Below are 115,343 nucleotides of genomic sequence, written 5' to 3'. Positions count from 1 at the left end.
AATCAGTGCATTCATTGGTTTATGCAGAGCATTAAATGAAGAGTTAGATAAAATAATCACCCCTTGCAGGCCATAACTCAATGGCAAGATATAAATGAATAACTTAATCACATCCATTACCGCTTGCTCTTTACCAAATACATCAGCGATAAAGCCAGAGGTTAACAGCAGTAAAATATAAATAGCGAACTGCCAAATCATCACGAATTTCAAGGTTTTTGTGTAGGCTTCTTTAACACGCTCAAACTTACCTGCCCCAAAGTTTTGACTCACAAATGGCGGCAAGGTCATCGACAAAGCAAGCACCACAAGGCTTGCAATAGATTCAATGCGACTGCCTACACCAAACGCCGCAACCGCTTCAGGACCATGTTTAGCCACTAATGCTGTCATGACCGCCATGGCAATAGGTGTCAGCATATTTGCGCCAGCCGCAGGTAAACCAATTTTAAGAATTTTACGAATCGAGCTAAGCGGCGTTTGTACACCAGCATGCAAACTCAATAGACCATTTTTTACCGCAAGGATGTATAAAATGATAACGACAGCAACTGACCATGCAATAACACTAGCAATAGCTGCGCCTTGAATACCTAATGCCGGAACGGGTCCAAAGCCAAAAATAAGTATAGGGTCTAAGATGGCATTAATCAGCCCTGCTCCACCCATAACAATACTCGGTGTTTTGGTATCGCCACTGGCTCTAAGCACAGAGTTGCCAACCATAGGGGTAATTAGAAATACGCTGCCTAAGAACCACACACTCATATACTCATGAATAAGCGGTAAGACTAATTCGCCAGTACCCAATAACTTAAAGATCGGATCTATTAATAAATAACCTACTACAGATAAGCTAAACACCATCACCACCGATACCAACAACGACATGCTGGCATCAAAACGTGCTTCATCTAACTTATCACTACCAAGTGCTTTAGCGATAACCACAGAGGTACCTATCCCTAAACCAATTGCAAGGCTAATAACAGTAAAAGTAACAGGAAAGGTAAAACTAACAGCGGCGAGAGGCTCTGTACCTAACAAACTAATGAAGAAGGTATCAACCAAATTAAACATCATTAGGGTGATCATGCCAAAGATCATTGGGATGGTCATTTTTTTCAAGGTTGGCAGAATGGGTGAGTTTAAAAGATCAGGTTTAGTTTTGCTCTGCGGTTTCACGCTCATGGGAATACTTTGCCTCTTTTTCTGAACCTGTAAGTTTAAAGCATCCTTCTCTTGCAAGCTATGCTTTATTAACAGAATCAAAATTCATACACAAAACTATTACTTTTGACGCTTTGACATAAAAATAACCACTAACCCTCATAAAAAACAATATAAAAACAAGTTTAATAGCTTTGTTACAATTAAAAGGCAGTATTCGCTGTTTTTTTACACAATAAATAGCGCCATTTCATCGTCACGAATAAATTTACTCATCAATTCAGCAAGGCTTCAGATAAAAACACTAACACATTGATTTAAAATGAATTAAAAAAAGTGAATTAAATACTTGAAATTGCTGTAGCCCTCGAAAATCCTAGCACTATAGCTGTTCTTAAAGTTTAATAAACAGAGTTATCCACAGAAACCGTGGATAACTCGCTAGAAGCCGCAAATATAAAGGCTTTTAAGGCTAGCCTGAAACGCATAATACTATAAATAGCAAAGCATCTTGTTTTAACGGTTTTATAAGTTTAGTGAAAAGAAGGCGCAAAAAATGTTCTACAGCTACGTGAACTTAAGTATGACAATTAAAATACAAGGAAAGATTACAAGCTAAATATCTGATAAAAAGAACTAAAATTACTTTGTGTATAATTGAAGCCAATTAATTTTAGAATTTTCTAGCAAAAATCGGGGAAGCCTACCTTTACCTCATTAAGGAAATACACGAAAAAATATCAGGAGTGGGAACTGCCACGAAAAGAATTAGATCTATTTTTTGCCATCCGAAAAAAACATTACATAAATGGTGATTTCCTTGATTTGGTAAAGAATGACTTAGCAAAGAAACCTTTTTTATATTTTTAAAAAATGACTCAGCTCAAAAAGCATGCAAAAAAGTGATGCATTCGACATAGATCCTCCGCTGCTAAGCAAAAAATGTTGAGCTTTTCAGCTACATTTTGCTCAGATCGAACATAAAAACATCGAATAAGCTTCTTTTTTGAATTTATGAAGTTTTTATGTTGACACTTTGCAATGCTGTCATTAATATTTCGCCCCGTTGAAAGGCATGACGCTTCCCCCTTAGCTCAGTTGGTTAGAGCGACGGACTGTTAATCCGCAGGTCCCCCGTTCGAGTCGGGGAGGGGGAGCCAAGTTTTTCAATCATAAACGATTCCCCCTTAGCTCAGTTGGTTAGAGCGACGGACTGTTAATCCGCAGGTCCCCCGTTCGAGTCGGGGAGGGGGAGCCAAGTTTATGAATATGATTGTTCCCCCTTAGCTCAGTTGGTTAGAGCGACGGACTGTTAATCCGCAGGTCCCCCGTTCGAGTCGGGGAGGGGGAGCCAAATCATAGCACCACACTACTCTATTTAGTTCCCCCTTAGCTCAGTTGGTTAGAGCGACGGACTGTTAATCCGCAGGTCCCCCGTTCGAGTCGGGGAGGGGGAGCCAACTCCGCGAATCTATTAAAATTTTATCTACTATTATTCGTCGATTGTATTAGACTTTAAAGCACTTATAATCTAACCTAATTTAAGTTTATTCTATATTATGCTTTAGAATACAACGACTATACTTAAAGCAATCAATCAAGGAATTGATTCCTTCCTTTAGGCTTTTAAAAGATAAGAACATGGCTGGCTTTAAAAAACTTATTTTTATACAACTTATATCTTGGTTGCTGTTTGCATTATTAGGTGGTTACTTTATTGCGCTTAGCTTTGATAGCGCAGTCAGTGATGCACAGCAAAAAGCACAGCGTGTAGTAAACGCATATATAAATACACAAACCATTGAGCAACTTGCACCAGAGAAAATACAAAAAGCATTTGCCGATGGCAGTACTTTTTCTAAACTTGTGATCCGTGATCAATCAGGTCAAGTGGTTAGCATGGTAGAATCTAGCCAATCCCTACCCTTGTTTGCTGAAATAGTTAATAACAGTTTTAATTCCATTCGCCCTCAGTTCGCCGTTAATCAAACATCTGACATTAAAGTAGAGTTTACGATTAATGCACACAACCTGGCTAGCCTATTACAACAGTCTTTATTTATTGTAGTTTTGATTTCAGGCCTTATTGCCCTACTTCCTATTATTTATATGAAGAGCATGTTCCGCCGCCTAAATCGCAAAATTAGTACGACCATTTCAGATATCGTTGATATTTATATCAACCAAAATCAGGTTAACGGTGACCTTGAGCAAGCAATGGATACCACCCGCTTAAAGAAGCTAAGCAAAGATTTAATTCCATCGTTCAATCGCCTATCGCATTTCTTACAGACCAAGCATGATGACATTCAAAATAATGCGCTAAATATAAAAAAAGAAGCGTATAAAGATGTAGTTACAAACCTTGGCAATCGAAATATGTTTGTTGAGTACTACGAAAAGAATATTGAGAACGTAGAAAAGAGCACGTTTGGTTCGCTTGCTATGGTTCGTTGTAGCGAATTGCAAACCATCAACCAAACCCGTGGTTACCAAAAAGGTGATGAATACGTAAAAGGTGTGGCTGATATTATTAAACATATTAGCGGCACCTATACAGGCAGTCAGGTTTTTCGTTTAAACAGCTCTGACTTTGCAGTGGTATTACCTAATACCCCTCTTAAAGAAGCTGAACGCTTTGGCGATAACTTACAATCGCGTTTTACTCAGTATCAGCAAAACCAAGAATTAAGCTCAGTTGCTAACACAGGTATTGTTGGCTACGAAAAAGGTAAGCCGCTTGGTGAGTTATTATCGATTGTTGATAATGCAATGAGCATGGCGCAATCAAAACAAGCGAATGCATGGCATGTGCAGCGCGAAACAGACTTAGTTAATAACGCCAGCGCAGGTTTTGGTAACCAAAACTGGCGTAAAGTTATTAGCGAAGTGATTGAGTCGAAACGTGTTCACTTGGTTATGCAGAACATTATGCCAATAGGTAAAAGTGTTAAAGCCTATGCAGAGATTCAAGTTCGTTTTAAAACCGCAGAAAATCAAATGCTGCCAACAGCCTCTTTCCTTGCTATGGCAGAAAAGCTAGAAATGGCAATGGAAATTGACCGCTTAATTATCGATACCACTTTAGAAAAAGTTAAAACCCGTAATTTCTCTGAAAAATTCTTTGGTATTAATGTTACTGCATCAAGCGCTCACAATGATCAGTTTGTAATCTGGTTAGAACGCCGCTTACTGAAAGACAGTAACATTGCATCAAAACTTATTTTTGAAGTCAGTGAGTTTGGATTACAACAAAACATTAAAGCAAGTAAACGCTTTATCGATATGGTACATCGTGTGGGCGCACGTATTACTGTAGAACGCTTTGGTGTGGGGTTAACCTCATTTAAATTCTTTAGAGACTTAAAACCTGACTTTATCAAAATGGATGCAAGCTATACTCGCGGCCTCGAAGAAGATAAAAACAATCAATACTTTATGCGCTTAATGGTAGATCTTGCTCACCGTATTGGTGTGAGTGTATTTGCTGAAGGCGTAGAAAGCCAAGAAGAAAAACATATCATCGAAACGCTGTGCTTAGATGGTGTGCAAGGCTATTACATCGAAAAGCCAAAAGATATCTAACCCCTCTTTAAGGCCCAAAAAACCTTACTATTTTTGGGCCTATTCCATCTATTAACTTTGCTTTAACACTTTAATCGTAAACAGCTTTGTTAATTTTAGCTATTCGTCCCTCATGTGTTGTGTCGGCCCCCATAAAAAAGGATAATAGAGCCGTTTTTATTCTCGTGAGGCACGCATGACAGAATATGTCTTGTTATTGATTGGCACTGTGCTAGTCAACAACTTCGTTTTAGTTCAATTCTTAGGTTTATGCCCGTTTATGGGTGTATCGGGTAAGTTAGATACCGCGATTGGTATGTCTTTAGCCACAACCTTTGTACTTACACTTGCCTCCGTGACCAGTTATCTGGTGAATCATTATATTTTGATCCCGCTGGATATCGAATTTTTGCGTACCATGAGTTTTATTTTGGTTATCGCTGTTGTCGTGCAATTTACCGAAATGGTGGTGAGAAAAACCAGCCCGACACTCTATCGCTTATTAGGGATTTTCTTACCACTTATCACCACTAACTGTGCTGTATTAGGTGTTGCCCTACTTAATATCAAAGAAGACCATTCATTCTTACAATCGGCTGTGTATGGCTTTGGTGCCGCAGTGGGCTTCTCTATGGTGTTAATACTGTTTGCCGCATTACGTGAGCGTTTAGCTGCGGCTGATGTACCTGCTCCTTTTAAAGGTGCTTCAATTGCGATGATCACCGCAGGCCTTATGTCGATGGCCTTTATGGGTTTTACAGGATTAGTGAAGTTTTAATATGACCTTGTTTTATGCTTTGATAGCGTTAGGTTCATTAGCGCTAATATTTGGTTTAATTTTAGGTTTTGCCGCCGTTCGTTTTCGCGTTGAGAGCAACCCTATTGTTGACCAAATTGATACCATTTTACCGCAAACACAGTGTGGCCAATGTGGCTACCCTGGCTGTCGTCCCTATGCAGAAGCAATTGCCAATGGTGACGAAATCAATAAGTGCCCACCAGGCGGCGAAGCCACGGTAAAAAAACTCGCTGATTTAATGGGTGTTGAAGCAAAACCGCTGGCTGGCGGTGAGCAAGCAGATCCAGTTAAAACCGTTGCCTATATTCGTGAAGATGAATGTATTGGCTGTACCAAATGTATTCAAGCCTGCCCTGTTGACGCCATCGTTGGCGCAACTCGCCAAATGCACACTGTATTAATCGATGAATGTACCGGTTGTGACTTATGTGTTGAACCATGCCCTGTAGACTGTATTGATATGCTGCCTGTCAAAGAAACCAAACAAACCTGGAAATGGCAATTAAACGCAATCCCTGTGACTCAGGTAGATTAGGAGCACAGATGGAAAAGTTAATAGATCAAATTAAACAAGGCAAAGTGTGGTCTATACCTGGAGGCGTTCACCCACCAGGTCAAAAGCTGCAATCAACAACACAAGCCATTGCAAGACTGCCACTACCAGACAAGCTCGTTGTATCACTAAAGCAACATATTGGTGCTAACGGCAAACTTATTGTTGAAAAAGGCCAGCAGGTTCTAAAAGGTCAAGCATTAACTAAGCCAAGCGGCAATTGGTCAGTGCCTGTGCACGCGCCAACATCAGGGTTGATCAGCGATATTTGCCCAATGCCTTCTGCTCATCCTTCAGCACTGCCTGAGCTTAGCGTAATTATTGAACCTGATGGTGAAGATAACTGGTGCGAGCTTAACCCTGTGCCTGATGCTAAAGCACTTTCCCATGATGAGCTTGTCGATATTATTCATCAAAGTGGTATTGCAGGTATGGGCGGTGCTGGCTTCCCAACTTATGTAAAAGCAGATACCCGTAAAGCCATTGAGTTTTTAATTGTTAATGCTGTTGAGTGTGAGCCTTATATCACTGCTGATGACATGCTAATGCGCGAACATGCCGATGGTATAATTGCCGGTATTGAATTAATGCAGCAGCTATTAAGTCCACAGCTGACAATTATTGGTATTGAAGATAATAAACCTGATGCCATTGCTGCCATGAAACTCGCAGCACAACATAACGACAGCATCATAGTGCAAACAGTACCAACGGTTTACCCTTCTGGCGGTGAAAAACAGCTAATTAAATTGCTAACGGGCAAAGAAGTCCCTAGTGGCAGTATTCCTGCCGATATTGGTATGTTGGTGCAAAATGTCGGTACTTTGTTTGCGGTAAATCAAGCCGTACATGAAGGTAAACCTCTTATAGAGCGTGTAGTAACGGTAACCGGTAACACCATTCATAAACAAGGTAATGTGTGGGCTTTACTAGGCACTGAAATTAAACATTTATTAGACTGCCAAGGCTTTTCTCCGGTTCCACAGCAACGAGTGGTTATGGGCGGTCCAATGATGGGCTTTACCTTACCAACCGTGCGTATTGGTGTGGTTAAAACGACGAACTGTATTTTAGCGCCAGATCACCAAGAGCTTGCTGAGCCGGGTGATGAAAAAGCCTGTATTCGTTGTAGTGCCTGTGCTGATGCCTGCCCTGCTTCATTGTTACCTCAGCAATTACAATGGTTTGCTAAGTCTAAAGAATACGACAAACTCAACGAGCACAATTTATTCGATTGTATTGAATGTGGCGCCTGTGCTTATGTTTGCCCAAGCGAAATACCCTTGGTGCAGTACTATCGTGTTGCTAAAGCTGAAATCAAAGAGCAGCAAGCAGAGCAAATCAAAGCAGAGCGAGCAAAAGAGCGTTTTGAAGCACGTAAAGAGCGCTTAGAGCGCGAACAAGAAGAGCGTCAAAACCGCCATAAACGTAAGCCGGCTGCTAAGTCAGATGGCGAAAAACAAAAAGTGGCCGATGCACTCGCGCGTGTTAAATCTAAATCTGATGATAAAGACAGTAAGTCAGCTGTCGCTGCAGCTATTGCCCGAGCGAAAGCGAAAAAGCAAGGTGCTGAGCTTGAGCCTGATAACTCTGAAGTAGCTAAAGAGCGTGCAGCGCGTAAAGAACAAGCACGTAAATACAAAGAGCAAAAAGCACTAGAGCAAGGTGAAGAAAGCGTCGATAAAGACGATAAAAAGTCTGCTGTTGCTGCCGCTATTGCCCGCGCTAAAGCGAAAAAAGCCGCACAAGCTACAGAAGAAAACGCTTCTGCTGAAACTGACGCTGCGCCAAAAGATGACAAAAAAGCTGCTGTTGCAGCTGCTATCGCTCGTGCTAAAGCGAAAAAAGCAGCGCAAGCTGCTGAAAATCAAACTGAAGCTGAAGAAGATAGCGCACCAGTAGATGACAAAAAAGCTGCTGTTGCTGCTGCAATCGCTCGTGCTAAAGCGAAAAAAGCAGCGCAAGCTGCTGAGAATCAAACTGAAGCTGAAGAAGATAGAGCGCCTGTTGATGACAAAAAAGCTGCTGTTGCCGCTGCTATCGCCCGTGCTAAAGCGAAAAAAGCAGCACAAGCTGCTGAGAATCAAACTGAAGCTGAAGAAGATAGCGCGCCAGTTGATGACAAAAAAGCTGCTGTTGCAGCTGCTATCGCCCGTGCTAAAGCCAAAAAAGCAGCTAAAGAGCAAGCGCAGAGTGACGACTCTTCACAGCAAACTAATGATTCAAGTGCTGAGGCAGATGCCCAGCCACAAGCTGACGCTCCTGAATCTAACGAAGATAAGAAAAAAGCCGCCGTTGCTGCCGCTATCGCTCGCGCCAAAGCGAAAAAAGCCGCTAAAGAGCAAGCACAGAGTGACGATTCTTCAGAGCAAATAAATGATTCAAATGATGAGGCTGATGCCAAGCCACAGGCTGACGCACCTGAATCTAACGAAGATAAGAAAAAAGCCGCTGTTGCTGCCGCTATCGCTCGCGCCAAAGCGAAAAAGGCCGCTAAAGAGCAAGCGCAGAGTGACGAATCATCAGAACAACTTGATGATTCTAGCGATACGGATGATTCAAAACCGCAGGTTGATGAACCTGAGTCTAGCGAAGATAAGAAAAAAGCAGCGGTCGCTCGTGCCATTGCAAGAGCTAAAGCGAAAAAGTTACAACAAGAAGGAAACGATAAGTCATGAAACTAACCATGGCGAGTTCGCCGCATAATCATAGCCATAAATCATTAAGCCGATTAATGATGACAGTGATTGCTGCGTGTATTCCAGGCTTAATCGCGCAAGTTTTCTTTTTTGGTAGCGCTGTTTTAATTCAGCTTGTTCTCGCGCTAATTACAGTTAGCGCCTGTGAAGCCGCTGTATTGATGCTTCGTAAACGCAAAGTTTGGCCAACACTCAGTGATGGTAGTGCGTGGTTAACAGGCGTATTACTGGCGTTGAGTATTCCGCCTTTAGCGCCTTGGTGGATTATCGTAATTGGCTGTTTGTTTGCAATTGTTATTGTAAAGCAGCTTTATGGCGGCCTTGGCTTTAATTTATTTAACCCTGCTATGGCAGCTTATGTATTACTACTTGTATCGTTTCCGGTGCAAATGACAAGCTGGTTACCTGTTAGTGATTTACTTGCATCTTCGATAAGCTTCTCACAGCAACTGTCTGTTATTTTCAATGGCTTTACCAGCGCTGGTTTTAGTGTTGATCAATTACGTGTAGCGATTGATGGCACAACCATGGCAACGCCGCTTGATACCGTTAAAACAGATGTCGCCCATCACCTAACGGTGGCTGAGAGCATGAGTAAGCCTCTTTTTAATGACTGGTTTGGCCTTGGTTGGGGCTGGGTTAACCTCGGCTTTTTAATCGGGGGGCTTTATTTATTAAAAGCTAAAATCATTAATTGGCATATCCCTGTTAGCTTTTTAGCCTCATTGGCCGTGTGCAGTGGTATTGGTTATATTGCAGCTCCTGGCACAGAGCCAGGCGTGGTATTTCATTTATTCAGTGGTGCAACCATGTTAGGGGCATTCTTTATTGCTACCGATCCAGTTTCTGCATCAACAACGAATAGAGGCCGTTTAATTTACGGTGCGTTAATTGGTCTACTTGTTTACTTAATTCGTACTTTCGGTGGTTATCCTGATGCTGTGGCATTTAGTGTATTGCTGTTAAATATGGCGGTACCTTTAATTGATTACTACACGAAACCACGTACTTACGGCCATGGGGTGTAATAATGATCCTTTCCTCAATGACTAAAAACGGCGCTATTCTTACAGCATTTGCGCTCATTACCACAGGCACTGTGGCCCTGACTCATAGCCTGACTGCTGAGCGTATTGAAGAGCAAGAAAAGCAACAACTTGCAGAGCAACTTCAACAAGTACTTGATGCCCATCATTATGACAATCAACTATACAAAGATTGTGTCGTGATCACCGATGAGCGCTTAGGTCCACGCCCAGAGCAAGTTATTTATCGTGCTTACAAAGACAATAAGCCTTACGCTTTAGTGATGCGCCATGTAACACCAAGTGGTTATAGTGGCGATATCAACTTATTAACTGCGGTTTTTGCCAATGGTGAAATAGCGGGTGTTCGTGTCACTAAGCACGAAGAAACACCGGGCCTTGGCGATAAAGTTGAGGTCAAAAAATCAGACTGGATCACCCTTTTCAAAGGCCAAAATGTACTGGGTGAAGATGATAGCCGCTGGGCTGTTAAAAAAGATGGTGGCCAATTTGATCAGTTTACTGGCGCAACCATTACACCGCGTGCCGTTGTCGGCTCAGTAAAACAAGCTGTGCTGTTTGCCCAAGCTGAATTTGATAACTTGTTTGCTGCGCCAAACATCTGTCAAGGAGCCAAGTAATGAGCCAAGTTAAAACTTTATTTAAAGATGGCATGTGGGCCAATAACCCTGCCCTTGTGCAGTTATTAGGCTTGTGCCCGCTACTTGCCGTTACCTCTACGATTACCAATGCATTAGGCCTAGGTTTAGCAACTTTATTGGTTCTGGTTGGTTCTAACGTCACCGTATCGATTGTGCGTAACTGGGTACCTAAAGATATTCGTATTCCTGTTTTTGTGATGATCATCGCAGGCTTTGTAACCATCGTGCAGCTAATGATGAATGCCTATACATTTGGGCTTTATCAATCACTGGGGATTTTTATTCCACTGATTGTTACCAACTGTGCCATTATCGGTCGCGCAGAAGCATTCGCATCTAAAAATACCGTGCCACTTTCAGCCTTTGACGGCCTGATGATGGGACTTGGCTTTATGTTAGTTTTAGTGGTGCTAGGGGCAATGCGAGAGCTTATTGGTCAAGGTACGCTATTTGATGGCGCCGATTTATTATTAGGCCCATGGGCTGCTGCACTTCGAATTGAAGTATTTAGTTTTGATAACCAATTTTTATTGGCAATTTTACCACCGGGTGCCTTTTTAGGGCTTGGTTTATTGATTGCTGCAAAAAATGTCATTGATACACAAATAAAATCTAAGCAAGTTGTTACTCCAGAAGCAGAAAAAGGCCCTAGAGCCCGAGTGACAAGTTTAACTTAAAGGAGAGCACGCACCGTCACTGCGTGCTTTACGCCATCATGAATAAAGAAAAACGCTATGAGATCTTATCTCGTCTACGTGAGCAGAACCCGCACCCAGAAACAGAGCTTGAATACTCAAGCCCGTTTGAATTATTAGTTGCGGTTACCTTATCAGCACAAGCAACAGATGTCGGTGTTAATAAAGCCACCCGTAAGCTATTCCCTGTTGCTAACACGCCTCAAGCGATTCTTGATTTAGGCCTTGAAGGCCTTCGCGATTACATCAAGACCATTGGTTTGTTTAATTCTAAAGCCAATAATGTCTATAAAATGTGTGAGATTCTGGTCAATCAACATAACTCAGAAGTACCAGAGAATCGTGAAGCGCTCGAAGCATTACCGGGGGTTGGCAGAAAGACCGCGAATGTAGTTTTAAACTGTGCCTTTGGCTGGCCGACAATTGCAGTTGATACGCATATTTTCCGCGTATCTAACCGCACTAAGTTTGCTATGGGTAAAGATGTAGTCAAAGTGGAAGAAAAGCTCGAGAAAGTTGTACCTAAAGAATTTAAAGTCGATGTACACCACTGGTTAATCCTGCATGGCCGCTATGTGTGCACGGCTCGTAAACCTAAATGCGGCAGCTGTATTATCGAAGATTTGTGTGAGTTTAAGGAAAAGACTGAGTAGTTAAAGTCTATTCTAAAGCTAACAATTTTAAGGTGAAGTTGCTCACCTTTTTCTATCACCTCAGTAAGTTCATTTTGCTTATTGTGCCAAACACTAGGTTTGGCACAATGTTCCTAGCCATTATCGTGGGTTTTGGCTTACCTGCTTTTTAATAAATTCTCGCGTATCTCTTAACAGCGCCACTCTTGCTGGTTCGTGAACATACATCATGTGACCGCCGTGATAATAGTGATAGTCAATTTTATCAGCGTATATACCGTGTCTATTTAAGGTGTATTCAGCATCAAAAAATGGCGTGACAATATCGTAATAACCAGAGGCGACCATCACTTTCATTTGCGGATTGCTGCGAAGCACATAAGATAAATCTGGCGCTGTATTGACGTATCTTGGCTCCCAGCCTTGTCCATCAGGAGCAGTGCGCCAGCGCCAGTTATCTGATAACTCAGGATCGCCAGGGTTTAAGTATTTTCTTTTCCACTGTACGTTTAAATCTGCGCGCATATATTTCATCAGTGCCGCTTTATATGCTGGCCCTATCACTTTTGACGCATCTTGCTTAGGAGCTGCTGTTAAATCGTCTCGTTCATCAAGCTTATAACGTCCATCAAGAAAGCCTACTGCGACGCCCTCATCACGCAATAACTCTTTTGCAAATCTAAAGGCATTAATGCGTAAATCAACCTGCTCAATATATTGTTTGCTTAGCCCTGTATAACGGTGAAGGCCGTCAACAATTCGCTTTCTGTCAGCTTTACTAAGGGCATTACCCTTAAATAAGGCTGGTAGTAATTCATCAACTGCAAATTGTCGGCTTGCATCTATAAATGCTTCAAAATCTCCAGATGTATCTACTTTTTTATGATACCAAGCGGTTGCAGCAAGTGTGGGTATGTAAGTGATATAAGAAATAATGTTGTCATCAACATAAGGGCTTGAACCTTGATAGTCTAAAGCTTGTGACACAAAAATAATGCCATTTACATTAATCAGGTGTTTATCCATCAGTACTTTAGAAACCGCTGCTGCTCGAGTTGTCCCATAGCTCTCTCCCAATAAAAATACTGGTGCATTCCAGCGATTTTCTTTTGTTAGCCACTGGGCAATAAAATCAGCGATAGAGGCTGCATCTTGATTTAAGCCCCAAAAGGCTTTGCTGTCAGTGTTGCCTAAGGCACGCGAGTAACCTGTACCAACAGGGTCCACAAACACCATATCAGTTACATCAAGTATCGTCTCAGGCGCATCTTTTAATTCGTAAGGAGCCATTCCTGGATGTGAAGCATCGCTTGGTACAACAACTCGTTTAGGACCATAGGCGCCCATATGTAACCAATTAGACGATGAGCCTGGGCCACCATTCCAGATAAATGTGACTGGTCTGTTTTTATTATCGCTTGCAGCTATGTAATCAAACGAAAAAATAGCAGCAGTTGGCTCTTCGTTTTTGTTTAATAAATAGGTTTCACCGGCTACAGCTTTGTATTTCATCCTTTTGTCATTAAAAGTACCTTTATGCTGGGTCACAAATTTAGTGGCTTCGGGTATCGGCTTCTTACTGTTGTTTGATTCTGAAGTTTCATCTGCATTAACCGCATTTGTACAAAACGCAAACAATGTAGAGATGACTACAGTTTTGAAATTGGCAACATACGCCATGTTTTATTCTCCCTCGGAGGCTTAGCTTTATCGGGCTTGATAATAGAGCGTTGCTATTTATGTCTTGAATGCTTTGTCAGCCTATTTTTCAAGTTTTATGTTATTCACCTATTACCTTTACAGTAAGAAGATGTAATTTCAACTGTCTGCGACAAAGGTGTTGTAGTACTCTATCCTATTGCAAAATAGCAAGGGCCTGATTATATCTCCAAATCATAAGCTTAATTATTAATTTAACAGCATAGTCTTTACGCTTTATCTCAATCTTGCTGTGCAAGTAATCGAAATAACTTATAATCCATGTTTAATAATTTTAATGCGCAGCCTTCCTGCGCTATTAGAATTGTGCGAATTTAAAGACAAAAAAGAGGATGCTTAAATGCGCTTATTACACACAATGCTTCGCGTTGCTGATTTAGATAAATCAATTGAATTTTATACGCAGGTATTAGGTATGAAAGAGCTGCGCCGTGCAGACAACGAAGAGTACCGCTACACCCTTGCTTTTGTCGGTTATGGTGACGAAAAAGATTCGACCGTGCTTGAGCTTACTTATAACTGGGATACAGATAGCTATGATTTGGGTAATGCGTACGGTCATATTGCTATCGAGTTTGATGATATTTATAAAGCCTGCGAAGACATTAAAGCTGCTGGCGGTAATGTGAGCCGCGAGCCGGGTCCTGTCAAAGGCGGCACAACTGAAATTGCATTTGTTAAAGACCCAGATGGTTATGCGATTGAGTTAATTCAGAAAAAAGATAACACCACTTTTTGATTCATACTGGCTATTTCGGCGATTGCTGAGATAGCCACTTTGCGAGCGCTTTTTCAAGTTCAACAAAATTAATTGGCTTTGCAATATGGTCATTGATACCAATTTTTGCGCTTGTTTCGATGTCGTCTTTCATTGCATTAGCACTGACTGCAATAATCGGCGTATCAAAATCTGGCCTTGCAAGTAAGTTTTCACTGGCAGTCAATCCATCCATCACTGGCATTTGAATATCCATTAAAATCAGTGCGTAATCTTGTGTTAGGGTTTTCTCACAGGCAATTTGTCCATTTTCTGCCAGTTCATAATTTAGACCTAATTGAGTTAAATACTTAGTGATCACAATTTGGTTAATCGGGTTATCTTCGGCAATTAATATTGGCTTATCGACGGCTTTAAAATCGAACTGAGTGTCTTCATCTGATTGGTGTACTTTTGCGCTAGCGTCCTGTGGGTTTAGTGATTTAAAATTAACATTAATGGTAAACTCGGTACCTTTTCCAAACTCACTGTCGATAGCAATAGTGCCTCCCATCAAATCAATCATCCCCTTACTGATGGCAAGCCCAAGACCGGTCCCTCCATATTCACGAGTGGTACTACTTTGCGCTTGAACAAAGGGATTAAACAGGGCCGTTATTTTATCTTCAGCGATACCAATGCCTGTATCTTTTACCGATATCACGACGGCTGTCTCGTGTTCATCTCGGCTTTGCAGAGTAAGCGAAAGAACGATCTCTCCTTGATTGGTAAACTTAACGGCGTTAGAGAGTAAGTTAATTAGCACTTGTTTAACACGTATTTCATCACATTCTACATTCAGCGATTGTAATGAGGAGACATCAAGCCGGCAGCCAACCCCTTTGGCATCACAGCTCGGTTTAAATAGTAAAATAAGGTCATGGCAAAGCGCGACTAAATCACATTGTCGTGACTCGAGCTCTATTTTATTTGCCTCTATTTTTGAAAAGTCGAGAATATCGTTAATCACGGTTAATAACACATCACTACAGTTATTAATTTGCCTTACAAACTCTGCTTGCTCTTGTGTTAGCGTGCTTTTATTGAGTAGCTGCAAAAAGCCGACAATACCATTCATTGGTGTGCGTATTTCATGGCTCATATTAGCTAAGAATTGGCTTTTAACTTGCTCAGAGCGCTCAGCGCGAAGTTTTTCTAATTGCAATGAAGTAATTTGTATATCAATGGTATCAGCCATGCTGCTGAGGGAATCTGCAATATCTTTAAACTCTTGATAATGAAAATCGTCGGTATCTTGTTTGTAATTACCTAATGCATATTCTCGGCTAAGAGCAGTAATACGATTTAGTGGGTTATGGAGACGGGCCGTCAACCAACGCACTGAGATAAATGAAATAATAGAGAGTCCTACAATTAACAACCCTGCCAATATAGCCGTTTGCTTTACAGCGCTGGTGTAGGTGGTTTTTGCTTCATTAATTTGGAATTGTAAACTGGTTGGCTTACCTGCAAAAAAAACATTACTGATTGAGGCCTGCCCCATTAATTTGCCGTTATCCCCAGCATCGCCCACGCTATATAGAATGTTATCTTGTGCTGTAATTTGTACCTGCTTACCCGCTTGATATACCGGTTGCTCATTGTGTATTGCAAGCCACTTTAACGCCTCTGATAAAGGCACAAAAGACACTAACACGCCCGTTTTAATTATTGGCTCACTGAGAGAATCTTGCTCATGTAGCAATGTAGATGTAATTGCCAGTAAAGCATTTTGCTTTGCCTGTAAAGGTGCGAGTAGCTCAGTAACTTGTGGATTATCAATAATTTGAATTGTGTTTTGCTCTGTTGATGTTTGAGCGCTGTCGAGAATGCTTTTAGTGAGTTTAAAATTCAAATTTAAAGAAGTGATGGGATACCCTTCAACTATAAACCCTTGATTATCAATTACTATCGATGCTTTTATCTGTGGATTTTGGGCAACAAACTCTTGTAGCTGCACAAGCGCGAACTGTGAGTACACCACTTTATTTGGCAGCTCAGTTATCGCCTTAGTGCTACTAAGTAATTGGCTATTTTTCTCAAGCTTAAATAAGAGTTGTTCAAGACTGGCTGCATTATTTCTAGCTTGCCATTGCAAACTCGTATTTGCTTGGTCAATTGAGCTTAAATAGAAACGCCCAATCATCAAACCTGCAAGGATCAGTAGGGGAATAATGACCAGTAGTAATACACTGATAAATAAGGCGCGGCTAAAGCGTGGACTACTCATTCATCCCCTTCATTGGCAATCGAACGCTCTGCCAACCCTTGCATAAAAAGCCCCGCTTGCTCAGCAGTTAAGGCACCACTGCCATAGCGAATAAATCCTTTATTTAATACTTCCCATACGATGATCATAGATGCGGTAGAGGGCATAGGTTTTGTGAATTGTATAGCATCAATTAAGGTTGATAACTCAGTGCCTTGTTGTGCTTTTAGGTTATTTAAAACCTCAGTGTTAACTGGGATATCTTGAAGTTTTTGCCAAACCAGTGTTTGGAATTTTTCCGCTTGAACCAATTTAGCAAATTTGATCAAGCTCTCTTTATTTGCACCATTTAAAGCATGGTTTGGAAATGCCAGCACAAAGGTTGAGTAGTAAGGCTGCATATACTCACCATTGAGTTTCGGTAATTGTTGTATTCCTAAATTATTACCCAATGCCTCTTCATACGTTTTTAATGCCCATGCACCATCAATGGTGAAAGCGGCTTGCTGCGCTTTAAATGCATTATTTGAGCAAGTGTAATCGCACTGCCTATCAACCAGGTTTTGTTTATTTAAATCCCAAACAAATTTGAGAGCCGATTGCATTGCTGGTGTATTAAGCTGAACATGGTTATCTACAATTAGGTCGCCATTAAAAGCCGATAAGAACGGGATAAACCAATACATTTCCATAAAACTCCATGTAACGAGTTTCACTTTTTCAGGCAATGATGATTGAATTCGGTATATATCCTGCCAATTTTCTATTGGCTCTTTAACAAACTGCTTATTATAAAAAAGTAATAGGTGATTGCCTTGAATGATGGGTATACCTAAGAGCTTGTTGTTTAGCTTTGCAGTTTCTAAGGTTCGCTTGTCTGTGGTATCAGCTATGAGTGAGTCTGGAATAGTGCTGTAGTTGGCATATTTATCAAGGCCTAAGTGATCAGCGGGTACAATAACAACGTCTGTTGAGGTGCTGGTACTAGTATTTTGCACCAGCCTGACTTTTAGCACCTTTTGGTCAACCAATACAGAGTTAACCGTTAAACCGCTTTGCTCTGCAAACTCACTAAGCAATTGGTTAAAATGTTCATGCTTCATGGTATGGGCTAGGTTTATCGTTGCTGCATAGCCATCAAACGTAACTAATAGCACCGCCAGCCAAAATACTCGCCACACGCTAATGTCTACTCAAAATGAATTAAAATTACTTTTTAGTTAAGCACATATGCCCTAAATTGCCCAGCCTAATCAAGGGTTTTCTTAAACCTAAATGCAGCCACAGCCAAGCCCAAAATTGTAAAGGCTAACAGCCAAAGTAAATCACTGCTCATACTTATTAGATTGACATCTTTTAGCACGATTCCGCGTATTAACCTTAGGTAATGCGTTGCGGGTAAGCACTCAGCAAGCCATTGCGCTGCCTTTGGCATGCCTTCATAAGGAAATACAAAACCTGATAATAATATCGAGGGTAACAGAATGAAAATTGTCATTTGCATTGCTTGAAGCTGATTTTTAGCGATGGTTGAAAGCACTAAGCCAAGCACTAAACTGGCACATATAAACGCAAAGGTTGCGACAGCCAATGCGACTAAACCACCTCCAAAAGGAATATGAAACAAGAGCTTACCCATACCTAATATAATAAATAACTGAATAAAACCAATGAAGATATAAGGCACCACTTTACCGATCATTAATTCAAGTGAGCTTAACGGTAAGGTGATTAAAAGCTCCATATTACCTCGCTCTTGCTCTTTAACAATGGCAGCAGAGGTAAACATAATCATCGTCATGGTTAAAATAACAGCAGCTAAACCTGGCACAATATTCACTGCAGAGCGTTGCTCTGGGTTATAAAATAAGGTCGTCTCAAAGGTTGGGTATGTTCTATTCGCAGGCTTATCGAGAAGCTCTGCAAGCGGCATATTGCGCAGCGATTTTATGCTCGACGCTACCATTGTATCGGAGCCATCAACTAACCAATGCGCAATTGGCCTGACTAACGACTCATTACTGCCATCAGGCAAACCAAAACCAACGGTTGGGTGCTGGGCAAGTCGGTTTGCCACATCGTGGGGTATAAACAGCACAGCCCGCACTTTCGCGCTCGCGATTGCTGTTTGTGCCTGTTCAATACTGTCGTAATAATCCGTCACTTTAACCACATTTGTCGCCGATACTGTTTGTACTAAAATGCGACTGAGCGCAGTTTGACTATGATCGACCACTGCAACAGGGATATCTTTAACGTTGGTGTTAATAGCGTAACCAAATAGAATCAGTTGGATAAGGGGAATCATCACCACCATCGCAAAGGTCATTCTATCGCGGCGTAATTGTAATAATTCTTTGTTTACAATTGCTTTTATGCGGCTTAATGAAGTCACAATACTCATTGTCGGCCCTGCCCTGTGCAGGTGACAAACACGTCTTCAAGGCTTGGGCGCACACTATTTACTTGCCACGTATCCTGACAGAATGATTGCTGTTTTATGAACTCAACGGGGTCTTGAACATCTTTTTTTACTAATACTCGCAGCTGTGCACCTAGCTGAGTTGCCGAGATAACATGGTCGATTGTTGCGAGTTGTTTTTTTAATTCTCTGGTTTGCGCCCCTGCGATTTCTACAACATGAGCGTGCATGTCTGTCATTAATTGCTTTGGAGAGCCATCCGCGCGTTTAATACCAGATTCTAAAATGGCTAAACGATGACAACGCTCGGCTTCATCCATGTAATGGGTGGTGACTAATATCGTGGTACCGGCATTACTTAAATCAAACAGTGTTTCCCAAAAATCACGGCGATTTTGTGGATCGACTGCCGATGTTGGTTCATCAAGAAATAAAATTTTCGGTTTATTAATCACTGCAGCAGCCAATGCTAAGCGCTGCCGTTGGCCCCCACTCATACTTCCGGCCATTTGATCTACTCTTTGATCAAGACCATAGGTATGGAGCAATTCGTCAATTCTTTGTTGTTTTTGTTGCTTTTTAAACGGGTAAAGCGCCGCCATGAACTTTAGGTTTTCAAGCACGGTCAGGTCACTATAAAGTGAAAACTTTTGTGTCATATAACCAAGTTGCGTTCTGAGCTTTTCAGCATCTTTTGGCAGACTCAAGCCAAGCACATTGATATCACCAGAGGTTGGCTTCAATAAACCCGTAAGCATACGGATTGCAGTCGTTTTACCACAGCCGTTAGGGCCCAAAAAGCCATAAATTTGCCCTTGCTCAACGTCTAGATCAAGGTTATCAATCGCTTTTAAATCGCCAAATTGTTTTACCAAACCTTTGGCATGGATCACAGATTCAGTCATGGCATAATCACTTGAGCAGGTACGCCTGTCGGTAAATTATTTTCACTTACCGGTAGTGTTACCTCAGCAAGGTACATTAATCTCGCACGCTCTTCCTGATTAAGGGCATAAAAAGGCGTGAACGCAGGCTCTGAGGCAATCCAGGTCAGTTCACCCTGAATATCTTTATCTATGCCATCGACACGAACTGTAAGTGTCATGCCCTGATTGAGCTTGGCACGATATGGTTCAGGGATATATACGCGCGCATAAGGTGCGCTGTTTGCTTGAATAATAACGACAGGGCTGCCTTTAGTAACTCGCTCACCTACGTGCCAAGGTAAGTTATCGACCCTGCCAGCACGCATCGCTTTAATTGTCAGATCTGAGAGGTATTTTTGCTGTACTTTTAGTTCTGCTTCTGCGGCCTGAACTTGCGCTTTCGCACTATTAATATCTTCAACGCGAGAACCATTTGTTAATTCATTTAAGTTCTGCTTTGCTGATTCTAAATTAGCGAATGTCTCATCGCGTGCAGCGGTTGCACTGTCTAAGGTTTCTTGGCTTGCGAGTTTATCTTTAACTAAGGTTTTTGCACGGTGAAAATTAGCTTCGCTTTGCGTATATGCAGCATTAGCTGCTGCTACTTTGGCTGATGCACCAGCAACTTCTTCGGGGCGAGCACCATTCAAGGTTTTTTCAAGAAATGCAGTGGCTTGAGCTAGTTGAGCTTGTGCTTTAGCAACAATCGCTTGTTGTAGTTCGGCATCGAACTTTGCAATCACCTGCCCTTTTTCGACCAACTGGCCTGCTGAAACGGGTAAATCGATCAGTATTTCGTTAGTCGTTGCAGGATGGATCACACGCTCACGCTCAAGCGTTCCTAGCGCTACTCCCTCATTTGAGTCTGAGCAAGCAGTAATGACTAAAGAAATTAGAATGAGTACAACACGTTTAGCTAACATTTTAATTTCCTTATGGTTAGCTGATGAGTTGCTAGATACTATAAAGTATTAAAATGATCTGTAAAAGTGATCTATAGGAATTAAAGTTTTAGAAATATATGGAGTCTATATCGTAAAGATATATGGAGAATAAGGAATCTTAAGTTGAAAAATCTTAGTTATATTTGAAATGATATTTAAAAGATAGTCTTTCCAACACATTACTTACTTAAAGTAAGTGGCGTCCCCAAGGGGATTCGAACCCCTGTTACCGCCGTGAAAGGGCGGTGTCCTAGGCCTCTAGACGATGGGGACGCAGAAATTGGTTTGCAAATCACTGATTTGCTATTTCTGCGTAAGATGAGACCGAGCCTGCGAGGCGAATGGCCTTAGCTTAAACAGAAAGTTTCTGTGTCACTAGGACAACTGAATAGTTAGACTCGATTCAGACGAGTTCTTAATAACACAACACTTAAAGTAAGTGGCGTCCCCAAGGGGATTCGAACCCCTGTTACCGCCGTGAAAGGGCGGTGTCCTAGGCCTCTAGACGATGGGGACACATAATGTGTCACTAGGACAACTGAATAGTTAGACTCGATTCAGGCGAGCTCTTAATAACACAACACTTAAAGTAAGTGGCGTCCCCAAGGGGATTCGAACCCCTGTTACCGCCGTGAAAGGGCGGTGTCCTAGGCCTCTAGACGATGGGGACACATAATGTGTCACTAGGACAACTGAATAGTTAGACTCGATTCAGACGAGTTCTTAATAACACAACACTTAAAGTAAGTGGCGTCCCCAAGAGATTCGTACTCTTGATAACGTCGTGCATAGATTGCGCGGTGTTCACCGCCCTACTACACATAACCTACTTGAATAAGTGGCGTCCCCAAGGGGATTCGAACCCCTGTTACCGCCGTGAAAGGGCGGTGTCCTAGGCCTCTAGACGATGGGGACACATAATGTGTCACTAGGACAACTGAATAGTTAGACTCGATTCAGACGAGTTCTTAATAACACAACACTTAAAGTAAGTGGCGTCCCCAAGAGATTCGTACTCTTGATAACGTCGTGCATAGATTGCGCGGTGTTCACCGCCCTACTACACATAACCTACTTGAATAAGTGGCGTCCCCAAGGGGATTCGAACCCCTGTTACCGCCGTGAAAGGGCGGTGTCCTAGGCCTCTAGACGATGGGGACACATAATGTGTCACTAGGACAACTGAATAGTTAGACTCGATTCAGACGAGCTTTTAATAACACAACACTTTTACTAAGTGGCGTCCCCAAGGGGATTCGAACCCCTGTTACCGCCGTGAAAGGGCGGTGTCCTAGGCCTCTAGACGATGGGGACACATAATGTGTCACTAGGACAACTGAATAGTTAAACTCGATTCAGACGAGCTTTTAATAACACAACACTTAAAGTAAGTGGCGTCCCCAAGGGGATTCGAACCCCTGTTACCGCCGTGAAAGGGCGGTGTCCTAGGCCTCTAGACGATGGGGACACATAATGTGTCACTAGGACATTAAATGATAGTTTGACTCATATCGGAGTTAAGGTTACTAAAATAACATGTAAGTACTCGAGACCAACATATTTATTCTCTTGGCAATTGCTCACTTACTAAGAGTAAGTGGCGTCCCCAAGGGGATTCGAACCCCTGTTACCGCCGTGAAAGGGCGGTGTCCTAGGCCTCTAGACGATGGGGACGCAGAAAACTGCAACCCTAGGACAAACACTATGCAAATCTGGTGGAGCTATGCGGGATCGAACCGCAGACCTCTTCGCTGCCAGCGAAGCGCTCTCCCAGCTGAGCTATAGCCCCGACTTGCATACACACCGCCAATTAATGTTGGTTGTGTATCGCTGAGTGCGGGGCGCATTCTATGCACCCCCCCAAATAAAGTCAACAGTTTTTTATCTAAGTTTATTTAAATGATTTAAATCTCAACAAGCTGACTAAATATCAATCCGTTACGGAGGTATTTTATACAAAGCGCTATCAAATTAGCTATTTTGGGCTAATTGCATTGTTAGTTTGTTATCAAAGACTCTCTGCTTTTGAGTTTACTCTCTAAAAAAAGGGTATACATTTATATGCAAAATAAAGTTCGTTATTTAAAGCTTTAAATAAAACAACTTTCCCCTCCCCTGCTTTGTTTTTAATAGTGCTAACTAGAGTGCAATTAACTAATGCAAATTTATCGATATGAAAAAACTGTTTTAAAAATTTACTGTATTCATATCATTTGGAATGATTTACCTAGGTCATAAAGCTATAGATCCAAGTCTAAATATAAGCTTATGAATATAAATTGCATATTTGTTCGCCAAAAAATGCTTAAATGCCATGTCATTGTTTATAAAAGCTGCATCTAACACATTTTTACTCATTCAAGTGTTGACACATTTACAACTCTATCTATAATAGCGCCCCACAACAACGCAGCAATGAGTTGTTTTAGATATGGGTCGTTAGCTCAGTTGGGAGAGCATCGCCCTTACAAGGCGAGGGTCACTGGTTCAAGTCCAGTACGACCCACCATTATTCCCTAATGGTGTTCATATCTAAATTCTTAATGGGTCGTTAGCTCAGTTGGGAGAGCATCGCCCTTACAAGGCGAGGGTCACTGGTTCAAGTCCAGTACGACCCACCATTTACTTTCTCTTTATAAAGAAAGTTTCGGTGGTCCTTCCATTAAGAAAATATGCTGTATGTAATATGGGTCGTTAGCTCAGTTGGGAGAGCATCGCCCTTACAAGGCGAGGGTCACTGGTTCAAGTCCAGTACGACCCACCATTTTAAAATGGTGTTTCATATTACAAAAATCTAAATGGGTCGTTAGCTCAGTTGGGAGAGCATCGCCCTTACAAGGCGAGGGTCACTGGTTCAAGTCCAGTACGACCCACCATTAAACAAACTTTGATGGTGTTTTCATTTAGATTATTCTTCGCGGGTCGTTAGCTCAGTTGGGAGAGCATCGCCCTTACAAGGCGAGGGTCACTGGTTCAAGTCCAGTACGACCCACCATTTAATTAAAATGGTAGCGAAGAAAAAGATTATATGGGTCGTTAGCTCAGTTGGGAGAGCATCGCCCTTACAAGGCGAGGGTCACTGGTTCAAGTCCAGTACGACCCACCATTACTTTTTGAAGCAAAGAGCATCGCAACTCTTTACAACGAAAAGGCTCGGTGGTTAAGTTCAGTAAGACCAACCATTTAATCTAAAACAAAATTTATATGTGGGTCGTTAGCTCAGTTGGGAGAGCATCGCCCTTACAAGGCGAGGGTCACTGGTTCAAGTCCAGTACGACCCACCACATATAAAACCTCCTTATTTTATCTCTAGTTTTCAAAAGCATCGCCACTCTTTACAAAACACAGGCTCTATGGTTCAAGTCCAGTACGACCCACCACATATAAAACCTCCTTATTTTATTTCTAGTTTTCAAAAGCATCGCCACTCTTTACAAAACACAGGCTCGATGATTCAAGTCCAGTACGACCCACCACATATAAAACCTCCTTATTTTATCTCTAGTTTTCAAAAGCATCGCCACCCTTTACAAAACACAGGCTCGATGGTTCAAGTCCAGTACGACCCACCACATATAACAATCACTTCTAATATCTGACTTCTAATATCTATCACTCACTACTCCATTTATTGATATAACCCAAAGCTAAACTTTAAATCATTGCAAAAGCTGTAATTTGCCTTGTCAGCAGCTAGACTGTTTATTATAGTCATCGTTAATGTCACTTAGTCGCAAGTCCAATGCCTGCAAAGATTTTTTCGAAAGCCAAAATTTTAATAGTTGAAGAGCAGCCACTTGCTCAAAGCTATATGAAACAGTCCTTAGAGGGATTGGGGTTTCGTCAGTTGCGTTTTGCTGAGCATGCAATTGCAGCAAAAGAACAATGTCAAATTGAGCAATTTGATCTCATCGTTTGTTCATTTAACCTTAGTAAACATCAAGATGGTTATCAGCTTTATGAAGAGCTGAAAATGAAGCGTCTTATAAAAAACTCTACCGGCTTTATTTTTATTTCAGCTGAAACAAGCGGCTCGTTAGTTCACAGTGTACTCGAGCTACAACCAGATGATTTCTTAGTTAAACCCTTTACAATTAACGAATTAAAAAATCGTATTGAAAAAGTGTTATTGCGCAAAAGTAACCTACATCAAATTTATCAACTTATTGATGATGGGAATGACTCCAAAGCAATTAAACAAATTGATGCCTTGCTGCAAAACAAAGGTAATAGTTACAGCGCCATTCTGTTGAGATTAAAAGGCGACGCCCTTCTTCGCCTTAAGCGCTTTGAAGAGGCCAAAACATTTTTTAAATCAGTGCTCGATATTCAAAAATTTACTTGGGCAAAAGTTGGTTTAGTCGAAGCGCTTATTGCTAATAATGAACATACCCTAGCACACCGCATGCTTAAGACGATGTTGCAGCGCAGTGAAACGAGACTAGTTGCGCTTGATTTACTAGGTCGATTAGAAATTAAACTCAATAAGTTTGATGAGGCTCAGGACTTTTTTAGTAAAGCTGTTGAGATTGCCCCACGTAACATTGACCGCCAAAAAGCCCTGAGTCATGTATCATTGCTTAATCATGATTATGAAAAAAACTATTTAACTCAAAAAGATATTGCCAGTTACGCAAAGCACTCAATTCACGATAACCCTGATATATATTTAAATGCGGCGCGCGCAGGGATTGATTTTGCTTTAACGACGGATCAAACCGATCAAGTTAATCGCATTTCGAGACAGACAAACCAGTACTTAAGTGATTTAAAAAAGCAGTTTCCGAATAGTAATAATCAAACACAAATTGATGTTCTCAATGCGCGTTTGCATTATTTAAAGGATGAACATCAAAAGGCTAAAGCACTTATCAATCAGCTTGATGAAAGTGACACTCAAATTCGTTCAGTAGATGGTGCGCTCGATAAAGCGAAAGCGTTTCATGAGCTTGGTTTTCACCACAAAGCACAGATGCTATTTAACCAAATTATCACTCACTGTGAACGCCACCCATCAGTTAGCGATCCGGTGTATTTACGTTATATTCAACAACAACAAACTGAACGACGAGATATCAAGCTCGGTCCGAAAGAGCTCAATAATCACGCTGTAACACAATTTAATAAAGGTCAGCTCAATACGGCACTTGAAGCCTTCACCCAAGCATTTAGGATCATGCCTAAAAATGCCAGCATCGCTTTAAACCTACTGCAATGTTTATTCGATACAAATAACCAAGGCCAATCATTTAATTTAGCGCTCGCGAAAAAATGTTTTGCCTTGCTAGATGCGCAAACATTAGAAGATGAACAAGCAATCCGCTTTGAAAAAATTAAAGCCTTGGCTGCAAAGTTAAAAATTAAGCTTGCTGAGTAATCGAGTATGGCATTTTCTTTGTTTAAATTTAAAAAGCCCCTCCTAAGCGTTGCGCTTTTAATCTTTTGCCAATACAGCTTTGCCTCAGCAACATTACAACATTGGCAACAAGCCAGTATCAATTGGCAAAGTAAAGCAGGTAGCCATATCAATATTTTGGCTGATGAGCAGCCTGCATTTATGGCGTTAAAACCCTACATTCCTTTATTTGAGCAGCTAACAGGGATTTCTGTTGGCTTTCATGCTTTAGAACAATCACAAATGCGTGTTCGTCGCCATCAAGATTTAAGCGAGGCTTCAGGGCTTTACGATGTACTGCCGATGGGGATTACCTTTTTAGGTGAAGCGCAAAGCCAAGGCTGGATTGAGCCCTTGCAGCCTTACATTGATAACCCAAAACTGACAGACAAAACTTGGTATCAGTTAGAAGACATTAGTGAGCGTAGCCTAGCGCTTTGTAAAATTGATAACACGCTATATTCGTTACCATTTGATTTTTCTGCGCCGATTTATTTTTATCGCAAAGATCTTTTCGAACGTTTTAACTTAGCAGTTCCAGATACCTACGAGCAACTACAAGCAACCAAGGTTAAGTTACAACGGGAAATCGACCGCACCCCTTCTTTAAATGGTATGCATGCATTTGCCTCACGGACATTGCCCGGTGCAGGATTAAACACTTGGACTGTATTACCTGTTATGCGTGCTTATGGCGCTGAAGTTATCGACGCGCAGGGCCAGTCAGTTTTTAATAGCCCTGAAACGGCACAAAGCCTACAAGTGTATCGCGACCTAGTAACAGGGTTCGGCAATCCAGATAACAGCCGCTTACTGCATTTTTATGAAATTCGTCGCCTGTTTAAAGAAGGCCGCCTTGCCTCGGCCTTTTTGGCTTCTCATTTTTATAATGAAATAGATACCGCCGAAGAGTCAGATATTTGGAATAAATGGGAAGCAGCCCCCTTGCCTGCTGGTCCAATCGCCAGAGAAACATCTCCTTGGGCATGGGCATTTGCAATTAATAGCAAATCAACTAACAAAGATGCTGCATGGTTATTTATTCAATGGGCAACCAGTGAGCAGACCGCCGCACTACTTAGTACAGGTGGCTCACCGCCTAGACAAAAAGTGTGGCACGAGAAGCTGTTTACTCTAGTAAACAAACCTGGCTTTAATAAAGCCATGTTATGGGTGTTTGAGCATGCAACGCCTGATCGCCTTCAGGCTGGCATGGTCGAGTTTCCGGTTATTGGCGAAATTATTTCGCAAACCTTTAGCCAAATTTTCTATGGTGCAGATATAAAACAATCAATCAAAAGCACAGACGCAAAAATCAACGCTAATATGCAAGCATTAAAAGTACGGAGTAATATTGAGCAATGAGAATTAGTATTGCCCACAAAATTTTAATGATCATTGGCTTTACCATTACCCTTATTTTAGGGGCAAGTACGTCGTTGTATGTAATGGAGCTTAAAGAGCAAACACTTTTGAACATGAGTGAAAAAGCCGATGCGATTGTCTCGCCCATGTTGTCAGAAATAAATAGCCTCACACAAGACAATACCGTGGGAAGTTGGGTGCTTAAAATTCAGGGTATTACATTAAAGAACATTTTAAAAAATAATACCTTTGATGATTTAAAGACGATTTACTTTATCGACCAAAATAACTTTATCGCCGCCCACCCGGATAACAGTAAAGTAGATACCCTAGAAACTAACCAAGTGCTGCTAAAACAGCTCAACCCTGAGCAAAATGCCATTGTAGCCATGGATCAGCAATATGCTGTTGCTGTGCCAATTAGCAATTTTCAGGGGGAAAACATCGGTTACGTTATCGTAAGCTTTTCAGATAAAGACTTAGCGTTAAAGACTAAATCGATTATTAGTAATGCGGTTTCGCTGTTTGCTATTTACCTGTTAACCGCACTTATCATCGCCTATATCATTATTCGCCGTATTATTTTACAGCCCATTGATCAGCTCGTAGAGTTTTCTCATGCTGTGACCACGGGTGATTTAAACTGCCCTATTAATATAAAAAGCCAAGATGAAATAGGTACTCTCGCCAGTGGCTTTAAAATGATGCGCGCTGCGGTTAGACAGCAGATCAACAGCATGCATGAACAACATAGTTTGCTTGAAGACACGGTTGCAAAGCGCACTCAAGAGTACCTTGATGCTAAAGAACAAGCTGAGCAATCAAATCAGGCCAAAAGTCGCTTTTTAGCTAATATGTCACATGAGTTAAGAACTCCGCTCAATGCAGTGCTAGGTTTTAGCCAATTACTACAAGATAGCGAAACAGATAAAAATAAGCGTCGTTATTTAGAAGCAATATCAATCTCTGGAAATTCACTGCTTAATGTTTTGAATGACATTCTCGATTTATCAAAAATCGATGCTGGTAAAATGCAACTCGATATTGAGCGTGTAGAAATCCCTAAAATGTGCCATGAGCTTAATATGATGTTTTTACAGCTCAGTGCGCAAAAAGATCTCGATTTACAAATAACCTCTCACCCTGAGTTAACAACTCCAGTGTTACTTGATAGCAATAAAGTTCGCCAAGTACTAACCAACTTAATCAGTAATGCTATTAAGTTCACAGCACAAGGCAGTGTTAAAGTGTATTTTGATTTTAAAGCACACGATGACAACAGCAATATTGATATCAAAATTCATGTCACAGACACAGGTAAGGGTATTCCTAAAGATCAACAAGATCTTATTTTTAATGATTTTGAACAAGTACAAGGCCAACGTAGTTCTGAGTTTGGTGGAACGGGGTTAGGTCTTGCGATTTCACTGCGTTTTATCAAGCTAATGGGTGGTGAGTTATCGGTGATCAGCGATAAAGATAAAGGCAGTGAGTTTATCGTGTCGTTACCAAATATTGAATTAGCTGAATCTAAAAATGAAGTGAAACATCGTAACTACCCCGCTATTTCGAGCTACCACTTTAATCCTGCTCGCATTTTGATTGTTGATGATATTCCCTACAACCGTGACTATTTAGAGTCCTTCTTATCGCGCTGGAGCTTTACCGTAGACACGGCTATCAATGGTGAAGATGCCCTTAAAAAAATTGAGCAGCATCAGCCTGATTTAATCATCATGGATTTAAAAATGCCGGTGATGGGCGGATTAGAAGCAAGTCAGTTAATTCGCAGTGATGATCGCTTCAAGCATATTCCAATCATTGCGGTTACAGCATCGGTATTAAAAGATGATAAGGCGCAATCCAGTATTTTGACAGACTACATAATCAGTAAGCCAATTCACCGTGAGCACCTTATTTTTATCATTGCTCAATACTTAGATTAGGTAATGATTAGATAGAGATTAAATACGCATTAGTCGCGTTTTTTCATCGCTATAGCATTCATGCAATAGCGTAAGCCACTTGGCGGTGGACCATCAGGAAATACATGTCCTAAATGTGCATCGCAAACATTACATACGGCTTCAATGCGCTGCATACCATGGCTAGAGTCCGCGATATAGGCAATGCTTTCAACACTGCTAGGCTGGGTAAATGACGGCCAGCCTGTGCCACTATCGAACTTTTCATCGCCATCAAAAAGTAAGTTGTCACAACACACACACGCATATTGACCTGGTTCAAATATCGTACATGAATCAGAGCTATGCGGACGTTCGGTGCCTTTTAAACGGGTTACATAGAATGCATCTTGTTCGAGCTCAGCTTGCCATTCAGATGGCGATTTTTCGACTCGACGTGAAGGTGTTGGGTTACCGTTATGGGCAAACTCTAAAATATCTTGCCAAGTTAACATAATGCTCCCTCAGGGTTGAATACAACAATTGCACAGTACATCACAAGCACTACTAAGGGCAAGCAACGTGCGTCTAGTAATTACTGTGTTTGTAACCTGATATCTATTTGTGCACGTTCACGCTCAGAAAGTAGCTGTGCTAAATGACTATTTATTTGGCTGCTGTTAACACTTAATACGGCTGTTATCAGCTGGTCATTGACATCAGTTACATGGATTATCCCTTCGCCGATTTCAATCTGCTTGATTTGGCCAATTAATACAAACTCAGCTTTGCGTTTAAAATCGAATAAACCTGCAAGACTTATCAGTGCAAGCTGATTCACATCACGCTTTAGTAAATCGGCAATGGGATTACGCGCTACAAATAACGGAGTTACTCGATAAAGGCTTGATAACGTAATAAAGCCCCATAACATCACAAACAACGAAAATGCAGCACTGTGCCAAAGTGGCGTAAATACCCATAAAACAATTAACACCAGCGCGATAGTGAGTGAAATTTTTGCTAAAAGCTTATTAATTGCCAACATATTGCAGCCCTATTTCTTTTCAATTGGATCTGGCCAATCATTAAAAAAGACCGACAGATATCTGCTTTTTAATAAATATAACAGTACCCATAACACCAGCACCATTTGACACGCTAAGAAAAACGAAAACTGATAGTGACTGTGCGCAGCCTGATAGGTTAACCAACTTAAATCTGTGATTGCACACAAAATTAATGGCCAGCGCATAAAACGCCATATAGACGCCAGACGTTTCGCACTTTCAGCATTTTCTTGAGGTCGGCGTAAACAAAAGATCACCGCCGGTAATAAGGCGATTGCAGCTATGGCAATGGCTGTAAAGAAATCACTTTTCGATTTAAAAAACAGCGACATGATATCTAAATCAGGGCGACGGCTCAGCGCCGCCATCAGCCAAATAAAGTAACTGCGTAACAACACTAACAAAGTTAAATGAAACGCTACTGGGGTTCGATAAGCGCCGTGTTTATCCCAGTATTCTGGACCGTAGCGATTCATATTTGGTTCTTCTTATCGGCAATGATGCCAAGTACCAAAAACGCAGCTGTAAGTGTAAGCGCCAGCCATTTAACACCGAGTAGCAGTAGCAACTTACTTAAAAATGGAGTTACAAACACCACAAGTAAGCCCATGCCAAACCCTGTGACCAACACAAAGCAAAGCACGCGAATAATAAAGTGACGACGCGCGACAAAGCGCTTGGTCACTTTAATAATATCGTTTGCATACAAGGATATAAAACACACCACCAGCAATAATGAAATATTGTAAAGGTGTGGTTGCAGCCAGCTGCCAATTGTTAAAGCAACTGACGACAATGCCTGCAATAGACTATCCATTGTGCTCACTTAAAAGTGCAATGAGGTCAGCCTCAGTTAACACATCAATGCCTAAGTCTTGTGCTTTGGTTAATTTTGAGCCTGCTTTTTCACCCGCAATCAGTGCATCTGTTTTAGCCGATACACTACCCGACACTTTTGCACCTAACGCTTGTAAACGTGCTTTTGCATCATTACGATTAAGCTCACTCAATGTGCCGGTCAGTACGTAAGTTAAGCCAGCTAATGGCTGCGCATCGGCGCTCGGCGCTGTTAATTCTGGCCAGTGAATACCTTGCTCAACTAACGCATTTACAACTGCCATATTGTGCTCTTCGCTAAAGAAGCCACGTACATGCTTAGCAACGATCTCACCTACGTCACTTACTTCAGTTAACGCATCAACGCTTGCTTGAGTGATTTTTTCTAGAGTTAAAAAATGGTATGCTAAGTTTTGCGCGGTTGCTTCACCGACTTCACGAATACCTAACGAATATAGGAATTTAGCTAAGGTTGTTTGTTTCGCATCTTGTAGTGCATTAACTAAGTTCTTAGCTGACTTTGGACCCATTCGCTCTAGTGATTCAAAATGCCCTTGTTTAAGGATAAATAAATCAGCAGGCGTTTTGATCAGTTCACGGTCAACTAGTTGGTCAACAATTTTGTCGCCTAAGCCATCAACATCAAGTGCTTTACGTGACGCAAAATGTTTAATTGCTTGCTTACGCTGCGCTTGGCACACTAAGCCACCCGTACAACGGGCAACCGCTTCACCTTCAATGCGCTCCACATGTGAGTCACAAATTGGGCAAGTAGCTGGAAATTCAATGTCTTTTGCATCGTCAGGGCGACGTTCAAGGACAACTTGGGTAATTTGTGGAATAACATCACCCGCACGACGTATAATCACGGTATCGCCAATTTTAACGCCTAAACGGGCAATTTCATCGCCGTTGTGAAGTGTTGCATTAGATACCGTTACGCCACCTACAAATACCGGCTCTAATCGTGCTACAGGGGTGATTGCGCCAGTGCGCCCTACCTGAAACTCAACATCAAGTAATTGGGTGATTTCTTCTTGCGCCGGGAATTTAAAAGCAATTGCCCAGCGTGGTGCTCGTGCCACAAAGCCTAAACGCTCTTGTCGTTTTTTGTCATTTACTTTAATAACCACACCGTCAATTTCGTAGGCAAGGCTACTTCGACGCGTCAAGATATCTTGGTAGTAATCAAGTGCAGCTTGCTGACCTTCAACCAGTTTTGTTTCTGGGCAAAGTGGTAAACCCCAATCGGTGAGTTTAGCTAGCTGTTGGTAATGATCTTCTGGTAACTGCCCATCGGCAACAAGCCCAGTGCTGTAGGCATAAAACATCAGTGGACGCTTTGCTGTTACTTTAGAGTCAAGCTGACGTAAGCTACCAGCCGCAGCATTACGTGGGTTAACAAACACTTTGTCGCCACGTTTTTCGGCTTCACTGTTTAGTTTGGCAAAACCGGCGCTATCCATAAATACTTCACCGCGCACTTCAAGCTCTGCTGGGAAGTCATCGCCACGTAACTTAAGCGGCACATTACGAATTGTTTTCACGTTTTGAGTGATGTTTTCACCCACCATACCATCGCCACGGGTGGCTGCTTGAACTAAAACACCATCACGATAAATAATCGATACCGCTAAACCATCAAGCTTTGGCTCACAACAAAAAGTCAGCTCATTGTTGTCCATTAGACGCTCTTTGATACGGCGGTTAAAGGCGGCAAACTCTTCTTCTGAAAACGCATTATCAAGTGACAGCATTGGCACTTGGTGAGTAACTTGCTCAAACTTATCAAGTGCGGCGCCACCGACTTTCTGGCTTGGTGAGTCAGGGCTTTGAAACTCAGGATTAGCTTGCTCAAGGGCGCTTAATTCGCGCATTAAACGGTCATATTCAGCATCAGGAATGCTAGGTGCATCCAGCACATAATAATTATGGTTATGCTCTTCTAACTGGGCACGAAGTTGGCTAATTTGCTCAAAGATAGGGCTGGACATGAAAACCTCAAAAATCTACATAAAAAAGCCACTTAGACGACTTAACGCCAAGTGGCCTAATACTTATACTCTGTGTGTGCGATTATGATGAAAAGCTGCGAACTTTCTCAACATACTCACGAACGCTTTCAACCGTCATTTCTTCACGGTTGCTATCTAAAATCGTTGCACCAAATTCATCGGCTAGCTTTTTAGCTGCACTGTGCAACATGTTGAATGCACTTAGACCGTCGCCATCACATGGTAAGGTCATAAATAAGCTAACACCTGCCGTACTAAACTGTTCCATATTATCAATATCGAACGTACCTGGGTTGTACATATTCACTAAACGGAATAACACCGGGCCTGTGCCAGCTGGGTCTAAGTGACGGTTAAAGAAACCTTCTTCAGAATACTTAAAGCCTAACATATTAACAGCTGGCAATAATTGGCTGCCATCCATTGTTAAACCTTCTGGCATTTGTAAATGCACGATAATGAAATCGGTTGGAGCTTGTGCATCTGCTGGCTCTTCTTCAACTTCTTGTTGCTCAGCTTCAGGCTCTTCAACAACCTGTTCTGAAACAGCCGGCTCGTCGTGACTTTCTGCTGAAAAGCTTAAATCACCAAACTCTGGCTCATCACGCTCTTGCGGTTTTGCAGTTGCAGGCTCTTGAACCTCGCTGGTTGTTTCGTTCGGTTCAACCCGTTCAACTGAAGGCGTATCTGGGCTGTCCTTTTTACGCACCGACCATAAGCCGTGAATTAATAAACCACCAATGACAAATACACTGATTACGATTAAAGCCCATCTTAATTCTTCGGCCATCCCCTCACCTTTATTATTTGATATGCCTAAATTTTATGCATGTGCCATTTGCACAGCTTGTTCTATATCTACAGCGACCATACGTGATACACCTGGTTCAGCCATAGTTACACCGGTCAACCTGCCTGCCATTTCCATAGCAATCTTGTTATGACTGATATAAATAAATTGTACTGATTGTGACATCTCTTCTACCAAACGGCAAAAACGACCCACGTTCGCATCATCCAATGGCGCATCCACTTCATCTAGCATACAGAATGGAGCTGGATTGAGCCTGAATATTGAAAACACCAATGATAATGCGGTCAGCGCTTTTTCTCCACCACTAAGCAGGTGAATTGTCGAATTTTTCTTGCCTGGTGGCCTTGCCATGATGCTCACCCCACTTTCAAGTAGATCATCACTGGTCAATTCAAGGTAAGCACTACCGCCACCAAACACTTTTGGGAATAACTCCCCAAAGTCTGTATTTACTTGATCAAAGGTCGCCTTGAAACGATTTTTTGTTTCTCGGTCGATTTTTTGAATCGCCCCTTCAAGGGTATTTAATGCTTGTGTTAAGTCATCAAGCTGCTGATTTAAATAATCGCTGCGCTGTTTAGCCTGCTCAAACTCATCTATTGCCGCTAAGTTCACCGCGCCAAGTTCATTTAATGCTTGCGTGGTTTTTGTAAGCCTCGTTTGCATGCTATTTAAATTGGCATTGTCAGGCAGTTCTTCAAGTACTGTTTTTAAATTTTGTTCCAGTTCTTCAAGTGGCTCTAACGCAGCTTGCGCCTTCACGATTAAACTTTGCTCATCCAGCGCTAATGCTTGCAACTGCTCTTGTAACGTCACCAACTCAGATTGCGATGATTTCAACGCTGTTTGCTTATCAGCAAGCTCCTTTTTAGCTTGACTCAAGGCCGCTTGCAAGTTTTTCAGCTCAACGTCACTTTGTTGATGCTTTTCAAGCAATAGCATAATTTGCTCTGCTACTTCTTCAAGCGGAATCACTAATTCTTCTAGTTGCTCGTTGAGCTCTAATACAGCTTCACTGGCAGCACTTTGGGCGGCATTAGCATGCTGTAGTTTGGTTTCGCTAAGTTGACATTCACTGCGAGCTTTTTGTTCGGCCAAATTTGCTTGATGTGCTTGCGTTTTATATTGCTCAAGCATAGAAGCCACTTGGCGATAGCGGTTATTTGCCTCAGCTTGTTGGTGTTTTGCTTGCTCTAACTCAATTTCAAGTTCTAATTGCTGCTCTAACAGTTGCTCAAGTAAACACTGCTGAGTTTGTTGCTGTTGGTCAGCATTTTGCTTTTGCTCAGCCAGTAAGGTTTGACGCTGTTGCAACTTAATAAGCTGGCTTTGCCACTGGGTTTGCTGCTCTAATAGCATATCGCGTCGAGTGCTGGCCGATGCAATCTGCTGAGCTGCTTGGTGAATTCGTTCTCTGTATTGCTCTTTGTCGGCGATGAGCGTTTTCTTGTGAGCTAGATGCTCATTTAGCAATTGCTGCTTAGTTTCTAATTGCTCGTTGAGTTCTTCATCTAACTGCTGGGCATCACTTAGCTGAGCATGCTTTAAAAGCAAAGAATTGTCGGCATCTTTATTGGCATCGGTATGAAAGTTACGACCATGCATACAGCCCTCTTCATCAATCACAGCCAGCCAATATGTATCCGCCAAAATAGCGTCATCAAAACAAGGTTGAAATGCAAACCGTGCTAATAAATCAGGGTAAGCACCCGATTCGATATAATTAGCTAATGACTCTTTTGGTAACTCATCATCAGATGCAGGCCAAACACTGTTAGGCTCTTTATGTTGACTGACCTTTAGATGCTCAAGGCCAAGTAGGGCTTGTTCAATTAGCGGCTCAAAGCCAGAAGCCACTTTTAGCTGCGCCAATAAAGAGACACTCTCGCTGTCGGTTTGCTCTGATAACACAGAATTAAGCGCAGCTATGCTGGCTCTATTTTCATTACTGTGCTGCTGAACCCGCTTTAAGTCCTGCTCTAAGTGCTGTTGCTCTTTATCCGCTTGTTCTAGATTTTGAGTGAGCTTATTCAGCGCACTTTGTTGCTGCGCAAGCTCTTTCGTCAGTGATTGAATTTGCTGTTGTTGCTCTGCAATTTGCGCTGCAACTGGAGTCGCTTCAAGTTCACTAATTTCAGCGGCAAGTTGTGCCTGCTGAGACTCAAGTTGCGCAACAGTCTGGGCAAAGTGAGCCTGTTGATTCTTTGCAACATTAATATCACTGCTATGAGCTTGGCTTTTCTGTAAGGTGCTTTGATATTGCTCATTGGTGCTTTGCGTTTGTTGCTGTTGCTGTGCGACTTGTTCTTCAACCTCTGCAACTTGCTCAGCGCACAGTAAACTTTGCTCAATCGCTTCTTGTAGCTGCTCTTGTAAAATGGCGGCTGAGGCGTGTTGCTCTTCTTGCAACTCTTTATTTTGTAACTGCAGTTGTTGCTGTTTGATGAGGTTTTGGCTAAGTGTTTGCTGTTGCTGCTTTAAGCTGATCTGTTGCTGCTCTTTGCGGGTTAAATCAGTGTGTGTTTGATGCTGAGCCTGCTGTGCGTCTTGCAGTTTTTGCTGCTCAAGCTGCACCTGATTTTCAAGGCTTGCTAAAACATCATCGTGGCCAGAGTGCGCTTCTCTAAAGAACTGGATTTGCTCTTTAAGTTTATTAATTTGCTCAGCTTTATCAATTTGTTGTTGGTGTAACTTCTGCCACTTTAAAACCGCAATTTGCCCTTTTAAGGTGCGCTCAGTGGCTTTTAGCTCTCGGTATTTTTTTGCATCGACTGATTGCACTGCAAGTTTATCGAGCTGTGTTTGCAACTCCTGCCTTACATCAAGCAGTCGCTCAAGGTTTTCGCGGGTGCTTTTAATGCGGGTTTGCGTTTCACGACGACGCTCTTTGTATTTTGAAACCCCCGCAGCTTCTTCTAAAAAAACACGTAAATCAGCCGGTTTACTCTCAATTAAACGCGAGATCATGCCCTGCTCAATAATTGCATAGCTGCGCGGGCCAAGACCTGTGCCTAGAAAGATATCGGTAATATCACGCTTACGGCATTTGCTGCCATTTAGAAAATAAGTTGACTGGCCATCTCGAGTCACTAAACGTTTGATCGCCACTTGGTTTCGATCAGCAAAGGTATTCGGTAAATGGCCACTGGTGTTATCAAACACCAACTCAACAGAGGCTTGTGAAATAGGTTTTCGATTAGTTGAGCCGTTAAAAATAACATCGGTCATGGCATCGCCACGTAAGTTTTTAGCTGAGCTTTCACCTAGCACCCAACGCACTGCATCGATGACATTTGATTTGCCACAGCCGTTCGGGCCGACAACACATGTCATCTGATCAGGAAATGGGATCTTAGTGGGTTCAACAAACGATTTGAAACCCGCTAATTTTATGGTGCTTAAGCGCATCTAATTGTTTTACCGATTTTTATTGTTATTCTTCAATTTAACCCATTTTAGGGTAAAAGGTTAAGCGTGGCGCTTAAAATTATCTAAAATAATACCCGTTGCCATCGCTACATTAAGCGATTCTGCTTGGCCATAAGCCGGAATAGTGATTTTATCAGTAACTAAGCTTTCGCAATCAGTTCGTATACCATGAGATTCACTGCCCATTAGTAATACGGCATCTTGTTTAAGAGCAGTTTTATGGATGTTCTCACCTTCTAAAAATGCACCATACACAGGGAGCTTTAAGCTTGGTAAGTAACTGGTTAAATCAGTTTGCGAGACACTCACGCGAGCAAATGAACCCATGGTTGCGCTAATAGTTTTCGGATTATAAGCATCCGCACTGTCTTTGCTGGTAACAATATGCTTAATACCATACCAATCAGCAACACGAATAATCGTTCCTAAATTCCCCGGATCCGACACGCCATCAAGGGCTAAAATAAGTCCCGATGTTGGTAATGCTTGCTGACTTGGCATATCAACAACAGCAATCGCGGCGTTGTTACTAACAAGCGTACTGGCTTTGGTAAGGCTGTCTTCATCTGCTTCAATGACTTGATGGGCTGCAAGTGCTGATTGATGCGCAGAAATAAATGCAGGAGTCGCAAATATATGAGCAATACTTAAACCACTGTTTAGTAATTCAAGTACATTTTTTTCGCCTTGGACAAGGTACTGGTTATATTGCTTACGGTATTTCTTTTGACCTAATGCACGAATTAGTTTCAGTTGGTTTTTTGAAATCATAACAGCCTCATAAAATGATGGTTAAGTATATCACCAAGGTCACAGATTCTGTACTCGAAAAACCAAGGGGAAAGTGCCAATTGCTTATTCAATCAGCACTTTTAAGAGACACTAGCTAATAAGAGACATTAACTAATTTTTGTCAGCCATTCATTTAACCATGGCTCAGTAACAGGCCAAGGCTCAAAATCTTCACAGGCATCAATTTCTAAACGATGACCAACAGGTTTTGCCTGTAAATCGCGAAACAGCTCATCAAAACTGCGACCTGCACCACAAAACGTATCGCCATAGCTGCGGTCGCCCATAGCAATAATGCCGTATTGCTTGCCTGTTAACATAGGAAATTGATCATTTAATTGGCTATATAAAGCGATTAAATTGTCAGGAATATCGCCCTGACCCGTCGTTGAAGTGATCACTAAAATATGTGACGCAGCCAGCATGTCATCAACCGTGCCATTTTCAACTAATTGCGCTTGATGCTCAGACTTTTCAATGACTTCAATAACTTGTTCGCTTAAACGCTCAGCACCGCCGTAAACACTGCCGACAAAAATACTAATGGTTGCCATAATAATCCTTTTCTTCTGTTGGCCAGCCAAGTTGCTGGCAAATCGTTAACATTGCATCGCCTAAAGGCGCTCTAATTGTTATTGGTTGCTTGCTATAAGGGTGCACAAACTTTAATTCAGAGGCAAATAACATTAACCGACGAAGTTTAAAATGCTCTCTAAAAAATTGATTATGCTGATTATCACCATGATTTACATCACCAATAATTGGCAATGATAAATGTTTTAAATGACGACGAATTTGATGTTTGCGGCCAGTTTTTGGAAAACACTCCACGAGCGAGTAACGAACTGTTGGGTATTTACCAATTGGAATAGGCAAGCTTGCTTGGTGCAGGCAATGAAATTGCGTTTGTGCTTCTTGCGGTGCTTTATTTTGATCAGCAAACTTATCGGCAATTTTATCAAGCTCTTCTTTTAAAGGTTTATCTAAGAAGATTGATTCGTTTAAAAAGCCTCTTACTAAAGCTAAGTAACGTTTTTCAATTTGCCCATCAATAAACAACTGGTTCATGTCACGGGCTGCTTCTGAGCTTAACGCAAACAGTAATACGCCTGAAGTTGGTCTATCTAAACGATGTACAGGAAACACGTGTTGGCCTATTTGGTCACGCAGCATTTGCATTGCAAATTGGGTTTCGTGTTTGTCTAAAAACGAACGGTGAACCAATAAACCGGATGGTTTATCAATCGCAATGTAATTTTCATCGCGGTACAGAATCGTTAACTCATCAAATTGTGGCTTAACACTCTCTTGCATCTTAGTCATCACTCAAAAGTTGATCGAGTTTTTGTAAAACGTTAATCACATCATTACCGCCGCTGTGTTGTGCCAGCATCATTTCAGCCATAGGTGCAATTGCAAAATTACGGGGTAAAGGCTGGGCATGTGCAATGAGGGTATGCATTTTTTCAAGAAAAACAAATTGCAGCCATTGCTCAAAAGCCATGGTGTCATGACAAAACGGCACACTAGAATTGAGTGCACTTGGGTCAATCGGTGTTGTTTGCCAAAGTGAATGGCGTTGTAATGTGGATTTTAATTCGCGCAGCAGCGCCAAAGTCTGTTGATGCATTGTAAAACTCTTAATACCTTTGTGCTTAGTATACCCTGTTCCAAGGCGCCATGGTATGGCGTATAATTCACGGCTGATATAGATTAAAAACGGTAATTGAGATTTTATGACTGAGCAGATCGCCACTTTAGGGCAACTTCTGGACGCAGCAGGTACCACTTGGCGTGCCTTCGATATTGGCAGACACATCACTAAATTAGACAAAAAACAATTTCTTGCCATTGAAGAAACAAAAATCCCTTACCCTTACCCGCTTGCTGGTCATGCTTGGCTTGCTATTCAATTTTGGGATGTAAAAGCGTCTAAAGAACCTTATGTATGGTTTTTAAAATTCCCCCTAGATGAGCAAAGCCGTCTTGTAAGCGCAAGCCGCGACCACTTTGCAAATATGGTAATTGAAGCACTTGGTACCGAAATTACCGGTGAAAATGCCGAAGGCAAACTTGATAACAATCCGTATGTATTTACGCCAAACGCCAACAAGCTAGCGGCATTTAATGCACAGGTTAAATGCTTACTTAAACAAAGTGCTTCACAGTATTACGAATATGCGCAGCTGTATTTTTCAGGCAAACTGGGGTTTGATAATTGGCAAAGTGTTGCAGTACAGGGTATTGCTGATTTTGCGATGCGCTTAGATAGCGACAACAATTTAGCAAACCTACAAGCCGCTTGGGGACAATTACCTGTCGAAGTATTACAGCCGCTAAGTGCAATGCTTGAACATGTTGCAATTGAACCCGTTTTTGCAGAGCAATTGTTAGCCTATGGTTTAAAGGCGATAGAGCAAAAAGACGACATTGCTCTTGTTGCAGCTCTTAGAAGCTTATCAAAAACAACGGCGCAAGGTTTAACTGCACAACTGGTTGATACTGTATTACGCTCTGATATGAACACCCAGTCAGATGTACTATTAACAATTGCAGGGCGTTGTTTTAGAACACTAGAAGACCCAGAACGCTTACATGTGTTTATGGATTGCTGTGCACACCACACTGAAATTGAACAACTGTTTGTGAGTATTTTCACCGATTTAGTTGCAATTCCTAGTATTCGCCCTCACCTACTAGGTTTATTAAGAAAAGAAAATCGTAGCGAAACACTCGCTCGAGCAATTGGAAGGTTATTCTCGTAAATGGCAGGCTTGTGGACACTCATTATCATTGGCAGCATCATCTATTTTTTTTGGTTAAACAGAAAAGTAGCAGAAGCAGCTAATCTTCATGCACAAAGACAAATTGAGCAATTAAATGTGCAATTAATGAGTGTTGCTTGCAATAAACGCAGGGTTGGCATTTTAAAAAGCGGCAAACCAGGTATCAAAAGCGAATTTATTTTTGAGTTTTCAAGTGATGGAGAAAACGTGTATCAAGGCGTTTTGATCATGGAAAACGAATTACTTAAAAGCGTAGTAATACCGCCGCATAAGATTTAAGTTACAAGTTGCGAGTTGCGAGTTGCGAGTTGCGAGTTGCGAGTTGCGAGTTATACAAGAATAATTGCAAGTGCGAGAAGTGCAACCCCCAGAAAGAACTAAGGCGTAGCTAATAGCCACGCCCCAATCTTGCTACTTCCATGATTAAGTATCCTTACTTATGCCGAAGCTGCCTTTTTATCTTTCCCCTGAACGGGTATACATCCGATACACCCACCATGCTACTTCATGTAACATTTAACACATCCTAGTGCCGTCCTCTTGCCGTCAATGGCTATCCACTTCGTTTTCCAAACGCTCCTTTAGCTTCCTGCTAAAATCATCCTTTGGTCAGTCCTTTTCAATCGCTCCGCGATTGTACTGCATCCTGGCAGTGTCCTCGTTCTTCCTTGCTTCCCTAGCTCTTGTCCCTTTGCTTCCTGCTAAGCTTCTTGCTTTGTTGCCATAATCCTAATCCTTGGCATCAGTTCAATCGTTGAACCTGCGTCTTCTTGACATGATTAAGTTTAGAGAAATGCGGATATCTTGGTAGGCATAAAAAGTAATTTTTTCTAAGTCACAAAAATGACAAAAACAATAAATCCTTTAAAATCATTACAATAAGCAATTATGGGTACAAATTTAAAGGCATTAAACTGATAAAACGCACAGCAATGTGAGATTTATCTCACATTGCTATTTCCAAAACGTCCTTTTGTCAATTTGCTGCTTTGAACATCAAGTCACCTTCAACTTGGTTAAAGCTTAATGCTTTGAACACTTCAAACCCTTCAGAGCTAAAGAATTCGCGCTGTTCAGAGCGAGTAACAAATACGGCTAAACCACTTGCTTGATTGCTTGACTCAACTAAATCATCAAGCCCTCGTAGCAGATATCTGCCTAAACCTTGCCCCTGAAAATGTGGGTCAACGGCTATAAAGGCTAAAAACAGATAATGGCCTTTACTCGAGAGCGCTTCACGAATAGTGCGCTCTTTTTCTATAAGCTGATTGGTTTGCAAGTAACCCGCACTAAGCATCAGTTTTAAGCGCCAATGCCAGTATCGTTCAGCTTGCAGTTCACTTGCCGAATCGAATACACAGGCAATGGCTTTTAATCTACTTTGTGAGTAAAGACCTATTAGAGGCTGCTTTTCTTGCCAGAAACTTGCTAGCTCTTCACGTACTAAAGCACGTAATTTAGTTTCATATTTACTTGGGTTATCTTGTTGAAAACCTAATACATTCTGAAGAACGGGATCATCATGATAGGCTTGATAAATAAGGCTTGCGGCAGTGCTAATATCTTCAGCACTCAGGTATTGCACACTTAAGGTTTCGGGTTCAGCAACTGTCAAAATACTCATCCTTTTATTTGTTTTATTATTTTCGTACTAGACTATAAGGTATATACCCAACAGCGATTAAAGACAAATTCAGCGTAAGTTAAACTGCGGTTCATCATCATTAAGTTCAAGCAGTAATAATTATCGCCATACACAAGGAGCAGGACTATGGATACGACAAAACATGATATTTCGACCCTATTTGCACAACTTGGTTTACCGAGCAAAGAAAGTGAAATAGATGCTTTTATAGCATCCCATCAACTATCTGATACAACCCTATTGCAGGAAGCGCCTTTTTGGGATGAAGCTCAGCAACACTTTTTAGCAGAATCACTTGCAGAAGATGGTGCTTGGAGCGAGGTGATTGATGAATTAGACGCAAGGTTACGCCAGTAACGCCTGCAACCTAATTTACGAGCTAAAATAACATTCTTTTAGCTCGTAAATTAGGAAAGTAATTTCACTCCACATCTATTATTGCTACCATACGCGCGCACTGCAGCCCATATACTGCGGTGCTTTTTAGTCTTTATAAAAGAGTTTATACAAAAATGAATGCCGTTGTATTTGATGCAATTAAAACCCTTCTTGATGAAGGTAAAACCCCGACAGTTGCCTTAACTAAAAGTAAGCTAGCCCAACCAATGCCGATGCCTGTGATCATCGCTGCGGTTAGCCAATATAAAAACAATCCGGATTCAATTAATAATTTCATCAATAACCCGTCAAATGAACAACTGAGTACACCAAAAGAAAGTCAATTGGATCGTATTGAAGCTAAATTAGATAGGTTATTAGCACTGCTTGAGAAAAAATAATGTTTGTTGTCGATCTGACTTTTGATTGCTACCAAGATACTACCTTAGAGCTTGCTGAGCAGGCGATAAACCGCCTAGTGAATGCGCTTCGTTTTAACGGCCAAATAATTGGTGATGAATTCCCAACGGTTTTAAAAGATGGATTTTTCATTACTCGTGTAATGTGCCCAACCGAAGATGCGATGCATCCGCTCAACCATAGCCCGTTTGTAAAACATAGCATTGAGCAATTAAACACTGCAGGCTTACTGGCACCAAAAGTTAAAGTGGTCGGCCAAGACATTCACTCAAATGGCGCAGACATGTGTCATGATCCGTCGTGCTATATTTTGTATACCACGTACGTGCACACCTGTAGCCCGCTTTATTGTGGTGATGACTTTTTGCCTGTGCCGTTATTTCGCATTCCAGCAATTGCCAATGGCGATTACAAAACACTCATTAAATGGCAAGAAGACTGGCAAGCTTGCGATCAAATTCAGATCAATGGTGCAACCCGTTGTGAATTTCCTGCGCTTGAAGAGCTAACTAGCATCAAGAGTGACTTATACCGCCGTGGTCGCGATATCACGAAACGTATTAGTTTTCTAACCAAGAAGCCGGTTTATTACTATTTATATCGTGTAGGCGGCGTTGACAAAGAGTCAGAGCTTAAACGTCGCTGCCCAAGCTGCGATGGCGAGTGGAAATTACCAGAGCCATGGTTTGGCTTATTTGATTTTCGTTGTGAGCCCTGTGGCATTGTTTCGAATATCTCGTGGGACTTTCAATAGCTTAATAAAGGCAATAAATTAAAAAGGCAAAAACCAAATACACGAAAGGGGCAACCGCCCCTTTTTACTTATTAAATTTACACCGTTACTTTGTCTAAAAACTCACTGATGCTATTCGCTAGCACATGATGTGGTTTTTTACCCACATACTCTAAGCAAACCTCACCGCTTTCGACTAATACAGTGATCAGTAGATCATCTTGCTCTGTAAGACCAATAAATACGGTTTCTGGCTGCTTTAGCTTGCGCTTCATTAACACGTGACCGGTAATATTTTGCTGTAAGCGGCTAAAATCATCTTCATTCCATGCTTGTAGCAGTTCAATGTGATGATCATCAATACTCAATAACAAATTACCCGCATAGACATGACCAAACAATGGGCTTAAATCTTCAGGAAACGATAACTCTAGTGCCTTGGCTAAGTCTTCTAAACTGCCAGCAGGTTGTTGTGGAACTGCACACCACTGAATAAGCCCCAGCTCATCTACTTCGCCCTGCTCACATGGACTTGGCCATGCTGTATCATGTTCAATAACAGGAAGCTTTCCTGTGCGTTCGAGGCATTTTTCACTAAATGCTTGATGTAACTTATCTAGTTTTGTAGAAACAGACATACTGCGAAACTCATTGGCTTTAGGTATAATGCCGCCATTGTAACTACAAAAGTGTAAAGATGACAGATTACAGCAACTCACCCGAACTGAAAAACAGTGTTCTTGGTAAAAGCACAGAGTATGTAGATACCTACACACCAAGTTTACTGTTTCCTATTGCCCGTAAATTAAACCGTGATGCATTAGGTGTTAGCGAAGATAACTTACCGTTTAAAGGCCAAGATATTTGGACTGGCTATGAATTATCGTGGCTAAATAGCAAGGGTAAGCCAATGGTCGCTGTGGCAACGTTTGTATTTCCTTGTCAGAGCAGCCATATCATTGAGTCTAAGTCATTCAAACTGTACCTAAATAGCTTTAATCAAACACGTTTTGAGACGCTAGATGGCGTACATCAAGCGCTTAGCAAAGACTTGTCAGATGCAGTTAATGCACCGGTGGTCGTTACTTTATACCAAGCAGATGATTTCAATTGTTTGCCATTTTCAGCGTTACCGGGCGAATGTATTGATGATCTGGATATTGAAATCACCAGCTATGATATTGATGCAAGCTCACTTCGCCATTATGGTGATGAGATTGTCTCAGAAACCCTACACAGTCACTTACTAAAATCGAACTGTTTGATCACCTCACAGCCTGATTGGGCGAGTGTGATTATTCGTTATAAAGGCCAAGCGATTTGCCATGAAGCCTTATTAAAATATTTAATTTCATTTCGAACTCACAACGAATTTCATGAGCAATGTGTAGAGCGTATTTACTGCGATTTAATGCAGCAGTTAAACCTCGAAGAGTTAGAAGTGTATGCCCGTTATACACGCCGTGGTGGTTTAGATATCAACCCTTATCGCTCAACGAATCAAGATGAAACACCCTTCAAGGTAAAAATTAATCGCCAATAACTTTGGTGACAATAAAAAACCGAGTTGTGAACTCGGTTTTTTATTGTCTGAAGATTCGTTACAGATAATTACTCGTCTTTAAAAATACCCACATACGTTGGTGATGTATTTGATTTACTCGCACGGTACATACCAGCGGTGTTAAACGGCAAGCTAATGTTACCTTTAGCATCAATAATGATCACACCGCCTGTGCCACCTATAGGCATTAATACATCGTGGATCACTTCGTTCCCCGCTTCTACAATAGTTTTACCTTGGTATTTTACGCGAGCACAAATATCAGCTGCCACATTGTAGCGAATAAAGTACTCGCCATGGCCTGTCGCAGATACTGCACATGATTCGTTTTCAGCAAAGGTCCCCGCACCAATCACTGGTGAGTCACCTACACGACCAAAACGTTTTGCTGTCATACCACCTGTAGAAGTACCTGCAGCGATATTACCGTTTTTATCAAGTGCAACTGCACCGACAGTGCCCATTTTGTAATTAACCGGCAGGGCTTTGTGTGCAGCTTGGTAGTCTTTGCTAGTTACTTTTTGTTTATCGAGCTTTTCTTTTGCTTTTAATAACGCTTTATAACGGTGCTCAGTATCAAATAGGTTGTTTTCAACCAGCGGCATACCTTGAGTTTTTGCAAACTCTTCAGCACCTTGGCCGCTGAGCATAACATGCACTGATTTTTCCATCACTAAGCGCGCCAAGTTAATTGGGTTTTCAATGTGTTTAACCCCAGCAACAGCTCCAGCTTGGCGTGTACGACCATCCATAATCGATGCGTCAAGCTCATGTGCACCGTCATAAGTATATACAGCACCGCGACCAGCGTTGAAATACGGCGAGTTCTCCAGCACATTAATTGCCGCAGTGATAGCATCTAGGCTCTCACCACCCTTTTCAAGCACGGCATAGCCTGTTTCAACGGCTTCTTTTAGTTTTGCACGGTAAGCTTTTTCTTGCTCTGGCGTGAAGCGGCTCTTTTCAATCGTTCCTGCACCACCATGAATGGCGATAGCAAAAGGTTGATCACTACTGTGGCTTAAAGTACTAAATGATAATGCGCTAAGGGCAATGGCTGAGGTGAGTAATGTTTTTAACATAGGGGCACTTATATTTATTTTAGTTTGTAAGCCCAATGTGAATAATTAGGCGCTGCATTTCAAGCTTTAACCGACGAAAGAAACAAAAAAAGCGCCAAATGGCGCTTTTTTTCAGCTGTTTAAAATTAAGCTTGAGCTGCTTTTAAACGTGCTAAACGTGCTACTTGGTGAGTAGACGTTAAGAAAGAGTAGATAGGTGCTAAGTAGCCACGTTTACGAAGGTCTAAGAACTCTTCATCACTTAGTGAGTTAAGTTTTTTCTCATCAACAAGGTAGATACCGTTGATGTCTTTTTTCTCACCTTTGATTTCTACAGTTAGCGTTTGAGCTACTAGTAGTTCTTTGTCTGCAAGGTACTTAGTGAATGCTTCAGTTACCTGAGAGAACTCGATGAAAGAAACAAGTGCTTCTTTACGACGCTTAAGGTACTCAGTTTCTTCACCGTTTTCGAAAAGTGCATTACCTGTTTCTTCGCTTACAAGTGGGCTTGCTTCGTCGATTACGATACCAAATTGGTCAGCTTCTGGGTGCTTAACAAGACCTAGTGGGTAACGAGTCATAGACATAGGTGCAAATGCAGCTGTCCATTTGTCGTCTTGAATGAAAAGGTTCTCGCCTGGCTCTAGACCAAATAAAGCAACTGCTTGGAATTGACCTGATTCGTTGTTTTTAACAAATGCCATTGGGAATTCATTTGCGATGCGTGCAAATTCGTGTGCAACCACAGGTACTAAGTGCTGAGTTTTCATGAACTCAATGTTGATGCCATTTTGAATTTTAGTGTTGGCATGTTTTTCGTTATGTAAAGGCTGTACTTGTTGCTCCGCCATGATACTGCTCCATTAATTTTATAATATGTTTTTGCTGTTAGTGCCCAAAGCCTATAGGTTTTGGCAACAAAAAGGAAGTGAAAATTTTGTGGCAGTTTGTACATTATAAATTAACAAATTTACCTACATTACCAATCAACCCCAAATGATGAAAAAACAAGCTATAAGCAAGTAAATATTATCACGCATAAGCCACTATTTTTGTTAGTATATTCAACAATTATGGAGAGACTGAGGCAAACAATGGAAAGCTATCAATTAAATAAAGACTATAAAGTAAGCAGCGTTTTCATTGCTGAAATTAATGAGACTGTCATTATTGTTGATGACTTTTTACACAGCCTTGAGCCAGTTTATCAATTTGCTACACAGACGGCCTATTTCCAGCCTTTAGGCAGCGATGGCACACTCTATCCAGGAAAACGAGATGAAATGCCTGCGCCTTACTACCGAGCTTGTGAGCAGCTACTTAACGAACTTTTAGAGCAAGAAATCATTACAAGCGGTGAAAATAATTTATATCTTCACCGCTGTAAGCTTTCATTAGTTACTCAAAATGCGAATGAATTAAATACCTTGCAGCGTATGCCACATATTGATTCAACGGATGATAAAACATTTGCAGCAGTGCATTATTTATCTCCTAAAGAATGGGGCGGCACAGGCATATACAAATACCTCCCCGAGAACATAATTAAAGTGACAGCTGATAACCAAAATAGCGTGCATAACATGATTGCTGATACAGAAAAACACAGCGCAACTCATCAAGGCTATTTAAATGAAACAACAGCGCTTTTTGAAAAAGTGGTGGATATTGAAGCGAAGGTAAATAGGCTCGTAATTTATAAGAGTAACCTATTGCATAGCGCAGCTCTTTTTAATCACAAAAAGTACAGCAATGATCTAAGCAACAGTCGTTTATCTATCTCTTCATTTTTTAGAATTAGCTAAGCTGACTAATACTTTTTTAGCCAGCTCAGTTAATAAAGTTAGTTTTTCTGTAAGCCAAATTTCTTAATTTTATTTAACAGCTCTCTGTGCTTAGGTAGCTCATTTAATAACTGCTTGACGCGCTGCTGTTTAAATTTAGCAACTTGTTGATTGTCGCTCTGCTTATATTGCTGCTTAGTGGGTACATAATGCATACCAAACAATACATATAAGTAGTTTTCTAAGTCGAATAAATCGAACTTACTGGCAAAGTCTTCGCGTACTGGTGTAAAGCGCTGCCAGCGTGCTAGGTTATTTTTTAGTTTTTCTGATAACTGGTCGGCTTTTTTGTTATCACGCCAAAAGGCTGAATCAGTTCTATCCGAAATACAGTAATGCATTTTTATAAAATCGAACGTTTGTTGCCATACATAATTCACCTGCTGATTGTAATCACCAGCAACTAAGTTAATGTCATCTCGGGTACGCGGAAAACGCTTTGCTAATAACCCCGCAGAAAAGTCTGCAATTAAGATGGCAGTTGCTTCAAGTGGCTCAACAAACCCTTGTGACAAGCCTATAGCGACACAGTTTTTGTGCCACATTTTTTCTCTATGCCCTACTTTCATCGGGATCTTTCTTGGCGTTAAGTGCTCAAATTTATTACCTAAATAATGATGCAATTTAGCGTGTGCTTGCTCATCGCTCATATACTTAGATGAATAAACAAACCCCACTCCTCTTCGCTCTGTGAGCGCAATATCCCAGATCCAACCAGCTTGGTGTGCCGTAGCAATAGTGTAAGGCGGTATTTCATCATCGCTTTGTGTCGGTACTTGCAATGTGATTGCAGTATCAGTTAATAAACTATCTGACTTATCAACAAAGCCCACCCCTAGTTTTTGCCCAATAAAGGCAGCCGAAAAACCGGAGCAATCAATAATAAAGTCAAATTCTAAGGCGTTACCTTCTGAGTCGATTAGGTGTGTAATAAAACCTTGCTCATCACAGCTGACATCTTTAATTTCTGCAAACAGGTGTTTTACAGCAAAATGTTGCGTGGCATGGCTTTTTAAGAAAGCAGCAAACTTTTTAGCATCAAAATGATAGGCATAGCCATTGATACCTGCATATTGAGGTGTCGCAATTGTTTTCGGTGCTAGGTTATTTTCACAACACGCATGTTGTTTAGAAACAAAGTCTGCGTAATCATTACCGTTACCCTCAGCAAGCCACTGCTGCGTTAACTCCTCACCGAATATATGTGGGTGATCAAATAAATGATGGTAAAAGTTAGCACCATGTTTGTGTTTATCTAGCCAATTTACAAACTTGATTGACTGCTTAAAAGTAACATCACATTCATTGATAAAGTCACTTTCACTGATACCAAACTTTTGCAAAGAGTTGCGCATCGAAGGAACAGTACCTTCACCGACACCTATGCTGGCAATATTAGGAGACTCGATTAACGTGATCTCAATGCCACTTTGCAAAAGCGCATGACCCAAATGGTTAGCGGCTAACCAACCTGCTGTTCCGCCACCAACAATTGCGATTTTTTTTATCATTTTTACTCGCCCACTTTTTACTCACAAAAAAGCCCAGTGCGAGCTGGGCTTTCTTAATTTCGTTATCTAAATCAAATTAGAAACGTAGTGATACACCTAGCTTGTAGCGTGCTTCACCTTCAAAGCTCCATGCTGGGTAGCCGTTACGAAGCTCAGGTTTAACCTCAGCATCGCCTGTAGCAGTACCAATTTGGATACTATCTTCTTCAGTAATATTAACCGCTTCAAATGTTAAGTCTAGGTAGTCAGTCACAGCAAACTTAGCTGTTAGATCAAGCGTACCGTAGTCTTGATGCTCGCGATTACCATAGAAGTATGGTGCTTCACGAACCATATACTCTGAGCGCCAGTTGTACGCTAAACGTACGCTATAGAAATCTGCTTCATAGTAACCAACTAAATTAACCGTATGCTCTGAAGAGTCAGAGAATAATTCAATACGGTCAGGGAAGTTCTCCGCTGGAGCTTCTGAATCAACCCAAGTGTAGTTCGCTTGATAACCAAAGCCACTGTCGAAACCATCTTGAATTTGCAGCTCGATACCTTTAATCTCACCGCCAGAACCAGTACCCTTTGTAGCAACAGTCCAATTATCAACACCTGAATCTGGATCTACAATACCTATGCTTTGATTCAGAATCTGATCGACTTTTGTAAATGAAGAAATATCTTTGATAAAGTAAGCCGCGCTAATCATGCCGTCACCATCAAAGTAGTATTCAATACCAAAATCAGCTTGGGTTGCTTTGAACGGTTCAAGTCCAATGTTACCAGTAGAAATTACTTCGTTACCAACAGTACCATCTTCATAACCAGAAAGAGATGATGCAGCAAACATATCGCTATAATTGGCACGAGAAATAACTTGTGCTGCAGAGAAGCGTAAAATCAGGTCTTCAGTTAAGTCAAACGCTACGTTTACACTCGGTAAAACTTCACTGTAATCAGCTTTTTCAGTGCTTAACCCATTACCATAACTACCATTCGCATCAAGAGCATAATAATCTGACTCAGCATCTGTAGAAACATATCTTAAACCAAAGTTACCGCGAATCCCTTCTGCCGAAAAATCAGCCATTGCGTATAAAGAGATATTTTCTTCTTGAATTGTTCCGTAACCAGACTTATAAGCAATTGACGTATTGTCGAAACTTGTAATAGCAGCATAACCATCACTAATCATTTGATCTAGGTTTGGCTCTGGTAGTGTATATCCTGCACCTGAAGAAACAGTGCCTGAATAATAGCGAGACGCATCGTATGCAGCGATTGAGTCAACTAAGTTTGCAGTATAGGTTTCTTGCTTAACTTCGTGATCAGCCCAGCGGAAACCTGTTTTGATTGCTGTGATAGCACCGAAATCTACAGGGATAGTTAAGTCGAACTGCGCATAAGTCTCTTCATCTGTGTTAGGTTGCTTTTTAAGTGCCCAACCTGCTGAAGAAAGTTGCCCTTGGAAGTCATCTGGAGTAAACGATTTATTGGCAACATCAATGTCAATTACATCACCAGTTGCATCGTATGTGCCTGCATAATCTGCCGGAGTACCTAACCAGAAACCATAGTTCGCTGTTAAATCTGTACCACCTTCAGATTGTGTATTACCCACTCGACCTTTAAGTTCGAAATTTTCGCCAGCGTATTTGAATTCAAAATCAACCGTATCCGAAGTCATTGAACCTGCGCGTGCCCACGTTTGTGCCCAACCTGGATTTGCTCCTTCTCCAGAACGACGGTAGAAAGTACACGTGCCATCTACATTAACTTGTTCACAAGCAGCATCTTTATCATCAGGGAACATGACAAATAAAGAAGTATTCGCGTTATCAGCCGAAAGATCTAGGCTCATTACATTAAGGCCTAATTCTAAAGAATCAGTTGGACGGTATTGGAAAGCTGCATTGATAGCAGTACGTTCACGTTGTTGTTGGAATGTTGAAGGAACAATATCACCCCAACCAACTAATGACTCAATACCATTACGTTGGTAATTTGTTTCAGAAAATGCTGCTGAAACTAGTGCACCAAAGGTTTCTTCATCATTTTTCCAGCTATAAAGGCCAGAGATTTCAGGATCTGTTTCTTCAGAAATAGTGCCGTAGTCAGCTTTCACACTTCCGAAAAGAGTATTAGCGTCAAGATCTAAAGGCTTACGAGTGTTTACGATTACCGTACCACCGATACCACCTTCAACGAGATTCGCCTGAGATGATTTATAAACCTCAATGCCTCCAACCATTTCTGGTGGAAGTAATGTGTAGTTAAAGCTTCTATCGATAGATTGTTGATCATACCAGCCTGTTGAAGCAACTGAGTGGCCATTCAGTAAAGTACGTGTTAACTGTGCAGATGCACCACGGATGGACACTTGCTGACCTTGACCAAACGCGCGGTTTACTGCTACGCCTGAAATACGGCCAAGCGCTTCACCTACATCACTATCTGGAAACTTACCGACATCTTCTGCAGAAACAGCATCGACAACGCTGTCAGCAAAGCGCTTAGTATTCATTGAAGCTTCAAGTGAACGGCGAATACCGCGAACTTCAATTACTTCAACATCTTCTTGAACTTTAGTTTCATCTGCTGCGTATGCAGCGCCAGTGAACCCAGCACTCATTACGAGGCCGATATTAACTGCTAATAAGCTTTTCTTAAAATTTTTAGCTAACACAGGATTCCCCTTGAATCATTTTGTTGGTTTTTTATATCACTTCTGCCCAGTGATGATGACAACGCTGTCATCTAGTAACAAACCATACACTCTAAATTACATTTGTGCTACATCTTTTTGGTTAATTTGTGCAAAAAATTTACAACGAAATAATCAAGTTATTGATATAACTAATATTTAATATTGAGTTTTTAAGAATTGTTACAAATAAACGGCGCAAATATAGCATGAGTGATATTGCAGATGAAAAGAGCAAAAGGATGAGTTTTTGAAATTTGCTAAAATTTACATGTGTTTTTGTAAGCTTTAGTTTCCATTGGGCGTTTATTAACCATAACTAAAAGTTATATAAAACCTGTTATCTAACAATAAATTAGCTTAAAAAACTAACCTATTCCTAAAAGCACGCTGTCATGTACAAATTATTTTTAACTTTTTCTGGGCAGAATGAGTTAAAGGGGATGTTGAGAATAATAACCAATAACAATAACAGCGTTGTCATTTTTAATTATATAGAGCCATTTTGTACTTGTCTAACACTTTATCGGGCTATTTAAAGAAAGCGTATTTATGCAAAATCGTTTGTTAAAGATGAGAATTTAAAAACAAAAAAGCGAGCATAATAGCTCGCTTTTGACATTGAGTTTGATCAGGCGATTAAGGCGCCCAATAAACTTCAATATTGATATGTGGGTGATTCAATACTGCACGTAAAGGCATGTCAGCAACTGCACCGCCCTCTTTCGCTTGCTTGTAAACAGCCAGTTTTTCTTCACCGCTAATTAAAAGCTTCACAACTTTAGAATCTGCAATCGCAGATAAAGTTAACGTCATACGCTCAGTGATTTTACCTGTTACATCGCTTTCAATAGCGTTAATTGCACATACTAAATCATCTGTCGCAAGACCGTGTTCAAGACCTTCGGCATGAGGGAAAAGAGAAGCCGTATGACCATCTGGACCCATGCCTAAAATTGTCACATCAAAAGGACGCTTTAATGCTTTGTATGCAGCTTCACATTCAGCTACACCATTTTGTGCCGTTAATGCATCATTTTTCATTGTTACGAAATTAGCTGCTGCACCATGGTTTTGTAATAGCGTGCTTTTGATAAATGCTTCATTACTTTTTTCATGATCAGCATCAACCCAACGCTCATCAACCATAGCAACATCAATGTTTGCCCAATCAAGTTCAAGGTTCGATAAGTGCTTATAAGCAGGTGCTGGCGATGAGCCACCCGATACCATTAGTACCGCACGACCATCTTCTTTAATACCAGCAACAAGGCTTTGTTCAAGGCTTGAAGAAAGCTCAGCTGTTAATTCGTCTTTGTTTGCAAAGAATTTTTCAACAATTGTTGCCATCTTAATTACGCCTTATCGCCTGTGTTAAACCAAACGTGGTTGTTTTCTTCTAAAAGCTCATCTGCATCTTCAGGGCCCCATGTACCAGCTCGGTATAACGATGGTGCACCTTTTTCTTGCCAACGCTCAATGATTGGGTCAATCCATTTCCATGCTTGACGCACTTCATCACGGTGAATAAACAGTGATGGGTTATTTGCTGCGGCATCTAACATTAAGCGCTTGTAAGCATCTGAATGGAAACCATTACTGTACGCTTGCGATAACTCAATGTTCATGGTTACTGGTTCTAATTGCATCTCAAGGTTATCAAGGCGCTTAGACATCAGTGTTAATTGAATTGTTTCTTCTGGTTGCAGACGAATAACAAGACGATTTGGCTCAATGTTACCTACGTTGTCGGTATAAACGTTGTGAGATACTTTTTTGTATTCAACAACGATTTCAGCACAACGCTTTTTCATACGTTTACCAGTACGAAGATAGAAAGGAACACCTGCCCAACGCCAGTTATCGATGTGCGCACGAATAGCAACAAAAGTTTCTGTTTTGCTCGCACCTTCGTTTAATTCTTCTAAGTAACCTGGGACGATTTTACCGTCTAAGTTACCTGGTACATACTGACCACGTACAATGTTTGCATCAACATCTTCAGCCACTAACGGACGTAACGACTCAAGTACTTTTAATTTTTCAGTACGGATGCTGTTCGCGTTTAATTTGTTTGGTGATTCCATTGCCACTAAGCAAAGTAATTGTAACAAGTGGTTTTGTACCATATCGCGTAATGCACCCGCTTTATCGTAGAAACCAGCGCGGCTTTCTAGGCCCACAGTTTCAGATAAGCTGATTTGGATGTTATCGATTGATTTAGCATCCCAAAGGTTTTCAAACAGTGAGTTTGAAAAACGCAGTGCCATTAAGTTTTGTACTGTTTCTTTACCTAAGTAATGGTCAATACGGAATACTTGCTCTTCTTTGAAGTATTCAGCAATTTTTGCATTGATTGCTTCAGCAGATTCACCACAGTAACCAATCGGTTTTTCAACAACAACGCGTGACGTTTCTGTGATCAGACCTTTCTTAGATAAGATTTCACAACAGCTACCGTACACTGCAGGTGGTAATGAAAGGTAAAAAACACGAGACTTATCAGCATCGTGTTCATCAAGGATATCTTTTAGTTTATCCCAGTCATCATCGGCTTCGGTTACATTCGTTACAACCGGCACAAGATAAGCTGAAAATGCTTTCCAATCTTTTGCGTTGTACTCACCTTTACCTAAAAAGTCTTGTAACGCTTTATGTGCTGTTTCGATGTATTCTTTGCGTTTGCTTTCTTCACGTACCGTAGGAAGGATACGAGAACCTTGAGGAAGGTTGCCCTCTTGATAAGCGCGATACATTGCAGGAAGTAACTTACGTAACGCAAGATCACCGCCGCCCCCAAAAATTACGATATCAAATGGATTTAACATATATCACTCTCTACATTGGCAATGCCATGTTAATCGACTCATGCAGTATGGCAGTGCGTGTTGTTATCTGGTTGATTGGCTGTGTTAGATGATCCCTTTAACAAAGCCTGTTGAATTTGTTGTAAGTAGTTTACTCATTATTCTTATGTTGGCTGAAGTAAATGAGTCTTAGGGGCTCTGTAAATCCTCTCACAAAAATACAGGCCCTAAGAACTCCAGCGCTACCCGTTCAAAGGTATTCGGTTTGCAGCTGTTGCTGCGAATCTATTACTGCTTACGATGTGTTTTATAGTAAGCGATCAGTCCGTTGGTTGAGCTGTCGTGTGGATGACTTACTTCGTCATCAAATAATTCAGCTTCAATTTTAGAGGCAAGTCCCTTACCTAGCTCTACACCCCATTGGTCAAATGAACAGATTTCTAAGATAATGCCTTGGCAGAAGATCTTGTGCTCATAAAGCGCAATTAAACGTCCTACCGTTTTCGCATCAACTTTATCTAACAACATTGACGTTGTTGGGCGATTGCCTTGGTGAATCTTATGATTCAATAATTCTGCAATTTCTGCTTCAGATTTACCTTTTGCGGTTAAATCTGCAGTTACTTGCTCTGCATCAACACCAGCCATCATCGCTTCGGTTTGTGCAAAGAAGTTTGATAATAAAATATCATGGTGCTTACCAACATTGACTTGCGGCTCAATTGAGGCAATAAAGTCAGCAGGTACAATTACATTACCTTGGTGCAGACATTGGTAAAAAGCATGTTGGCCATTAATACCTGTCATCCCCCAAATAATTGGAACCGTCGTGTAAGGAACCGTTTCACCAGCAAAAGTAACGTGTTTACCGTTACTTTCCATCTCACCTTGCTGTAAATACGCAGGTAACATGTGTAGTGCTTGGTCATACGGTAAAATAGCTTGTGCCGTATAACCTAAAAAGCTAGTGTTCCAAACACTTAAAAGCGCCATTAACAATGGTACGTTATTTTCAAATTCAGCATTTTTAAAATGCTCATCAATTTCAAACGCACCTTCTAGGATCTCTTCGAACGTGTCGAAGCCTAGGTACAGGGCGATTGGTAATCCTATCGCACTCCATAAAGAAAAGCGACCGCCTACCCAATCCCACATTGTGAATACGTTTTCATCAGCAATACCAAATGCCGCTGTTTTTTCTAAATTGGTGCTTACAGCTACAAAGTGCTTAGCAATATGTTCTTGCGCTTGTGCTGTTTGTAAAAACCACTCAACAGCCGATTTAGCGTTAGTCATGGTTTCTGAGGTTGTAAATGTTTTAGATGAGATAACAAATAATGTTGTCTCAACATCTAACCCCTGTAAAACAGATGCAATTTGAACACCATCAACATTTGATACATAGTGAACATTTAATGTGTCGTCAGCATAAGCAGCAAGTGCTTCGGTTGCCATTTGCGGACCAAGGTTTGAACCACCTACACCAATAGCAACAACATCTTTTACAGCTTTACCTGTGTAGCCTAACCACTCGCCACTGCGTACTTTGCCAACAAAGGCTTTCATTTTAGCAAGCTCAGCGTTAACAGCGTCTGTTACGTTTTCACCATCAACCATTACAGCTGTGTTAGCGCGGTTACGTAAAGCAGTATAAAGTACAGCACGGTCTTCAGTAATGTTAATTTTCTCACCACTGAACATCTTGTCGCGCCATGCGCTGATATCGCACTCTTTCGCTAAAGCAATTAATTGTTCAAAAACAGTTTTATCAATTTGTTGTTTTGAGTAATCGAATAATACACCTGGGATCTGAGCAGAGAATTGCTCGAAACGCGTGCTATCTTTGGCAAATAAATCTTTAAGATGAATTTGTTTCATCTTCTTGGCACTTTCAGATAGTGCTTGCCAACTAGCTAATTGCGAACGGCTGCTCATATATATAATCCCCTCAAAACTTGCAACAAACTGATTTTTAACTATCTTTTTATTAATGTTGAATAAAGACAGCAATTAAAAATACGATGAAAATTAACACTAAGTTAAAATAACAACGCTGTCAATGTTCTACTTTTACATTTTATAGTCGAGATAATAGCGCAATTTTTCTCTTTTGACACCGGTATCATAAAAATTATCTCAATTATTTTACTGCTAATTTGGTAGAACATTAGATACACTAACCAACTTATATTAAATATTAATGTACCTATTAAGAAAAAGCGCTCTGGTGAACACTTTTCGATATTATTATAATACAAATATAACTAACTATAAAGTAACAGTATGAAAGTAACCATAAATGATGTAGCCAAGCTCGCTGGTGTTTCAATGAAAACCGTATCGCGAGTAATTAATAAAGAGCCATCGGTCAGAAAAAAAACGTACGACATAGTGATGGACGCTGTTAACACGTTGAACTATCAACCAAACCTTGCAGCTCGTAACCTAGCAGGCACATCGTCTTTTACTGTTGGTTTAGTTTATGACAACCCGAATGCTTATTATGTCATCGATATGCAAAATGGTGTGTTGTCGCGCTGTAAAGAAGAAGGCTATGAGCTGGTGATTCATCCATGTAACTACCTTGATGGCAACATGGAAGAAGACTTTAAAACCATGATCAAGCGCTCTCGCTTAGCAGGCCTTGTATTAACGCCACCGCTGTCAGAGCAAAATAGCATTATCGATATGCTTGATGAAATGGGCATCCATTATGTACGCGTACTCTCGGGTCACCCTACAGAAGAAGATCAAGACACTTGTATCTATGTGAACGACTACGCCGCTGCGTACGAAATTACTTCTCACCTACTCTCCCTTGGCCACAAAAACATTGGTTTTTTATGTGGTGACAAAGAGCATAAATCAACAACTGAACGCTTAGAGGGTTACCAGGCTGCATTAAAAGATCACAGCATCTCGATGAATGATGAGCTGATCTACGAAGGCCAGTATTCTTTCGAATCAGGTGTAGAAGGTGCAAAAGCATTATTAGGTGAGAATAACCCGAAAAACATAACTGCCCTTCTTGGCGGTAACGATGAAATGGCAGCTGGCGCGTTATTCGCCTCACGCTTAATGGGAATTGAAATTCCACAGCAGTTATCAATCACCGGCTTCGAGGACTCACCGTTCTCTCGTCAGACTTGGCCTAAACTCACTACAGCCCATCAGGCGAATGATGTGATTTCGCAGCATGCAGCGCGTTTACTGTTTAGAAAAACCCGTGGCGCACGTAATCAAGATAAAGACATCATCACGACCTTTACCCCTTCATTAGTGGTACGGGAAAGCTCAGGCCCTACAACGGCCTAGTTTATACAAGTTACGAAAAAGCCGCTCGATAGCGGCTTTTTTAATGACTAATTTATATGTACTCACAAAACATTAAAGCAATGCTAAACCGCCATTTAAGTTATAAACGTTTTCAAACCCTAACTGCGACAAATTATTTGCCGCTTGTTTAGAACGATTACCACTTCGGCAAACCAAAATGTAGCTATGGTCTTTATCAAGCTGCCCTTGCACGATGGCGTTTGCCATACGGCTCAGTGGAATGTTGATCACTTTGCTATCAGCAACTGTGAATATTTCAGCCAAATTATTCGCACCATGTTCATACGGTTCGCGAGTATCAATTAAGTAAGTGGCTTTATCGTTTAGCATTACTTTAGCATCACTTGCAGCAAGCTGTTTCATTGGTGCACTTTCAAGTGTTTCAACATAGCCACATAGAGAATGACTTACAGTATGCTTTTGCTCATCCGCTTGTTGCTTTAATTCAACAAACTCATCATCTGATACTTGTTCATTTAATAGTTTTGCTAATAACGGCGCCGTTGTCTTTTGCGCATGCCAATCCATTGCAAAACATTGCTGATAATCATGCCCTGAACAAATTACCGTAGAATCTTGTACTGCCATAGCAAGCTGTTTTAATGACTGAGCCATTTTTGCAGCATCGCCACCGCTAATTGCTGTGTTACCTAAGCCACCTGGTAAGATTAAATCGCCACAGAAGCAATAGCTGATATCACCGCTTTGTGTATCTGACAATAAATAGCTAACACTATCGTCACTATGACCCGGTGTCGCTACTTTAGTTAAGCGTGCATCGCTTAATTCGATGGTTGCTGAGTCTTTAGGCCAGCCAAGTTCATCTATTTCATTAGCAACAAAACGTTCTGCGAGCTCTTTTGATAATAAACAACGAGCCGATAAACGCTCTTGGTGATTATGGGTATCTAAAATCGCTTTTACTGATAGACCTTGTGTCGCGACAATTTTCGCCATACGCGGAATAAGCTCGATAATAGGATCAATCACCACTGCGTTTTTATCGCTGTCTACATATAGCCAACAGCACGCGGCTTGATGACGTAGCTGTGTTAAGCCAATCGCACACACTTCGTGTTGAGGCGATGTACTATCAGATACAACTAAGCAGTTTGCTTCAAGAATCGGCTTTAAAGAACGGATTTTATCGCAAGCAAAGTCAATCTCTTGCTGATTCACAGCAGGGCCAAACGACATACGTATCGCGTTTTCACTTTGCCAATCACTGGCTCCCATCGCATCTAAAACAAAACTACGATTTGCGCCTGAGCTACATGCAGAACCGCCACTAACACGGATACCCGCCGCATCAAATAAGTCCATCACTTCTTTACTGGTTAATTCGTTCACAGCAAAGTTTAATGTTGTTGGCACTGAATGCTCGAAACTGTGATTAAACGTGATGCTGCCAAAGGTGTCTGTTAATGCAGCTAATAATTGCTCGCGAAAAGCATGTAGCTGCTCAATTGGCTTGAATGTTTGGTTTTGTTTATCAAGTAATAACGAGAACAACTTATTTAAACCGGCAATGCCCGGTAAATTTTCTGTACCAGATCGCATACCGCTTTCTTGGCCGCCACCAGCAATAAATGGTGTATACGCACTGCCTTTACGAATATAAAGTACGCCAATACCTTTAGGGGCATACAATTTATGGCCAGAGAATGGAGCGTAATCAATGGTTGTTTGGCTTAGCGCTAAGTTGGTTTTACCTAATGCCTGTACGCAGTCAACCATCCAAGCCACATGGGTGTTTTCACTACGAATGACTTGCTCAATAGCGCTTAAATCTTGGAATACACCGGTTTCGTTGTTTACTGCCATAGTACAGATCATCAGTGCATTCGCAGCATGTTTACGAATAAACTCGAGGTCTAAAATACCGTTTTTATCTACTGGAATAGCTAATACCTGTGCGTTTATATCAAGCACGCTGTTCCAATGTTTTAGGGTATTTGGCACCGCTTTATGTTCTGTTGCCCCATAAAGTAATACCGGATTCTCGATTTGATGACTTTTTGCAGCAATAAGTGTTGAAACAACCGCTGTTTGAATACCTTCTGTTGCACCAGAGGTAAATAAAATATCACCATCGGTTGCGCCAATGACTTCACGTGCTTTGTTACGCGTTTGTTCTAATAAGTGTTTTGCTTGAATACCCGTAATATGAGAACTTGATGGATTACCAAAACAAACTTGCATCGTGTGCGAAACCACATCGGCAATTTCAGGAAGTACAGGAGTCGTTGCATTCGCATCTAAATAAATTTGCTGATTAGCATCGTCAGGAAGGTAAAAATTTGCCATGTAAAACGCACCATATTACTAAAAGATATATCTTATAACCTATTTTACATTTTTCACGGCTAAATTATAATAATCAATTAGCCAGTAAAGTGCGTTTTCTATACTTTTTAAGACTAAGCTAACTTTCTATTAGCTCAACCTGCTTAGAAGACCAGGCATTTATAAGCGCTTTTACTAATGAAGCCAGCGGTATTGCGAAGAACACCCCCCAAAAGCCCCATAAGCCGCCAAAAAACAGTACTGCAACGATAATAAACACTGGGTTTAAATCGACCGCTTCAGAGAACAGTAACGGCACTAACACATTGCCATCAAGAGCTTGGATCACGCCATAAATGATTAAAATGGTCCAAAATTGTGTTTCTAAACCAAATTGAAATAACGCCACCGCAGCAACTGGAATGGTCACCAATGCCGCCCCAACAAATGGAATAAGCACCGACAAGCCTACTAACACGCCGAGTAAAGCCGCATAGCGAAGGTCAAGCACTGCAAAAGCGATAAAAGATGCAGTACCAACAATTAAAATCTCAAATACCTTACCGCGAATATAATTCATGATTTGCTGATTCATTTCTTGCCATACTTGAATGATCAAGCGGCGTTGCTTAGGCAATAAACGCTCAGCACTTTGTGTGAGTTCCAATTTATCTTTAAGCATAAAGAACACCAGGAGCGGCACTAAGATCAGATAAATCAGCCAAGCTGCCACATCTTTAATCGAAGTTAATGACACCGATAGCACCAACTGACCAAACTCAATCGCTTTGGTCTCTACACTGGTAACAATTGATTTAACCTGATCTTCAGTAATCAAACTTGGGTAATCTTCAGGAAGATGTAAAAGCAGCGCTTTACCTTTTTCAATCATGTAAGGGGTTTCTTGAACTAGATTACTAGTTTGCTGCCAAAGCACGGGCCCCATGCCGACAATAATCATGATCATCAAGCCACTGAATACCAACATAACAAGAATCGTTGCGGTAAACCTCTTTAAACCCAGCTTTTCTAAGTGAGCAACAGGCCAATCAAGTAAATAGGCAATCACCAAGGCAACTAAAACTGGCACGATTAACGAACCAAAAAAGTAGAAAAATGCAAAGGTTGCAATAAGCAGTAACAACAAAGTTACTGAATGGGGATCAGAAAATTTATTTTCGTACCACGCTTTTACATACTCAAACACGAATGGGCTCCACTGTTAGCACACCTAATTCTAGGTCAATTTTAAAATGGTAATGATTTTTTTCTAAAAATCGCTGCATATCGTCCGTTGCCTCAGCAGCATTAAATGTAAAAGTCACGGGTTGTTTAATTGATGTTGCCTTATTCAACCCTAATTTAAACTGAATAAATTGTTGAGGGCACTTATAGCCTCTTAAATCAACCGTTAACATAGCGAATCAACTGCGTTATTAATATGAATAATAAGTATAAGGTGTAGGCCGTTTGCGAAAATAAGTCTTTATAATGAGAAACAACTCATTTTTTTCTTAAAACACGCAAAACAATAGTTTATCCTTAATCTATAACTGGTAGTAAAGGAAACTCCATGCCTGGCTCGCATAATAAAGCGCAATTACCTGCGAATCCAACTCTTAAAGAGATAAACTGGTATAAAAAACAAATAAACTGGGGCGAGCTGCCGCCTTTTTATCACATGGTGGCATCATCGGTTAGCGAATCTGAAGGGATTTTAGACCACGGTTTTGATAATGCCGTTAAACAATTAATTGATCCACGCAACTGGAACCTTGATTTATTAGGTGGTCATGAAACCGACATGGGCGAAATTGTTTGTAAGCAAAAACCGCGCATTGCTTTGCATCAAAGCTTTACGGACCGAGGTTTCGAATTATGGGCCTACCCTTATGCTAAAGATGTTATGGTAGACCAATACATCAAAGACAATCGCTTTATGGAGTTTAAGGTGTGGGACCCGCACACCATGAAAAACCTTATTCGCTTTAACCAGCTTCATAAATTCATCGCTTTTTACTTTGAAAGAGGCGATAAAGCTGACAAAGCTTTAATTCTTCATGCCCATAAAGTAGCGCATAAAATCATAACTTTTTTACAACGAGAGTTGAACGTTGTTAAGCTAGATGGAGTCACAATAAAAGATTTCTATCAATTGTGCGAAAAAGACAGCCGAGCATGCAGCGACGAAATAGACTTAGCAAAAGTCATGTTAGGTGAGCAAATCAACAAGGAATAAGATGCGACTAAAATCAGCCTTTATTACACTGTGCAGTGCATTACTGACGTTTTCAATACTGCATAGTGAGCCGTTGAAGGCACAAACAAACTTTAAGCTGCCCGATTTAGGGACCTCAGCTTTACAGGCTTTGCCGATTGAAAAAGAGCAAGCGATCGGTGAAGTGATGATGATGCAAATTCGTGGCTCATCACCCGTTGTAAGTGATCCTGTTCTTGATGAGTACCTGACCACTTTGGGCCGTCGTTTAGTCGCAAACGCCAACGATGTGCGTTTCCCATTTTCATTTTTCTGGTTAAACAACGCTGAAATTAATGCTTTTGCCTTTTATGGTGGCCATGTGGGTGTGCATACGGGTCTTATCGCACAAGCCGATAACGAAAGCCAATTTGCCTCAGTACTTGGGCACGAAATAGCTCACGTAACACAGCGCCATTTAGCCCGCCGTATTCAACAACAGCAAGATAACAGCGCGTTAACTATAGCAGGTATGATTGCGGGTATTTTAGCTACCGTTGTTGCACCTGACGCTGGCATTGCAATTATCTCAGCAAACCAGACACAAGCGGCGTTTAGTCAATTAACTCATAGTCGTGCTGCTGAACAAGAGGCAGACCGTATTGGTATGCAGACCTTAAATAATGCAGGGTTTGATCCTCGCCAATCGAGTGAGTTTTTAACTAAACTTGCTGCACAAATTCGCTACAAGTATAAGCCGCCAGCCTTTTTGCTAACTCACCCATTGCCTGAAAGCCGTGTTTCTGATGTACGCTTACGTGCCGAGCAGTATCCAAAACGACACTACTCCGACAGCCTAGAGTTTAACCTAGCTAAGAGCCGTGTAATTGCTCGATATCAGCAAAAGTCAAAAGCTGCAGAAGATTTATTTCGTAAATTAATGCGTGAAAATACCGTTCATAACGACACTGCACTTAAATATGGCTTGGGTATTAGCTTGTTGGACCAAAAAAAGCTTGATGAAGCAGCCAGCATTTTGAATCCATTGCTTGAGCAAGATCCAAAGAACTTATTTTATATTGATACCCACACAGACTTACTCATTGCGCAAGGTAAAGCGAATGAAGCAGTAGAGTTTTTAGCTAAGCTAGATATCGATAGACCAAACAATCAGGTGATTGCCTTAAACTATGCAAATGCCGCTATTGAAGCTAAACAATTTGACCTTGCTGAACGTATCTTAAAATCTTATTTATTAGCAAAACCTGAGAACAATCTTGCCAAAGAGCTCATTGCTGATGTCTATAAAAAGCAAGAAAATATGGCTTCCTACCATGAAGCGCATGCCGATGTGCTTGCCCAATATGGCGCTTATTTAAAAGCAGCTGATGAAATTCAAAAAGCACTAAACTTTGTTGAGCCTGAAGAGCTAGTTAAACAACAACGTTTAAAAGCCCTACTTACACAATACCGCCAATTACAAAAAGAGCTTGCGAGACTTTAAGTCTCGCGGCGCTTGCCCTAAAATAAGCCAAATTATTAAATGTGAGAACACACTATGTCTGTGACTATTTATCATAATCCACGTTGTTCAAAATCGCGTGAAACACTTGCCCTATTAGAAAGCAATAACGTACAACCAAGTGTTGTTGAATACCTAAAAACACCGCTTAATGAACAACAAATCTCGACTTTAATTAGCCAACTGGGCTTTACTTCAGCGCGTGAATTAATGCGTACTAAAGAAGACATCTACAAAGAGCTTGAGCTTAAAAACGAACAAAACGAAGACAAATTAATTGCTGCAATGGCTGCCAATCCAAAACTAATCGAGCGCCCAATTGTTGAAAATAACGGCAAAGCTGCTCTAGGTCGTCCACCAGAAAACGTATTAAGCGTACTTTAATGGCTATAAACATTGTTGTGCTATACCACTCAAGCCATGGCTCTGTAGAAGCAATGGCTCATGAGATAGCCGAGTCGATTGAGCAACAAGGTGCAACTGCCTTATTGCGCACGTTTGTTAAGCGCCAGCCACACGATATTGTGATCAGCAAAGATGATCTAATTAATTGTGATGGCTTAGCCTTTGGCACCCCTACTCGATTTGGCATGATGGCCTCACAAGCTAAGAGCTTTTGGGAGACCACCAGTGATCTGTGGCTTAAAGGTCAGCTGATAGATAAACCTGCTTGCGTTTTTTCGTCATCAAGCAGTATGCACGGTGGTAACGAAGCTACCTTGTTGAATCTATCACTGCCGTTGTTACATCACGGCATGATGTTGCTTGGCGTGCCTTATGAGGTACCTGAGTTATTAGCAACTGAAACCGGCGGTACGCCGTACGGCGCGAGTCATGTGGCCGGTAGCAATAACAGCAATGTGTTAAGTAAAGACGAAATTAAAATTTGCCAAAGCGTTGGAAAACGCTTAGCACTGATTGCGAGTAAATTAAAATGAGCTTGGAACCTGAGCTAAATCAGCCTGTTGCCAAAAAACCAATTACAAAACGATTCCAACGTTTTGCACTGATTGGTTATGTCGGCTTATTAGTTTTAATGCCAATTTGGCTGTTTTTAATTGCCCCAAGAGAAGGCCACAGTAACGCCTTTATCTTTGTTGTTTATATACTGCCTCTACTGTTACCGCTTAAGGGCATTATTCAAGATAAGCCTTATACCTACGCTTGGGCGAACTTTATCGTGATGTTCTATTTCATCCATGGTTTTACATTACTGTGGGTCGCACAAGAACAGCTAATTTGGGTATTACTTGAGTTAATCTTTGCGAGTCTGATGTTTATTGGCTGCACTTATTATGCTCGCCATCGCGGACAAGAGCTTGGCCTTAAGATACGCAAATTAAAAGAAGAGCTGGCCGAAGAAAAAGCCGCTCATGAACACGATAAATAATACCGATTCGTTTATCAAAAAATGAAACAAAAACGGCAACCTAGGTTGCCGTTTTTTTCATGTCACTTTATATAGTTTTTATGCGTTCACACCAACTCTGCTAAGGTGGCTAGTGCGACAATACTTGCCAGACCCACTTGACCAATTAAGCTAAATAATGAGAACAGCCTTAAAATAAACAGCCCCCATGGATGGCGAATATGCGGGTAAAGCGCACAGCGTTTCAAGCTTGTGGCAAAGAAAAAGCATAAGATCGAAACCAACGTAAAGCTCAGCGTTAACTCACTTTTAATAGCAATGCTATCGTCAAAAAAGAAGAACAACTGCACAGGTAGTAACACAGTTACAATCGCATGTAGTAAGTGCACTTTTTTAACGCGATCAAACTGCCCTTCTGGCGAAAGCTCTTTAATGCCAAAGTCATGCTCAAGGCACTTTACTAAGTTATCCGCTTTAATGCTAACTGCTAGTCGGTAGCAACTTAGACCGTCGTTGTTACGGACTCTAAAGTCATAGCCCGCTTTTAAAAGCAACACCAGTAAAGGTCCATTCTCGGCTAATACAGCGTAATGTAATGCTGTATTCCCTTTGTTGTCTTGGGCCTTCTTATCTTGATGTTCAAGTATTGTCTCAACAACATTCACATAGCCTTTTTCAGTAGCCCACATAAACGCTGTTTTACCGTTTTCGTCAGCTAAAGCACCTGTTGCGCCTTGCTCAATGAAACGCTTTGCCATAGTTTGTTTAGCATTTTCGTGGCTTAAGTGGGCAAGTAAAGCTTGTTCAAGTAACGATGCTGAATCAACATCAGGTGATACAAGTTTTAGTAAGGTGAAGTAATCTTCACCGTGAGCAACTTTTTCAGCCGCAAGCGCTGTTAATGGCTCAAGATCAGCCACAGAATCTGGAATAAAACCACTAAAACGCTCTCTAAAGTCAACTTCGGTCCACAGCTCTAATACATCGTCCGCAGACATTTTCGCACCGTGATTAAGTACATGCTCAATCACAGTAAAATAGCGACGATTGAATAACTGATGGATGAGAGTTATAGGGGTTTTAACGGCCGATTGAGCAAATGCGCTAGCGTACTTCTCTAAGCGCTGGCATAACATTAAAACAAGACTTTCAGGGGTGTAGTCGTTTTCTAAGAAATGCGTTTTCATAGCATTAATATAATGCAACGCAGCTTCATCAAACTCAGAAATATGTTGGAAATAACACTCTTCAAACGGTTCAAGAGGAGTCAACCAAGTAAGGTAGTAAATAGGCGGAAGAACCGTCGTACACACACCGTCATCTTCATTAGTAGAACGACATGCCGGCCAAGCTTCTAAAGCATCTAAAATATAGGCCCCGTTTTGCTCAGCTAATCCTTTGATTAGTAACGGGTATTCCTTTGGCCAAATCAGTACATTTTCCATTAAAAAAACACAACTCCGCTGCACATTATTCGATGTCTTATTAAGCAACTAGTTATAGCAAAATTTAACTGACAGTTTGCTTAATATTGCGACCAATAACACAGTATCTGAACAGATACTTTGGTAAACAAGAAAAGTAGCATGATTCTACCACAGAGGGTTACAGGTGCTAGCGCAAAGTAGGTGATTTTTAAAGAAAATAGAAAAGCAGCGGCACATGGACGGTACTCACTGCTTGGTTGGAGACTGAAAGTAGCTAAAATGCTCGATGAGGTGAAGGTAATCGAGCTTTAAGATAACTTACTTACTTGCTAATTCGTGTGTCACTTCATCAATGCCAACTTGGCTGATGCGCTGTAAAACTTCTTTTTGCTTCGCGCTTAACAGTGAAATGCCTTCAGCAACAATATCGTATACTTTCCACTGCTTATCTTTGCCTTGGCGTAATTTAAAGTGCAAATCGATGGCTGGCGCATTGTCATCAACAATTTGCGTTTTAACTGTTGCATAACCATCGTCGATGAGTTGTGATTGATCAAAAATAACTTTTTGGCCTGTGTATTTCATTAGTGCGCCGGCATAAGTTACTGTTAAGTAATGCTCAACCGCAGCAATAAAATCAACGGCTTGGTCACGGCGTAGGCCTTTAATGTGCTTACCTAAAAGCTTATACGATACAAACTTAATATCCATGTGCGGCAATAAGCGTTTTTCTACAATGTTCGCCATTGCTTCTGAGCTTGCATCGCCTTTTGCATTTACATTTGCGATATCAACAAATAAATCTGCTGTGACTGATTCTAATAGTTGCTTAGGCGAGCGGTCTTCACTGGCAAAAGCAGTTGCAGTAAAAAGCGCAGCTATAAGCAAAAATGAGTTAACTAGTTTGGTCATCGTGTTCACCTCTCAACGAAAATTTTCGCTAATATACCGATATTAAATCCATAAAAAAAGAAACAATCCGACACCGTTTTAATGCCAATTAAGCACCAATCGATTTTTCCCATAGTTTTCAGTTAATTGCTAAAAAATATGAGAATGTGCACAGCTTCTGTGTTTTTACGCACATTGAAAAGTTCTTACCTCCGCCCTTATCTACTTGCTCACAGTCATAATCAGAAGTACCGAGATGAAACTAAAACACCCACTAAAAGCACTTATGTTAAGTGTAGCCGCCCTACTAGCAACACCAACTTATGCTGCTTCAAACCATGGCTATGCCGTTGATTACATTCAAGGTGAAGGGGATGTAAAAGGCTTAAAACTGGCCTACCAGTACCATATACCCAATGAAAAGCTGCCCTTTCAACACGCCCGTTTGTACTTCGAGTCTAGTTTTAATATTTGGCAGTATGGCAAAGACAACAAACATCAAACTAATATCGTGTTAGCTATGTCTCCGGTGATCCAATACCCTGTATTTAATGTGAAAAACATGCCTGTTTATGTGGAGTTTGGGATCGGGGTTTCACTGTTAGATGACACCCATTTTGCAGGTAAAAACGTTAGTACTCACTATCAGTTTGAGGATAGGTTGGGTTTGGTTGCAGACCTAGGTGAAGACTCAACCTTAGCTCTTAGGTATTTACATTACTCAAATGCGGGGTTCAAAAGCCCTAACCCTGGCCTTGATTTTATTTCACTGTCTTATGCAAGACGATTTTAAGTGCTACTATATCGCTGTGTATATCGGCAGGATTTCAAGATGGAAACTTGGCAAATTATAGCCATTGTTGTTGCCGTATTTGGTGTAGTAATTGGTAACCTTATGTTGCTAAAACATGCAGCAAAAATGGACTTCAAAGTGCCTAAAAGCGATGTTAATGAAGATAAAAAAAGCCCTGATGAATAATCAGGGCTTTTCTTTTATAGACTTCAGCTTAGTTTACACTAACCAATGTGCCATTAAGACAATCACCGGTAATGTTACTAAGGTTCTTAAAATAAAGATGAAGAACAACTCGATAATATTAACCGGGATTTTGCTACCTAAAAGCAGTGCGCCTACTTCCGACATATAAATCAATTGCGTCACACTCATTGCAGCAACGATAAAGCGTGTTACATCACTTTCGATACTACCAGCGGCAAGAATCGACGGAATAAACATATCAGCAAAGCCAACCATAATTGTTTGTGCGGCAGCTTCAGCTTCTGGTACTTGTAATAGCTCTAAGAATGGTACAAACGGCTTGCCCATATACTCAAAAATTGGCGTATATTCAGCAATAATCAAGGCAAATGTGCCTACAGCCATAACCACAGGTAATACTGCAAATACCATATCAAATGCGTTATGTAAGCCTTCTTTTACTGTACCAGCAAAGCCCGGTGCAGTGCGTGCTTTAGCAAGCGCCACATCAAGTGAATGAGAAACTAATGTTTTACCTTCAGGCACTGACTCTGCGTCTTTATCAGGCTCTGTTCCATCTACATAGAGATCTTTTTTAAAGCGTAGCGGTGGTAAACGAGGCACAATTAGCGCTGCGGCTAAACCAGCTAAACACACTGTTAAGTAAAACGGTGCAAAAAGGTGCTCAAGCTTTACTTGACCAATCACAACTAAACAAAAGGTAATTGATACAGCTGAGAAAGTGGTACCAATAATGGCCGCTTCGCGCTGCGTATAATGTTTATCTTCATACTGACGAGCGGTCATCAAAATACCCACACTGCCATCACCTAACCAAGATGCTACACAGTTAACCGCACTTCGGCCTGGCACACCAAAAAGTGGGCGCATAACTTTAGTTAATAAGGTACCGACTAGCTCTAACAAGCCGAAGTTTAATAATAATGGTAATAGTAAGCCCGCTAAAACAAACACAGAAAACAATACTGGCAACAAGTCGTTTAACACCAGTGCACCGGTATTACCGGAAATAATCATTTCTGGCCCTTGTTTAGTGTAGGTCAGAACGATAAAAACCATACCCAGTAATCGAACACTCAGCCACAGCCAACTAACATCAAATAAATGTTTAATTATAAAGAACTTAAGTAATGGCTGCGGTTTAAACAACTTTATCACTAAAGATAAAATACCGGTGATACAAACAATGCTGGTAATTAACCCCAGTGCAAATGGGCCAATCCACTCTTGCACTGCTTTTGCCATAACAGCAATCGGAATGGTCATTGCTTCACCTATGGGTACCGGCGTCATAAACAAGAAGACACCTATAAGTGAAGGAACGAAAAAGGTAAACAAGGTTCGCAAGTCACTGCGATTTGCTGTGTTTAAGTTAGACATATTTTCAACCTGTAAAAACCACAAAAAGAGCGGCTAAGCTCTTTTTGTGGTGGTTTTGACTTTTTTAATTATTAAATATTGATACCGCGCTGACGCAGTGCATTTTCTAATGCTTGCTGGAGGTCATTCATTGTACCAGGCTCTAATGTCGAACCTTCAGAGTCCATCCAAGTTAAACTTGTGCCGCCATCATTGGTGCGGCTAACAAGAATTTGGTATTGGCCATCTTCAATTGGAAGTTCAGATAATTCTTCGCCCCAAATTGAATCCCATACGCTTGACTCAGGCTTTTTGTAATCAGCCGTGATCAAACCACGCTCTTGGTCAATCTCTACGATAGTGAAAGATAAGCGCTCTAAGAAACCTGAGAAACGATCAAACACCATGTTGTAATCTTGCTCTGTAACCAATGCCGCATTACCTTTGTTATCAAAGCCCATTTCTAATGAAATAATGCCTTGTTGTTTACGCATATCAACTTCAAGTTGACGGTAACGATAATCAAACTCTGCAATCACTTGGTTTAACGCGCGAACTTCAAGCTGTTGCTGTAGTAATGGTGTTAACGGTACTGAGTCACTTTTATAATCAGCAAGCTTAGAAGTTAACGAAGCTGTACGCTGATGCGACTTTTCTTCAATTGTGAAGATAAAGCGCTGCTGTGATACTTCAGTTTCAGTTTCCCAGAACCAACCTTCTTCAGGTTTAATAATGGCATACCAACCTGTTTCAATTGAATTTGAGGCTTTGTCTTCTTTTAAAGCGGCGGTATTTTTTTCTGCTAGAACAGCTTTAATAGAGTCCCAGATAAATACATCTAAATCTTCGATACCATCGTTTTTATCAAAGTAGACACGTGCTTCTGTGTCACCTTCTTCAACCCAAGTACCTTGAGCAATGGTAATTACTTGCGCTGGCGGACGATAGTTTTTAGCTTCAGGATTGTTGTCGTATTGCGCAACATCCATTTTATAAGTTGGATCTTGAGCTGGTTGCGCTAATCCTGCTGGAGCTTTCACCGCTTCGTTAGCACGATAATTGCGTTTGTGGTGCGCTTCATCGGTAAAAACACCGCACCCTGTTAAACTTACCATTACGCTTACAGCAAGCGCCTTTGAGATCCAATACTGCACAGATATTTCTCCTTAGCAAACCCTTAATTTTTTTAACAAATATATGAGTGGGTAATGCCGATTTGGTTCACTGTAAAATCACTTTTAACTTTACATTTATTGTTTTTATGCAAAAAACCCTAATAGATTGGGCTAGCGTAACGTATTTGATTGCTTATCGCCTTGCAAAATTTTAACTATGGTACTTTCTGATGCCCCTAAAAACAAGAAAGAGCGCACTTTATTCACGGCTTAATTAATCGCCGCTATCGTTAACGGAGCAAATTATGTTAAACTTCGCCGCCGTGCGGTATTAAACTCACGTGAAATCAAAGCTTATTTAAGCTTATATCCATTGGTATTGTTATTTACTAGGTATTTAAAATTCCATGACTGCTTTTACAAATCATCAGATAGTGCTCACTGCGATTGGCGAAGATAGACCCGGTATCGTTAGCGAATTAACTCAGTTAGTGAGTGATTGCCATTGCAATATAATTGACAGTCGCATTGCTATTTTGGGCAACGAATTTACCTTTATCATGCTATTAGCAGGTGATATGTCGGCAATTAGCCGTATTGAACATACATTGCCAACTAAAGGTATGGAGCTTGGTCTTTTAACCATGATGAAACGCACAGCAAGTCATGTTGCATGTGAATTTTGTGCCGGTTACACCCTCGAATACACAGGTATTGATACACCAGGAACATTAAGTAAAGTTACGCGCTTTTTTGCTGATAACAACATAAGCATTTGTTCTCTCAAGTCAGACACTTACGATGAAGATGACGAGCTTAAAATGCGCTGCGAACTCGAGTTTAATATTCCTGTTGAAGTCGATATTGATAACTTTAAAGTGAGCTTTGAAGATCTTTCTCGTAGTTTGAACGTAGATTATATTTTCAGACGCATTCGCTAAGGAGCAAAGCATGAAAACAATTAATCCATTACAAGCAGGCGATACAGCCCCTGCTTTTAGCTTACAAAATCAGAATGACGAAACTATCGTGTTAGCTGATCTTTTAAAAGAGCAGCAAGTACTGGTTTATTTCTACCCTAAAGCGTCAACACCGGGTTGTACTGTACAAGCAGAGAACTTACGTGATGAAAAAGCTGAGCTTGCTAAATTTAACACGCGTGTTGTGGGTATCAGCCCAGATCCAATCAAGCGTTTAAAGAATTTTGAAACCAAAAAAGAGCTTAACTTTGATTTACTAGCCGACGAAGATCACGCGATTGCTGATGCCTTTGGTATTTGGGGTTACAAGAAGTTTATGGGTAAAGAATACGAAGGAATTCATCGTATTAGCTTCCTTGTAAGCCAAGACGGTAAAATCAAACACGTGTTTGATAAGTTCAAAACCAAAGACCATCATCAGGTGGTGTTGGACTATTTAGCGCAGAATTGATAGTTACGAGTTACGAGAACATAGTAAAAAAGCGTTGCCATGGTGCAACGCTTTTTTGTTTTTAAGGCCACTGACTCAATTTACAAACTTATATAAATAGCAGATAAAATAGGAATAAATTTAGGTTTAAAACAAGTATATTGTTCATCTACAAGTTACCTAACTAGAACCCTTTATGCAGTGCTTTCAAGAGCCCAAAAGTATAGGGCTTACCGAAATAAGAGAGCGTTAACTATGCTATTAAAAGAAAAGTTAGTTATTTTATTGGGTGTTATTTGGTTCTCACTAGGAGTGATCTTTGTTATCGGTTTCGAGCCAATTGAAAAATTGTTAATATGCCTAGGCTTCTTTATATACTTTTATAGATATATATATGCTTTTATTCTTAATAAAAGCATATATGCCCCTCACACAGGTCAGGAGATCCCTCCTGTGCCTGAAAACAAAATATTGAGATTAGTATTATTTTTTCTTGGAATTTTTTCTTGCACTGGATCAACTTTCTTTGTTGGTTAAGATGGAGTTACGAGAACATAGTAAAAAAGCGTTGCCATGGTGCAACGCTTTTTTGTTTTTAAGGCCACTGACTCAATTGACAAACTTATATAAATAGCAGATAAAATAGGAATAAATTTAGGTTTAAAACAAGTATATTGTTCATCTACAAGTTACCTAACTAGAACCCTTTATGCAGTGCTTTCAAGAGCCCAAAAGTATAGGGCTTACCGAAATAAGAGAGCGTTAACTATGCCCGAATTCAGATAATAAGTGCACCACTCATGGTTAAACGGTGAGAAGAGATCAACTGCCTGTTGGTGGTACTCTATCGTCGCCAAACAAACAGAAGTATTTACCATGAGTTACAAGCAGTTGATCGAAGGACAAAGATACCAGATAGAAGCCTACTTACGCGAGGGTTTTAGTTATCGTGAAATAGGCAAACGCCTGAAAGTCAGTCATAGCACTATCAGCCGAGAAGTCAGACGAAATAGGGTCCGGGAAAATCACTATCTACCCGAAGTCGCCCAGGCTAAGACACTCAAAAGGCGCGTTCAAGCCGCAAAGTCGTGTCTATCTAAGCAGACCATCACCTTTGTTGAGTTCGGATTAGAACAAAAGTGGAGTCCCGAGCAAATTGCAGGCGTGGGTCGAATTATTGGGCTTTCAGTGAGTCATGCGTGGATTTACGGCTATGTGCAACGGGATAAATTGAGCGGTGGCAAGTTGTTTAGGCACTTACGCCAAGGTCATCGACGATATCGCAAAGGTCGTCGTGCGAAGCGTGTCATTATCCCGAATCGGGTGGGCATTGAGCACCGTCCAGCGATTGTTGACAAGAAAAAGCGGTTTGGGGACTGGGAAGTCGATACCGTTCTCGGTAAGCAAGGGACAGGAGCCATAGTCAGCCTGGTTGAGCGCAAAAGTAAGCTGTATCTGATACGTAAAGTACCAGCAAAGTGCGCGGCTGATGTGAGCCGAGCTATGGTCGGCATGCTGTGGCGTTATCGCCGTCACGTTCATACCATAACGGCAGATAATGGGTGTGAATTCTGTGACCACGAACAGGTTGCAAAGAAACTGAAAACGGATATCTATTTCGCTAATCCATACTCATCATGGGAACGTGGATTAAATGAAAACTTTAACGGCTTGCTGCGCCAATACATACGCAAAGGCACTGACTTACGCACGGTAACAGACAAGCAAATTGCTGAGATTGAACGAGCGTTAAATGCCAGACCGAGAAAATGTCTGGGGTATAAACAGCCAGCAGTCGTATTCGAAGAATTACGCAAGGCGGCTTAATTTAGCGAGTGGTGCACTTCGGAGTTGAATTCGCGTGCTATTAAAAGAAAAGTTAGTTATTTTATTGGGTGTTATTTGGTTCTCATTAGGAGTGATTTTTGTTATTGGTTTCGAGCCAATTGAAAAGTTGTTAATATGCCTAGGCATCTTTGTATACTTTTATAGATATATATATGCTTTTATTCTTGATAAAATAATATATGCACCTTATACAGGTCAGAAAATCCCTTCTGTGCCTGAAAACAAAATATTGAGATTAGTATTATTTTTTCTTGGAATTTTTGTTTGCACTGGATCAACTTTCTTTGTCGGTTAGGATGGGGTTACAAGGAACATAGCAAAAAAGCGTTGCCATAGTGCAACGCTTTTTTGTTTTTAACTAGAAAGATTAAACCCCGTATCTACTTTATCGGGGTCAGATCACAGATCTGACGGCTGACGGCTGACGGCTGACGGCTGACGGCTGACGGCTGACGGCTGACGGCTAAACCCTAACTAATTCCTAAATATTTATGTACTTGAACCGATAAACGCCAATTCTTTGCAATACAGGTTTCAATGGCAAGCTTAGTTGCAGAGGTCTTTTGGCTAATTGGTTGCAGATACACTAAACGTGGATTCACACCCGTTTTTAAGAATAAATCTTCGAGCTCTTCCACATGCTTTTGCATTGCCACTGGGTGCTTAATTTCATCAGCGCGTTGCATTGCACTGCGTAATACGTTGTAGCCACCACGCATATTAATTTTTGGTGATACAGTCACCCATGTCTGCTCAGGGACTAAAATTTCAAATGTACCGCTGGTTTCAATTTGAGTCGAATAGCCATTTGCGTGTAATAATTCACACACTGGATTTAGGTCGTACATGCAAGGCTCACCACCAGTGATCACCACATGCTTTGCGTTGTAGCCACGTTCTTTAAATAGCGCTAACACTTGCTCAGCTGTTGCTTCAGCCCAATGATCTGAGTCTGCTTTTTTCTCAACGGTGTCATCAAGTGACACTTTATATACGTTATCAACGTCCCATGTTTGTTTTGTATCACACCAAGCACAGCCCACAGGGCAGCCTTGTAAACGTAAAAAGATTGAAGGTGTACCCGTAAAACTCGCTTCACCTTGAATTGTTTCAAACACTTCGTTAATTTTGTACAAAAGACATCTCACTTACGACGCAACGGTATAAAATACATACCATCAAAAAAACCAAAAACACGCGCAAAAATTGTTATTTAGGCCCGAGCCGTGTAGTATATCGCGCCCTGAAGTAAACCTCTATCAAAAGTAAGAGCAAAACAGATATGACGCAAAAAGTAGTTGTGATTTATTCCGGCGGTATGGACTCATTTACCGTATTAAATAAAGCCCTGCAACAAGGCCACGAAGTGTATGCCCTGTCGTTCGACTACGGCCAGCGTCATGTTAAAGAGCTTAAAGTAGCTGCTCAAGTATGTGAAAAGTTAGGTGTTTCTCACAAGATTGTTGATATTTCAGCGATCAACCAGTTGATTGGTGGCTCATCACTAACTGATGATATCGAAGTACCAGAAGGTCACTACGAAGAAGAAAGCATGAAGAGCACAATTGTGCCTAACCGCAACATGATTTTACTATCACTGGCTGTGGGTTATGCAGTGTCTTTAAAAGCTAGTAAAGTTTATTACGGTGCCCATTCAGGCGATCATGCAATTTATCCAGACTGTCGCCCTGAGTTCGTACAAAAAATGGATGATGTTTGCCGTATTGCCAATTACGACGCTGTTGAAATTTTCAGCCCGTACTTAAACAATACCAAAATCGACATTTTGACAGACGGTTTAAAAATGGGTCTTGATTACAGCCAAACATGGACCTGTTACAACGGCCGCGACAAAGCCTGTGGTAAATGTGGTGCTTGCCAAGAGCGCTTAGAAGCCTTTGCTTTAAATAACGTTACTGACCCTATCGAATACGAATAACCTTATTTAAAATGGGGCAGATTAAGTTTACAAGGCGAGTTTAACTCGCCTTTTTTGATTGTGTTTGTTGAATCAGATTTAACAGTTCTGCTGTGGCAGTTGCATCAGCTAACGCTCTATGATGATTCGTTAAATTCAATTCAAAATGTGCCGCTAAGTTACCGAGCGAATATGACTTAAGCTTTGGAAATGCCTTGCGTGATTCAACTACGGTACATAGCTTTGGCATTTTAAAGCCCTGCCCGATTGCACTGTACTCTTTGCGAATAAAGCCGTAATCAAAATTTACATTATGGGCAACAAATACGCTGCCTTTTAATAGTGAGCGCAGTGTATCGGCAACCTCTGCAAAGCGTGGCGCATCACGAACCATAGCGGCGTTTATCCCCGTTAACTTGGTGATAAAAGCAGGAATACTGCGCTCAGGATTGATTAAACTCGCCCATTGTTTAATTACTTCGCCCGCTTGTAACTGCACAACGGCTATTTCAGTAATTTTATTATTACCTTGTACGCCACCGGTGGTTTCTATATCCACCACACTATAAATTCGATTCGGATCATTAAACCAATTTACCGCAACGATATTCACTGCAAAGCCATGTTGCTTTAATACCTCAATACTGACAAGTTGGTTGCGTCTTAGTTTGTCGCCAGGGGCTTTCACTTCTTCAAAGGTGAGCTTATCCCCTTTAAGCACCATCAAGTCTGGGTAGCCGTCTTTGAGCTGCTTAAAGGTTTTTGTCATTTGTAGTAAATGCGCTTTTAAATTTTCAAGCGGGCTGTGTTTTATTAATACCTCTAGCGGCTCTAACATATCGCTGTGCCACACAAACACAGCGTTAGGGGCTTCATAAAACTGCCCCACGTTTTTGCAAACATATTTATATAAGGCTTCATTACTAGTGAATTTTGCAAGCTTTTGCTCAATTTGTGTTTGTTGAACTGTGTAAAAACAATCAGCCAGCAACACCTTTGGATAAAGATCAAATTCATTACATGGCGGGTGCGGGGTCTCTATAAAGAGTTCTTGCCAGAACGTTAAGGTAAAAAAACTCAACCAAAGATTATTCTCGGTAAAAAATACTGTATTACCAAGCTGCTGATAATGCTCGCACACTCCTTGCTCTACATCGCCACGGTAAATGTCATCAATCTCTAATTGATGCTCTGTATCGATGAGCATTTGTGTTAGGCGTGAGCGTTGTTGCTTGTTATATTTACGCTGTAAAAAGTCCTCTGCAAAATACAAAATGCCATCATCTAGTGGGTCTAGAATAACTTGTTCAAGCTTTTGTTCTACCCAGCTTTTATCACCTTGTTTGTAACGCTGGCGAATTGCTAGCTCTTGCGCTTCACTGCTACCTTCACAGTGCTCAAGTAATTCAAATGCAAATGCTAAGTCATGATCTTTAAGCTGCTTGTATAAGCGGATCAATAACTTGTTTTTGATACTCTGGGCTAATTCATCTTCAGAGTTAATGGCTAAAAGCGCTTGGGCTAAGTTTTGATACTGTAATTCTGACTCGCTTTCTTTGAACTGCATTCGCAGCTTATTTAATTGGTAATGCGTTTGTGCTTCGGCGAGTGTTTGAAAACGAGAGATGCTTTCACTGACATCACCACGCACTTTTGCAATTCCCAAATCACGCATCACAAAACGATTTTGATGATTGATATCACCGCCACTTAGTCGGCCGCTATGTAAAAATTCAAAGTATTCATAATACTGACTTCGGCTATTGACCACGAACTGACTAAACAACGACTCTAATTCACTGTGGTTGCGGTCAATATGCTCTTTACACAGCTGGGTTAAACTCTGTTTACTGGCTGACTTTTTGTAATCAGGATAAGTCGCCATTAGCTCTTCATTTGCTAATAGGGTTAACAGAGTTGGCTTGGTTAAATGCTCAAGCAATAGATCTAATTCGTCGCTGCTAGGATGTGCCACCAACCCTTGCTGCTTTAGCTTAAAAATAGCACCGTGCAGATTAGGGATCTCTTCATAATTTAATGATGACAACGCAACGACTTTTGGCTTTCGAGAATAAATACGCAGCAAAGTACATAAGCTTTGCTCATCAAGTTGAAGGAGTTTTTCAAGAAATAACTGCTGCTCTTCTAAAAGCAGATGCTTGCACTGAGATTGTATAAATTCAGCAAGCTCAAAGAAGTGACTTAAATAATATTTTGCTGGTAATTGTGTTTTCATAGCCAAACCCGACACTGTATATAAAAACAGTATCAGGTATTAGCTAATTGATTTCAATGTTTGCGGTTATTTAACTTTTAAAATACCCACAATTGCGCAAATTGCACCCCCGACCATACCGAGCCAAGCTTCAATTGGTGTATCACCACTAAACGTGCGGCTAATTTGCGCACTTGCAGAGTCATACACGTTATATCCCCATACGGCTAGCGCCACACCAATAACGATTAAAGCAATACCTATAATTTTTCCCATCGTGTTGTTCCTTATTGTTATTAATTTCTTTTTGATAACCTCAGTGTTGCACACATATTAAACGCCTGCAAAGCCTTAAGAAATAATCAAACTAAAGGTTATGTTTTGCCCACTTAACGACACCTGAAGTTCAGCGTCAATTGCTTTACTTAACGCTTTGGCAATAGATAAGCCTAACCCAAAGTTATCATTAGAGGTTCTGGCACTGTCTTTTTGCCAGAGTGGATCAAATAACTGGCTCAAATCGTCTTCTGTTAAAGGTACTTTTAATTCATTTGTAACAGAGAATTGCAGCTTATCCTCTTTAGTCAGTAGCGTGCTTACAGTCACAACGCTCTTATCAGGGCTATATTGCTTGGCGTTATTTACAAGGTTGGTGATGATTGATTCAAGGGCAAATAAATTACTGACAATAGCAGGAACATCATCTTGAAACTCAAACTTAATTCGCTCTAAATCATGTTTTTCTAAGGTACGTAAAATAACCTGGTTTAAATCACATGCATCTTGCTTTGGGAGTGCTTCATCACTGTATTTATGCAGTAATAATAAGTTTGACACAATGCTCTTTAAACGCTGGCTAATTTTTAGCACTTCGGGTTTAAAGTCTGCCTCAAACTCTTTTTCATTTGGAAAACGAATGGCCACTTCAGCCATATTAATAAGCTCAGCTATAGGCGTTTTTAACTCATGAGCAATATCCGAGGTTAAGCGTCTTTCACGAAAATAAAGCTGGCGGTTTTCCCGTATAAAGGCATTTAAGCTATCAACAATGGGTTGCAGCTCTTTAACAGGCTCTTTTATTGTTATCACTGCACTTTTATCCGCGATACTAAGCCTACTAATATCCCGGTTTAGTTTATTCAGCGGCGCTAAAGAACTGTCGACCGATTTACGCACAAATAGACGAATGAATACAATTACTGACACAGTAGAAACAACAAAAATAACGTCGATGAGCCATAAAACAAAGTCAACTTCTTCTGATGAAGCCGCATAAGCTAAGGTTATGGGTTGTTGCAAAGAGGTGTTAACGCCTTCAATAAAGTCTTCATCATCGTCTAGGTCTAAAGGCGGTATAAAGCGAGTATAAATAACCTGCCCATTGCGACCATCAGGTAACTCGGTATTGATGATTTTTGTCTCGCCAAGCTTTATTTTCTCTAGAGGTAGGTTCTTTTGTGAGAAAAGGTGCAAGCTTTCTGAACGCGCAAACACGCCAGACTGCGACCAAATTTGAAAATACTCAGTTTCTGTACTGCCAGAAAACTCAGGCATGAATTGCCCTGAAAAATCAAAATCAATTTCTTCTTCGTCAATATCAATCAATGACATAAGCATGCCGGCTTTTGATTTCAAACCACGATTAAATTCGTTATCAATCCAACTATCAACGGCGATATCGGTAGCAACTAAAATACTCAGCACTAGCCCAGTTATAGTAATCGATAATGTGGTTACTAACTTACTGCGAATTGATTTCATTATTTTCCTTGAATGATATAACCAAAACCACGCTTAGTTTGAATAGGTAACTCGCTACCTGCTGCCCTCACCTTTTTACGCGCCGATGATAAATGTGCTTCAATGGAGTTTTTTGAAACTAAGTCATATTGCCCAGCAATATAGGTACTTAACTTTTCAGCTGTGATCACTTTGTTTTGATTACTAAACAAGCACTCGACTATTTTATATTCGTTAGGGGTTAAATCGATAACGGTGTCGTTAACTTGCAAAAGTTTTAATTGTAAATTTAAAGCCAAGTTATCAATGCGGATCACATCACTGATTGTTTTCAGGCCGCCGCGACGCATTAAATTTAATAACCGTGCATGCAGCTCATCAAACGAAAATGGTTTGGTCAGGTAATCATCCGCCCCGGTGAGTAGTCCTTTTACTCTATCTTCTGGTTCTTGCTTGGCAGATAAAATAAGCACTCGCACGTCGAGCTGTTTTGCTCTTATGGTTTGTAATAACGTAATGCCATCAATACTGGGTAACATAATGTCGAGTATGATTAATTCGTACTCAGCAGTCATTGCCATACTCAAACCTTCAGCGCCATCGCCGGTTTCATCAATAGTAAAACCTAGGTTCTCAAGACCAATTCGTAGACTACGTCTTAATGACACCGAATCTTCTATAATCAACAATTTCATATGTTACTCATTTAGATAAAAACCGCTTTAGCATCACCAGCTTACGCTTTGAATCTTAAGATCCACTTAAGATTTACTGAAGTTTTTCTAGTTTAGAAAATATTAAGATTACCATAAGGATTTCTTAAGTTTCGATTAAGTAAGTACGACTATGACAACAAAACTTTCTGTTTTAAAACCTTTGTTCCGTTTTTCATTAATTTTAATGTCAGTTTTTATACTGTCGAGAATAGCCTTGCTAGTATGGCAACATCAAAGGTTAGCTGATGGCGATAGCCTTGCCGTTTTATTAGGCGGCTTAAGAGTCGACTTAAGCAGCTTAGGCTACTTGTCAGCCTTGGCTGTTTTAATGTTAGTAGCTGATGTGCTTTTGCGCAGCAAAACCGCTTTTTTTCAACAAGTTTTTACTCTTTATAGCAGCATAGTTGTGACTTTAATCGTGGTTGTTGAGGCTTCGACTCCCGCGTTCATTACTCAATACGATGTGAGACCAAATCGTTTATTTGTCGAATACCTAGACTACCCTCAAGAAGTCTTTTCTATGCTATTACATGGCCACCTATTTGCCATGATAAGCACCTTAATTATTGCAACGCTTAGTTGTGTATTTACGTATCGTTATATAAATGCAGCATTTAGCAAACAGCAAGATGCTAAAACGGTAAGCCAAGTGGTGATACTCGTTACTACTTTATTAGTTTGCTTAATTAGCGCAAGAGGCACTGTAAGCCATCGCCCGTTAAACCCTGCATTAGTGTACTTTTCAAGTGACTCACTAGTTAACTCCTTGGCACTTAATTCAACTTACAGTGTTGCATTTGCTATTAAGAATATGGGCAATGAAAAAAATGCCAGTAGTTTATACGGTACCATGCCACGTGATGAGATTTTACAAACAGTAAAGCAAGCAGCCTATAAACAGCAGTTTATCACAGAGAGTATCCCTACCCTTGCCAACAACACACCTTTTAACACAGGCAAACAAAAGAATTTAGTGATCATTTTAGAAGAAAGCTTAGGCGCACGCTTTGTTGGCGAACTAGGTGGCATAGGTGTGACTCCTGAGCTCGATAAGCTTTATCAACAAGGCTGGGGGTTTGATAACTTATACGCCACTGGCACACGCTCAGTTCGCGGTATCGAAGCGGTAACAACCGGGTTTACCCCATCACCTTCGCGCTCGGTGGTCAAACTTTCTAAATCTCAGCGTAACTTTTTCTCACTTGCTGATGTATTAACCCGCACCGGTTATTCCACCCAGTTCATTTATGGTGGTGAAAGTCATTTCGATAATATGAAAAGCTTTTTCTTAGGGAATGGCTTTAGCGATATTGTCGATATTAATGACATGCAAAACCCTGAGTTTATTTCGTCATGGGGAGCAAGCGACGAAGACTTGTTCAATCAAGCTGATATAGAGCTAAGTGAGCTAAATAAATCAGGCAAACCATTTTTCAGCCTTGTGTTTACCTCAAGTAACCACGACCCATTCGATATTCCAGAGGGTAAAGTAACACTGCCTGAAGGCCACGACCCAGAAAACTACAAACGCGATCTAGCAATCAAATATGCAGACTATGCTCTTGGTAAATTCATCGCGAAGGCAAAAACGCAAGATTACTGGCAAGACACCGTCTTTTTAGTGGTTGCAGATCATGATGTGCGCGTGTTTGGTTCAGAGCCTGTGCCGCTTAAATCTTTCCACATCCCTGCTGTGATCCTAAATAGTGATATGGATGCAAAGCGCGATACTCGCTTAGTCAGCCAAATTGATTTACCTGTTACTTTGTTGTCGTTATTAGGCGTTGAGCAAGCAACCCCCATGCTTGGTTATGATTTAACTCAACAATACCCTGTTGAGCGCGCCATGATGCAGTACTACGACAACTTTGCTTACGTAGAAAATGGTGAAGCCGTGATCCTGATGCCAAACCAAAAAGTGAGCTATTGGCGCTATGACTCTACAAGTAAAACGCAAGTTGCCATCGATAACACAGATAGCAGCGTAGAACTTGCCAAAAAAGCCTTAGCACACGTCTTATTTAGCAATTTAGCTTATACCGAACAGTTGTATCGCTTACCAAATAAATCGTAGCGATGAGGAATGATTATGAGCATGCAAATTAAACAACTCCTTACTAAAAAATGGCACGTTAGCTACAGCCAATTTGTCTGGCTGGTGTCGTTGTACTTGGTTATTGCATTTAATGGCCTGTTTTTATTTAACATGCTTGAAGCAGCCAGCAAACCTGAACATATCAACTGGTTATTTATAGCAAGCGTACCGTTTTTCTTATTAGCACTGACGGCAATGGTGTTAAGTTGGTTATCGTTAATCACCTTTGTTAAACCCGTGCTTTTAACAAGCGTCGTGGTTTCATCGTTGTTGTTTTATGCAACCTTAAATTACGGTGTTATCTTTGATAAAAGCATGCTGCAAAATATCTTAGAGACAAATTCAGGTGAGGCTTTTTCATACCTTAATGTACAAGTTATCGCTTTTATTACTGTGCTAGGCGTACTGCCTGCTTATTTGTTTTCTCGCTTTGAAATTGTCGGAAACTTTCGTGTTCGTCTTAAAAGCTTTGCGCTTCTTAACGTTACAGCGTTTACTGCTGTAGCTGTTATTGCCGTTCCTTTTTATAAAGATTACGCCTCTGTAGGGCGTAATAATCGTCAATTAACCAGCTACATTACCCCCTTTGCATTTTATACTGCGGGCTATAAGTACCTGCGCGATAATTATTTTTATCCACCTTTACCATTTAAAGTCTTAGATAAAACACCGCACCTATTAGCTAAGCAACAAAGTTCACTGACGATTATGGTGGTAGGCGAAACAGCACGCGCAGCAAACTTTTCACTACAAGGTTACGACAAGCCGACTAATCAATATACCCCTAAACTTGGCGTTAAATATTTCAGTGATGTTAGTTCATGTGGCACCGCAACGGCCATTTCTGTACCTTGCATGTTCTCGCGCTTAGACCGCAATCACTATGATTCGCGCATCGCGCAAAGCCAAGAAAATGCCCTAGATATCATTCAACGAAGTGGTGTCGAAGTAACGTGGATTGATAACAATAGCAGCTGTAAAGGGGTTTGTGTGCGGGTAAACTCAGAAACGGTAGAACCAACAAAGAGCAACCCACTTTGTGACGGACGCTATTGTTTTGATGAAGTACTGGTTGAAGAATTGGCTGCAAAGCTTGCCAAAAGTGATGCGAAACACCAACTAGTGGTATTACATATGATTGGTTCACACGGGCCAACCTACTATCGCCGCTATCCAGAAAAAGACAGTAAATTTTTGCCTGATTGCCCACGTAGCGATATCCAAAATTGTAGCAGTGAGCAACTCACAAACACCTATGATAATACCATTGCTTATACCGACCTAGTGCTGAGTAAACTTATTAATTTACTGCAAAGCAGTCAGGCGGATGACAAAGCCCTACTGTATGTTTCTGATCACGGTGAATCACTGGGTGAAAAAGGCTTGTACTTACATGGCTTCCCGTATGCGTTAGCGCCTAAAGAGCAAACCCAAGTGCCTATGCTGTTTTGGAGTAATAAACTAGCCGATACCCGCTTTAATCAATGTATCGAACAGCAGCGTAACCATGCTTTTTCGCACGATAACATTTTTGACACCCTACTAGGCTTAACCCATGTACAAAGCACTGAATATCACCCAGAGCAAGATATCTTTAATGCTTGCTCAACACAAAGCTAACGAAATAGAGATTTCATACTATGCAATTTGATAGCACTAACAAACCCATTGGCATTAAACGTATTCGCCTTGCATTCAAAAACTCCCAACGAGCATTCACGTGGTTAGCAAAGCATGAGTCTGCTTTTAAACAAGAGCTGGTACTGTTGGTCCTAGCCATAGCGGTGGTTTTTGTATGGCAGATTAGTCTGTATGAGAAAATTATGCTGCTTGTATCAGTGCTATTTGTGATGTTTGCTGAAGTCGTCAATACGGCAATTGAAGCCGCCATTGACCGAATAGGCCTTGAAATTCATCCATTATCAGGCCTAGCTAAAGACTTAGGATCCGCAGCCGTACTGATTGCTTTAACGATTTGTGCGTTGGTATGGGGCGGCGTGTTTGTTAATAACCTAAGCTAACTCGCTTTTTTATCATCAGGGGTGTCATTACAAAGTGCACAGTGGCGCCCTTTTGATGAATGATATAAACGGGTTGCGATAAAAATGGCCGTGGCAATAAAAGACCAAAGTAGCGCAAAACCTAACGCGCTGAGCGTCTCGTGACCTTTTAGAATTTCCACCATAAATAACAAAATTGCCACCAGCGTAAAAACTTTAGTGGTTCTTAGTATCCAAAATTTTGTACCCACAATTTACTCCTTTATACCAGAATCCTTAGAACGAGACTCCTTTGAAAGAAGAAGTGTAGTACAAAATAAGAAAAACAACCTAAAAAGCTAAAACAGGCTCAGACAATATCTGTACATTATTTCTAAATACCTCTAAAAGCCCCGGCGGTGAGTGTTCAGTGCCAAGCACTACCACATGACAGACATAACGATAGCCATTGTTAGTAAAGGTATAAAAATGATTCCCTCCACTGCCATCAAAGCTTAATGTGCCCCCTGTGATCACAAGGCTTGGCTCATCTTGCATTGATTGATCAACCTCCCATGCTGCATAGCGGTATTGATTATCAGCCAGTTCATCGATACGAATTAAATGCTGTTTAGTTTGCCACGTTAGTATCGGCTTTGTGAATTCACGGAGGCTTTTGTGTAATGCTTGTTTTTGCTCGTCAATCAATGCTTCGCGTCGTGCTTTTTCTGCCTCTGATTCATAAGGCACAGCCCAAATGGAGCCATCAAAGTCTAACCACAATTTGCCTGAATCAAACATAATGCCACGCCACCCCATCATTTCCCAATCATGGCGAATACTTGAGTTCACGATTTTTTCGACAAACTCTTTATCAAAAATTTGCTCAAACTTTTCTATGAGCATTTGCTCATTTTCTATTGCTTGCAGCGGCGCTTTACGCTGCAAAGGATAATGCACTCGCTTGGCAATGGCAGCTTTGTCACCCGCCTTAAATACCGCAACCACAGGTTTGACGATATTTAGGTGCTTTGTTGCGGCAAGACCACTGAATGCCATCAACAAAAGGAATAGATAAACGCTGTACTTAAAAAATCTCATTAATTACTCAACCACCAAATCAAACACAACATTGACACTTGCTCTGAAGGTAATCGACTCTTGTAGATACTTACCTTCTGGGACTGTATTAATACGTGAGCCCGTAACCATAATTCGTTCAATATTTGTATTGCTACCATAGCCAAAGTGACTACCTACCTCTTGCGATTGAATACTATACACCCGACCAAGTTTCGCTTCGAATGCGCTAGCGAGGCTACTTCCCTGCTGTTTGGCATTCGCTACTGCTTTATCAAGAGCGGCTTGCTCGTAATCTGAGGCTTTGGTTGATAAAAGTTGAATTTGCTCGATTTGATTGACACCCACTTTAAGCGCAAAATTTAAAAATCCGTCCAAAAGGGAGAGTTTTTTAAGGCTGACTTTGACCTTTCGCGTGGCTCGAAAACCATCTTTAACTTGATTATCATTTTCGTCATAACGCATGTTCGGCTCTACGAAAATTCGACCCGCAGAGATACTTTTTTCGTCTATAAAGAAATTATTTAAGCCCGCAAGGAGTTCATTGACTTGCGCATCTACTTGCTGCTTAGCCTGCACGCTTTCAGCTTTTACAGCTTCAAACTCTAACGTGATATCAGCCCTATCGGGGGCAGTACGTACAACAGCCTCACCTTTAACAACAATATGACGATTATCCGGCAGACTTGTAGCAGCCATCGCAGAACTGCTACATAAAACCAGTAACAACAAAGATTTAAGCATCATAACCTCTCCTTAGAAAAAAGTTATGATGCCTTGCTACAGCAGGAAAGTATAGTAATGCATACTTTCTTTCGATATAAAAAAAGCGAGTGATGATAACTCACCACTCGCAAACTCATCGAAGTTAAGATGATAGGAAATAAACGCTAATTGGCTTTAACTAGCCATCGCATTGTCGACGTAATCTTCGACCATATCGGCAAAATCTTGATCAACAATACCCAGCTCTGCAAAGCACTGCTCTTTAATTTTAAACCACTCGCTCGAATACTGTTGGTGACGGGCATAGTCCACAGCACTCTCCGCGCATTTTAAGATGGCATACGCCATACGTTGTTGCTCATCATTGTTTTGCTCTAAAAAGTGCGTGTTGTGATGATTTAAAATAACATGACAAAGTGGCTTTGGAAGGTGCCATGATACCGAGATAAAATAACCAATCACCGCATGATCGCACTGATAACGAGCCTGTTCTAGGTCGGTGATAGCCAGCTCTTTAGCTAGATTTGCTTGTTTAAGAACATCAACATAACCTCTGAACTTTAATGCCATAGCAGCAATACCGACATTATGGAAAAGCCCTAATGAATAAAGCTCGTCCACTGGCATTAATGACTTATAACTGTTTCCTAGCAGTACACAGGCATTTGCAACTTCAACCGACTCATCCCAAAAGCGCTCTAAGCTAATACAGGCATTACCTTTAAAATTTTGCTTAAGCAAGGCTAAGGTGACTAGCCGATTAAGCTGATCTAACCCTAAAAACATCGCCGCTTGGCGTATATCACTAATGGTGCGTTGTAAGCCAAACACCGGGCTATTTATAGTTTTTAATAATAAGGCCGACAGGCTAATGTCTCGAGAGATCAAATTGGCTATTTTATCTAAGCTTGCATCCGACTTTTGCATTTCATCGGCAATTTGGCTCAATAGCTCAGGTTTTGGTGGAATATGAAAACCGCGTTCAAGCGAAACTAGGCGTTGTTCATCTAAGTTGATCATTTGCCCAAGAGCCTCCGTTAATAAGCAACGAGCAATTTAATGGTTTAGATGTGTAAAATAACCTAAGAAGTTCGCCTTAGTATTGTTTGAGATCAATGTGTTGCGAAGAAAGGAAAATAATTAATGAAAGGCTAACACGGCACATTATGACAACTTGCTATAATATGCCGACTTTTTGAAGATTTGCTTAGTGGGCAAGTACGCTTAGCCACTCATCAGGGTTTGCTAGGATGAACTCAAATACATCGTTGTTATTTAGAGTAATGCGAATTCCATCTGCTGTAATTGGTAGAATACCCGCACCTTTACCCGAACACTTATCAACGTTATTGATGTGCGCTCGTGAAAGTGTATATGGACCTAAGCCTAACTCTTTATTAAACGGTTCAAAAACAATCTCTTGTTCAGTCACTAAAAGCTTACCATCCGCTTTTGCGACACCCGATTGAATAGTCGCTGTTGATTCTTTGACTGTGTGTGCGTGCATATCCTTTACTCCAATTAACAGATGAGTGTTAACTTACACTCAATGAAACCTTAAAATTTCGTACCAACTTAAGATACACCACGTACAAAAAAAGTACAGTGAAATTGATTTCAAACTTTTTTAAAAAAACTTAATTATTCGCTTTAAGTTATTTTTAGCTTAGTTGTTAAGGTTTTTTATTATCCTCACAAAAAGTCATTCTGACATAGGCCTTTCTTATGTGAACGAAAAAAATACTGCTATGCTTAAATTAACAGTAAGATAGGTGCGGTAAACTGATGACAAAAGCGTTGCAGCAAACTAAAAACAAGTTGAAAGTGAATGCAATTATCGTGATTGCATTAGTAACGTCGCTCACTGTTACCTCATTATTCTTTTACAAAAATGTCGACTCACAATGGCATGACTATTCAAAAACCGCCGCTAACGTTTATGTACTCCACGACAAGCTAATTCAAAAACTCGGGTATGGTGGCTTTATTCACCATTTTAAAAACCTAGTGCTCAGAAAAAATACAGAACTGTATCTTCCGCCCATTGAAAAGGAACTCATCGAAATAAAAGAGATCCTTGCCAAACTTAGCGCAATAAAAGAGTACGATCAGACTGCGCTTACTGACGTTAAAAAAACGGTTATTGAATATGAAGATAAACTCGATATTGTTTTAAGAATGATAGCTAATGGCGCGACTAGCGAGCAGATAGATACCACTGTAAAAGTAGATGATACAGATGCGTTGAAGGCACTTGCCGCGTTCGAGCGGCATGTAAAGTTAATGCTTCAAGATAAAAGCATCGCCATTGATGAAAACTTCCAAATTGCTTACATCGTGCATGTGTTAACAATTATATTGCTCACTAGCATATTGCTTATTTACTTTAGAAAGCTTTCAAACTCTTATAAACAACAGATTGAGCTTACTGAGCGCGCTTTAGAAGGCGCGAGAATAAAATCAGAATTTTTAGCTAATATGAGTCATGAAATACGTACCCCACTTAATGGCATTATGGGGCTTTTACAAATTTTGCAGCCAAATATTCAAAAACCGAAAAATATAGAAGTTGTGTCTAAGGCACTGTTTTCTTGTCGATCACTCCTTACTATCATCAACGATATTTTAGATTTTTCGAAAATGGAGGCGAACGAGCTTTCAATTGAACAGGTGGACTTTTCGATGTCGAAGGTCGTTGAATCAATCAATTCTGATTTTCTGCCGCTTTGTAACGAAAAAGCAATCGAACTAAACATAGATATAGACGATGACGTTGAAGATTTATGGATAGGAGACCCAGTTCGGGTTCGACAAATTATTTTAAACCTGGTTTCTAACGCCGTTAAATTTACCGAGCAAGGTGGCGTGCAAGTAAAAATTAATAAATCTTCGCAAAGCCAAAAACAAGGTGTTGAGATAGAAGTAATTGATACCGGCATTGGTATGAATAAAGAAGGTTTAATGCATCTGTTTAACCGTTTTCAGCAAGCCGATAACAGTATAACACGACGTTTTGGCGGGACTGGATTAGGGATGTCGATCACCGCGAATCTTATTAACCGTATGAATGGCAGTATTGATGTAGACAGCGCGCTCGGTAAAGGCACCCATTTCACCGTTTATTTACCGCTCAAAGTATCTGAAAAGCAGCACTTACATGATAGCTTTACCGATGTAACCGCACCTGACTTATCGGCTAAAACTGTACTAATTGCTGAAGATAACCCACTCAATACAATGATCATCAAATCGATGCTTGCAGAAACCAACGCAGATCTTCATTTTGCAAAAGATGGCGCTGAAGCAGTCGAGCTATTTAAACAACTAAACCCCATTTTAGTTTTAATGGATATACAAATGCCAACTATGGGGGGAATCGAAGCCTGCTCACATATTCGTAGCATTGATAAAGAGGTGCCTGTTATTGCCTTGACTGCCAACGTAATGAAAGAAAATATCATCGAATACATGAACTGTGGTTTTAATGGCCACGTAGGCAAACCCATTGAAAAGCATTTACTATTTAAAGCGCTGCATGATGTCATTGCAATTAGCCGTGACGAGTTCATAGACTAGGCTTCCCAAGCAGAAAATTTTATTTTACTTTACTTTCAATGCGTTACAATTTCACTTCTACGTTTATCCTGCTGATTCAATATTGTATGATTTTTATCCTATATTGATTGACTTGGCTAAAAAGATCCCTCATAGTCGAAAAAATCATCAGTACACATTAGACCAAATTATAAAAACCAAGTAGCAACTAAAACGCTATCAACAAAAATGTGGAGGAGATGCGTTATGAACCGTAAGTCAAAATTAATCTACCGTATTATGTTGGCCTCTAAGCTTCATAGCCGTAATAAAGAGATATCACTCGATAAACTAAAACAAGGCTGCTGCCTAAGTGACTCTGAATTACTAACCATTATAAAAGAGCTGGAAATTAAAAAACTGATCAGCTGGGATGCCAGTAAATCGGCTTTTATGATTTCAGCCTAGCTCAGCATATTTAAACGACAGCTTGGCTACACCTGGCTGTCGTTTTTACATATTTCCCCACCCTATTTAATCATTTAAGTATTTATCCGCCACCCCCTATAATTAAGCCATTAAATAAGACCTTAATCGATTATGTAACTGCATTGTGAATACGTATGCACATATTTGTTACATTCATTATCAGGGTATATATTTATCAGACTGCGTGTTTTTTACACGACAACTAAAACCGACAACAAGGCCTGATATGAATTCATTGCTAACCAAAAGTTTGCTTATTTTATTGCTAAGCCTCATTACTGCATGTACACACACTAAAACTGCAAACACTGCCTATGAGCCCAAGCCTTACGTAAAACTAATTCATCCTGAGTGGTCAAAAAATGCGGTGCTTTATCAATTAAATACGCGTCAATTCACTAAAGAAGGCACCTTTAATGCAGCACAGCAGCAATTGCCACGCTTGAAAGAGTTAGGCGTTGATATTATTTGGCTTATGCCAATAAACCCGATTGGTGAAGAAAATCGCAAAGGCAGTTTAGGTAGCCCTTATTCTGTAAAAGATTACCGTAAAGTAAACTCTGAGTTTGGCACACTTGAAGACCTCAAAGCCTTTGTGAACAAAGCCCATGATATGGGGATGTACGTCATTTTAGATTGGGTAGCAAACCACAGTGCTTGGGATAACTGGCTTCGATATGAACATCCCGATTGGTACGACCGAGACTACAAAGGCCAATTTAGGCCAACACCGTGGTGGGATTGGTCTGACATTATTGACTTTGATTATTCGAAACCTGCTCTACGTGAATACATGACAGAATCGATGAAATACTGGGTAAAAGAAGTCGGTATTGATGGCTATCGCTGTGATGTAGCTGGCTTTGTGCCGGTAGATTTTTGGAATAATGTCCGCCGTGAGCTTGATAACATAAAGCCTGTTTTAATGCTGGCTGAGTGGGAGTCTCGCGATTTACATGCCGAAGCCTTTGATATGACTTACGCGTGGTCGTGGTCTGAGCACATGCATAAAATCGTCAATGGTCATGCTGATGTCAGCGCCCTCTTTGTTTATTACTCATGGAACGAAAGTGCATTCCCAGCCGAGGCTTACCGCCTTGTAGGTGTTGCCAACCATGACACTAATGCATGGGAAGGCACCATGTTCGAAAACTATGGCGATGCACTTGAAGCCGTTATTGCATTATCTGTCGTTGGCGAAGGCTTTCCGATGATCTATAACGGCCAAGAAGCAGGTAACGATAAACGTCTCGCCTTTTTCGAACGTGACCCAATCAAATGGCAAAAGCACCCTATCGGTGACTTATATCAATCACTATTTTCACTCAAACATAATAATGAAGCACTGTGGAATGGCCAATTTGGCGGCCGCATGGTGCATGTACCAAACACCGCACCAAATCAAGTGCTAAGCTTTGTTCGTGCAAAAGGCAACGATAAAGTATTTGCCGTATTTAACCTATCAAAAGCGCCACAAACAGTTAGCTTTAAAGAACCATTGTTTTTGGGTAAATACACAGATGCTTTTTCAAAACAGGCAATGGAATTGACTCAAACAACAGAACTCACAATTCCTGCATGGGGATTTAGAGTGTTTGTAAAATAGTGTTAGAAGCCAAGGAGCTATAGTTAATTGTAATTACAGAGACATTATTCAGACAGGGTAATAAATCTGCGTAATTTAACTAGAACATAAAAGACGGTATCGAAAGCGTGTTTTAAAAAGAGATAGATATGAAGAAAGTCACCCAATGTTGTTTGAAGTGTAAGTTGACATAGCCTCATTCGATTTCATTGAACTACAACAGCAGTAGTGAAGTGTATATTGGCATAAAATTGAAGTATAAAATGTCATAGAGCTACTAATTTTCTTAAATTAAAAGATCAAGTGCAAATTAAAAGCTCCTAATATAAAAGCCAGCATTAAAGCTGGCTTTTATAGAGTATACTTATTATTTGGTTGAATTCTGGCCCTCAATTAGCGAGGCTTTGGATTCAAAAACTAATTACTTACTCTAATTCAATGGTTACGTAATCGGAAATTATCTCAACTTCACCCCAGTCACCTTCTAGAAAGTTGACGCCTTCATCTACGGAAAAGGAGTCAATATTTCCCAAGTCTACTTCTTTATTTTTGTCAAAAAATTGATTCAGTGACTTTTCAAACCACTTAATTTTTTTACAACATTTAAAAGACAATTTACCTTTGCGATAACAGTACTGCTCACCTTCAGACGGTATTGAGTATTCAGGATGATCTTTAGTCAATACAAATTCCATCAAAAAAGTTATCTCTTCGGACGACTCATTTATAGCAAGGACAAAGGAATCTTCCAGGTAAATATTTTGTAAGCCAAATATGTTAAAATGGTTCATTATAAGTCATTCTTAATAGGTGTATGGTTTTCAGGACTTTTTCTTGTAACAGGATCGCCCGCCGGATTTACTCGCTGTCCATTGGAATCCTTCAACTCTACATGTGGGGTGGCACTTCCCGGTGCTCGCTGACTTCCCCCTTTAATGGTTACAAGGGCAATTCCGTTTTCATCAACAAGTTTTAAAGGTCCATTTTCCGTCTGGGTTGGTGTAAAACCAACGTCTTTGGCCTTGGCCACTATATCACTCGCATTTGTCGAACCATTAGTATTTATCATGTTACCGACTTGTTTACCACGACCGCAATTATGAACTAAAACATTTCTTTCTGTTACGTAGTATGTATGAAAATCAGCTACAGTAAAGTTATAGGTAAGGTCAGTACGATTTTCGTCAAGTAAGCTTATAACTTTCATCGAACCGTGCCCATCAGTTTCGATTAAGTCACCCTCTTTAAGCTCAACAGTTTGCTTCCAGCCCTTGCCAACAACAAAGAATGGGTGGTCATCAGTAGCCTGAATTTTCTGTTCAAACCCATCTTTAGCCATTAATTTGACTTCAAAGATACCTCGATCAGGTTCAATAAAAACCTTTGTAACGGGTTTCTAGTCTTGTTCGCCTGTTTCAGTATTTTTCGCCTAGTTTCACATCTTCAATATTCTTGTATCCACCCTCAGTTAATACTTGAGTTCCAGCGACAAAACAACAAATAATGATGACATATATGGACGCTCCCTTGAAGTCAAGACGAGCTAATGTATAAACATCAAAATTGATGCCTTTATTTTATTATCATGTATCTCATATCACAGTAATGATGCGTCACAAGCTTGCTGAAAAGCAAAGGTACTGACATATATGGACGCTCCCTTGAAGTCAAGACGAGCTAATGTATAAACATCAAAATTGATGCCTTTATTTTATTATCATGTATCTCATATCACAGTAATGATGCGTCACAAGCTTGCTGAAAAGCAAAGGTACTGACATATATTCGAGCTATGGTGTCATGGTTATCATGCGCCATGCTCCTAATGAGCTTCGTACCAAGGGACCTAAAAAATATTCACCCAAACGAGATTTAATCTCGTGTCTTTATCTGGTTAACCTTGGTTAGCGTGCGCTTTTTGTTTCATTATAAGTGAAGTACATACAGGATAAGCGTATGTTACGACTTAAGTGCCCAAACACCCACTCAGGTTTTAAAACCTATGTCATAACCAGGCTGTCTTAAGTCGTAAACTCGGGTGTGATTGGTGTGTAAAATACGCATAATTAAGCATCCTTTTGTGTATTCTGCACATACTGAGGAGAGTAGAGAGTTTGCTTGGTCAGCAATATCCACATCAGTCGAGCCAATCTGTGTGCGGTGGCGACCACCACACAATTAAAGTGTTTTTTCTCGCGCAACTGGTTTATCCACTGGCTTAGCGCATCTGTTTTATGGTGGCTTCTGGCGATAAGGGCGCGAGCACCGTGAATAAGTTGTTTTCGCAGGTAACTGTTACCTCGCTTAGTAATACCAGACATTTTACTTTTATCGCCTGACGCGTATTGTTTTGGAGTTAATCCTAGCCAGACGCCCAGCTCTTTTGCATTTTTAAATGCCTGACCGTTCCCGATTGACGCTGCATAGGCCGAGGCATTGAGTACACCCACGCCAGGAATAGAGTGAAGTATTTTAGCGTTTGTATCCCGTTCAACGTGTGCAGTAAGCATCGCTTCAATGGCTTTAATGCGTTTAACAAGGGTTTTGTACTCAGTGTAAATATCACTCACCATTATGCGCAGCTGAGGGCGAAGCTCAGAATCACTTTCTAAGGCAATTATCCCTTGCTCTAATGCCTTCATACCGACAGGAAATACATACCCAAAATCGACCAATAAACCGCGTAACTGGTTGGTTGCAGCAATCCTGTTTTGCAGAAGTCGCTCACGTATCTTATGGAGCATGAGTATTTCTTGCTGAGCTTCGGTTTTAATAGGAACGAATTTAATATGAGGGCGTAAGCTTGCTTCATAGATAGCAAGGGCATCGTTACTGTCGTTTTTATTACCGCGAACAAAGGGGGTAACGTGTTGTGCAGGGATAAGGTCAACGGTATGACCGTAAGACGAAAATACTCTTCCCCAGTAGTGGGAAGAATAACAGGCTTCCATCACCACGCGGCACGGAGGGGTATTCGCCATGAAGGCGTTGAGTTTAGCTCTGTTTAAACGTTTATTGCATTCTCTTTTATAGTTAGAATTAAAGCCAGCGACTTGGAATACATTTTTTGCCAAATCAATTGATAATGTGCTAATTTTCATGACGGACGTTCCCTTTTAACTGAGTGTGAGTTAACCAGTTTGGCGCATTGACGCCGTTTAGGGGAGCGTCCATCTCATCACCCATTGTAATTTGTTTATTAAAACTGAATCACTTTCGTCATGTTTTACATTTACCACGAACGGTAAACTCCAAGTTCAAGATGGGTGTCATCATTAATTTCTCAACTAATCAAACGTTTGCTTTGAAAAATTCCTCAACAGATAAACGAATTTTATCCAAGCTGTCGTTTCCTTCTAACTCTATACTTCTTCCCTTAACAAACTTAGTGAAAACGTGCCCAACAATTAAGTCAATGGCTTCATCAGGTGCTATTAATCCTTGCTGAATTGCAAAAAAGACATCTTTTTCAACCAGTTTTTTGTATACAAAATCTGAGATCTCACTTTCTGTAGGTTTGTTTTGGGAATACAAACCTACAAATTCTGCTAGTGGTTTAGCTAAAGCTTTGTCTATTTCATTTCTAGTATTTGACATTACTGATCCTCAAAATTAAATCCACCTTGGCCATCAGGTTTTCTGACGGTAACTTTATTAACTGTTGTTGGTAGTGGCGTATCAGTTTTGATCAATATAGCATTTGGATTTCCGGGGACAGAAACATTACTTACTGAAGTAGCATTGGATACGTCAACAGTTACTTTAGCTGACGCAGCACCACCAATCGAAGAATCTACACCATGAACAAAAGTGTCACCTTGATTCTTACTAAGAAATATTTCTCCATTAGCGTTAGGCTTCATAGCTCCATCTGCTTTGATTGAGTCAATATTCGCCATCTTAGCGCCATGATGCCCAGAAATATCACAAGCATTATGAACCCACATATTTGTCTTACCAACAAAATATGTGTGGTCAGTATCCACTGTAAAGTTGTACGCATACCGTGACTCTTGGTTAATTTCAATTTGAATAATACTTATGTCATTTTCTTCTTTAGGGCCAGAAATGACTGTACCTTCAGTTATATTTTTAGCCTCTAACCAACCAATATTATCAACATAAAATGGATGCTCGGCAGTAGTGGTTATGAATTCTTCCAAGCCATTTTCATCTACAACTGTAAATGTAATAGTTTCTTCATGCCAGTCCTTAAAAGTATCAGTGACTTCCCTCCATGAAATTTCACCGGTTTCATCATTTTTGGACAAGACAATATCACCTTTTTTGACTTCAATAATTGTCTTGTAACCATCAATAGTTGAAATCAAAGTATCGGGCGTGAAGCTACAACCTCCAGGTTTAATAGCCGCTTTAGAATCACCTTTTGAGTTTGCCTTAATAACTTTAGCTAAACGCTTCGCTTTTTGTAATGTTTTAGCCGGGTTTACAATCCCTACAGCTGCGTCAGTAACTGCGCTTCCTAAATTCAACGACCCTGTTTCGGCGTAGTTTAATGCAGCTCCGAGAGCGACATCAGCTATAAACTTAATAGCAAAGTTAGCAAATTTACCCGTTGGGTCATTTTTATTTAATGGATCATTACCTACATACGCATACATATTCATCCCATCTTTATATCCAATAGGATCAGTCTGCATAAAACGCCCTAATTCAGGGTGGTAAACCCGTGCTTTGTAGTGATAAAGCTTAGTACCTGGGATTAAGATTTGCCCAGTGTAACGGAAACGCGATGAGCTGGTATTAATTGGCTCTCCAAATGGGCCATATTTATGCGTAGCGACAATTGAACCTGAGCCATTCGTTTCACTAATAATTGAGCCGCGCTCATCTGCATGCAAATAACGCTTATTACCAGTGCCACTGCCTTCGTACCACACAAGCGGGTCATCTTCGCCTATACTATGAACATAACGGCGTAATAGACTACCGCTGCTGTTGTATTCCGCAACCAATTCGTTTGCATCATATAAGAAGGTAGTTTTAGTGCCATTGAGTGTTGAGTAATTTAATCGCCCCGTTGCATCATAGCCAAGTGCTAAGCTGGTACCTGACTTAGACGCAGACGTTAATCGGTTATGCGCATTATAGTTATAGCTCCAACCATCATAACTTTTTAAGTTGCCGTTATTATCATAGGTTAAACTTTTACCACCAACACTCGTGTATTGGTTTAAATCGTTCGTGGCGTAAACTTGCTCACCAATCGTTGGAATTTGAATCTGGTAATTATTATTACTAACGGTTTTCGATTTCAGTTGATTTGCGTAGTTATAAGCGAAATTAGCGTTATTGATACCCGTATGATTAAATTGGCTTACGCGTCCTTTTGTGTCGTAAACCACAGAGCTAGATTTGCCATTTCCTCTAGAAATACTCGTCAATTGCCCTTTTGAGTTGTAAGTGTAATTTGCAAGCAGGTTACTGCCATTTTCTTTTATTGAAGTCAGTGCACCTGTAGCATCAAATGCATAAGTGACATAAAAACCACCGGGGTGAGTTAACCGAGTTCGTCTATCTCCTAAGTCATAAAGGTAACTTAAAGTACGATTATTCGTGGTTGTACTTTTCAGGCGACTTAATTCGTCATAGGCATAACTGACAACACTAGAACCGCGAGTTACACTTTTATCACGCCCTATGCCATCATGATTAAAATACAGTGTAGATTCACCTGGCACGGTTGTTTTCGTTTTCTTATTTATCGCATCGTAATAGTGTGTAAGTATTTTACCGTCCCGTTTGCGCCACGTTTTTAAATTACTATTTGCATCATAGCTATTTTGCTCATAGGTATTATCTTCAAATGTCGTACGCTCTAACCGGTCAAAACCATCATACGTATAATAAGTGATATTTCCTTCACCATCTTTACGTGTGTAGATTTCACCATTTGCTGTATACGCAATCTCAATATCGATACCAGCATCTGGTGTGTTATACCCTGAGATGACTTTTGTTGAACGAGATAGTCTGTCGTAATAGTTACGTGTAATACGGTCTGGACCATCGACACCTTCTGATGCAAGTGAACAAGCAGAGCTTGGGAGGCTATTGAATGTAGAGGCGTTCATGCGAATAGCTGTACACATTAATCTATTTCGTGTGTCGTAAGTAAACTGTGTAACGGCTTCTTTTTTTGATGGCGAGCTAATTTCTTTTTTAGTCGCTAAATTTCTCGTGTTATAAGCAGTTGTTTCTGTATTATAAACACTCAACGAAGTGCTTGTAGGCGATGTCAGCGTACCTGTTTCAACAATGCGAACTTGGTCATCTTCGTTACGATACGTGAAACGCTGTGCGACACGATACCCCCGCTGGTTTTTTGCACCAATTTCCCAAGTTTTTCTACCTGCATTGTCATACCGGTAATAAATTGCATCATCAGAACCTGCCAGTGGTCCATCTTCAACCGTTACTCTACCAGCATTGTCATAGGTATAGGTCGTTACTTGTTTTAATACCCCTACACCATTGGTTTTAGTCACTGTTTTAGGTAGGTTTGTATTCCCCCAGTATGTGTAGCTTGTAACTTGTTTATCTGCTAAAGAACAATTACTTTGAGTACAAACACTGGTACTCTTTAATCGTGTAAAACCGTTAATTTCTTGCCACGTATTAGTAGTCAAACGGCGGTTATTGTTTTTATCCGCTGGCTCAAGTTTAGTGAGCATTCCACCATGACTTGCGAATGTATAATTAGTGGTATTGCCATTCGGATCTGTAATTGAGGTAGGTCTAAAGCATCGTAAATCTGTGTACTCTGTAATATCACAATCACCAGCATTATATGTGGCAGTCGTTACAATATCTGATTCAGATGAACTTGATTTTGCTTCCATTCTTTTTTCAGTGATATTACCTATCACATCATAAGTGTAGCGTTCGCTATTCCCTTCAGGGTAAATAACACGACTCAATCGATAATTTACATCATACCCATACTGCGTTGTTTGATTCAGTGCGTTAACCTCACTGGTAATCATCATTCTTCTATCAGTCGGTTTGCCAGACATAGATAAGTTAATTGTCCTTGAATAGCTCTCTGGGCCCGTTATAACCACTTTAGAAAACTCTTTATCTGGCCTTACACCGCCTCCTGTAGGAGGTGTATAAGCATAGTTATAAGTTTGGCCATCTTTAATGACTTTAGAAACAAAGTAATTTTGTGTGCCGCTGCCATAAGGCTGAGTCGTTGTCGAAACAGTAACTGAATTATGTGAATCTGTTGGTAATTTTAAGGCGAACTCTCTCACTTCTTCTGTACCACCAAAAACATTACTGTAGCTACCGTAATTCCAGGTTCGGCCATTCGCATCTGTGACTGTAGATTCTGTGAATGTATGCTGAGCAATTGCGACAGAAGGCGAACTTGTCTTAACAATTTTTGCAGACGTGAGTTGATACCAAGGGTTATTTACTTGGCCGAAATAATCTCGTGAGTTGGACTTATAAGTAAACTTAAGCTGGTAACCTAAATTTGAATCAATACTCAATAATCGATGAAAAGTTATATAAGGGTTTATATTTGGATCTGTAAATTTTTCATAATCATAAGTGTGTACCTCACCATCGGGATAAAAAACTTTTGTTGCATACCAAGTACCGTCAACCGATTTAGTTGACGATGAAGGGCTATTAACATAAGACAAATTGGAGGTGTATTGAACTTTTACACCACTTTTACCTTGTATATATGTGAACGTACTAGACTTCTGTGTGCTATAAATCCCACCAATTAATGCTGAGCCATTATTAACAACGGGAACACACTCTGATTGGCAAGTGAAGTTATCAGATTGACTACCGCCATAAGATAGAGAAGCGGAGATTCTTCCCCCATTCGGTAATTCAGAAACCCAATGAATAACATTTATCTTAGACTCAAGCTTTGGCATGCTTTCAAACGTCAAATTAGGCGCAGCTGGAATGCTCAAAACAGGCAGTTTTACTTGATATAAACCTGTATTTAAGTTTACCGAGTTTATATCCGTAATCGATACAGGCGGTTTAATTGTTGGAATAGTTTCTTCGGCATTGACTAAACTTGGCTGGCTTACACTTAATAATGCAAGACCCAGAATCGTTTTTATTTTCATTTTTCTCATCCTTGATCTAATTTAAGCCACCTGGGCCACCAGAAGTTGTAATCCTGACTATTTTAGTCACACTCGCAGAGTCACTAGAGCTATAACAAGTAATATTAATTGGGGTGTTTTCGTAAATTCTTAAGCTGACTGACCCCGAAATTGGTTGAGTTTGAAAATAACTCGTATCCCCAGAAACGTAAACGATCATTTTGAGGCCAGATTACCCCATTTCAGCGACATCAGACGTTAAAAAATTCTCTGCGAACTTATTTTTCCACTGAAGCGGCGTGAGTTCCGCAACGTCAGTGGCTGGATGGATCGCCACTCGCTGTAAAACATCAACGAGGTAGGTGTAAGGATTGATGCCATGGAGTCGACAGGTCACCATTAAGCTCTGAAGCATACCTAAATGCTCCGCCCCCAACTCGGTCCAACAGAATAAGTAATTCTTTCTTCCCATTGGAATAACGCGCAGAGCTCGCTCAAGATGGTTAGTGTCAATTTGAAGGTGAGGATTGGTGAGGAACACCTTTAGCTCAACACAACGTTCACTGGCATAGTTTAACGCTTTAAGCAGCTTGTTCGAGGGTAAGTATTCCGGATTTTGTCTTTGCTCGTAGACCCATTCAAAGAAGCTGGCTACTATCGGCTCGCTGTTCTTTTGACGATACTCAAGCGCTTTATCCGCCGATAACTCAGCATTACGGATGTGTTTTTCATGTTGATACAGCTGCGCTATCAGGTCGAGTGCATGCTGAGCTAGAGTAGGCTCCATTTCTAAGGCATTTTCGAAGCCACGGCGAGTATGAGCCCAACAGGTAGCGTGGGTTACTTGCTCATCTTTCGCGTTAAGCTGTTTCACAGCTTTCGTGTAAACAGGATAGCCATCACTCAATAAGGTGCCTGAGAACCCTTTTAATTGCTCCACCGCGAATTGAGTTCCTCGGCTTTTTGACCAAGTGAACGCGACTTCATCTTCTTCACCATAGATTGGCCAGAAGTAAGTTTGCCGCATTTTACCTTTTGACTTTCGACCGGCTTTCATTGGCACTTCATCCATCGCCAACACTTTACTTTGTAATATGTGGTCAAGTTGCGCTTGGTAAATCGGCTTAAGAAGCTCAATGGCTTTCTGTATGTAGTTAATAAGGGTGGCGCGGCTGAGCTTAATGCCACTGTCCAATAAGCGTTGATGCTGTCGGTAAAGTGGGAGGTGGTAGACCGCTTTATCCACCATTAAGCCAGCGAGCAATGACACATCTGCGTAGCAACCCTCTAGAACGTTACTGGGTGCTGGAATGTTCGATAACGTGTGCTCTTTCTTATGGCGCACAACAGGACGTCGGTAGACAAGGACAACATAGCTACCTGGGCGCTGGGCAAGACGAGTCGTTTCTTTGTAATCAATCACCTCGTAGTTATCGGCCTCTTCCCCTTCCAATTCTGGAGCAGAGAGTTCGATAATTTTGCGAGGAACGGATTCGTCAAAGCGTAGACCGGTATCGTTGACTTCATCTCCTGAGCGCTGAGTTTTATTACGGCGCTTGTGTGATGGGATAGTGATGCCATCCTCTTGGTCGAGTGAAGGCTCTGGTTTCTTCTCAAACAAGGACGCTTGTTGAGGGTCTATCTGGAGTTGTTTTTCAGATTTGCGCCCAAAAAGTTGACGCTGGAACCAAGAGAGTTGATTTTTAAGTGCAGCCAGTTCCTCCGCTTGTTTAGCAAGAAGAGCTTCCATTTCCTTGGTGTTTAACTGGCTGGTATCACTTGTTTTCATGGTGAAAATTATACCATGAAATTGACTTAGAGTCGCCGTTTATGAGGGGATTTTTGCCAATCAATGCCGTCGATTAGGCACTGAAGTTGGGTCCAAGTCAGAGGGTGCTTTTGTGTTGGAGAGCCCAGCTTTTGATACAGGCCTCGCTCCAGTCGCTTGCTCCATAAACAGAATCCGCCTTTGCTGTAATAAAGGATTTTCATCATGGTTCGCTTGCGGTTAATGAAAACAAACAGCTCTCCGTTATTGGCTCGCACTCCGAACTTAGATTGAACCAGTGCAGACAGCCCATCGAACTGTTTTCTCATATCGACCGGTTCGGTGTAGAGCCAAATCTTGAAATCTGGATTTTGAATGAGCATTAGTTGTGCCGCATACGTAAGGTGACTCCCCCAGGTAAAGAGAGTTCAATATCCCACGACTGCTCTCTTTGAGAGTGAGAGATGAGCTGCCAAGTGTCAGCATCTGCGTGAGAGCTAGAGTCTGGTTTTTGTTCTAGTTCGGATTCTCCGGACAGCTTTTTACGCCAGACATAGAAATTGGAGGCGGTAATGTTGTTCTGTCGGCAAAACTCACTCGCTTTGAGTCCGCTTGCTTGATATTGGTCGATGATGGTCTGCCAATCATCAGGGGTACGTCGTGAAGTCATATCTGGTGCTCATTGATAAGAATGAACACCAGAATAGAGGGGATTTTTGCTAGGTTAAATACGCCTTAGAATGAACGTTTACCCAGAAACCGTTACTTTGCAATAAGAGGTATTCTGCGAAGCCCACGACACACTGAATAATGAACCTGAGGCGACTGTGCTCGGAATTGATGATGAAGTAATCACTGGCTCTGGAGGCGGAGGTGGAGACGTGTTTGCATTTGCGGAAGACGTTCTGTTGCCTGCATCGTCATAACTGTAAGTAACGAGTTTGGTATCGCTTTCTTTTACTACTTTTAAGCGCCCCCTAGCATCGTATTCAAAACTAACTGTTGAAGCTAGTGCATCATTTATTGTAATTGTTCCGAGCGCAACAAATAGCAGCGCTGCTGAACATCCTTGTATTTTTGGCATATATTCACCTAATCATTTGAAAGTAGTGAAATAAAAAGTAACTCCATCTACTTTTATTTAAATTAACTGAATTATTGTACCGGATAAAGAAAAGTTTAGAATACGAAAAAGTAATTAATTATTAACACTTGCAAAACATATAAGAAACTTTGTTAACCAGAGAATTTTATTGCGGATGCTAAAATTAAAAAGTTAGTAGGCACCTGATAATTATTAGAAAGTTCCCCCATTAAAGTAGTTTTTAATGGTTTTTATGCTAGCCGAAGAAAAGTGAATGAGATTAAGGTATAATTAGATTTTAGAGTAAAAGACCCCAGCGTTTGCTGGGGTCTCTCTATTTAGCCTCTGCCTTTTCGGCAGTTAAAAGTCACAAGTTGTGGTTGTTTACTTCCAGGCCTAACTTCAGCTGCCTACTCGGCAGTTCACGCATATAGTGGGCGTTTTGCCCAGGCATAAGAATTTTCAGCTGCCTACTCGGCAGTTCACTATTAAAAATAGTTTAAATTTCTATAAATACCAAACTGTTAAACGAATTTAAATTATTTACCCTTATTTTCAACAAATAAAATAACCCATTGAAAATTAAAAGAGTAATTTTAAGATTATTAAAAAAGGGTATTCAAAGAGGGAACCATGCCTTGGAATTCTTGGTTAGTAGCAAAGCCATAATTGTTAAAGTGATTATGCATGGGTTCAGCTTTTTCAATTTTTTGTATATGAAGTATAAAATTATTCCCGTTTCCTTTGCTTGATACAGGTATTGAGTGAAAGTGACCTATGTCCTTTGCCTCAAATTTATATTCAGGAGTGTAAACTTCGCCTCTCGCTTCAGCTCGCTTTTTAGCGCGTTTTAACCGCCTTTGCTTTTCACCAACAAAGGCTTTAGCTATTGATTGGTTGCGAACAAACATTACATCACTTTGGTTTATTGGTACTTCGAGTATTTTTGATAAGTAAAATAACTTGTCATGAGCCATCATCTCAAAATAGCTTTGCTGAGATAGGTTGGTTAATTGCTTTTTATCTGTTGATACGAACGCTATTTGATTACCTATGGTTTGCTCGTTCCATTTAGGAAAACACACACCTATATTACTAATTTCGCGTGAACTCATAAACCCATGCAAAATACCAATACAACGCCCAGCAAGAAGGCTTACATCACAATTTTTGGGTAAATAAGTAATGGTAAAATAATAGCGCTTCAACCTTTAATCCTTTGAAACAAGCCACCTTTGATCAGCACTGCCGCAATAAAGTGAACTGCGTCTGATTCTTCACCTTGCTCTAAACCATTCTTTTCCATGTGTTTAATATGCAAAGCAATGCGCGGGAATAATGAGTAAAAGTCTGAATGGGTCTTAGGTGTTCTGTGTGCAACTAATATTTGCTTATCTGCGCCATACTCATGAGTGCGCAAAGGTTTGTAGCCTCCCTCATACCAATCATCAATAGTTTGAATCGCAGCCCCTACTTTTTGTGAGTTTAAACTTGCTGCTTTTTTATCGCCTACTTGAGTGTATGCAAGTTGTTTAGATGACATGCCCTGTTCAACAGTATCTACAAACTTTTGACTTGGGTGAACCTCTTGGCTAAATGCATTTTTAATTTTTGCGGTTATATCTAAATAACAGTAGCTTTGAGGGTTACTAAGCCCTTCTTGAATAGCTTCTGATAATGTTATTAGCGCTGTTTGATTATTTTGCCAATTGCCCTGCCACTTTAGCTTTTGTATACCTTCAACAACAATCGGGGCTGCATGTTCAGTAAGCACTTCTATATCAACATTCGGTGATTGACGGTTACGCCAAAGCCAGTTTCCCATCAATATATTTTTAGCGTAACGGGTAGCAACTTCATTAAGGCCATTGTGCTTTTTATAGGTTTCAAAAAAACGTTTTAACCAATAAATAACTTTAGGATCATCACAAACATGAGGCTCAATACTATTGGCCTCAACCCTGAGTGAAAAACGACAAAATAGCTCTTTTACTGTTGGAGGCACGTAGCACACATCAATTGTTTGAGGGTTTCCAAAAGCAAGATCTTGTGGCGCTAAATTTTTAGCCACATTTTGCTTTTGATACGCATCGCCAAATCCTGATTTTTGCCCAACTAATTTATTTTGTTCTATTTGTAGCGGTTCAAAATCAGACTCTGGTGTTTTATAAAAAAACACCGCTTTGCTGGGTGAAAGCGAACGCGAGTAACTTAAGTGCCGAGGTAATTGCATTATTCATACTCAAACTTAGACTTTTTCATAAGCATAGACTCTTTTTGAACATCCATAACCCAAAATGCGTCATGAAAGAACTGCTTAGCCCCTGCATACTTAACTGACGTATTGCTAACACACTCTAACAACCCAATTACGGGCTCAGCATAACAATGGTTCTCATGTAATGCTCCACCTCGCTTTACGGGTTCTTCAAGCGCAGCAAAGCCAATTGCAGCGGGTCGTAGATTAAAGTTACCGTTAAGGGCATCAATTAATTGTTCAAAACTTTTAACTACTTTTTTTGAAGGATATAACCAACTGCCATTTGACGATTTTACTTTAAGTTTTTTAAACAGCTCACTCGGTTTAGTATGCACATGACACCAATCTATATTTTGGTATAACGAAGGTGGATGCATAATTCCACCTGCAAATGAAGATGGTAGTGCGGGCTTTAAAAGTTGACTGTTTAATTTATTAAGCATCTCAATATTTGGTACAAAAAGTCTAAAGACTAAATCGAGTGTTATATCGCATTTAGGTTTATCGATAATTCCTGATCTTATTACATGACTACGCCCTGCAACTTGTTTTAACTTGCTTGGCTCAGGTAATGGTTTACCTGTATGTAATTGATAGTTTTCAATGTAAATGGCACTACCAATACACTTAATTGAAGGGTCTATAAAATTTTTTAGCTTACGCTCAAAGTTATGAGCAAGCCCATTTAAAGCAGTAAGTGACGGCATACCTTGAATATACGAGTTAGCCATTGCCTCGGCATCAAACACTCGCATATCTTGGCAATGTACATACACTATTTGCTCATCATTTAATGTTTCTTCAGTTGCACACTGAGTAAACACATAGTTTAACTGCGTTTTAAACAGCCCCATTAAATTAGGGTGATATGCAAAGCGTTTGAGCTTACTTAAATTACCAAGGCTTTCATTTAGTATGTTACTAAATTGGCTAATACAGTTAGTAATACTCTGATCTAAATAATGCTTTGCCCAATCAGGGTAAGATTGCTCTTGAGCGTTATTTTTAGCTTCAAGAATGTTATCAAGCCATAACTGCAAACTAACACGGACTTGCCTAATAGCCGCTACTCGCGCTAATCGTTTTTGCCTTAACGTATTAAACTGTTTAATGCCTACCAACACCAAAAGCGCCTGTTGAAATTGACTGCTTAATAGCGCACGAATTTTAAATGTTTTCTCAATATCATTATTGACTACTTTAGAGCGGTTAATAGCTTTTGAATTTGTTTTAGGAAAGTAACGCAAGACTCTTATATTGCCACCTACTGAGCTTGCTAAATCGCCTACATTGGCTGGCCTTGAGTGCTCAACTAAACCAGAGTTTAATTTACGCTCTGTTGTTAATTGCTGAATTTTAGCTAGCATTGCGTGGCTTACTACAGGCGTAACCGCAAGGTAGCTTTGCAGGTATGGCATTTGTAATTGTAGTGAAAAAGAGCTCACTTCTAACGGGAGCTCTGCTACTGGCAATTGCTGTTTTATTTTACCCGCGATGTCTAAAACCGCCTTTTTTGTGAAACCGTATGCTCTGATAAAATCAATCCAGACAGGCTCTTCAGTAATTAATAACTTTGCTAAACAAGTCACTTTACCTTGCCAAATAAATAAGGTTAAAAATAGCTTTGCATGATTAATTTCAGCACTGTTGTGCGACCAACCAAAACTCAACGGTAATGACCGACTGCAAATACCTGCAATATCTTCACTTACTACCATACTAATTAAACGTTGATGGCTTACTCGTATATCAGGATATTTTAAATTATGAGTATGAAACCATTTAACTTCGTTAATGCACTTACTCAGTAACACTTCATCGCGTAATACACTTTTAGCGGCTCTTAAACTTGTTAAATCATCAATTTCACTTTGTTTATAAACTAGGTTAATGAGCACAGTCAGCGCTTGTTCTTCAAAGCCATCTACCGCAATGCAAGGCGTGTATGGCGCAAATAACTTTCTAAGTGCTGTGGTTTTTTCTTTTAGTGATTCAATTGCAAATGCATCTTGTAAGTTCATAAGTTACCACGGCGCTATAAATTGTTTTTTTGTTTGAGGCTTTTCAGCTGCGAATGCTTGCTGTAGCTCTATAACTTGGCGTAAATAAAATACATAGCTATCAGCTCTGAGCTGTTCGTTCTTTTTTTGTGGATAAGCACAGCTTAAAAAGCCTTCTTGATGAAGCCTATAAACTTGCTCTGTTGTGGTGTTTAACAATACTGCGGCATCAAAAGTGCATAGCAGTAAGTCAGCAATATTTGGATGTTTAGCTTTAGGGTTACTATCAACTAATTCAACAAAGTATTTAATAATCTCATCAAGTACTTTGTTTTTACGGTTACTTGTTGCTGCAATTTGACAATCACGAAGTAAATCGCCATATACAGAGTTAAACTTAGTTTTATTAAAAGGGTTAAGTTGTTTGAGCCGCGCATTGTTTGTAAGTATATCTAATTCAGTGGTAAACCCATCAGGCCAAGCACTAAAATACCCCACAAAGGTACGACTAAAGTCAGCGTCGCTTATATCAAGTTGTTTAACTTTCGCAAACCACGATATTAACCCGACTATTTTTTGGCTGTGATTACCTGCAAGAGCAATTGCAATTTTAAAGTCTGCATCGTTTAACTGTTCACTATTGGTTAGTTTACAACCGCAATTACATTCTAGAAACGCCTCAGAAGCTCTGTAATAAATTAAGTTATGGCATTCACCACAATGTGTGGCTAATTGTGTCTTATGCTTATGGCACGCTTTATAGGGCTTTAAATGCCAATAAAAAGGAATATATGAAGACTCATACAAGCATTCAATACAAACAGGTATGTTATCAGTGCGAAGTAGCTCAAGGGGAATAGTCAGTTCATTACGGCTTACTGCTGCTAGGTTGCCAAATTTAAAGTTGCTGCGCCGACATGCAAGCTCAAGAATGTCACCAGCATTAACATCTGCTAATTGGGCTACTAACCTGAGCGCTCTTATTCTAAAGCTGCTCGCTTGCCTAGCATGATAAACATCAACTTTACTCAGCTCTAACGGCAACGCACCTTCAAGATCATGATCTTGCTCTGCAAGCCATTGCCATAAAATATCAGCAAGCTCACTATAGCCATCGTATGAATTATCACTTGCAAGCCTTAGTAAATAGCTCTCAAGCGCCTCATCTGGGTAAGGTTTTGTTTGAACTAAAAAATGCATCGGCAACCTAAACTAAGAAAGTCTTAGTTTAGGTTTAGTGCACAAATTCAAAAATTAAAAGCAAATCTCAGTTAATTTTTTTATTTAAATAAGCTAAGACAATTCCAATATAACCTTGGAGATTATCTTTTTGAATCAAATTATCTCTAATCCTTCTAAAGTCTATATTGGCTTTACCTTTGCTTTTCAAATTGCTCCTAAGTGTGTCTAAAACAGTTTTTCGATTGCTAACTAAGATTTTAAAGTTTAAGTTCAAAACATCATTGAGCTGATCCGAAAAATCTTCCTCTGTGCTCTCGATTTTTCCTGTTGTTTCTTCATATTTTATTATCTGACTGATTTTGTTTTCTATTGGACTATACTTAAGTGATGAGTTTCCTTTACGAGTATCACAAGTTTGCTCTGTATCATTTTTATGAATGCCCAAACAACAAACAAATAGGTTTGAATACTGTAGCTGCAAATCAGGGTATGTAGATTGAGGCTTAAAATGTTCAATTTTCGTTTTTAAGGGATCATTTTTTAACGAACAGTTGCAGTAAGCACAAATGAACTTTTGTTCTTCTAATAAAGATTTTCTTAGTGCATCCTTAGCTTGTTTTGTCATATTGTCGAAAGATGCATCTTTACTCTGACTATATTCGACAAAAGCCCTTGGAATTTTTGTTGTTTTATTAACTTTGATCAAAATCCATGTCCGAAAGTTCTAACTCAAATTTTAGGCGAATTAAGTCAGGTGTCTCACCAAATATATCTTCTAATTCTTTAATCTTCACCTTTGCAGTAGAAAAATCTCCATTATTGATATACTTTTCTACTTCTATATATTTTTCTAAGCTCTCAGTGTTAATTGAGAGTTGATCAGATGAGCTCATAATTTCATTTAATATTTCATTACTTGAAACACCAAGAGTTCTATCAGCTCGATGCCAGCTTGTAATTCCTGAAGGGTCATTCTTTAACACAATTACTGAATCAGGCTTCACTTCACCAATAATTTGAGCTGAGTGAGTCGCAACTATAAATTGGCAGTTCTTGAAAATGTTTGGTAAGAATTTGACTATTTTTCTCTGCCATTCTGGATGTAAATGAAGATCTAACTCGTCAATCAAGATTATACCACTACCTTTTTTAGGGTCACCAATATTTCTTGACGAGAGCTTTCTATAAATATCAACAAGTAATGCAAAAACCGCTTGTTCACCATGAGATAATTGATCGAAGAAGATTTTTTTATCATTTTTGATAAAAGTTAACCTTGTTTCGTTTTCATATGTAAAGAGAACTTCAGTTACACCACTAATAAAACCATGAACAATATAGTTTATATCATTCACTACTTGTTCAGAAAAATCCTTTGAAAATTGCTTATCTGAACTCTTCAACTTATTAATCTCATTGGTAATGAGAGCAATGTCATCACTGCTCTCTGCAGCGACAAGCATTTCAAAAAGCTCTTTTAATGAGGCTTTAGTAGACGTTAATTCAGTATCCTTATATCTATCATAAGCTTTTTTATACCAAACCATTGTTGAGGGTAAATTAATTGGGGCCCCAAAACTTGGAGTTGCTTCTTTTGCTTTAGCGTATTCACTTTGTGATGGTTCTTTAAAAAGGTTATTCCTGTCCAACGAGTAATATTCGAAGAGGGGGGTGTTCACTGATTTATTATTTGACTTCAGGTGCTTATAAATATTTCCAATGTCTGTTGCTTCTGAAACATTGCTTGATACCTTTTCAAATTCATCAAAAGCTTTGTTAATTTCAATGTTAGTTAAACGTTTAAGCACATCTATGGTCAAACTAGTTGTACAAAATTTAGAATTATTAAATAAACTAATATCCTCTTGCCTTCCATTCCAACCTCTTCCTCCATTCAAATGGATTCTATTAAATAGCCATGAGAGTGAAGCGGCAATTGCCCTAATTAAACTAGTTTTGCCTGCACCGTTTACGCCACAAATTACAATAAAATCACTATCAGGAAACTTTAGCGTGCCATTACTAAAATTTCTATAATCCTTGATTGTTAAACTCTTAAGTTTTGGTTTAGCATTGGCTCTTTCAAGTAACTGCTTTAAATAGCTGTTCTTTTCAATTGGATTATTTTCAGATTGGTAGCGTTCAAACAACTTAAGAGTATTTGTCTCATTTTTACTCATCAGGTTTCCTTACTCTTAGAATTCTAGGAATTATGTCATTACCATATTTTTCTTTTAGACTATTGAAAAATTTAGGTTCTATATTTTTTGATAAAGCTAAATACCCTTGAAGCTTAATAACATTTTCAATAGAAGACTTACCATGGAAATAATTATGAACCATCGCACGAATGTGTCGTTTTCTTTCTCTTCCTAATGAAAGTGAGCCATTATTTGTTAATGTTACACCTGTGACTCTCCGGTTATGAGCTTTGGAACTAAACTTAGTTTTTTTATAGTTAACAATTAGTTTAGTAGAAAAGTATTTTTCCAACAGCTCTTCAACAATATGAGGCACTTGAAATAATTGTTCTCTCTCAGATGTTGAAAAAGTTAAGTCATCAGCATAACGGGTAAATTTTATTTTCCGCTTTAAACATTCACTTTTTAATTCCTCATCAAAGTCGTACATTATAACATTCGATAAGTATGGAGAACTTGGAGCCCCAACGCTCAAACATAACTTAGTTCCTTTTTCCCAAAGTAAAATATGATTTATGATATCAATTTCTTGCTTTGAAATTTCAGGGTAAGCTCGAGTAAATAATGAATATAATAGATCTTCATCAATGCTATTGAAGTAATTATTTAAGTCCATTTTTAATAGGAATCGGGAATTAACATGGCAAAGTGCATTGCTCTTTATGCTTCTTTTTTTTTCATATGCATGAGCGCAATCAGAAATAAAAAAACGTTCCTCTAAAATTTTTATTAATAACCTCTGAACAACCTTCAAAGCAAAGGGCGGGTTAGCTATTAGACGGAACCCCCCACTATTTTTAGGTATTTGATAACATTTATACGTTTTAGGCGCTTTTTTGAAATAAGTTAATTGTTCTGCATAATCTACTTGCAAATCTGAAAGGGAGTTTACTTCAGGTAGTTTTCCTAATTCACTTATTAGTTTATCAATAACTTTATAATTCACTGAAAAATCTCAATTAGATGCCACTAGAATTAGTGGCATCTTAATGTCTTTACTAAAGGAAGCGTAATGCTACAACGCGCCTTTGAAGTGAGGTACGAATGGAAAAGCCGCGTTGTAGTATTACGCAACCGAAAAACTAACCAATCGCTTTGAGTCTGGCGAATCGCCCGACTAGACTAGATTAAGTCCAAGCTAAAGACATAGAAACACTACAACACAATGAAGAAACCATCAATACTTTAGCCTAACTTTTTCAAACTATTTAGAAAAAGCTCTGTTTGTAAAAATTGCCCTTCATCTAAATGGTGAAGGATTAACAATAAGTTAGAAATCCTTTCATTTTCACAATAAAAATAAGCAACTGGCACATCAAGCTCTTTAGCAATGCGTTTCATGGTTAAAAAATCGGGAGCGTGTTTACCTTTTTCGTATTGGTTCATGCGGGCACTAGCCGTGTTTGGCTCCATGCCTAATGCCATACCTAGCTGTTGCTGAGTAAGGCCTGCTGCCTTTCTTGCAGATTTTAGGCGTGAAGGTGTTGGAGTTTCCATGTGAACCTTAGCTATTAATTATATCTTGCTAAGATTCTCTTAGTATCTAACCTATAAGTGTACTAAGGATATTTTAGTTTTTAAGTAAAGGCAAAAATTCTTTTTGAAGTTACTTCTTAAAACCCTCAATGATTTACATTTAGTAATAAAAGTTAAGCTAACTAAAATCATTATTTTCAAATAGTTCAGCAGGAATATCACTAATTACTTGCCCTATTTCCCAATCCATTATTTCAAGCAGCTCAGTTGAGGCATCAGAAGGTACTTCAAAGTAATAACTATAAATCATATCACCAGTAGCTCCTTCTTGAGGCATATATTCAATATCTAAACTTTCAAATTCATCCGTAAATTCATCTGGAATTTCCAAATAATCAACAATTCCTATTCGGCACTTAACTTCCTTTTGTTTCCAGGCCATCGAGTAATCGGCACTTTTAGATGTTGGCTTAATTGTTGGCTTTTTCATTTTAACTGTCATAGGAAAAGGGAAGTCTATACCTAGGAGTAAAGCCTCGCCTTGACTTAATGTTGGAAGAAAAGACGCAGATCTTTGATCCATTGTGCCTACAGCTCTTTTAACCACTTCTTGATCATGAAAATTTGTAAGCCTGTGGACAATTAAAGAACCTATCTGGCTTAATACATCTTCAGGGATATCTCTCGGTCGCTGAGTTGCAATAACCACATTCAGCCCATATTTACGACCTTCTTTTGCGATATTGCCAAAAGAATCTAAATTTATTGAGCTAGATTCATCACCTATTGTTTTATTGAGAAACTGGTGTGCTTCATCTATGAAAACTAGCATCGGGTTACTATGGCTAATAACCCCATTTCTGGCTAGGTCCATCAATTTACGACCAATAGCATTTACAAGGATTTCGCGACTATTAGCTTCAAAAGGAACTGCTGATAAATCTAACCGCAAGATTTTATTATTTGAGTTTGAAGAGCTATAGTTATCAAGAAGGGAAGGTATATCTTGCCTTATGTCAGGGTCAATTAACCACTTTAAATAGGGATTTTCAGAGTATGCTCTTATTCTTGATATAAGACTCATACAATAACCCAACTCATTATCTGAAGGATCTCCCCATATTGTTTCATCAATTTCTTTTGGGTAGCCTGAACCAGCCTTTTTCCCTGTTGGCCAAACACACTCTTGAGCTATTTGCTCTGCCAAATGTTTAAAGCACCACCTTTCAGATTTTAAATCTTTTTCAATAAAGTTCAGTGCATTGTTAAATGGTTCTTTTTTCTGGCCTGATTTAACTAAAATATGATTATCAGTAACTTTTATACCACCATAATTATTATAATAACGTCGTACTATACGCTGACTAAGTATAGCTGAACTCAACTTGGGCATTTGTGTCTGCGCTGATGGGCGCAAAAAAGCAAATATATCAGATTCAGGGAGCTTCCAATGAGGAAAGGTAACAGAATTACTAGAATTAGCTTTTTCATGATTACCGACATAATATGTATCACAATCTAACTCAGAGTACTCTCCTGTTGGATCTAACAATATTGCCCTCCCTCCATGTCTCTGTACTTCTTGAAGCAATCTAGAC

General features: G+C 40.4%; 97 protein-coding genes, 20 tRNA genes and 3 pseudogenes (2 of these 120 cut by a window edge). 49 read left to right on the top strand and 71 right to left on the bottom strand.

What is annotated here, in order from left to right:
* Positions 1 to 1,191, bottom strand: the 5' portion of a protein-coding gene (locus J8Z28_RS06725) for an MATE family efflux transporter (protein ID WP_250660125.1). 189 nt of this gene lie to the left of the window's left edge; 1,191 of the gene's 1,380 nt are visible here — the first part of the coding sequence; its start codon is at positions 1,189 to 1,191; its stop codon lies off the left edge, out of view.
* Positions 1,192 to 2,253: 1,062 nt separating this feature from the next.
* Here J8Z28_RS06725 and J8Z28_RS06720 point away from each other — a divergent pair.
* The 12 genes from J8Z28_RS06720 (at position 2,254) to nth (ending at position 11,820) form a co-directional block, all read left to right on the top strand.
* Positions 2,254 to 2,330, top strand: a tRNA-Asn gene (locus J8Z28_RS06720).
* 21 nt (positions 2,331 to 2,351) lie between these two features.
* Positions 2,352 to 2,428: transfer RNA gene (locus J8Z28_RS06715), tRNA-Asn, on the top strand.
* A 19-nt stretch (positions 2,429 to 2,447) separates the two neighbouring features.
* Positions 2,448 to 2,524 (top strand) — tRNA-Asn (locus J8Z28_RS06710).
* Between the two features lie 29 nt (positions 2,525 to 2,553).
* Positions 2,554 to 2,630, top strand: a tRNA-Asn gene (locus tag J8Z28_RS06705).
* 181 nt (positions 2,631 to 2,811) lie between these two features.
* Positions 2,812 to 4,755 (top strand): EAL domain-containing protein, encoded by a 1,944-nt coding sequence (locus J8Z28_RS06700; RefSeq protein WP_054563644.1) that lies wholly within the window; start codon positions 2,812 to 2,814, stop codon positions 4,753 to 4,755.
* Positions 4,756 to 4,930: 175 nt separating this feature from the next.
* Complete coding sequence (gene rsxA / locus J8Z28_RS06695) at positions 4,931 to 5,512, top strand: electron transport complex subunit RsxA (protein WP_054553689.1); 582 nt, start codon at positions 4,931 to 4,933, stop codon at positions 5,510 to 5,512.
* A 1-nt stretch (position 5,513) separates the two neighbouring features.
* Positions 5,514 to 6,068, top strand: a complete 555-nt coding sequence (rsxB, locus tag J8Z28_RS06690; protein WP_054563643.1) for an electron transport complex subunit RsxB — start codon at positions 5,514 to 5,516, stop codon at positions 6,066 to 6,068.
* A gap of 8 nt (positions 6,069 to 6,076) precedes the next feature.
* Positions 6,077 to 8,764 carry an electron transport complex subunit RsxC gene (rsxC, locus tag J8Z28_RS06685; RefSeq protein WP_250660124.1) on the top strand — a complete coding sequence of 896 codons (2,688 nt, stop codon included), beginning with the start codon at positions 6,077 to 6,079 and terminating at the stop codon, positions 8,762 to 8,764.
* Positions 8,761 to 9,813, top strand: coding sequence for an electron transport complex subunit RsxD (gene rsxD / locus J8Z28_RS06680; RefSeq protein WP_250660123.1), 1,053 nt, complete (start codon positions 8,761 to 8,763; stop codon positions 9,811 to 9,813). Before rsxC ends, rsxD begins: the two co-directional genes overlap by 4 nt.
* 2 nt (positions 9,814 to 9,815) lie before the next feature.
* Complete coding sequence (rsxG, locus tag J8Z28_RS06675) at positions 9,816 to 10,451, top strand: electron transport complex subunit RsxG (RefSeq protein WP_054563640.1); 636 nt, start codon at positions 9,816 to 9,818, stop codon at positions 10,449 to 10,451.
* Positions 10,451 to 11,149, top strand: coding sequence for an electron transport complex subunit E (locus J8Z28_RS06670; protein ID WP_054553694.1), 699 nt, complete (start codon positions 10,451 to 10,453; stop codon positions 11,147 to 11,149). The genes rsxG and J8Z28_RS06670 overlap by 1 nt, the downstream gene beginning before the upstream one ends.
* 38 nt (positions 11,150 to 11,187) lie before the next feature.
* Positions 11,188 to 11,820: an endonuclease III gene (nth, locus tag J8Z28_RS06665; protein WP_250660122.1), complete on the top strand. Its 633-nt coding sequence runs from the start codon at positions 11,188 to 11,190 to the stop codon at positions 11,818 to 11,820.
* A 120-nt stretch (positions 11,821 to 11,940) separates the two neighbouring features.
* Here the strand turns inward: nth and J8Z28_RS06660 are convergent, their stop codons facing one another.
* Positions 11,941 to 13,479: a S10 family peptidase gene (locus tag J8Z28_RS06660; protein WP_250660121.1), complete on the bottom strand. Its 1,539-nt coding sequence runs from the start codon at positions 13,477 to 13,479 to the stop codon at positions 11,941 to 11,943.
* 379 nt (positions 13,480 to 13,858) lie between these two features.
* Between J8Z28_RS06660 and gloA the strand changes: the two genes are divergently transcribed.
* Positions 13,859 to 14,257 carry a lactoylglutathione lyase gene (gene gloA, locus J8Z28_RS06655; protein WP_055021479.1) on the top strand — a complete coding sequence of 133 codons (399 nt, stop codon included), beginning with the start codon at positions 13,859 to 13,861 and terminating at the stop codon, positions 14,255 to 14,257.
* Positions 14,258 to 14,267: 10 nt separating this feature from the next.
* Here gloA and J8Z28_RS06650 read toward each other — a convergent pair whose 3' ends face one another.
* The 14 genes from J8Z28_RS06650 to J8Z28_RS06585 all read right to left on the bottom strand — a co-directional run bounded on the left by J8Z28_RS06650 (position 14,268) and on the right by J8Z28_RS06585 (position 22,565).
* A complete protein-coding gene (locus J8Z28_RS06650; RefSeq protein WP_239964480.1) occupies positions 14,268 to 16,505 on the bottom strand; it encodes an ATP-binding protein in 2,238 nt (745 codons plus the stop codon).
* A complete protein-coding gene (locus J8Z28_RS06645; protein ID WP_250660120.1) occupies positions 16,502 to 17,665 on the bottom strand; it encodes a sugar ABC transporter substrate-binding protein in 1,164 nt (387 codons plus the stop codon). The genes J8Z28_RS06650 and J8Z28_RS06645 overlap by 4 nt, the downstream gene beginning before the upstream one ends.
* Positions 17,666 to 17,733: 68 nt before the next feature.
* On the bottom strand, positions 17,734 to 18,882 hold the full coding sequence (locus J8Z28_RS06640; protein ID WP_250660376.1) for an ABC transporter permease: 1,149 nt from the start codon (positions 18,880 to 18,882) through the stop codon (positions 17,734 to 17,736).
* A gap of 2 nt (positions 18,883 to 18,884) precedes the next feature.
* Entirely contained in the window at positions 18,885 to 19,811 is a 927-nt protein-coding gene (locus J8Z28_RS06635; protein WP_062567026.1) for an ABC transporter ATP-binding protein, read from the bottom strand.
* Positions 19,808 to 20,755 (bottom strand): HlyD family secretion protein, encoded by a 948-nt coding sequence (locus J8Z28_RS06630; RefSeq protein WP_055199412.1) that lies wholly within the window; start codon positions 20,753 to 20,755, stop codon positions 19,808 to 19,810. Before J8Z28_RS06630 ends, J8Z28_RS06635 begins: the two co-directional genes overlap by 4 nt.
* Before the next feature lie 218 nt (positions 20,756 to 20,973).
* Positions 20,974 to 21,049, bottom strand: a tRNA-Glu gene (locus J8Z28_RS06625).
* Between the two features lie 167 nt (positions 21,050 to 21,216).
* Positions 21,217 to 21,292: transfer RNA gene (locus J8Z28_RS06620), tRNA-Glu, on the bottom strand.
* 78 nt (positions 21,293 to 21,370) lie between these two features.
* Positions 21,371 to 21,446 (bottom strand) — tRNA-Glu (locus J8Z28_RS06615).
* A 169-nt stretch (positions 21,447 to 21,615) separates the two neighbouring features.
* Positions 21,616 to 21,691 (bottom strand) — tRNA-Glu (locus J8Z28_RS06610).
* 169 nt (positions 21,692 to 21,860) lie between these two features.
* Positions 21,861 to 21,936, bottom strand: a tRNA-Glu gene (locus J8Z28_RS06605).
* A 78-nt stretch (positions 21,937 to 22,014) separates the two neighbouring features.
* Positions 22,015 to 22,090 (bottom strand) — tRNA-Glu (locus tag J8Z28_RS06600).
* 78 nt (positions 22,091 to 22,168) lie between these two features.
* Positions 22,169 to 22,244: transfer RNA gene (locus J8Z28_RS06595), tRNA-Glu, on the bottom strand.
* Between the two features lie 130 nt (positions 22,245 to 22,374).
* A tRNA-Glu gene (locus tag J8Z28_RS06590) sits at positions 22,375 to 22,450 on the bottom strand.
* 39 nt (positions 22,451 to 22,489) lie between these two features.
* Positions 22,490 to 22,565: transfer RNA gene (locus tag J8Z28_RS06585), tRNA-Ala, on the bottom strand.
* A gap of 644 nt (positions 22,566 to 23,209) precedes the next feature.
* On the opposite strand from J8Z28_RS06585, the gene J8Z28_RS06580 reads away from it, so the two are divergent.
* The 10 genes from J8Z28_RS06580 (at position 23,210) to J8Z28_RS06535 (ending at position 29,482) form a co-directional block, all read left to right on the top strand.
* Positions 23,210 to 23,285: transfer RNA gene (locus J8Z28_RS06580), tRNA-Val, on the top strand.
* Positions 23,286 to 23,321: 36 nt separating this feature from the next.
* A tRNA-Val gene (locus J8Z28_RS06575) sits at positions 23,322 to 23,397 on the top strand.
* 67 nt (positions 23,398 to 23,464) lie between these two features.
* Positions 23,465 to 23,540 (top strand) — tRNA-Val (locus J8Z28_RS06570).
* 36 nt (positions 23,541 to 23,576) lie between these two features.
* A tRNA-Val gene (locus J8Z28_RS06565) sits at positions 23,577 to 23,652 on the top strand.
* A 43-nt stretch (positions 23,653 to 23,695) separates the two neighbouring features.
* A tRNA-Val gene (locus J8Z28_RS06560) sits at positions 23,696 to 23,771 on the top strand.
* A 35-nt stretch (positions 23,772 to 23,806) separates the two neighbouring features.
* Positions 23,807 to 23,882 (top strand) — tRNA-Val (locus J8Z28_RS06555).
* A gap of 102 nt (positions 23,883 to 23,984) precedes the next feature.
* Positions 23,985 to 24,060: transfer RNA gene (locus tag J8Z28_RS06550), tRNA-Val, on the top strand.
* A gap of 458 nt (positions 24,061 to 24,518) precedes the next feature.
* On the top strand, positions 24,519 to 26,153 hold the full coding sequence (locus tag J8Z28_RS06545) for a response regulator (protein WP_054563633.1): 1,635 nt from the start codon (positions 24,519 to 24,521) through the stop codon (positions 26,151 to 26,153).
* Positions 26,154 to 26,159: 6 nt separating this feature from the next.
* Complete coding sequence (locus J8Z28_RS06540; protein ID WP_054563632.1) at positions 26,160 to 27,536, top strand: extracellular solute-binding protein; 1,377 nt, start codon at positions 26,160 to 26,162, stop codon at positions 27,534 to 27,536.
* Positions 27,533 to 29,482: an ATP-binding protein gene (locus J8Z28_RS06535; protein WP_250660119.1), complete on the top strand. Its 1,950-nt coding sequence runs from the start codon at positions 27,533 to 27,535 to the stop codon at positions 29,480 to 29,482. The genes J8Z28_RS06540 and J8Z28_RS06535 overlap by 4 nt, the downstream gene beginning before the upstream one ends.
* A 29-nt stretch (positions 29,483 to 29,511) precedes the next feature.
* Here the strand turns inward: J8Z28_RS06535 and msrB are convergent.
* Positions 29,512 to 29,874, bottom strand: a pseudogene (msrB, locus tag J8Z28_RS06530) (peptide-methionine (R)-S-oxide reductase MsrB); the annotation flags it as partial.
* 19 nt (positions 29,875 to 29,893) lie between these two features.
* Here msrB and J8Z28_RS21905 point away from each other — a divergent pair.
* Positions 29,894 to 29,974 (top strand): annotated as a pseudogene (locus J8Z28_RS21905) (hypothetical protein); the annotation flags it as partial.
* A gap of 61 nt (positions 29,975 to 30,035) precedes the next feature.
* Here J8Z28_RS21905 and J8Z28_RS06525 read toward each other — a convergent pair.
* From J8Z28_RS06525 to J8Z28_RS06480, 10 genes are all read right to left on the bottom strand, one after another.
* On the bottom strand, positions 30,036 to 30,488 hold the full coding sequence (locus tag J8Z28_RS06525; protein ID WP_250660118.1) for a hypothetical protein: 453 nt from the start codon (positions 30,486 to 30,488) through the stop codon (positions 30,036 to 30,038).
* 9 nt (positions 30,489 to 30,497) lie between these two features.
* Entirely contained in the window at positions 30,498 to 30,986 is a 489-nt protein-coding gene (locus J8Z28_RS06520; RefSeq protein ID WP_055199267.1) for a DUF2919 domain-containing protein, read from the bottom strand.
* Positions 30,983 to 31,327, bottom strand: a complete 345-nt coding sequence (locus J8Z28_RS06515; RefSeq protein ID WP_055021909.1) for a DUF3392 family protein — start codon at positions 31,325 to 31,327, stop codon at positions 30,983 to 30,985. Before J8Z28_RS06515 ends, J8Z28_RS06520 begins: the two co-directional genes overlap by 4 nt.
* Entirely contained in the window at positions 31,320 to 33,341 is a 2,022-nt protein-coding gene (gene ligA, locus J8Z28_RS06510; protein WP_250660117.1) for an NAD-dependent DNA ligase LigA, read from the bottom strand. The genes J8Z28_RS06515 and ligA overlap by 8 nt, the downstream gene beginning before the upstream one ends.
* Positions 33,342 to 33,423: 82 nt before the next feature.
* A complete protein-coding gene (zipA, locus tag J8Z28_RS06505; protein WP_250660116.1) occupies positions 33,424 to 34,152 on the bottom strand; it encodes a cell division protein ZipA in 729 nt (242 codons plus the stop codon).
* Between the two features lie 33 nt (positions 34,153 to 34,185).
* Positions 34,186 to 37,584 carry a chromosome segregation SMC family protein gene (locus J8Z28_RS06500; protein ID WP_250660115.1) on the bottom strand — a complete coding sequence of 1,133 codons (3,399 nt, stop codon included), beginning with the start codon at positions 37,582 to 37,584 and terminating at the stop codon, positions 34,186 to 34,188.
* 60 nt (positions 37,585 to 37,644) lie between these two features.
* A complete protein-coding gene (locus J8Z28_RS06495) occupies positions 37,645 to 38,376 on the bottom strand; it encodes a TrmH family RNA methyltransferase (RefSeq protein ID WP_250660114.1) in 732 nt (243 codons plus the stop codon).
* Between the two features lie 128 nt (positions 38,377 to 38,504).
* Positions 38,505 to 38,951 carry a flavodoxin gene (locus tag J8Z28_RS06490; RefSeq protein WP_054563623.1) on the bottom strand — a complete coding sequence of 149 codons (447 nt, stop codon included), beginning with the start codon at positions 38,949 to 38,951 and terminating at the stop codon, positions 38,505 to 38,507.
* Positions 38,938 to 39,711 (bottom strand): tRNA pseudouridine(65) synthase TruC, encoded by a 774-nt coding sequence (gene truC / locus J8Z28_RS06485; RefSeq protein WP_055021913.1) that lies wholly within the window; start codon positions 39,709 to 39,711, stop codon positions 38,938 to 38,940. The genes J8Z28_RS06490 and truC overlap by 14 nt, the downstream gene beginning before the upstream one ends.
* A gap of 1 nt (position 39,712) precedes the next feature.
* Positions 39,713 to 40,027: a YqcC family protein gene (locus J8Z28_RS06480; protein ID WP_250660113.1), complete on the bottom strand. Its 315-nt coding sequence runs from the start codon at positions 40,025 to 40,027 to the stop codon at positions 39,713 to 39,715.
* 106 nt (positions 40,028 to 40,133) lie between these two features.
* Between J8Z28_RS06480 and J8Z28_RS06475 the strand changes: the two genes are divergently transcribed.
* Complete coding sequence (locus J8Z28_RS06475; RefSeq protein ID WP_239963684.1) at positions 40,134 to 41,162, top strand: DUF3549 family protein; 1,029 nt, start codon at positions 40,134 to 40,136, stop codon at positions 41,160 to 41,162.
* Positions 41,163 to 41,462: a DUF3301 domain-containing protein gene (locus tag J8Z28_RS06470; RefSeq protein ID WP_239963685.1), complete on the top strand. Its 300-nt coding sequence runs from the start codon at positions 41,163 to 41,165 to the stop codon at positions 41,460 to 41,462.
* A gap of 697 nt (positions 41,463 to 42,159) precedes the next feature.
* Here J8Z28_RS06470 and J8Z28_RS06465 read toward each other — a convergent pair.
* Positions 42,160 to 42,807, bottom strand: coding sequence for a GNAT family N-acetyltransferase (locus tag J8Z28_RS06465; RefSeq protein WP_054563618.1), 648 nt, complete (start codon positions 42,805 to 42,807; stop codon positions 42,160 to 42,162).
* 147 nt (positions 42,808 to 42,954) lie between these two features.
* On the opposite strand from J8Z28_RS06465, the gene J8Z28_RS06460 reads away from it, so the two are divergent.
* From J8Z28_RS06460 to J8Z28_RS06450, 3 genes are all read left to right on the top strand, one after another.
* The gene (locus tag J8Z28_RS06460) at positions 42,955 to 43,185 is read left to right on the top strand and encodes a DUF2789 domain-containing protein (protein WP_036969581.1); all 231 of its coding nucleotides are present in this window, start codon (positions 42,955 to 42,957) and stop codon (positions 43,183 to 43,185) included.
* A 155-nt stretch (positions 43,186 to 43,340) separates the two neighbouring features.
* Positions 43,341 to 43,607 carry a hypothetical protein gene (locus J8Z28_RS06455; protein WP_055021916.1) on the top strand — a complete coding sequence of 89 codons (267 nt, stop codon included), beginning with the start codon at positions 43,341 to 43,343 and terminating at the stop codon, positions 43,605 to 43,607.
* Positions 43,607 to 44,380, top strand: coding sequence for a Zn-ribbon-containing protein (locus J8Z28_RS06450; protein WP_054553724.1), 774 nt, complete (start codon positions 43,607 to 43,609; stop codon positions 44,378 to 44,380). The genes J8Z28_RS06455 and J8Z28_RS06450 overlap by 1 nt, the downstream gene beginning before the upstream one ends.
* A 77-nt stretch (positions 44,381 to 44,457) precedes the next feature.
* Here the strand turns inward: J8Z28_RS06450 and syd are convergent, their stop codons facing one another.
* Positions 44,458 to 44,997, bottom strand: a complete 540-nt coding sequence (gene syd, locus J8Z28_RS06445) for a SecY-interacting protein (protein ID WP_250660112.1) — start codon at positions 44,995 to 44,997, stop codon at positions 44,458 to 44,460.
* A gap of 59 nt (positions 44,998 to 45,056) precedes the next feature.
* Here syd and queF point away from each other — a divergent pair, with 59 nt between their 5' ends.
* A complete protein-coding gene (queF, locus tag J8Z28_RS06440; RefSeq protein ID WP_250660111.1) occupies positions 45,057 to 45,902 on the top strand; it encodes an NADPH-dependent 7-cyano-7-deazaguanine reductase QueF in 846 nt (281 codons plus the stop codon).
* Between the two features lie 68 nt (positions 45,903 to 45,970).
* Here the strand turns inward: queF and J8Z28_RS06435 are convergent, their stop codons facing one another.
* Positions 45,971 to 47,005, bottom strand: coding sequence for an isoaspartyl peptidase/L-asparaginase family protein (locus tag J8Z28_RS06435; protein WP_054563615.1), 1,035 nt, complete (start codon positions 47,003 to 47,005; stop codon positions 45,971 to 45,973).
* A gap of 125 nt (positions 47,006 to 47,130) precedes the next feature.
* A complete protein-coding gene (locus J8Z28_RS06430) occupies positions 47,131 to 47,835 on the bottom strand; it encodes a SapC family protein (protein ID WP_054563614.1) in 705 nt (234 codons plus the stop codon).
* Between the two features lie 243 nt (positions 47,836 to 48,078).
* Here J8Z28_RS06430 and J8Z28_RS06425 point away from each other — a divergent pair, with 243 nt between their 5' ends.
* Positions 48,079 to 48,789, top strand: coding sequence for a DUF6445 family protein (locus tag J8Z28_RS06425; RefSeq protein ID WP_250660110.1), 711 nt, complete (start codon positions 48,079 to 48,081; stop codon positions 48,787 to 48,789).
* Between the two features lie 38 nt (positions 48,790 to 48,827).
* Here the strand turns inward: J8Z28_RS06425 and J8Z28_RS06420 are convergent, their stop codons facing one another.
* From J8Z28_RS06420 to pgi, 5 genes are all read right to left on the bottom strand, one after another.
* Complete coding sequence (locus tag J8Z28_RS06420; protein ID WP_055021919.1) at positions 48,828 to 50,339, bottom strand: tryptophan halogenase family protein; 1,512 nt, start codon at positions 50,337 to 50,339, stop codon at positions 48,828 to 48,830.
* Between the two features lie 76 nt (positions 50,340 to 50,415).
* Complete coding sequence (locus J8Z28_RS06415; protein ID WP_152968941.1) at positions 50,416 to 53,013, bottom strand: TonB-dependent receptor; 2,598 nt, start codon at positions 53,011 to 53,013, stop codon at positions 50,416 to 50,418.
* Positions 53,014 to 53,670: 657 nt separating this feature from the next.
* Positions 53,671 to 54,381, bottom strand: a complete 711-nt coding sequence (gene pgl, locus J8Z28_RS06410) for a 6-phosphogluconolactonase (protein WP_054563611.1) — start codon at positions 54,379 to 54,381, stop codon at positions 53,671 to 53,673.
* 5 nt (positions 54,382 to 54,386) lie between these two features.
* Positions 54,387 to 55,859 (bottom strand): glucose-6-phosphate dehydrogenase, encoded by a 1,473-nt coding sequence (zwf, locus tag J8Z28_RS06405; RefSeq protein WP_054563610.1) that lies wholly within the window; start codon positions 55,857 to 55,859, stop codon positions 54,387 to 54,389.
* Between the two features lie 267 nt (positions 55,860 to 56,126).
* Complete coding sequence (gene pgi / locus J8Z28_RS06400) at positions 56,127 to 57,773, bottom strand: glucose-6-phosphate isomerase (RefSeq protein ID WP_250660109.1); 1,647 nt, start codon at positions 57,771 to 57,773, stop codon at positions 56,127 to 56,129.
* A 348-nt stretch (positions 57,774 to 58,121) separates the two neighbouring features.
* Between pgi and J8Z28_RS06395 the strand changes: the two genes are divergently transcribed.
* Positions 58,122 to 59,153: a LacI family DNA-binding transcriptional regulator gene (locus J8Z28_RS06395; protein WP_250660108.1), complete on the top strand. Its 1,032-nt coding sequence runs from the start codon at positions 58,122 to 58,124 to the stop codon at positions 59,151 to 59,153.
* Between the two features lie 72 nt (positions 59,154 to 59,225).
* Here J8Z28_RS06395 and J8Z28_RS06390 read toward each other — a convergent pair whose 3' ends face one another.
* The 3 genes from J8Z28_RS06390 to J8Z28_RS06380 form a co-directional block, all read right to left on the bottom strand.
* Entirely contained in the window at positions 59,226 to 61,481 is a 2,256-nt protein-coding gene (locus J8Z28_RS06390; RefSeq protein WP_250660107.1) for an aminotransferase class V-fold PLP-dependent enzyme, read from the bottom strand.
* Between the two features lie 118 nt (positions 61,482 to 61,599).
* Positions 61,600 to 62,667, bottom strand: a complete 1,068-nt coding sequence (locus J8Z28_RS06385) for an AI-2E family transporter (RefSeq protein ID WP_055021923.1) — start codon at positions 62,665 to 62,667, stop codon at positions 61,600 to 61,602.
* A complete protein-coding gene (locus tag J8Z28_RS06380; RefSeq protein ID WP_250660106.1) occupies positions 62,660 to 62,878 on the bottom strand; it encodes a sulfurtransferase TusA family protein in 219 nt (72 codons plus the stop codon). Before J8Z28_RS06380 ends, J8Z28_RS06385 begins: the two co-directional genes overlap by 8 nt.
* A gap of 155 nt (positions 62,879 to 63,033) precedes the next feature.
* Here J8Z28_RS06380 and J8Z28_RS06375 point away from each other — a divergent pair, with 155 nt between their 5' ends.
* Genes J8Z28_RS06375 through J8Z28_RS06355 form a run of 5 tightly spaced genes read left to right on the top strand, consistent with a single transcriptional unit; the run spans position 63,034 to position 66,569 of the window.
* The gene (locus J8Z28_RS06375) at positions 63,034 to 63,699 is read left to right on the top strand and encodes a hypothetical protein (RefSeq protein WP_250660105.1); all 666 of its coding nucleotides are present in this window, start codon (positions 63,034 to 63,036) and stop codon (positions 63,697 to 63,699) included.
* 1 nt (position 63,700) lies between these two features.
* Positions 63,701 to 65,161, top strand: a complete 1,461-nt coding sequence (gene bepA, locus J8Z28_RS06370; RefSeq protein ID WP_054563603.1) for a beta-barrel assembly-enhancing protease — start codon at positions 63,701 to 63,703, stop codon at positions 65,159 to 65,161.
* 54 nt (positions 65,162 to 65,215) lie between these two features.
* Positions 65,216 to 65,563 (top strand): arsenate reductase (glutaredoxin), encoded by a 348-nt coding sequence (gene arsC / locus J8Z28_RS06365; RefSeq protein ID WP_054563602.1) that lies wholly within the window; start codon positions 65,216 to 65,218, stop codon positions 65,561 to 65,563.
* Positions 65,563 to 66,117 (top strand): NAD(P)H:quinone oxidoreductase, encoded by a 555-nt coding sequence (gene wrbA, locus J8Z28_RS06360; protein WP_138600005.1) that lies wholly within the window; start codon positions 65,563 to 65,565, stop codon positions 66,115 to 66,117. The genes arsC and wrbA overlap by 1 nt, the downstream gene beginning before the upstream one ends.
* Positions 66,114 to 66,569 carry a DUF2069 domain-containing protein gene (locus J8Z28_RS06355; protein ID WP_250660104.1) on the top strand — a complete coding sequence of 152 codons (456 nt, stop codon included), beginning with the start codon at positions 66,114 to 66,116 and terminating at the stop codon, positions 66,567 to 66,569. Before wrbA ends, J8Z28_RS06355 begins: the two co-directional genes overlap by 4 nt.
* Positions 66,570 to 66,655: 86 nt before the next feature.
* On the opposite strand, the gene J8Z28_RS06350 is transcribed toward J8Z28_RS06355, so the two are convergent.
* Complete coding sequence (locus J8Z28_RS06350; RefSeq protein ID WP_054563599.1) at positions 66,656 to 67,993, bottom strand: ankyrin repeat domain-containing protein; 1,338 nt, start codon at positions 67,991 to 67,993, stop codon at positions 66,656 to 66,658.
* A gap of 300 nt (positions 67,994 to 68,293) precedes the next feature.
* The gene (locus J8Z28_RS06345; protein ID WP_054563598.1) at positions 68,294 to 68,887 is read right to left on the bottom strand and encodes an MlaC/ttg2D family ABC transporter substrate-binding protein; all 594 of its coding nucleotides are present in this window, start codon (positions 68,885 to 68,887) and stop codon (positions 68,294 to 68,296) included.
* 235 nt (positions 68,888 to 69,122) lie between these two features.
* Between J8Z28_RS06345 and J8Z28_RS06340 the strand changes: the two genes are divergently transcribed.
* Both J8Z28_RS06340 and J8Z28_RS06335 read left to right on the top strand, forming a co-directional pair.
* A complete protein-coding gene (locus tag J8Z28_RS06340; RefSeq protein WP_054563597.1) occupies positions 69,123 to 69,659 on the top strand; it encodes an acyloxyacyl hydrolase in 537 nt (178 codons plus the stop codon).
* Between the two features lie 39 nt (positions 69,660 to 69,698).
* Entirely contained in the window at positions 69,699 to 69,845 is a 147-nt protein-coding gene (locus J8Z28_RS06335) for a DUF2897 family protein (RefSeq protein WP_082401729.1), read from the top strand.
* Positions 69,846 to 69,878: 33 nt separating this feature from the next.
* Here J8Z28_RS06335 and J8Z28_RS06330 read toward each other — a convergent pair whose 3' ends face one another.
* Together J8Z28_RS06330 and bamC are read right to left on the bottom strand one after the other, a co-directional pair.
* Positions 69,879 to 71,246 (bottom strand): YjiH family protein, encoded by a 1,368-nt coding sequence (locus J8Z28_RS06330; protein ID WP_054563596.1) that lies wholly within the window; start codon positions 71,244 to 71,246, stop codon positions 69,879 to 69,881.
* Positions 71,247 to 71,317: 71 nt separating this feature from the next.
* Positions 71,318 to 72,379 (bottom strand): NlpB/DapX family lipoprotein, encoded by a 1,062-nt coding sequence (gene bamC / locus J8Z28_RS06325; RefSeq protein WP_058586243.1) that lies wholly within the window; start codon positions 72,377 to 72,379, stop codon positions 71,318 to 71,320.
* A gap of 368 nt (positions 72,380 to 72,747) precedes the next feature.
* Between bamC and J8Z28_RS06320 the strand changes: the two genes are divergently transcribed.
* From J8Z28_RS06320 to J8Z28_RS06310, 3 genes are all read left to right on the top strand, one after another.
* On the top strand, positions 72,748 to 73,281 hold the full coding sequence (locus J8Z28_RS06320) for a glycine cleavage system transcriptional repressor (protein WP_054553746.1): 534 nt from the start codon (positions 72,748 to 72,750) through the stop codon (positions 73,279 to 73,281).
* 10 nt (positions 73,282 to 73,291) lie between these two features.
* Positions 73,292 to 73,771 (top strand): thioredoxin-dependent thiol peroxidase, encoded by a 480-nt coding sequence (bcp, locus tag J8Z28_RS06315; protein WP_250660103.1) that lies wholly within the window; start codon positions 73,292 to 73,294, stop codon positions 73,769 to 73,771.
* An 855-nt stretch (positions 73,772 to 74,626) separates the two neighbouring features.
* Positions 74,627 to 75,577 (top strand): IS30 family transposase, encoded by a 951-nt coding sequence (locus J8Z28_RS06310; protein ID WP_250659387.1) that lies wholly within the window; start codon positions 74,627 to 74,629, stop codon positions 75,575 to 75,577.
* Between the two features lie 491 nt (positions 75,578 to 76,068).
* Here the strand turns inward: J8Z28_RS06310 and queE are convergent, their stop codons facing one another.
* Positions 76,069 to 76,734, bottom strand: a complete 666-nt coding sequence (gene queE / locus J8Z28_RS06305; protein WP_130150641.1) for a 7-carboxy-7-deazaguanine synthase QueE — start codon at positions 76,732 to 76,734, stop codon at positions 76,069 to 76,071.
* Positions 76,735 to 76,856: 122 nt separating this feature from the next.
* On the opposite strand from queE, the gene queC reads away from it, so the two are divergent.
* On the top strand, positions 76,857 to 77,537 hold the full coding sequence (queC, locus tag J8Z28_RS06300; RefSeq protein WP_268795049.1) for a 7-cyano-7-deazaguanine synthase QueC: 681 nt from the start codon (positions 76,857 to 76,859) through the stop codon (positions 77,535 to 77,537).
* 40 nt (positions 77,538 to 77,577) lie between these two features.
* On the opposite strand, the gene J8Z28_RS06295 is transcribed toward queC, so the two are convergent.
* From J8Z28_RS06295 to J8Z28_RS06280, 4 genes are all read right to left on the bottom strand, one after another.
* On the bottom strand, positions 77,578 to 79,752 hold the full coding sequence (locus tag J8Z28_RS06295; protein ID WP_250660102.1) for an exonuclease domain-containing protein: 2,175 nt from the start codon (positions 79,750 to 79,752) through the stop codon (positions 77,578 to 77,580).
* Positions 79,753 to 79,818: 66 nt separating this feature from the next.
* A complete protein-coding gene (locus tag J8Z28_RS06290) occupies positions 79,819 to 80,007 on the bottom strand; it encodes a DUF3185 family protein (protein WP_054553751.1) in 189 nt (62 codons plus the stop codon).
* A 75-nt stretch (positions 80,008 to 80,082) separates the two neighbouring features.
* Positions 80,083 to 81,492 (bottom strand): sensor histidine kinase, encoded by a 1,410-nt coding sequence (locus tag J8Z28_RS06285; protein WP_250660101.1) that lies wholly within the window; start codon positions 81,490 to 81,492, stop codon positions 80,083 to 80,085.
* Positions 81,492 to 82,166: a response regulator transcription factor gene (locus tag J8Z28_RS06280; protein WP_250660100.1), complete on the bottom strand. Its 675-nt coding sequence runs from the start codon at positions 82,164 to 82,166 to the stop codon at positions 81,492 to 81,494. The genes J8Z28_RS06285 and J8Z28_RS06280 overlap by 1 nt, the downstream gene beginning before the upstream one ends.
* A 151-nt stretch (positions 82,167 to 82,317) precedes the next feature.
* Between J8Z28_RS06280 and J8Z28_RS06275 the strand changes: the two genes are divergently transcribed.
* Genes J8Z28_RS06275 through J8Z28_RS06265 form a run of 3 tightly spaced genes read left to right on the top strand, consistent with a single transcriptional unit; the run spans position 82,318 to position 86,303 of the window.
* Entirely contained in the window at positions 82,318 to 84,261 is a 1,944-nt protein-coding gene (locus tag J8Z28_RS06275) for an LTA synthase family protein (RefSeq protein ID WP_250660099.1), read from the top strand.
* Positions 84,262 to 84,276: 15 nt separating this feature from the next.
* Positions 84,277 to 85,902: a phosphoethanolamine transferase gene (locus J8Z28_RS06270; RefSeq protein WP_250660098.1), complete on the top strand. Its 1,626-nt coding sequence runs from the start codon at positions 84,277 to 84,279 to the stop codon at positions 85,900 to 85,902.
* Positions 85,903 to 85,922: 20 nt separating this feature from the next.
* Positions 85,923 to 86,303, top strand: coding sequence for a diacylglycerol kinase (locus J8Z28_RS06265; protein WP_250660097.1), 381 nt, complete (start codon positions 85,923 to 85,925; stop codon positions 86,301 to 86,303).
* On the opposite strand, the gene J8Z28_RS06260 is transcribed toward J8Z28_RS06265, so the two are convergent.
* From J8Z28_RS06260 to J8Z28_RS06240, 5 genes are all read right to left on the bottom strand, one after another.
* Positions 86,300 to 86,533, bottom strand: coding sequence for a hypothetical protein (locus J8Z28_RS06260; RefSeq protein WP_250660096.1), 234 nt, complete (start codon positions 86,531 to 86,533; stop codon positions 86,300 to 86,302). The two genes, J8Z28_RS06265 and J8Z28_RS06260, sit on opposite strands and share 4 nt — an antisense overlap.
* Before the next feature lie 79 nt (positions 86,534 to 86,612).
* Positions 86,613 to 87,362 (bottom strand): hypothetical protein, encoded by a 750-nt coding sequence (locus J8Z28_RS06255; RefSeq protein ID WP_250660095.1) that lies wholly within the window; start codon positions 87,360 to 87,362, stop codon positions 86,613 to 86,615.
* 3 nt (positions 87,363 to 87,365) lie between these two features.
* Positions 87,366 to 88,088 (bottom strand): SIMPL domain-containing protein, encoded by a 723-nt coding sequence (locus J8Z28_RS06250; RefSeq protein ID WP_105175182.1) that lies wholly within the window; start codon positions 88,086 to 88,088, stop codon positions 87,366 to 87,368.
* 153 nt (positions 88,089 to 88,241) lie between these two features.
* Positions 88,242 to 89,087, bottom strand: coding sequence for an HDOD domain-containing protein (locus J8Z28_RS06245; protein ID WP_105175183.1), 846 nt, complete (start codon positions 89,085 to 89,087; stop codon positions 88,242 to 88,244).
* Between the two features lie 187 nt (positions 89,088 to 89,274).
* A complete protein-coding gene (locus J8Z28_RS06240) occupies positions 89,275 to 89,574 on the bottom strand; it encodes a hypothetical protein (protein ID WP_063528276.1) in 300 nt (99 codons plus the stop codon).
* A gap of 278 nt (positions 89,575 to 89,852) precedes the next feature.
* On the opposite strand from J8Z28_RS06240, the gene J8Z28_RS06235 reads away from it, so the two are divergent.
* The 3 genes from J8Z28_RS06235 (at position 89,853) to J8Z28_RS06225 (ending at position 93,696) form a co-directional block, all read left to right on the top strand.
* Entirely contained in the window at positions 89,853 to 91,643 is a 1,791-nt protein-coding gene (locus J8Z28_RS06235) for an ATP-binding protein (protein WP_063706897.1), read from the top strand.
* Positions 91,644 to 91,868: 225 nt separating this feature from the next.
* Positions 91,869 to 92,069: a hypothetical protein gene (locus tag J8Z28_RS06230; protein ID WP_063706895.1), complete on the top strand. Its 201-nt coding sequence runs from the start codon at positions 91,869 to 91,871 to the stop codon at positions 92,067 to 92,069.
* Positions 92,070 to 92,316: 247 nt separating this feature from the next.
* Positions 92,317 to 93,696, top strand: coding sequence for an alpha-amylase family glycosyl hydrolase (locus J8Z28_RS06225; protein ID WP_250660094.1), 1,380 nt, complete (start codon positions 92,317 to 92,319; stop codon positions 93,694 to 93,696).
* Between the two features lie 404 nt (positions 93,697 to 94,100).
* Here the strand turns inward: J8Z28_RS06225 and J8Z28_RS06220 are convergent, their stop codons facing one another.
* The 18 genes and pseudogenes from J8Z28_RS06220 to J8Z28_RS06135 form a co-directional block, all read right to left on the bottom strand.
* Positions 94,101 to 94,466 carry a hypothetical protein gene (locus tag J8Z28_RS06220; protein WP_250660093.1) on the bottom strand — a complete coding sequence of 122 codons (366 nt, stop codon included), beginning with the start codon at positions 94,464 to 94,466 and terminating at the stop codon, positions 94,101 to 94,103.
* Positions 94,466 to 95,059 (bottom strand): annotated as a pseudogene (locus J8Z28_RS06215) (polymorphic toxin-type HINT domain-containing protein); the annotation flags it as partial. The pseudogene J8Z28_RS06215 and the gene J8Z28_RS06220, both read right to left, overlap by 1 nt.
* 682 nt (positions 95,060 to 95,741) lie before the next feature.
* Positions 95,742 to 96,776 carry an IS110 family RNA-guided transposase gene (locus J8Z28_RS06210; protein WP_008113199.1) on the bottom strand — a complete coding sequence of 345 codons (1,035 nt, stop codon included), beginning with the start codon at positions 96,774 to 96,776 and terminating at the stop codon, positions 95,742 to 95,744.
* A gap of 190 nt (positions 96,777 to 96,966) precedes the next feature.
* Positions 96,967 to 97,272, bottom strand: a complete 306-nt coding sequence (locus tag J8Z28_RS06205) for a hypothetical protein (RefSeq protein WP_250660091.1) — start codon at positions 97,270 to 97,272, stop codon at positions 96,967 to 96,969.
* Positions 97,272 to 101,795 (bottom strand): polymorphic toxin-type HINT domain-containing protein, encoded by a 4,524-nt coding sequence (locus J8Z28_RS06200; RefSeq protein WP_250660090.1) that lies wholly within the window; start codon positions 101,793 to 101,795, stop codon positions 97,272 to 97,274. Before J8Z28_RS06200 ends, J8Z28_RS06205 begins: the two co-directional genes overlap by 1 nt.
* Positions 101,796 to 102,006: 211 nt before the next feature.
* A complete protein-coding gene (tnpC, locus tag J8Z28_RS06195) occupies positions 102,007 to 103,563 on the bottom strand; it encodes an IS66 family transposase (protein WP_250660089.1) in 1,557 nt (518 codons plus the stop codon).
* 26 nt (positions 103,564 to 103,589) lie between these two features.
* Positions 103,590 to 103,925, bottom strand: coding sequence for an IS66 family insertion sequence element accessory protein TnpB (tnpB, locus tag J8Z28_RS06190; RefSeq protein ID WP_250660088.1), 336 nt, complete (start codon positions 103,923 to 103,925; stop codon positions 103,590 to 103,592).
* Positions 103,925 to 104,212, bottom strand: coding sequence for an IS66 family insertion sequence element accessory protein TnpA (gene tnpA / locus J8Z28_RS06185; protein WP_250660087.1), 288 nt, complete (start codon positions 104,210 to 104,212; stop codon positions 103,925 to 103,927). The genes tnpB and tnpA overlap by 1 nt, the downstream gene beginning before the upstream one ends.
* Before the next feature lie 78 nt (positions 104,213 to 104,290).
* A complete protein-coding gene (locus tag J8Z28_RS06180; RefSeq protein WP_250660086.1) occupies positions 104,291 to 104,626 on the bottom strand; it encodes an RHS repeat domain-containing protein in 336 nt (111 codons plus the stop codon).
* Between the two features lie 605 nt (positions 104,627 to 105,231).
* The gene (cas6f, locus tag J8Z28_RS06175; protein ID WP_250660085.1) at positions 105,232 to 105,834 is read right to left on the bottom strand and encodes a type I-F CRISPR-associated endoribonuclease Cas6/Csy4; all 603 of its coding nucleotides are present in this window, start codon (positions 105,832 to 105,834) and stop codon (positions 105,232 to 105,234) included.
* Positions 105,831 to 106,859 carry a type I-F CRISPR-associated protein Csy3 gene (gene csy3, locus J8Z28_RS06170; protein ID WP_250660084.1) on the bottom strand — a complete coding sequence of 343 codons (1,029 nt, stop codon included), beginning with the start codon at positions 106,857 to 106,859 and terminating at the stop codon, positions 105,831 to 105,833. The genes cas6f and csy3 overlap by 4 nt, the downstream gene beginning before the upstream one ends.
* Complete coding sequence (locus tag J8Z28_RS06165; protein WP_250660083.1) at positions 106,859 to 108,907, bottom strand: type I-F CRISPR-associated protein Csy2; 2,049 nt, start codon at positions 108,905 to 108,907, stop codon at positions 106,859 to 106,861. The genes csy3 and J8Z28_RS06165 overlap by 1 nt, the downstream gene beginning before the upstream one ends.
* A 3-nt stretch (positions 108,908 to 108,910) precedes the next feature.
* Positions 108,911 to 110,086, bottom strand: a complete 1,176-nt coding sequence (locus J8Z28_RS06160) for a TniQ family protein (protein WP_250660082.1) — start codon at positions 110,084 to 110,086, stop codon at positions 108,911 to 108,913.
* Between the two features lie 67 nt (positions 110,087 to 110,153).
* On the bottom strand, positions 110,154 to 110,774 hold the full coding sequence (locus tag J8Z28_RS06155; RefSeq protein WP_250660081.1) for a retron system putative HNH endonuclease: 621 nt from the start codon (positions 110,772 to 110,774) through the stop codon (positions 110,154 to 110,156).
* A complete protein-coding gene (locus J8Z28_RS06150; RefSeq protein WP_250660080.1) occupies positions 110,761 to 112,248 on the bottom strand; it encodes an AAA family ATPase in 1,488 nt (495 codons plus the stop codon). Before J8Z28_RS06150 ends, J8Z28_RS06155 begins: the two co-directional genes overlap by 14 nt.
* Complete coding sequence (locus J8Z28_RS06145; protein WP_250660079.1) at positions 112,241 to 113,215, bottom strand: retron St85 family RNA-directed DNA polymerase; 975 nt, start codon at positions 113,213 to 113,215, stop codon at positions 112,241 to 112,243. The genes J8Z28_RS06150 and J8Z28_RS06145 overlap by 8 nt, the downstream gene beginning before the upstream one ends.
* Before the next feature lie 239 nt (positions 113,216 to 113,454).
* Positions 113,455 to 113,766 carry a helix-turn-helix domain-containing protein gene (locus J8Z28_RS06140; RefSeq protein ID WP_250660078.1) on the bottom strand — a complete coding sequence of 104 codons (312 nt, stop codon included), beginning with the start codon at positions 113,764 to 113,766 and terminating at the stop codon, positions 113,455 to 113,457.
* A gap of 157 nt (positions 113,767 to 113,923) precedes the next feature.
* Positions 113,924 to 115,343, bottom strand: partial view of an ATP-binding protein gene (locus tag J8Z28_RS06135; protein WP_250660077.1) — the 3' portion only. Its footprint extends 560 nt past the window's final position; only the last 1,420 of its 1,980 coding nucleotides appear in the window; its start codon lies off the right edge, out of view; its stop codon occupies positions 113,924 to 113,926.

Origin of the sequence: Pseudoalteromonas sp. SCSIO 43088 (assembly GCF_023650795.1) — a bacterium.
GTDB classification, from domain to species: Bacteria; Pseudomonadota; Gammaproteobacteria; order Enterobacterales; family Alteromonadaceae; genus Pseudoalteromonas; species Pseudoalteromonas shioyasakiensis.
Note: the sequence above shows the minus strand (reverse complement) of the source record. Positions and strands in the feature narration are given on the sequence as shown.

Excerpts from the sequence above, each read along its gene's own strand:
- J8Z28_RS06700 (WP_054563644.1), top strand. The coding sequence starts at position 2,812 with ATGGCTGGCTTTAAAAAACTTATTTTTATACAACTTATATCTTGGTTG.
- rsxA (WP_054553689.1), top strand. The coding sequence starts at position 4,931 with ATGACAGAATATGTCTTGTTATTGATTGGCACTGTGCTAGTCAACAAC.
- rsxB (WP_054563643.1), top strand. The coding sequence starts at position 5,514 with ATGACCTTGTTTTATGCTTTGATAGCGTTAGGTTCATTAGCGCTAATA.
- rsxC (WP_250660124.1), top strand. The coding sequence starts at position 6,077 with ATGGAAAAGTTAATAGATCAAATTAAACAAGGCAAAGTGTGGTCTATA.
- rsxD (WP_250660123.1), top strand. The coding sequence starts at position 8,761 with ATGAAACTAACCATGGCGAGTTCGCCGCATAATCATAGCCATAAATCA.
- rsxG (WP_054563640.1), top strand. The coding sequence starts at position 9,816 with ATGATCCTTTCCTCAATGACTAAAAACGGCGCTATTCTTACAGCATTT.
- J8Z28_RS06670 (WP_054553694.1), top strand. The coding sequence starts at position 10,451 with ATGAGCCAAGTTAAAACTTTATTTAAAGATGGCATGTGGGCCAATAAC.
- nth (WP_250660122.1), top strand. The coding sequence starts at position 11,188 with ATGAATAAAGAAAAACGCTATGAGATCTTATCTCGTCTACGTGAGCAG.
- J8Z28_RS06660 (WP_250660121.1), bottom strand. The coding sequence starts at position 13,479 with ATGGCGTATGTTGCCAATTTCAAAACTGTAGTCATCTCTACATTGTTT.
- gloA (WP_055021479.1), top strand. The coding sequence starts at position 13,859 with ATGCGCTTATTACACACAATGCTTCGCGTTGCTGATTTAGATAAATCA.
- J8Z28_RS06650 (WP_239964480.1), bottom strand. The coding sequence starts at position 16,505 with ATGAGTAGTCCACGCTTTAGCCGCGCCTTATTTATCAGTGTATTACTA.
- J8Z28_RS06635 (WP_062567026.1), bottom strand. The coding sequence starts at position 19,811 with ATGACTGAATCTGTGATCCATGCCAAAGGTTTGGTAAAACAATTTGGC.
- J8Z28_RS06630 (WP_055199412.1), bottom strand. The coding sequence starts at position 20,755 with ATGTTAGCTAAACGTGTTGTACTCATTCTAATTTCTTTAGTCATTACT.
- J8Z28_RS06545 (WP_054563633.1), top strand. The coding sequence starts at position 24,519 with ATGCCTGCAAAGATTTTTTCGAAAGCCAAAATTTTAATAGTTGAAGAG.
- J8Z28_RS06540 (WP_054563632.1), top strand. The coding sequence starts at position 26,160 with ATGGCATTTTCTTTGTTTAAATTTAAAAAGCCCCTCCTAAGCGTTGCG.
- J8Z28_RS06535 (WP_250660119.1), top strand. The coding sequence starts at position 27,533 with ATGAGAATTAGTATTGCCCACAAAATTTTAATGATCATTGGCTTTACC.
- J8Z28_RS06525 (WP_250660118.1), bottom strand. The coding sequence starts at position 30,488 with ATGTTGGCAATTAATAAGCTTTTAGCAAAAATTTCACTCACTATCGCG.
- J8Z28_RS06520 (WP_055199267.1), bottom strand. The coding sequence starts at position 30,986 with ATGAATCGCTACGGTCCAGAATACTGGGATAAACACGGCGCTTATCGA.
- J8Z28_RS06515 (WP_055021909.1), bottom strand. The coding sequence starts at position 31,327 with ATGGATAGTCTATTGCAGGCATTGTCGTCAGTTGCTTTAACAATTGGC.
- ligA (WP_250660117.1), bottom strand. The coding sequence starts at position 33,341 with ATGTCCAGCCCTATCTTTGAGCAAATTAGCCAACTTCGTGCCCAGTTA.
- zipA (WP_250660116.1), bottom strand. The coding sequence starts at position 34,152 with ATGGCCGAAGAATTAAGATGGGCTTTAATCGTAATCAGTGTATTTGTC.
- J8Z28_RS06500 (WP_250660115.1), bottom strand. The coding sequence starts at position 37,584 with ATGCGCTTAAGCACCATAAAATTAGCGGGTTTCAAATCGTTTGTTGAA.
- J8Z28_RS06495 (WP_250660114.1), bottom strand. The coding sequence starts at position 38,376 with ATGATTTCAAAAAACCAACTGAAACTAATTCGTGCATTAGGTCAAAAG.
- J8Z28_RS06490 (WP_054563623.1), bottom strand. The coding sequence starts at position 38,951 with ATGGCAACCATTAGTATTTTTGTCGGCAGTGTTTACGGCGGTGCTGAG.
- truC (WP_055021913.1), bottom strand. The coding sequence starts at position 39,711 with ATGCAAGAGAGTGTTAAGCCACAATTTGATGAGTTAACGATTCTGTAC.
- J8Z28_RS06480 (WP_250660113.1), bottom strand. The coding sequence starts at position 40,027 with ATGCATCAACAGACTTTGGCGCTGCTGCGCGAATTAAAATCCACATTA.
- J8Z28_RS06475 (WP_239963684.1), top strand. The coding sequence starts at position 40,134 with ATGACTGAGCAGATCGCCACTTTAGGGCAACTTCTGGACGCAGCAGGT.
- J8Z28_RS06470 (WP_239963685.1), top strand. The coding sequence starts at position 41,163 with ATGGCAGGCTTGTGGACACTCATTATCATTGGCAGCATCATCTATTTT.
- J8Z28_RS06465 (WP_054563618.1), bottom strand. The coding sequence starts at position 42,807 with ATGAGTATTTTGACAGTTGCTGAACCCGAAACCTTAAGTGTGCAATAC.
- J8Z28_RS06460 (WP_036969581.1), top strand. The coding sequence starts at position 42,955 with ATGGATACGACAAAACATGATATTTCGACCCTATTTGCACAACTTGGT.
- J8Z28_RS06455 (WP_055021916.1), top strand. The coding sequence starts at position 43,341 with ATGAATGCCGTTGTATTTGATGCAATTAAAACCCTTCTTGATGAAGGT.
- J8Z28_RS06450 (WP_054553724.1), top strand. The coding sequence starts at position 43,607 with ATGTTTGTTGTCGATCTGACTTTTGATTGCTACCAAGATACTACCTTA.
- syd (WP_250660112.1), bottom strand. The coding sequence starts at position 44,997 with ATGTCTGTTTCTACAAAACTAGATAAGTTACATCAAGCATTTAGTGAA.
- queF (WP_250660111.1), top strand. The coding sequence starts at position 45,057 with ATGACAGATTACAGCAACTCACCCGAACTGAAAAACAGTGTTCTTGGT.
- J8Z28_RS06435 (WP_054563615.1), bottom strand. The coding sequence starts at position 47,005 with ATGTTAAAAACATTACTCACCTCAGCCATTGCCCTTAGCGCATTATCA.
- J8Z28_RS06430 (WP_054563614.1), bottom strand. The coding sequence starts at position 47,835 with ATGGCGGAGCAACAAGTACAGCCTTTACATAACGAAAAACATGCCAAC.
- J8Z28_RS06425 (WP_250660110.1), top strand. The coding sequence starts at position 48,079 with ATGGAAAGCTATCAATTAAATAAAGACTATAAAGTAAGCAGCGTTTTC.
- J8Z28_RS06420 (WP_055021919.1), bottom strand. The coding sequence starts at position 50,339 with ATGATAAAAAAAATCGCAATTGTTGGTGGCGGAACAGCAGGTTGGTTA.
- pgl (WP_054563611.1), bottom strand. The coding sequence starts at position 54,381 with ATGGCAACAATTGTTGAAAAATTCTTTGCAAACAAAGACGAATTAACA.
- zwf (WP_054563610.1), bottom strand. The coding sequence starts at position 55,859 with ATGTTAAATCCATTTGATATCGTAATTTTTGGGGGCGGCGGTGATCTT.
- pgi (WP_250660109.1), bottom strand. The coding sequence starts at position 57,773 with ATGAGCAGCCGTTCGCAATTAGCTAGTTGGCAAGCACTATCTGAAAGT.
- J8Z28_RS06395 (WP_250660108.1), top strand. The coding sequence starts at position 58,122 with ATGAAAGTAACCATAAATGATGTAGCCAAGCTCGCTGGTGTTTCAATG.
- J8Z28_RS06390 (WP_250660107.1), bottom strand. The coding sequence starts at position 61,481 with ATGGCAAATTTTTACCTTCCTGACGATGCTAATCAGCAAATTTATTTA.
- J8Z28_RS06380 (WP_250660106.1), bottom strand. The coding sequence starts at position 62,878 with ATGTTAACGGTTGATTTAAGAGGCTATAAGTGCCCTCAACAATTTATT.
- J8Z28_RS06375 (WP_250660105.1), top strand. The coding sequence starts at position 63,034 with ATGCCTGGCTCGCATAATAAAGCGCAATTACCTGCGAATCCAACTCTT.
- bepA (WP_054563603.1), top strand. The coding sequence starts at position 63,701 with ATGCGACTAAAATCAGCCTTTATTACACTGTGCAGTGCATTACTGACG.
- arsC (WP_054563602.1), top strand. The coding sequence starts at position 65,216 with ATGTCTGTGACTATTTATCATAATCCACGTTGTTCAAAATCGCGTGAA.
- wrbA (WP_138600005.1), top strand. The coding sequence starts at position 65,563 with ATGGCTATAAACATTGTTGTGCTATACCACTCAAGCCATGGCTCTGTA.
- J8Z28_RS06355 (WP_250660104.1), top strand. The coding sequence starts at position 66,114 with ATGAGCTTGGAACCTGAGCTAAATCAGCCTGTTGCCAAAAAACCAATT.
- J8Z28_RS06350 (WP_054563599.1), bottom strand. The coding sequence starts at position 67,993 with ATGGAAAATGTACTGATTTGGCCAAAGGAATACCCGTTACTAATCAAA.
- J8Z28_RS06345 (WP_054563598.1), bottom strand. The coding sequence starts at position 68,887 with ATGACCAAACTAGTTAACTCATTTTTGCTTATAGCTGCGCTTTTTACT.
- J8Z28_RS06340 (WP_054563597.1), top strand. The coding sequence starts at position 69,123 with ATGAAACTAAAACACCCACTAAAAGCACTTATGTTAAGTGTAGCCGCC.
- J8Z28_RS06335 (WP_082401729.1), top strand. The coding sequence starts at position 69,699 with ATGGAAACTTGGCAAATTATAGCCATTGTTGTTGCCGTATTTGGTGTA.
- J8Z28_RS06330 (WP_054563596.1), bottom strand. The coding sequence starts at position 71,246 with ATGTCTAACTTAAACACAGCAAATCGCAGTGACTTGCGAACCTTGTTT.
- J8Z28_RS06320 (WP_054553746.1), top strand. The coding sequence starts at position 72,748 with ATGACTGCTTTTACAAATCATCAGATAGTGCTCACTGCGATTGGCGAA.
- bcp (WP_250660103.1), top strand. The coding sequence starts at position 73,292 with ATGAAAACAATTAATCCATTACAAGCAGGCGATACAGCCCCTGCTTTT.
- J8Z28_RS06310 (WP_250659387.1), top strand. The coding sequence starts at position 74,627 with ATGAGTTACAAGCAGTTGATCGAAGGACAAAGATACCAGATAGAAGCC.
- J8Z28_RS06295 (WP_250660102.1), bottom strand. The coding sequence starts at position 79,752 with ATGAAAACACAATTACCAGCAAAATATTATTTAAGTCACTTCTTTGAG.
- J8Z28_RS06290 (WP_054553751.1), bottom strand. The coding sequence starts at position 80,007 with ATGGGAAAAATTATAGGTATTGCTTTAATCGTTATTGGTGTGGCGCTA.
- J8Z28_RS06285 (WP_250660101.1), bottom strand. The coding sequence starts at position 81,492 with ATGAAATCAATTCGCAGTAAGTTAGTAACCACATTATCGATTACTATA.
- J8Z28_RS06280 (WP_250660100.1), bottom strand. The coding sequence starts at position 82,166 with ATGAAATTGTTGATTATAGAAGATTCGGTGTCATTAAGACGTAGTCTA.
- J8Z28_RS06275 (WP_250660099.1), top strand. The coding sequence starts at position 82,318 with ATGACAACAAAACTTTCTGTTTTAAAACCTTTGTTCCGTTTTTCATTA.
- J8Z28_RS06270 (WP_250660098.1), top strand. The coding sequence starts at position 84,277 with ATGAGCATGCAAATTAAACAACTCCTTACTAAAAAATGGCACGTTAGC.
- J8Z28_RS06265 (WP_250660097.1), top strand. The coding sequence starts at position 85,923 with ATGCAATTTGATAGCACTAACAAACCCATTGGCATTAAACGTATTCGC.
- J8Z28_RS06255 (WP_250660095.1), bottom strand. The coding sequence starts at position 87,362 with ATGAGATTTTTTAAGTACAGCGTTTATCTATTCCTTTTGTTGATGGCA.
- J8Z28_RS06250 (WP_105175182.1), bottom strand. The coding sequence starts at position 88,088 with ATGATGCTTAAATCTTTGTTGTTACTGGTTTTATGTAGCAGTTCTGCG.
- J8Z28_RS06245 (WP_105175183.1), bottom strand. The coding sequence starts at position 89,087 with ATGATCAACTTAGATGAACAACGCCTAGTTTCGCTTGAACGCGGTTTT.
- J8Z28_RS06240 (WP_063528276.1), bottom strand. The coding sequence starts at position 89,574 with ATGCACGCACACACAGTCAAAGAATCAACAGCGACTATTCAATCGGGT.
- J8Z28_RS06235 (WP_063706897.1), top strand. The coding sequence starts at position 89,853 with ATGACAAAAGCGTTGCAGCAAACTAAAAACAAGTTGAAAGTGAATGCA.
- J8Z28_RS06230 (WP_063706895.1), top strand. The coding sequence starts at position 91,869 with ATGAACCGTAAGTCAAAATTAATCTACCGTATTATGTTGGCCTCTAAG.
- J8Z28_RS06225 (WP_250660094.1), top strand. The coding sequence starts at position 92,317 with ATGAATTCATTGCTAACCAAAAGTTTGCTTATTTTATTGCTAAGCCTC.
- J8Z28_RS06220 (WP_250660093.1), bottom strand. The coding sequence starts at position 94,466 with ATGAACCATTTTAACATATTTGGCTTACAAAATATTTACCTGGAAGAT.
- J8Z28_RS06210 (WP_008113199.1), bottom strand. The coding sequence starts at position 96,776 with ATGAAAATTAGCACATTATCAATTGATTTGGCAAAAAATGTATTCCAA.
- J8Z28_RS06205 (WP_250660091.1), bottom strand. The coding sequence starts at position 97,272 with ATGTCAAATACTAGAAATGAAATAGACAAAGCTTTAGCTAAACCACTA.
- J8Z28_RS06200 (WP_250660090.1), bottom strand. The coding sequence starts at position 101,795 with ATGAAAATAAAAACGATTCTGGGTCTTGCATTATTAAGTGTAAGCCAG.
- tnpC (WP_250660089.1), bottom strand. The coding sequence starts at position 103,563 with ATGAAAACAAGTGATACCAGCCAGTTAAACACCAAGGAAATGGAAGCT.
- tnpB (WP_250660088.1), bottom strand. The coding sequence starts at position 103,925 with ATGCTCATTCAAAATCCAGATTTCAAGATTTGGCTCTACACCGAACCG.
- tnpA (WP_250660087.1), bottom strand. The coding sequence starts at position 104,212 with ATGACTTCACGACGTACCCCTGATGATTGGCAGACCATCATCGACCAA.
- J8Z28_RS06180 (WP_250660086.1), bottom strand. The coding sequence starts at position 104,626 with ATGCCAAAAATACAAGGATGTTCAGCAGCGCTGCTATTTGTTGCGCTC.
- csy3 (WP_250660084.1), bottom strand. The coding sequence starts at position 106,859 with ATGCAATTACCTCGGCACTTAAGTTACTCGCGTTCGCTTTCACCCAGC.
- J8Z28_RS06165 (WP_250660083.1), bottom strand. The coding sequence starts at position 108,907 with ATGAACTTACAAGATGCATTTGCAATTGAATCACTAAAAGAAAAAACC.
- J8Z28_RS06160 (WP_250660082.1), bottom strand. The coding sequence starts at position 110,086 with ATGCATTTTTTAGTTCAAACAAAACCTTACCCAGATGAGGCGCTTGAG.
- J8Z28_RS06150 (WP_250660080.1), bottom strand. The coding sequence starts at position 112,248 with ATGAGTAAAAATGAGACAAATACTCTTAAGTTGTTTGAACGCTACCAA.
- J8Z28_RS06140 (WP_250660078.1), bottom strand. The coding sequence starts at position 113,766 with ATGGAAACTCCAACACCTTCACGCCTAAAATCTGCAAGAAAGGCAGCA.